Origin of the sequence: Hymenobacter polaris (assembly GCF_012927305.1) — a bacterium.
GTDB lineage: Bacteria > Bacteroidota > Bacteroidia > Cytophagales > Hymenobacteraceae > Hymenobacter > Hymenobacter polaris.
This window is the reverse complement of sequence record NZ_JABBGH010000001.1, coordinates 1,652,408-1,764,695: the sequence shown is the minus strand read 5'-3', so window position 1 is coordinate 1,764,695 and position 112,288 is coordinate 1,652,408. Positions and strand designations below refer to the sequence as shown.

Genomic DNA, 112,288 nt, shown 5'->3' with positions numbered 1-112,288 from the left:
TTTCACTCCAGCCCCTACGGTAGCTTATTTCCAGCCTTGTGCCAGGGCCCACGCGAAAAAAAGCTGTCGCCGCGTGGTTAGCCCCTTGAAATAGCGGAACTTTGCCGCTGATAAATGCAAGCCAGCCAAGCGCCCCGGTGCCGGCTGGCTGCTCAGCTACTTTTGCTTCGCGCTATGGCTACCGCTACCCTAGGCTTATCGGCCTGCCTCTCTACCGAACTAGACGCCCGATTTCGCCACCTTTGGCACCTGGTGGGCAACACGCCCATGCTGGCCCTGCACTACACCTACCGGGGCCGGCCGGGCCGCGTGTTCGTGAAGTGCGAGCACTACAACCTGACGGGCAGCATCAAGGACCGCATGGCACTCTACATCCTGCACCAGGCGTATCTGCGCTGCGCCATCAAGCCCACCGATACCATAGTGGAAGCCACCAGCGGCAACACCGGCATTGCCTTTGCCGCCATCGGCCGGGCCCTGGGGCACCCGGTGCGCATCATCATGCCCAACTGGCTGAGCCGCGAGCGCATTGCCATCATCGAGAGCCTAGGGGCCGATATTACGCTGATTAGCAAAGAGCAAGGTGGCTTCCTGGGCAGCATCCAACTGACCGAGCAGCTGGCGGCGCAAGGCGGCGTATTCCTACCCCAGCAGTTTGAGAACTGCTACAACGCCGAGGCGCACGAGCGCACCACGGGCCCCGAAATATGGGCGCAGCTAGCCAGCGAGGGCCTGCGCCCCGACGCCTTTGTGGCGGGCGTGGGCACCGGCGGCACTGTGATGGGCGTGGGCCGCTACCTCAAAAGCCAGGACCCTGGGGTGCGGGTGCACCCGCTGGAGCCGGCCGAGTCGCCCACCCTCACTACGGGCTACAAGGTGGGCTCGCACCGCATTCAGGGCATCTCCGACGAGTTCATCCCGGCCATCGTGCACCTGGATGAGCTGGACGCCGTGGTGCAGGCCCCCGACGGCGACGCCATCCTGATGGCTCAGCAGCTGTCGCGGCAGCTGGGGCTGGCGGTGGGCATCTCGGCCGGGGCCAACGTGATTGGGGCCATCCGACTGGCCGAGGAGCTGGGGCCCGAGGCGGTGGTGGTGACCTTGCTCTGCGATAGTAATAAGAAGTACCTGAGCACCGACCTGGTGCGCCAGGAGCCAGTGCGCGCCGGCTACCTCGCGTCCGAGGTGACATTTACGGGCTACCACCCCATTCAGCGCCTGCGCGACCCTTTGCTGGGTTGAGGCACATCTTTTGCCAAGCAACTTTGTTACGGAAGCCGCGGGCGGGCCAACTGCCCGCGGCTTTGCTTCTTTTTAGTACCCAAGGGGCCCTAGGGCCTATTTCTTCTACCATGAAAAAACTACTGCTGGCAGGCTTTGCCCTGCTGGGGGCCACCCAGGCCCACGCCCAGATTCTGGCTCCCGTGCACTGGAGCTACGCCGCCAAGCGCACCAGCCCTACCGAGGCCGTGGTGCTGCTAAAAGCCACCATCGACCCCGGCTGGCACATCTACTCGCAAAACGTGAAGGACGGCGGCCCGGTGAAAACCACTTTCACTTTCGACCCCTCGAAGGCTTACGCGCTGGTGGGCAAAACTGCCGAGCCCACGCCCATCACCCGCCTGGAAAAGACGTTTAATATGAACGTGAGCTACTTCGAGAAATCGGTGGTGTTTCAGCAGAAGGTAAAGCTGGCCGGCAAGGGCCCCGCCACCGTGGCCGGCAAGCTGGAGTTTATGACTTGCAACGATGAGAAATGCCTGCCGCCCGACGAAATCACCTTCAGCATTCCGGTGAAGTAAGGATGGCGACGCTGCTTTTACGAACCTGGGCCACTAGCCGGCTCACTGCCTGGCTGGTGGCCCTAGGACTGCTGCTGGCGGGCCTGGCCTGGCACCCCGCCGCCGCCCAAACGCCCGATACCGTCGCCACCGACGACATCGAGTTTACCCCCCTAGAGGCCACCCCGGCCACGCCCGCGCAGCCGGCCACCGACCCGGCCAAGGCTACGGCGGCTACCCCCGCGGCCAGTGCGCCGGCAGTAACGCCCGCAACTGTGGCCACGGCGGCACCTGCTGCTACTGCCGCGCCCACGCCGGCGCCGGCCGCGCCGGTGTCGCTGTGGGTCACGTTTATTTCGGGCCTGCTGGGCGGGTTTGCGGCGGTGCTCATGCCCTGCATTTTCCCGCTGCTGCCCATGACGGTCAGCTTCTTCACCAAGCGCTCGGGCACGCGGGCGCGGGGCATCCGCAACGCATTGGTCTATGGGCTGAGCATCATCGTCATCTACGTGGCCCTAGGGCTGCTCATCACGGTGCTGTTCGGCGCCGATGCGCTCAACAACTTGGCTACCAACGGGGTATTCAACTTCCTGTTCTTCGTGCTGCTGGTGGTGTTTGCCGCGTCCTTCCTGGGGGCGTTCGAGCTGACTTTGCCCAGTTCGTGGGTGAACAAGGCCGATACCCAGGCCGATAAGGGCGGCCTGGTGGGCATTTTCTTCATGGCGGCCACGCTGGCGCTGGTATCGTTTTCGTGCACTGGGCCTATTATTGGCACCCTACTGGTGCAGGCCGCCACTACCGGGGCCTACCTGGGGCCGGCGGTGGGTATGTTCGGCTTCGCGCTGGCGCTGGCCACGCCGTTTACCCTGCTCTCGCTGTTTCCGGGCTGGCTGGCGTCGCTGCCCAAGTCGGGCGGCTGGCTGAACTCGGTGAAGGTGGTGCTGGGCTTTTTGGAGCTGGCGCTGGCCCTCAAGTTCCTCTCCAACGTGGACTTGGCCTATCACTGGAAGTGGTTTGACCGCGAGATTTTCCTGGTGCTGTGGGTGGTGATTTTCGCCCTCCTCGGGTTCTACCTGCTGGGCAAGCTGCAGCTCTCGCACGACAGCCCACTGCCGTTCGTGTCGGTGCCGCGCCTGTTTTTGGCCATCATCGTCTTTGCCTTCACCACCTACCTGGTGCCGGGCCTCTGGGGTGCCCCGCTCAACGCGGTAGCCGCTTTTCTGCCGCCCCAAAGCACCCAGGATTTTGACCTCTACACGCCCACGCTGCTGGGCGGCGCTGGCCCGGCCGCGGGCCCTAGGGCGGCGCGCCCGGTGCACAAGTACGCCGACCTGTTTGACGCGCCCCTGGGGCTGGATGCGTACTTCGACTACGACGAGGCCCGCGCCGCCGCCCAGGCCGCTGGCAAGCCGCTGCTCATCGACTTCACGGGCCACGCCTGCGTGAACTGCCGCAAGATGGAAGCCACCGTGTGGCCCGCCCCCTCGGTGCTGCCCCTGCTGCGCGACAAGTACGTGCTGGTGCAGCTCTACGTGGACGACAAAACCGAGCTGCCCGCCGCTGAGCAAACCGTGTCGAAGTTCAGCGGCAAGCAGCTGCGCACGCTGGCCAACAAGTGGAGCGACTTGCAGGCCAGCCGCTACAACTCCAACTCGCAGCCCGACTACGTGCTGCTCGACCCGCGCACCGAAAAAACGCTGGTGCCCCCCCTCGGCGCCGACTACGATGTGGACCGCTTCCGCGCTTTCCTAGAAAGCGGCCTGGCGGCGTATAAGTAGCCGTCGGCGCCGGCCCTAGGGCCGCCTCTTACTAAAAAGCCCCGCCCTTGCCAGGGCGGGGCTTTTTTTAAGCGTAGCGAGCCCGGAAGCGGCAAAAATTGCCTGGGTCTAATAGTCGAAAAACGGGGCGCTGCGTACAGCTGACCATACGCTTACTACCCCGCCCTTTCCCATGAAAGCCTCCGCTTTACTAGCCCTCGGTGTTGCCCTCGCCGGCTTGGCTCTCAGCCGCCCGGCCCGCGCCCAAACCTCGTTGCCCACCACCGCCGTGCCCACCACCGGCGCCGTGTCCGACGCGAATACTATTCCGCGCATTCCGGCCGTGGCCGTGCCCGGCGACCCCGGCGCCAAGGCCAATGCCAACCCCAACGGTAACCTCAATACCTTGTACCCCAATGGGGTACCCGTGCGCGACATTGACGCGGGTAATTCGCGCGCGGCCCGGCCCCGCAGCGGCCAGGCTATGCCCGGCGCCCAGCCCACCAAGAGCATCTTTAAGAAGCGCTCTTAGGCGGTACGCAGAAAAAAAGGCCGTCAGGCTGAGCTTGCCGAAGCATCTCTACCGCATCGTCCGGGTGGCGTTCGGTAGAGATGCTTCGGCAAGCTCAGCCTGACGGCCTTTTTTTACGACTGTGCCCCCATTCTACCCAATCTGCTTGCCCGTCATGGCCTGCTTGATGGAGTGGTTCATGACGCGCTCGGCGAAGGGGCGCGTCAGCTCGTCCAGCTCGTCCATGCGCTTGAGGATGGCGTCGCGGTCGGCACCCCCTAGGGCTTGGCGCAGCTCGTCGGTTTGGGCGGTGGTGGCGCCCACTTCCTCCTCGGTGAGCAAGGCGCGGTTCTTAGTTAGGAAGCGCTCGACCTGGTAGAGCAACTGCTCGGCGGCGGTGCGCGCCTCGATGAGCAGGCGGGCGCTCACGTCCTGCTTGGCATTGGTGAGCGAGTCCATCAGCATCTGCTCCACCTGCTGGTCGGTGAGGCCGTATTGGGGCTTGATTTCAACCTGCTGGCGGGTGTTGGAGCGCAGTTCCACGGCCTCCACGCGCAAGATGCCATCGGCGTTCAAAAAGAAGTTGACGTCGATTTTGGGCAGGCCCGCCGGCATGGCCGGAATACCGCTCAGCACGAACTCGCCCAGCTTGCGGTTTTCCTGCACCAAGTCGCGCTCGCCCTGGAAGACGCTGATTTTTAGATTCACCTGCCCATCCACGCTGGTCGTGTACTGGCGCCCGGCCTTGGTCGGTATCTTGGAGTTGCGCGGGATAATGGCGTCCATGAGGCCCCCTAGGGTCTCGATGCCCAGCGTGAGGGGCGTCACGTCGAGCAGCAGCACGTCGCGCCGGTTGCCGGCCAGGATGTCGGCCTGGATAGCGGCCCCTAGGGCCACCACCTCGTCGGGGTTGAGCGAGTTGTTGGCCGGCTGGCCGAAGAACTTACTCACCTCGTCGTACACCAGCGGCACGCGCGTGGAGCCGCCCACCAGCAGCACCGCGTCGATGGCGGGGCTGCCCGCATCGGCCACCGCCTGGCGGCACGAGGCCAGCGTGCGCGTCACCAACGGGGCCGCCAGCTCGTTGAATTTCGCTTTGGTCAGCGGCAGCTCGGTTTCGCCAAACTGCGCCCGGAAGTCTTCGTGCTGGCTGAGGTGGCGCTTGGCCTGCTCGGCCAGCAGGCGCAGCTGCTGCTGGGCCTGGGGGTTGTGGTAGAGCTGGGCCGCCAGCTGGTACTCAGTGGTCCAGTACTGGTAAATGGCGCGGTCCAGGTCGTCGCCGCCCAGCCAGGTGTCGCCGTGGGTGCTCAGCACTTCAAAAATGCCCTGGTGTAGGCGCAAGATGCTGATATCGAAGGTACCCCCGCCCAGGTCGTACACGGCCACGGTCTTTTCCTCGTCGGGGTCGAGGCCGATGCCGTAGGCCAGCGCGGCAGCCGTGGGCTCGTTCACGATGCGCAGTACTTCGAGGCCCGCCAGGCGGCCGGCGTCGCGGGTAGCCTGGCGCTGCGAGTCGTTGAAGTACGCCGGCACCGTGATAACGGCCCGGCGCACGGGCGTTTTGAGGGCGTGCTCGGCGCGGTGGCGCAGCTCGCTCAGGATGTCGGCCGACAGCTCGATGGGCGAGTAGAAGCGCTCGCCCACGCGCACTTTCACTAGGCCCTCGCTGTCGTCGTCAATCACCTTGTAGCCCAGCTGGCCGGCGTGCTCGCCCAGGTCGCGGTAGCTCTTGCCCAGCAGGCGCTTCACCGAGTAAATGGTGTTGGCGGGGTCTAGGGTCAAAAACTCTCGGGCTTCGTTGCCCACCAGCGGGGCGCCGCCATCGGGCGGAAAGTGGATAACCGAGGGCACGATGGTGCCGCGGCCCAGGTCGTTGATAGCGGCGGGCTGCCGGGTTTCGGGGTGCACGTAGGCCACCAGGCTGTTGGTAGTGCCCAGGTCGATGCCCACAATCAGCTCTTCCTGCTGCAGCGCACCCGTGGCGAGGTTGATGGCAACTTTAGCCATAAGAATAGAAAAAACAGCGCCGCGATAGCGGCAGAAAAAATAGAAACAAAGCCGCTGCCCAATCGGCCCGCAAAAGTAGGCCGGCTGCTAAGGCCCCGCGGGTATTGTATAGGATAAGGGCATTTTATAAGAGGCAAAAACTTGCTTCTGGATACTGCCGTAGGTGAAATTAGCTGTTTAAGGTAAGTTTCTGAAAATCAAAAAAAAGAGCTTGATTGAAAAATGCGCTTACCTTGGCAGGGTCATATTTACCCACCCTTTATAAAGTACACTTTTTTATGAAAAAAATGCTTACCCGGCCTGCTTTGCAAGTAGCGTTAGTGGCCGCCGCTGTGGGCGGCCTGCTGGCGTGGAGCGGCCACCACAACACGCTGGAGGCCTCCTCGCACCGCGAAGCTCCCCTGATTGCCGACGACCCGCTGGCCGACAACACCGACGTGTATGCCTTTCGCGACCCTAGCAACTCGGAGATGATTAACATCATCGCCAACTTTATTCCGTTTCAGCTGCCGCAGGGTGGGCCGAACTACTACCACTTCGGGGAAAACATTCGCTACGAGATACACATCAAGAACGACGCCACGACGACTGGCGACGACATTACCTACCGCTTCACCTTCACGCGTACCAATCAGGACCCTACCACCCACTTTAATATCCGGCTGAACAAGGAGAACCTGAAAACCACCTACAAGCTGGAGCAAAGCATCCGCGGCGCGGCCTTCACCACGCTGGTGGATGGCGGTATAGTGCCGCCCTACAACGTGGGCCCGCGCGCTATTCAAGGCGCGGCCGGCCTAGGGGCCGCCAGCTACGAGGCGCTCATGACCAGCGCCATTACGCCCATCGGGGGCGGCAAGGTATTCTGCGGACCCGTGGATGACCCCTTCTTCGTGGATATCGGCGGCATTGAGGACCTAGGGGGCGTGCGGCCCATGAATGCCCGCGACGGCCTGGCGCACAAGAATATCAACACCATCGCGCTGCAGCTCCCGATTTCGACCCTGCAGAAAGCCGGCAAAACTGGCGCGATGGCGGCCAATATCCTCGACCCAGACTACGTGATTGGGGTGTGGGCCTCGGCCAGCCGGCCCGCCATCAAAACCCTGCCTACCCCCGACGCCAGCGGCACTACCACCGGCGTTCCGGCTTATTCGGGCAACTACGTGCAGGTATCGCGCCTAGGCATGCCCCTCACCAACGAGGTGGTGAACCCCGTGGGCAACAAGGACGAGTACAACGCCCGCACGCCCTACACCGAGAACGCGGCCTTCAACGCCAACTTCGTGAACCCCGAGCTGGCGCTCTACATGGCCGACAACGCGCCCATGAACGGTGCCGCGCCCAAGCCAGCCAACCAGATGTACTACGGCGAGGCCGTGCCCGGCTTCGCCCCCCTGCGCATCCAAACCAAGTCGCTGGCGGGTCAGGCGCTGCTGGGCGGCGCCAGCTTTGCGGGCTTTGACTTCCGCAACGGGGCCAATGGCCTATCGGTGCTCACGACCGCCCAGCGCGCCGGCACCGTGTTTGCCGACGCCACGTACGGCCCTATTTTGCTGCAAGCCGGCAATCCGCGCTCCGTCGATTTGCTGCCTATCTTCATGACCGGGGTGCCTAACCTGCGGCCCTACCAGCTGGCTACCGGCAAGGCCGGCAACCCGCTAGCCGCGGGTAAGCCGTTCATTAACAACTTCCTGCCGGTAATCGGGGATATGCTGCGCCTGAACATGGCCGTGCCCACCACCCCGCGCACGCTAGCCAATGGCACCGCCAACCCCGACTTTAGCTCGGAGGGCCTACTGGCCGCCGCCAAGCTCGGCCTGCTCGACTCCCGCTTCAACGCCGACGCCAGCTTGCAGGCCATCCCGAACATGGACGGCTTCCCCAACGGCCGCCGCTTGGAAGACGACGTGGTGCGCATTGAGCTGCAAACCGTGAGCGGCGTGGTGCTGGCCTCGCTCGGCCTGTGGTACGACGACTTCAGCGCCACGGCCACCAACCCGGCCACGATGCAGCTAACCAACGTGCTGAACTTCACGACTGGCATCGAGAAGAACGATACGACGCTCAAAGCCGCCTTCCCCTACGTGCAGACGCCCTGGAGCGGCACCAACGCCCAGCGCGTAGCCTTGGCGCAAGTGGCCCCCAGCCCCCAGCTGAACATAGTGCCCATTATCGCCACGGCCTCGGCCTACCCCAACCCCGCCACCGACCGCACTACGCTGCACTTCGAGCTGGCTAAGGCCGCCAACCTGAGCGTACAGATTCGCGACGTGATGGGCCGCCTGGTGGGCACCATTCCGGCCAAAAGCTACCCGGCCGGGGTAACCGAAATTCAGTGGCAGCCCGCCGCCAGCGTGGTGCAGGGCCAGTACATTGCCTCGGTTTACGCGGGCACTACGCTGCTGCAGTCGCTGCGCATCCAGCGCCAGTAGGGCCCTGGGCAGCGCCCACAAAGCGCTTGCAATCCAATGAGGTAGCTACCTACGTAAGCCTGATAGGCTAGCTAATTAAAAAAGGGTCGCTGGTTGGCTGAGGAAGCTGGCAGCGGCCCTTTTACCTTCGTGGGGCCCTAGGGCTGGCGGCGGCTGGTAGCCGGCGTAATGCTAACTCCTTGCTTTTTGAATTCCCGTGCAAAAAAAACTTTACCCTGCGTTATTAGTGGCCTTCGCGCTGGCGGTAGCGGCCATTATCTACATCAAGAAGCCCAGCACGCCCACGCTGCCCGCGCCCAAGGACCGGGTGGGCCGCCTGGCCCTGGGCGGCGAGTGGGTGAATACCAAGGCCGCCATGGAAGGCCTGCTGGCCAAGCTGCGCGCCGACCCCACCGACCAGAAAAGCCGCCTGCTGCTGGCCGAGGCCTACATGCAGGAAGGCCGCATTACGGGCAACCACCCTTATTATGACGCCGCCGCCATGCAGCTGCTGCAGGAGGTGCTGCGCACCGACCCCGAAAATTTCGAGGCCCTGTGCAGCGAGGCGTCGCTCAACCTCACGCAGCACCACTTTTCGCAGGGCCTGGCCCTGGCCCAGCAGGCGCAGGAAATCAACCCGCAGAGCGGCTACGTGTACGGCCTGCTCACCGACGCTAACGTGGAGCTGGGCCACTACGCCGACGCCGTGAAAATGGCCGACAAGATGAACCAGGTGCGCCCCGACCTGGGCGCCTACGCCCGCGTCAGCTACCTGCGCGAGATTTACGGCGACGTGCCGGGCGCCATTCAGGCCATGGACATGGCCGTGAAAGCGGGCTACGCCGGCCTAGAGCAAACCGAGTGGACCCGCGTGGCCCTAGGGCACTTGTATGAAGTAAGCGGCCACCTGCCCGAGGCCGAGGCCTACTACCGCCAGGCCCTGCAGATGCGCCCCAACTACGCCTACGCCCTGGCCGGGCTGGCCCGCGTGGCCGCCGCCCGCCACGACTACCCCACGGCCATCAACAACCTGAAGCTGGCCCGCGCCCTGGTGAAGGACTACGCCTTCACCGACGAGCTGGTGGATGTGTACCGCCTCAACCATCAGCCCGAGGAGGCCGACAAAATGGCCCGCGAATCGGTGGAGATGCTGGCCGACGCCGCCCAGCAAGCCAATGATAATGAGGCCCTAGGCCACTACGCCGACCGCGAGCTGGCCTACGCCTACCTCAAAACCGGCGACCTGGACAAGGCCCTGGAGCACGCCAAAATCGAGTACGCCCGCCGCCCCGACAACATCGACGTGAACGAGACTCTGGCCTGGGTGCACTACAAGCGCGGCGAGTACAAGGACGCTCAGAAATACATCACGGTGGCCTTGCGCACGCACTCGCAAAACCCGGTGCTGCTAGGCCGCGCGGGCCTCATTATGAGCAAGAACGGCCAGGTGGCCGAGGGCCGCGCCCTCATCGAGCAAGCCGCGAAAACGGCGCCCTACCTTAACCCCGAGGTAACCGCCGAGGGCGAAACCCTGCTGGCCGCGCGGTAGGTAGATGAAGTGCTTGATTTGTTGGACGATACACGAGTGGCGCGGTAGAGATACTTCGGCTGCGCTCAGCATGACGTGCTTATTTACTCTTGGCCGACTGCTAGCCCTTATGCCCACCCGTACCCGCCCTTTTCTGCGCACTACCTGCCTGGCGCTGCTACTGGGTCTAGGGCTCTTGGCACTACCGGCGGCGGCCCACGTCATCGACGCCGACCTGAGCAAGCTCTCGCGCACCGAGATATTCTGGACGTACCTGCAGTTGGGCTTCACCCACATTCTGCCCCTAGGGTTCGACCATATCCTGTTCATTGTCAGCCTCTACATTCTGGAGCCGCGCCTCAAGCCGGTGCTGTGGCAGGCCACGGCCTTTACGGTGGCGCACTCCATCACGCTGGGGCTGGCCATGTACGGGTTCATTCGGCCGCCGAGCAGCGTGGTGGAGCCCATTATTGCGCTGTCCATCCTGTTCGTAGCCATCGAAAACATTGTCATTACCCGCCTGAGTCCGTGGCGGCTGGCCATTGTGTTTGGCTTTGGGCTGGTGCACGGCATGGGATTCGCCAGCGCGCTGACGGGGCTGGGGCTGCCGCGCCAGGCGTATTTCGGCTCGCTCATCTCCTTCAACGTGGGCGTCGAGCTGGGGCAGGTAACCATCATTTTGCTGTGCTGGGCGCTGGTGGGGCGCTGGGCCTACGGCCGGCCCTGGTACCGGGCGCGGGTGGTGGTGCCAGTGTCGGTAGCCATTGGCCTGGTGGCCGCCTACTGGACCGTGGAGCGCCTACTGGCCTAGGGGCCGATTCGCAGAAATATTCCGCTGATTTGGCGAGTTGCCCTTGCCGTGCCGGGCTAAGCCGGTAGCTTTACCACCAGTTTTTTAGTTGCTTATGCTGCGCCCGCTGCTCACGCTGCTCCTGCTGCTCAACTACCTGCTGGTGGTGGGCGCGGGCGTGCTCGTGAGCCGGCCGGCCGCGCCGCGCTACACCGCCGCGCACCCCTACGTGCACAGCGCCGAGTGCCAGCGCAATCACTACCTGCGCCTCGACTGCTTCGAGCGCTGCAACGGCGACCAAGCCGCCGCTCACCCGGCGCCGCGCCACAGCGCCCCGCACCTGCTGGCCCTGCTAAAGGGCCTGGACGAGCACTGCCCGGCCCCGACGGCCCTAGGGGTGGCGCGCCCGGCTAAGCTGGCATCCTACCAAGCGCCCGCCCGCTACCCGCTAGCGCGGCCGACAGACTTGCCCATCGGCTTTGCCGGGCGCGACCCGCGCCCGCCCTGCTGCGCCTGACGACCACCGCCCCCCGTGCCGCCCGGCGCGGGGCTGCGCTGTCCGCGCCCAAGACGGCGGATGGCTGGGTTATTCAGGCACGTTAGCCTAGGCGCTCCGCTGCGGGGCTGCCTGGGCCGCTAAGGCATTGGTATGCAAGATTATTCAGTACTGAAAAGAAGTTTTTTGACCGTCCGACGGTCGTGGCTGCTGGTGCTGGCGGTGCTGCTCCGCGCCGCCGCCGCGCACGCTCAGGCGCCGGCCGCGCTGCGCGGCACCGTCACCGATTCGCTCTCGGGCCAGCCGCTGCCGGGCGTGCGCGTGGGGCTGCTGGGGCTGCCGGGCGGCACCAGCACCGACGCGCTGGGACAGTTTCGGCTGCTGCGGCTGCCGGCGGGCACCTACCGGCTGCAGCTGGGGGCCCTAGGGTACCGCCCGCACACCAAGACCGTGACGCTGGTGGCGGGCGAAACGCGCGGCGTGGAAGCCAGCCTGGCCACTACCGCCCTCAACCTGGCCGAAGTGACCGTGAGCCAGCCCCGCGACCCCAACCAGACGCTGGCCCCCATCTCGCACATTGACCAGACGCTGCGGCCCGTGAACTCGGCCCAGGACCTGCTGCGCCTGGTGCCGGGCCTCTTCATTGCCCAGCACGCGGGCGGCGGCAAGGCCGAGCAGATATTCATCCGGGGCTTTGATGCCGACCACGGCACCGACTTCGCCGTGAGCCTCGACGGGCTGCCGGTGAACATGGTGAGCCACGCCCACGGCCAAGGCTACGCCGATTTCCACTTCGTGATTCCCGAAACGGTCGAGCAGCTCAAGATTTACAAGGGCCCCTACACGGCGCGCTTCGGCGACTTCGCCACGGCCGGCGCGGGCGAGTTTCTGACCAAGAACAGCCTTGACCATAGCCAGGTGAAGCTGGAAGTGGGCCGTTTCAACACCTACCGCGCCCTGGCCATGGTGGATTTGCTGGGCACGCACCACCTGTTTTCGAAAAAGCCGGAAAGCGCCTACGTGGCCGCCGAGTATAATTTTACCAACTCGTACTTCGATAACCCGCAGCACTTCAAGCGCTTCAATGGCCTAGGCAAGTACGTGGGGCAGCTGAGCGACAAGACCTCGCTTACGCTGTTTGGCTCGTACTTCACTTCCAGCTGGGATGCTAGCGGGCAGATACCCGACCGCGCAGTAGCCGAAGGAATTATCTCACGATTTGGCAGCCTCGACCCCAGCGAGGGCGGCAATACCAACCGCAGCAACGCCTACGCCATCCTCACTACGGCGTTGCCGCACGACGCCACCCTGCGCCAGCAGGTGTACTACTCGCACTACTTCTTTAACCTGTATTCCAACTTTACTTTTTTTAAGAACGACCCGGTAAATGGCGACGAGATAAACCAGCGCGATACCGGCCGTAACATCTACGGCTACACCGGCACCTACGACCGCGACGACTACCTAGGCAGCAAGGCCTTGCACTCGGTGCTGGGCCTGGGCACCCGCATCGACGACGCGGGCCTGGTGCTGCGCCACGCGGCGCAGCGCGTGCCGCTCGATACGTTTAACATCGGCCGGCTCTACGAGCAGAATATCAACGCCTACCTCGACGAAACGCTGACCCTGACCGACCGCCTGACGGTGAACGCCGCCCTGCGGGCCGACGTGTTCGTGTTTCAGTTTCGGGGGCAGCGGGCCGACTCGGCGGCGGGCGGCTTCGTGCCGCTGAGCGGGCGCGTGACGCGCGGCCGGGTGTCGCCCAAGCTCAACTTTTACTACCAGGTGTCGCCGGCCGTGCAGCTATTTGTGCGCTCGGGCCTAGGGTTCCACTCCAACGATGCGCGCGGCGTGGTGCAGGGCAGCGGCAGCTTCCAGGCGCTGCCCCGCGCCGCCGGCGCCGAGGTGGGCAGCACCTTCAAGCCCGTGCCCAGCCTGGTGGTGAACGCCGCTTTCTGGACCCTGCGCCTGCAAGACGAGCTGGTGTACTCGGGCGACGAAGGCACCACCGAGAGCGTGGGGCCCACCCAGCGCTTCGGGGCCGACGTGTCGCTGCGCTGGCAGCTAGTGAGCTGGCTGTTTGCCGACGGCGACTTCAACTTCAGCCACGGCCGGCTGGTGCAGGCGCCCGAGGGCGAAAACTACATTCCGCTGGCGCCCACCTTCACCAGCACCGGGGGCCTGAGCGTGCGCGCCCCCAGCGGACTGAACGCTAGCCTGCGCTACCGCCACATCGACAGCCGCCCGGCCCAGGAAGACAACGCCATCCGGGCGCGCGGCTACTTCCTGCTCGATGCGGTGCTCAACTACACCCGCCCGCGCTATCAGCTGGGCCTGCAAGCCCAGAACCTGCTGAACGTGCAGTGGAACGAGGCCCAGTTTGCCACCGACAGCCGCCTGCGCGGTGAGCCTACGTCGGTAAACGAGCTGAATTTCACGCCCGGCACGCCCTTCTTTGTGAAAGCAACGGCCAGTCTGTTTTTCTAAAAGCAGCTTAATTTACGGTACGCAAGCAAGGCCCGAGTGCATACTAAGCCCCTAGGTGCTTATTTTTGGCAGTATGATGGTTGCCTTGCGTGCATTTGCTAGCCTAGGAATGGGCCTGCTGGCGATGGGGGCGGCGGGCTGCCAGTCGGTGGCGCAACCGGCCGGGCCGGGCGTGGCGCTGGCTGCCGCCGGCCCCGCTACGCCGGTTTCGTTGCCCGACTCGCTGCGGCCGACGCCGGTGCCGGCCGTGGCGGGCGTGCCCGATACGCTGCGCCAGGCCATTGCGCAGCTTTATAGCCAGCTGGGCTCCGATACGGTGGGGCTGCGGCCGGCCGTGCTGGCGCAGGCCTGCGTGGGCTACCTCACGCTGCACCCCAGCGGCCGCATCGAGCGGGGCGGGGTGCTGGCCGTGGCCGATATGGACCTGCCCAACACGGCCAAGCGGCTGTGGGTAATTGATTTGCAGCAAGGCAAGGTGTTGGAAAACAGCCTGGTGGCGCACGGGCAGGGCTCGGGCCACCTGCGGGCGCGGCGCTTCTCCAACCAGCCCAGCTCCAACTGCACTTCGCTGGGCTTCTACCGCACGTCGGGCACCTACGCCGGCAAGCACGGCTACTCGCGCCGCCTCCTAGGCCTCGACAAAGGCCAAAACGCTAACGCCTTCGACCGCTACGTGGTGCTGCACGCCGCTGACTACGCCAGCCCCGCCTACGTGGAGGCGCATGGCCACCTGGGCTACAGCCAGGGCTGCCCGGCCCTGCCGCCCGAGCAGTACAAGCAGATTATCAGCACGCTGCGCACTGGTAGCCTGCTGCTGCTGAGTGGGCCCGGCCTGGCCTCGCGCTGGCTCGATGGGCCGGCGGCGGGCCGGCGCTTTGCCCGGCGCGGCTGGCGCTAGGCGCCCGGCGGGCGGAATCTTTTTGGCAACTTGCGCCTTATGGCCGACCCAAAGTTGATTTTTTTCGTAACTTGAAAGTCACTAAGGTTAAAGCAAGCCTCAGCGATTTCCAACTGGCTATTCCAAGCTCACGCTTATGAACTCGCATCCTCACCATCATACCAGCGTAGTGCAGCGCCGCCGTGGCCTGCACCGCCGGGCCAAGCAATTGGCGCGCCGGGTACTGCCGTTTGTAGCCGCGCTGTTTTTGGCTAGTCCAGTGGCCGGGCCGCTGCTGAAGTCGGCCGCCCACTCGGCGGCGCCGCGTGTGGCTACCGCGCAGCAGGTAGTGCCCGCGCCCATTTCCTCGTTCGATGGGGCGGCGCGGCAGCTTTACCAGCGCCTAGGGGCCGAGCAGGAGGGCTTGCGCTACGAAGTTTTTCAGAAGGCTCTCACTGGCTATCTCAACTTGCAGCAGGCCGGCAAGCTCGGCGGCAGCCAGTCGCGCCTAGCGGTGGTCGATTTCGACTTGCCCAGCATCGAGAAGCGTCTGTGGGTGTTCGACTTAGCTACCCACCAATTGCTGTTTCACACCCTGGTAGCCCACGGCCACAATTCGGGCGAGAACGAGGCCACGCACTTCTCGAACACCGACGAGAGCAACATGAGCAGCCTCGGCTTTTACGTAACGGGCACTGAATACGAGGGTAAGCACGGCCAGTCGCTGCGCCTCACGGGCCTCGACGAGGGCTTTAACACCAACGCCGCTGCCCGCTCGGTAGTCATGCACGGCGCCGACTACGTGAGCGAAGAATTTATTCGCCAGAACGGCCGCCTGGGTCGTAGCCTTGGCTGCCCCGCCCTGCCCCTGGCCCAGTACGCGCAGATTATCAGCGCCCTGCACGACGGTAGCTGCCTGTTCATCAACCGCACCGGCGCGGGTTACACCTCCAAATTTCTCAACGTCGATACGGCCCAGCAGGCCCTGCCCAGCAGCGGCCTGGAAAACTCGCAGGGCTAGGTTTTTTAGGGCTTAACGCGTAGTGGGGAGTGCGTAACGTCAAACAATAGTTGGCGTTACGCACTCCCCACTACGCGTTAAGCCTTAATCTTGCGGCTGTGTTTGGCTTGTTGCTCGCCCGTTTCCGATTGTATCGCCGCCAGCGGCGCGAGCTACCGCGCCGCGCCGCCCTCGACCGCACCGACGCGGCGGCCCTGGCCGCCCAGGCTCCGCCCGAGGCCGCGCAGGTGCTGGTGCTGCGCACTGACTCGATTGGCGACTACCTGTTGTTTCGGCCCTGGCTGCGGCAGCTGGCGGCCGAGGTGCACAGCCGGGGCCAGCGCCTGACGCTGCTGGCCAACGCCCTGTGGGCTCCCCTGGCCCAAGCCTGGGATGCCGACTGCATCGACGAGCTACTGGCCGTGAACACAAGCCGCTTCGGGCGCGACCTAGCCTACCGGGCCGAGGTATTGAGCAGGGTAGGGGCCCTAGGCATTGGTCAGGTAATCAATCCGTTGCACGTGCGCGAGCCGGCGCTCGAAAATTTCATCCGCTTTCTGCGTGCCCCCCTGCGGATAGCCAGCACTGATGCCAACCTGAGCGGGCCGTGGTTTGAAACCCTCAACGCCGGCTACTCGCACCTGCTGCCCCGCGCCCCCGAAACGCGCTTCGAGTACGTGCGCAACGGCGAGTTTTTTGCCGGTTGGCGCCAGTTGCTGGCGGGCCCCGCGTCCGGTGGGCCGGGCGCGCCCACTTGGCCCGCGCTATTGCCGCCCCAGGCTACCGACGAGCATCTGGCGCAGGCTATGCGGCCGTATGCCCCCCTAGGGCTGCCAGCCAGCGCAATGGCCGCCGGCGCCGCCGAAGCAGCAGCCGGGCCCTACCTAGTACTGTTTGCGGGGGCCAGCGCCCGGCAAAAACAGTGGCCCCCCACTGCGTTTGCCCAGCTGGCCCGGCAGCTGCACCAGCACTACGGGGCCGCCTACCGGCTGGTGCTGGCGGGCAGCCCGGCCGACGAGCCCCTAGGACGCCGCATTCGGCAAAAGGCCGGCCCCGCCGTGCCCCTCGACGACCGCTGCGGGCGCACCGACCTGCCGGGCCTGGCGGCGCTGCTGGCCGGCGCCAGCCTGGTAGCTAGCAACGACACCGCCGCCGCGCACTTCGCCGTGCAGGCCGGCACGCCCACGCTGGTGCTGCTGATGGGCGAGAACTACGGCAAGTTCTTTCCCTACCCGCCGGCCCTGCTGCGGGCGCCGTGCAGCTGCCTGTTTCCGCCCAGCCAGGAGGCGCGCTTTGCCCAGGGCGACTTCCGCCCGCCCGTCCGCGACCCGGCCATTCAAACCATTACGGTGAGCCGGGCGCTGGCCGCCGCCCAGGCCCTGCTGCCCGCGGCGCGCGGCTGACCCATGGCCACTACCAAGCGCCTGGCCGCCCCGTATTTTGCCGCATGGCCAACGAAGAATCTACGCCCGCTACTAGTCGCCTGGCTCTGGCTGTAGTGATGCTGGCGGGCTTTACCGATGGCGTAAGCTACCTGCAATTCAAGAAAGTATACGTGTCGTTTATGAGTGGCAACACCACGGCGCTGGGCGTGGCAGTAGCCCGCGGCCACTGGCCCGAGGTGCAGTTGCTGGCCCCGGTGCTGGGGCTGTTTGTGGCCGGCGTGGTGCTGGGCAGTTGGCTGCGGCGCGCAGGCAGCCGCCGGCCGGCGGCGCTGGTGCTGGCCGTGGTGGCGGGGCTGCTGGCGGCGGCAGCGGCCGGGCCGTTGGCCCTAGGGCTGCTGGCGCTCGGTATGGGCGTGCTCAACGCGGCCGTGCACCAAGCCGGCCGCACCGCGCTCAGCCTCACCTACGTGACGGGCACGCTGGTGAAGGTGGGCACCGGCCTGGCCGACCGCCTCAGCGGCCAGCCCTGGCCCGCCGGCTGGGGCCGCCAGGCGCTCGACTGGCTTTGCCTGGCTACCGGGGCCGGGGCGGGTACGCTGGCCTGGCAGGCCCTAGGGCTGCGGGCGCTGCTGGTGGCTGCGGCCGGGGCCGCGCTGCTAGCGCTGGCCGCCCGCCAGCTGCGCGAGGAAACCAGCGCAGACGTGTGAGCGCCCCGCGCTAAATACCCCGGCAGGAACTGAGACCAGTAATAGCGGTAAGCTAGCAAAGCAACCCTAGGCCGGCCTGGTGGGTACAGAACAGGCTGCCTGGGTTTCGGGCACCGGAGGAGCGAAAAGTTGGTTAGCGGGCTTAAAAAGCAATAACAGGCGGACGATGAAGCCCTTTCAATAGTGGTTTCGGTTGGAAAATGGGTGGATTTTAGAAGGTGTTCCGGTTTTTCAGGCAGCGCTCATGCCCCGGCCCGGATACCGTTCCGACCTTTGCCCTACGCTTGCTACCTGCCGCTGGCTTGGCTTTCGTGGCTGGGCTGGCGCCGCTTTTTATTCAGTTAAATGCTTATTCCGAACGCCACTGCCGTCCCGCCGGTCGGGGCTCCTGCTTACGCCGCCGTTTTTATTGATTTTGAGAACGTCTACTACTTTCTCAAAAACCACTACCTCGACCCCCAGGACCCGCACGACTACGCGCTCGACCTGCTGCGCTCGCTGCGCGACACGCTAAAGCGCGACCACGGTCTGGAGTCGCTGGTACTCAATGCCTACGCCGATTTCGATAAGCTGCCCGCCGGTTCCCAGGGACCGCTCTACCTCATGGGCGTGAGCACCCGCAACGTGCTGGGTACCGACCACAAAAACGCCGCCGACATGCAGCTTTGCATCGACGCGCTGGAGGTATTTTACACCCGCCCGGCCATCGGCACCTTCGTGCTGGTGGCCGGCGACCGCGACTACATTCCCGTTATTCAGCACCTGCGCCGCCAGGCCCGGCAAGTGCAGGTAGTGGGCTTCCGCGAGAGCGTGTCGGGCGATTTGCTGCAAATGCTGGGCCAGGAGCACTTCATTGACGCCCGCGGCCTGCTGCCTCCCGAGCGCCTGCAAACCCTGGAAGACCACCGCGCCGCCCGCCTGGCGCGGGGCGAGCAAATTCGGCGCCAACGCCAGCAGGCCCAGGCCGGCGCGCTAAGTGCCCGTCCCGCTGCCTTGCACGGAGCCAGTAGCCCACCGCCCCTAGCCCCCCCCGCCGATGGCAGCCAGGTGGCCGACGCGGCCGCGCCCTACCATGCCCCGCCCGGCCCCGAGGGGGCGCCCGGCGAGGCAGCGGCATTTGCTCCCATCCGGCGGGTGCTGAGCGACAACGCCCGCCGCTGCCTCGAATACCTGCTGGAGCAAGTGCAGCGCTACGGCAGCCAGCAGGCCGGCCCGCCCGAAATTTGGGCCAGCCCCTTTCTGCGCCGCCTCACCGACGTGCTACCCGAGCTGCCCGACTGGGAGCGTCGCCAGCTGCTTACCCAGCTGCGCGATGATGGCGTGGTGCGCATGGAAAAGCGCGAGGGCGAGCCCCACGCCTTTTCCGTCATCATCCTCAACAACCAGCACCCCGACGTGCGCGAGCTGCTGCCACTTATTGAGCAAAAGGCTAAAGAAGCTGAGGACCAGGCCGAAAGCTCCGAGCAGCCTGATGCTTTACCGGACTAGGCTGCGCCGCTGGTGCTGTTTAGCTGCTACTGAGTGGCCGCCAGCACTGAGCTTACTTGTCGCCGCCCGCCGAAGGGGTGGTTGTGGTCGTCGTTTTGCTGGGGCATTTGGGCTTGGGGTCGCACTTTTTATCGTGGTCGAAGCACGAGGTGAGCGAGAGGCTGGTGAGGGCGGCCAGCGCCGCCAGGCGGGCGTAGGGTAGTAGTGCTTGCATAAGGGTAGAAGGGATGAAAAGACCGGTGGCCTGTGTGAGCCAAGCGTTTTGGCCCCTAAAAGGTAGCTGTTTTCTGCCTTATTACCAAGCTTTTCCCCAGGGGGCGGCTAGCGGCCCAGCTCAAACAAGGGTAGGGGCTGCAGGCTGGCGTACTGGCCACCCAGCTTGGCCAGCTCGGGGCCGTGCGCTTGCAGGTAGGCGTTGTAGGCCTTGGCGGCCACATCGTAGTGGGCGCGGTAGGCCACTACGTTGCCATCGGCCGCCTGAATGGCCTCTACGTAGTTGCGCACGGCGGCGGTGGGCGCGTTGCCATCGGGTGCGGCCAGTGGGTACACCACCTTCAGCACCGAATCCTGCACGGCATCGTAGCGGTCGATGAGGGCCGAGGAAGCCATCGTTTGGCGGTCGTAGCGCTGCCGAGGCAGGCGGTCGGCGGCCCGGCGCAGGGTGGCCAGCTGCGGCTTGTCGAGGGTGGGCACTTGGCGCAGGTCGCCCAACAGCGCGTGCAGGTCGCGCAGCTTCTGGTCGTCGCTGGCCATCATGCGCTGCCAGTTGGCAGTGGCCGAGTCGCGCAGAATATCGAACTGGGCGCGCAGCTCGGCGGGTGAGGCGGGCTTGGCAACCGCCGCATCGGTGGTGGTTTTGCTGGCGTCGGGCTTGCACATGGGCAGCACCGCCAGGGTTAGGCAGCTGGCAAACAGGAGGGCTTTCATAAGGGCAAAACGACAGGTCGGCGACAGTTATGCGCCCACCGGGCCGCCAAATTACGGCGGGCTGCCCGGCGAGCGCGCCCAGAAGCGCCGGCCGGGCGGCCCGGCCGTGCCAACTTTGCGGCGCCGTACCTCGCCCGGTGGCTCCAGCCCACCGGGTGCGGGCGCGAACTACCCCGCCCGCGTCCCCGTTCTATTTGCTATGCCCGAATTAACTCCCCTCTCGCAGCTCGGCGAGTTTGGCCTCATTGGCCGCTTGCAGCGCGACATTACCCTAGGCCAGCCCAGCACCGTGCTGGGCATTGGCGACGACGCCGCCATCCTGGCCCCGCCCGCCGGGCAGGAGGTGGTCGTGAGCACCGACTTGCTGGTCGAAGGCGTGCACTTCGACCTCACGTTTGCCCCGCTCAAACATTTAGGCTACAAGGCTATAGCCGTCAACGTATCGGACGTCGCCGCCATGTACGCCACGCCCACCCAGGTGGTGGTGGGTATCAGCGTGCCCAGCCGCTTCTCAGTGGAGGCCATCGAGGAGCTGTACGCCGGGATGCGCCTAGCCTGCGAGGCCTACAAGGTTGATTTGGTGGGCGGCGACACCACCAGCAGCCGCGCCGGCCTCGTCATCAGCGTCACGGCCCTAGGGCTGGTGGCGGCCGGCCAGGCCGTGCGCCGCTCGGGCGGCAAGCCTACCGACATCCTCTGCGTAAGCGGCGACCTCGGCGGCGCCTACCTGGGCCTGCAAGTGCTGGAGCGCGAAAAGCAAGCCTACCTGGCCGACCCCGACACCCAGCCCGAGCTGGACGCCTACAACTATGTAGTGCAGCGCCAACTCAAGCCCGAAGCCCGCCTCGACGTCGTGCACGAACTGCGCGAGCTAGGCGTGCACCCCACCAGCATGATTGACATTTCGGACGGCCTGGCCTCGGAGGTGCGCCACCTGTGCGCCGCCAGCGGCACGGGGGCTAGGGTGTTCAGCGAGTACCTGCCCGTGGCCAATCCCACCCTCGAAGCCGCCGCCGAGTTCAACCTCGACCCGCTCACCGCTGCCCTCAACGGCGGCGAGGACTACGAGCTGCTTTTCACCATCCCCGTCACCGAGCACGCTAAAATCAAGAACCACCCCGACATCACGGTCATCGGCCACCTCACCGATAAGAGCGACGGCGTGAACCTGATTACGAAAGGCGGCCAGGCCGTGCCGCTACGGGCGCAGGGCTGGGAGCATTTTTAAAAGAACGACATAAAAAGCACGTCATGCTGAGCTTGTCGAAGCATCTCTACCGCGCCGCCTAGGGGGTTGTTTGGGAGAGATGCTTCGACAAGCTCAGCATGACGTGCTTTTTTGGCCCAGGTGCTAATCCTCCGGGTAGGGCACGTACACGAAGTTGGTAAACTCCTCGTCCACCACCAGCAGGCAGCAGAACTCATCGGGGTCTTTCCAGGTGCCTTTGAATTCGTCGAGCTTGGCCGGGTCCACGATGCCCTGCTGGGCCAAGATATCGAGGTAGCTGGCGAAGACGTGCCACTGCAGGCCCTCCACCTCGTCGGCGTTGATGAGCAGGCTGCCGAGCTGCACTGCCTGCCGGGCGAAGATGAACACCGGAAAGGGCGAAATCTCGCGCTTGCGAATTTGGTACGAGGCTTCCTTGAGCGTGTCGGACACGGTGGCGAAGTCCTTGGTAATCGTGCCCAGGTACTTGCCGTTCAGCTCGGGGTCGTTGAAGTAATCCATTAGCCAATTAATTGATAGACTTGTTGCACAAGAAATCTTGAATTATACTAGCTCCACCAGATGTAAGAAAGTAAGGCAACTTCACTTCTTAGTTCTTCTTCTGAAATTTCATGCGCTTCTAATGGTTCAGGGCGGTAACAATCACAACTTGTAAATAACCGATCAATAAGCCTGCGAAATCTCGGGTCAAGCGTTGCTAAGTTCCTGTCCGTTTTCCATAGCTGCATGAACTCATTGATAAATTCATCGACACCTGATTGGTATTTCAGAAACCTGGTGACAACATGCTGATAAGCTTGCTCAGACATGGTATGTGTCAGCTTTATTTATATGACCAAAGCCTACCGCAACTCCAGCAGCACCACGTTCTCTACGTGGTGGGTGTGGGGAAACATATCCACCGGCTGCACGCGGGTCACTTTGTACACCTCGTCCAACAGCTCTAGGTCCCGCGCCTGGGTGGCGGGGTTGCAGCTGATGTAGACGAGCCTAGGGGCACGCAGGGCCACGAGGCGTTGTACCACGTCTTCGTGCATGCCGGCCCTAGGGGGGTCGGTGATGATGACGTCGGGATGGCCGTGGTGGCTGGTGAAATCCTCGGTGAGCATGTCCTTCATGTCGCCGGCGAAGAACTCGGTGTTCTCGATGCCGTTGAGGGTGGCGTTTTCGCGGGCGTCGAGCACGGCCTGCTCCACGTACTCCACGCCGACTACGCGGCGGGCCTGGCGGGCCACGAAGTTGGCGATGGTGCCGGCGCCGGTGTAGAGGTCGTACACGAGGTCGGTGGGCTTGATTTCGGCAAACTCGCGGGCCACTTTGTAGAGGTTGTAGGCGCCGGCCGAGTTGGTTTGGTAAAACGACTTCGGGCCGATGCGGAAGCGTAGGCCTTCCATCTCCTCCTCGATGTAGGGCTTGCCGCGGTAGCACACCACCTCCAGGTCGTGGAAGGTTTCGTTGCCCTTGTCGTTGAGCACGTAGTTGAGCGAGGTAATGTGCGGAAACTTCTCGTACACGGCATCCAGCAGCGGCTCGATGGCCTGGTGCTGGCGGTAGCACTGCAGGATGACCATTACCTCACCGGTGCTCTCGGCGGTGCGCACGATGAGGTTGCGCAGCAGCCCGGTTTGCTTGATGATGTTGCCGAAGCGCAGCATCAGCCCGCGGGCGTAGTCGCGGATGAAGAGGCGGATTTCGTTGCTCGGCTCGGCTTGCAGCCAGCAGTGCTCGATGTCGATAATCTTGTCGAAGCGGCCCGGGATGTGGAAGCCCAGGACCCGGCGGTCGTACTGCTGGCTCTCGTCCTTTATCTGCTCCTCGGTGAGCCAGCCCATAAAGGAGAAGGTGTACTCCAGCTTGTTGCGGTAGTAGGTGCGCTCGGGCGAGGCCAGGATGCGGCGCACCTCGGGTACCTCCACCTTGCCGATGCGCTGCAGCGTGTCCACCACCTGCTGGTGTTTGTAATTGAGTTGCGCGTCGTAGCTCAGGTGCTGCCACTTGCAGCCACCGCAGGTGCCGAAGTGCTGGCAAAACGGCGTGGCCCGCAGCTCCGAATACTTGTGGTACACCGTTGGCGTGGCCTCCAAAAACCGCTTGTGGGCCCGGCTGATGCGCAGGTCTACCACGTCGCCGGGCGCGGCGTTATTTACAAAAACGACCAGGTTGTTAATCTTGACAATGCACTTGCCCTCGGCCACCATGTCCTGGATTTCGACGTGCTGGAGGGCTTCGGGCGGGATAGAGTTGGCGAGCTTGGTGGCTTTGCTGGGCATAACTTTTGGCAGATAGGGGCACAAAGGTACGGGCGCCGCTTTTCGCCTTCTAGCGCGCCGGTGGCCCTAGGCCCGTATCTGAAATCGGAATGACAACACCGGTTAATTCAGATACGGGTCCATAATGCCCTGCGGACTGTAGCCCTGTGGCCGCCAAAACTGCGCTGGATTGACGCTGCCCGGAAAAGTATTACTGTATACTGCCACTTGCTGCGAGCTGGTTGCTCCCGCACGGCGGTGCAGCAGTCGGGCCCGCAGTTGGGTAGCAAACTCACCTGAATAAGCAGGTACCGTAAGTTCCCAGTATTGGCCGGGCGCCAGGAAAACTTGGTGGTAGCTGTTGCCACACCAGCTGCTAGGCGTGTACTCGATGTCGCGCCAAATGCCCTGGGCATCCCGCGCCTGCATGGTGAGCGTCAGGCTGCTGTTCTGCGCCTCAAACACTACGGTATCGGCCGTGGTGTTGGCAATGGTGAGCTGATGGCCGTGGTGGAGTTTGCCAAAAGTGCCGGGCATTGACTTGGAGGCAACCTGCACCCTTAGGGTACGGGTGGTGGCCGGCTGGCCTTTACTGGATTTTGAGAAGTTGTTTGATTGGCCCCAGCCGCCGACGCCAGCGTAGCGCTGCAAGGGGGCCGATGCTACCATGTACACGCCGCGCCGCATAAAGTCCAGGTTGAGCGGTGCGCTAGCTGGGGCAGCTGCTCGCCACACGTAGCGGCCTTGTGGCGAGAGGTACCCCAGGCGGTTGTCTTCCACCACCGGCAGCAGGCCGTGGCGATAGCCAGCGTAGCTGATGGCCGAAAACCGTGATTGTAGCAGCAGGCCCGTGCGCCAGTTCCAGAAGCCCATGCGCTGGGTGCTATCGGCAGCGTAGAACAGCAGTAAATCGCCTACTTGCTGAGGGTCGTTGCCGAGTATCGGCGTTGCCAATTGGCGCACTACCCGGCCCAGGCTATCCAGCGCGGCGTAGCCCTCATTGCTGGCTAGCTCCACTACTTCGGCGCCTCCCGCAAAGGCCGGAGCCGCGTCGCCGTGTTGGCTGGGCCCTAGGGGCCGTTGCACCGCAACTTTTGATAAGCGCCGCCCCTTTTTGTCAATCAAGAACCAGTCGTCATCCTTTTCCTGCGCCCAGGCGCGGCCGTGGTAAAAATCAGTTAGCCGCTGCAAATGGCGGTTATGAAATAGCACCCGCCCCCGCTGGTCAATAACCGCAGGATAGCTGTTATCTAGGTTAGCCGCGCCACCATCTTTACTAATATGCACGCGCACCACGCCGTCCGCAAACGCTGCTTCGCTGTAATCGGCAAACTCTTGGTTGCGGGGTAAACGGGTTAAAATTCTCCCGGTGGTATCAATAATGCATTGCGGTTCGGGGGCATCGCCGGGTTGGTAGAGCGAGGCAGTGGCTACGCCATCGCGAAAGGTTGAAATGGAACTGAAACGGTAGTAAGGAATGAGTTGGTGACCCTGGCTATCGAGCACGCCAACCGCCTCTGCTAGGATACTGCCTTCCTGGTCGCGCAGCGCGGCAGTATCCACCACCACTATACGGTTGCTGCTTAGCGGCCCAATACGCTCAAATAACTTGTAGCTTAAAAGCTTGCCGTTAGCAGCCAAGAGTTGACGATTATACCCGGGCAGCGTACCCACCCACACCCCACCTTTATCTAACCCAGGCTGCCATTCTAACTGCCGATAAGCGGCGGGCAGCGGCACCAAGTGGCCAGTCCGGTCAATAAGCCGGGGAGTGCTGTCTTGCTGCACCAGCGCCAACCCGTTGCGAAAGGGTGAAGCATAGCCATAACGTTGCGGTAGCACTAATTGGCCGGTGCCATCGAGGTAGCCGTAGTGGCCGGCCTCGCGCACGGGCGCCAGCCCTTCGGCAAACTCCTGCACCTGGGCAAACCGAGGCGCCACCACTACTGCGCCCGTCGAGTCAATGAAGCCCCAGCGGCCCTGCACCACGATGGGAAACCAGGCGTCTAGGGCCGCCGGAGTAGTAGAGGGAGAGAATTGGGTGCAGGCTCCACAAGCCAGGGCCAGCAGGAAGGGGGCAACGAATGTGCAACGCATAGCAGCAGGTTTCTACGCCCGATGCTGGCGCCCCCAAATATGCACAGCCACTGTACTTAGTAGGATAGTCCGCGTAGCCAGCCCGCCACCGCAGGTAGGCGGGCGTATCCGCGTAATCCGTCTAATCCGTTAAATCTGCGGTCTAGAATTGAAAGTAAATAAACGGCTGAATCTCGGCCGATTTCACTTGGATAACCACCCAGATAACGACCGTAACAAGCACTGCCTGCGTGACCACCGAGCGGCGGCCCATGAAGTTTTCGAGGCTGAAGACGGCGCCGTCGGGGATGGCGTGCAGGGCGTAGCCTAGGGCCATGAGGGCGAAAACGGGGCGGAACGAGCCTAGCACCTGCGGCAGCAAGTCGGGGTGCAGGTTGGTGGTAATCTGATGGATGACCTGGCTGGCTACCTCGAAGGTGCCGGCGCGGAAGAAAATCCAGCAGAAGCAGACGAAGTGGAAGGTGAGCAGCCAGCCTAGGGCCTTGATGAGCCAGTTGTTGCCGGGCTTGACTACCTGCTTGAAAAGCTTATCCAAGGCCAGGGCGGCGCCGTGCAGCGCGCCCCAGAGCACGAACGTGAGCGAGGCGCCGTGCCAAAGCCCACCGAGCAACATCGTGAGGAATAGGTTGATGTACTGCCGCACCACGCCCCGGCGGTTGCCCCCTAGGGGGATGTAGAGGTAGTCGCGCAGCCAGCTCGACAAGGAGATGTGCCAGCGCCGCCAAAACTCGGTGATGCTGGTGCTTTGGTAGGGCGAGAGGAAGTTAGGCGGTAGCCGGTAGCCCAGCAGTAGGGCAATGCCGATGGCAATGTCGGAGTAGCCCGAGAAGTCGCAGTAAATCTGCAGGGCGTAGCCGTACACGCCCAGCAAATTCTCGATGCCGCTGTAGAGGCCTGGGTTGTCGAATATTCTATCGACGTAGTTCAGGCTGATGTAGTCGGAGATAACCGCTTTTTTGAATAGGCCGGCCGCGATGAGCACCACCGCCCGGCCCATGTCCTCGCGCGACACGAAGGGGGGCCTAGGGATTTGGGGAATGAAGTCGGACGCCCGCACGATGGGTCCGGCCACCAGCTGCGGGAAGAACGACACGAAAAAGGCGAAGTCCCAGATGTTGCGCAGCGGCTTAATCTGGCCCCGGTACACGTCGATGGTGTAGCTCAGCGTTTGGAAGGTGTAGAACGAGATGCCCACCGGCAGCAGCACGTGCAGCACCGGCACCGGCTGGCCGGTGAGCGCCTGGTAACCGCTGAGGAAGAAGTTGGTGTACTTGAAGTAGAACAGCATCCCCAGGTTCACCAGCAGGCTCAGGGCCATGAGCAGCTTGCGCCGGGCGGGGCTGCCCGAGTCGGCAATCCAGAGGGCAAAGTGGTACTCGACGATGGTGGAGAATACCAGCAGCAGGAAGTACAGCCCGCTCGACTTGTAGTAGAAAAACAGCGAAAAGGCCGTGACGTAGAGCAACCGCGCCCGGTGCTGGTGGCGCAGTAGCTGGTAGATGGCCAGGAAGCCCAGGAACAGCAGCAGAAAGAAGCCCGTGTTGAATAGCAGCGGGCTTTTGGGGTTGTAGGCGAACTGGCCGAGCAGCCGGTCCAGGTCCAGGTTATCGAGTGGCGCAAGCGCGGAACGCAGCAAATCCATCCTGAATGGCGAGGTAAAGCAAGAGCCCTTGCAGGTCGTAGCCGGCGCGGGTAAAGTGAATCAAATCGGCCTGGGCCAGCCCAGCGCGGCGCCACTGCGCCATGCTGCTGTAGCCACCCTGCACCGCCGCGAAGTCCCAATAGGCCAGGTCGTGAGCCTGGGCGTAGGCACGCATAGTGGCCGCCACGCGCCCAAACTCGGGGTTGCGGAAGCGGCGGGCGCGGTACGAGTCGGCGGGGGCCACCAGCAGCACCTCGGCCTGGGGGCAGCGCTGGCGCACGCTGCGCACCAGCGTATCGAGCTGCCCGGCAAAGCGCGGCAGGGTGTACTTGGGGTTGTACACGTCGTTGGTGCCCAGCGAGATAATCACTAGGTCGGGCTGCAGCAGCGGCAGCTGGGCCCAAAACTGCGGCGCCCGATTGTACTGCCCCACCTGCGCCCCGTTCACCCCAATGCTGTGGTAGAGCATGCCTGGCTGGTCGCGCTCCAGCACCAGCCCGTAGAGGGCGGCGCGGGTTTGGGCGAGGCTGCGGCGGGTGGTGCGCAGCACCACGGAGCGCCGCAGCGAATCGAGTTCTAGAGGTACTTGCGGCCCTAGGCCCGCGCCGGGCACCGTGCCCAGCAGCTGCCCCTGTGGCCCCAGCACCTGCCAGTCGAAGGCGGCCGGGCCGGGCTGGCGCAACACCGTGAGGCGGTTGAAGGCATAGTCGGGCCGGCGCAGGGCCGGAATGCGCAGCGCAAAGGCGGCGCCCGAGTCGGCAGTGGCTAGCACCAGGCCGCTGGCGCCCACCGGCAGGGCGCTGTCGGGCAGCTGCGTCACGCGGCGGGTGCGCCAAGTGCCGGCCAGCGCGGCGGTGCGGTAAGTGGGCGAGCCGTTGGTGCGGGCCACTTCGTAGGGGAACACCAGGCCGCGGCCGGCGTTGCCGTAGGTGCGCTGCAGCTCGCGCCGCACCCGGCCGCTGTAGTCGTCGGCCTGCAGGTGCGAGTCGCCCAGGTGCACCACCACCACGCGCTCGCCGGGCGCCAGCTGCACCGGCGCTAGGCGCTGGTAGAAGCGCTGCATCCCGATGGTAGCGTTCTCAATGTGGTTGGCGGCGGTGCGCAGAAACGGGTGGGCCGCTTGCAGGCTATCGAGCTGGTGCTGGGGCCCGCGCTGCGCCCGCGCCGGCAGCCCTAGGGCCAGCCCCAGCAGCAACGGTAAAAAACGAACAAGCTTACCTCTCATCCTGCGCAAACGGAAAAAGCGGCCCCTAGCGCATAACCGCCGCGGCCGTGTCGGCCGCCGGGGCGGGCTTGGGGGCGGGTGAGTCGGGGGCGGCGGCTGGCACCGTGGGCGCCGGGGCGGGCGCGCCGGGGTGGGCGTACTCAGCCATCAGGTAATCAAACAGTAGCCTGGCAATCTTGCGGGCGCCGCGCGAGTTGACGTGGGTGTAGTCGCGGTTGGCCAGGGCGGGCGATTCTTCCACCCAGCTCACCATCGAGTTTTCGCCGCCCATGGCCTCAAATAAATTCCAGAAGGCGGCGTGGTTGCGCTCGGCCAGGCGGCGCTGGGCCTTGAGCAGGCGCGGCACGCTGAGGTCGGTCACGAACTCGCCGTCGATGCGCGAGCTTTTGTCGCTCATGCCCACGATGAGGATGCTGGCTGCTGGGCACGCGCGCTGCAGGCGGTCCACCACGCGGGTCATGGCGCGCTCGTACCAGCCGTAGCTGAGGTTGCGGGCGCTGGCTACGTTCACGCCGTAGTGCAGGATTATCAGGTCATAGGCTTGCAGCTTGCCGAAGGCCGCCAGCTCCTTGAACGGAATGCGGGTGAGCGACATGCCGCTGTTGCCGCGAAACGAGAAGTTGTCGAGTGTGACGCCGCCGGGGCTCTCGAAGCTGACGCCGTACACGGGCCGCGGGGCGCGCACGTCGAAGTCGAAGCGCATTTGCCGGGCGGCGGGGCTAGGCGTCAGGGTTAGCTCGTTGGCGGCGGCGGTGCCGGGTAGCTCGTGGGGCACGGTGCGGTTGTTGGCCGTTACGCGCACCACGTCGGTGGCCGGGCCGGGGCCGTAGAACAGCCGGGCCTGCTCGAAGCGGCGCAGGGGCGCCCAGGGCCCGCCGGCGCGATAGCTCACCCACTGGCCGCCCGCCGCGCCGGTGCTATCGGCGGGGCGCGCGCCGGCCACGAACACGTGGCCCGACAGCCCTAGGGGGTACTGGCCCGGCAGCTTAGGCGATACCAGGTCGTAGCTCAGCCAGTTGCCCGAGTTGGTTTCGTGCACCGTCCCCCGAAAGTCGGCCGCCACCGAGCCAATAGGCACGTAGCCCACGCCCGTGCCGCCAAACGCCTGCTGCAAGCTGTTACGCAAGTCACCCGTTATCAGGTCGCCCTCAATCATGGAATCGCCGAAGTAGGCGATGCGCACCTTGCTGCCATCGGCCTTGGTGCGGCGCAGCGCGGCCAGGAAGCTGTCGAGCCCGCCCAGGTTGGGCACGGCCGGGGCCTGCGCGTGGGCCGCCAGCTCGCTTGAATCGGGCGGGGCCACCATGGCGGCGGTGGTATCGACGGGGGCAGCCGGGCCGTTGGGGGGGGGCAGGTCGGTGGCGGTGGCGGCTACCGCGGCGGCCGGCTGCTTGCGCAGCACATCGGCCAGCAGGCGCACCGGCCGCAGCGCGGTGCCGCCCAGGGTAAGCCCGGCGGGCAGCAGCGACAGCGCCGCCAGCAGCCCCACCACCAGCAAAACCAACACAAACGGGTTTCGCGAACGTTCAGAACTCATACAGTACCTAAAAGTCGCTTGCAAAGGTACCAGACCCCTAGGGCCTGGGCGACCAGGAAGCACAGCGAAAGGTCATAATAAGTTGGTAGACAGTTTTAAGAAAAGTTAGTGTTCCGGTTGGGGCGCGAGTCCAGGCAAACCTGCCGCTACCGGGCCTGGGGCAGGCGAGGTATTGCGCGGGCTGCTGCTACCTTCGGCGCAAACTCGTGCCCTATGCGCCCGCCCCGAACAGCCGTTACGCACCCTGTTACTACTACCTGCTGGCTGCGCTGGCTGGCAGCCTGGCTGGGCCTGGCGGCGCTGCCGGCCCTAGGGCAGCAGCCGGCCCCGGCCAGCGCCCTCTGGTATCGGCAGCCCGCCCGGCAGTGGACGGAGGCCCTGCCGCTGGGCAACGGCTGCCTCGGGGCGATGGTATTTGGCGGGCCCGAGCAGGAGCTGCTGCAGCTCAACGAAAGCAGCCTGTGGAGCGGTGGGCCGGTGCCCGCGAGCGTAAACCCCGGCGTAGCGGCCGTGCTGCCCCAGGTGCGCCAGGCCCTGCTGCAAGACCAAGACTACGGCCGCGCCGGCCAGCTGGTGCGCCAGATGCAGGGCCTGTACTCCGAATCGTACCTGCCGCTGGGCGACGTGCGCCTGCACCAGGACCTGGGCGGCCAGGCCCCCACCGACTACTACCGCGACCTGGACCTGGCCACGGCCACCACCACCACCCGCTTCACGGCCGGGGGCGTGCACTACGAGCGCACGGCCTTCGTGTCGGCGCCCGATAACGTGCTGGTGCTGCGCCTCACGAGCAGCCAGCCGGGCCAGCTCAACCTCGACCTGTCGGCCCGCTCGCCGCTGCGCTACCGCACGGCCCTAGGGGCGCCGGGCGAGCTGCTGGTGCGCGGCCAGGCGCCCGCCCACGTGGCCCCCAGCTACTACAACCCGCCTGGCCAGGCGCCGGTGGTGCAAGAAGATGCCAGCGGCTGCCGCGGCATGCGCTTCGAGTACCGCCTGCACGCCACGGCCAGGCAGGGTACCGTAACGGCCGACACCGCCGGCCTGCACGTGCGCCACGCCACCGAGGTGCTGGTGCTGGTGTCGGCCGCCACCTCGTTTAACGGCTTCGACAAGTGCCCCGACAGCCAGGGACGCGACGAGGATGCGCTGGCGGCCACCAGCCTGCGCGCGGCCCTCGGGCGCAGCTACGCCAGCCTGCGCCGCCGCCACCTGGCCGACTACCAGGCGCTATTCAACCGCGTCAGCCTGTCGCTGCAAAGCTCCACGGCTACCGCCACCGCGGCTACTGCGCTGCCCACCAATGAGCGCCTGCAGGCCTACGGCCGCAGCGAAGGCGACCTGGGGCTGGAGACGCTTTACTTTCAGTTTGGGCGCTACCTGCTCATCGCGGCCTCGCGCCCCGGTGGGCCCCCGGCCAACCTGCAAGGCATCTGGAACAAGGAGCTGCGCGCGCCCTGGAGCAGCAACTACACCATCAACATCAACACCCAGATGAACTACTGGCCGGCCGAGGTGGCGGGCCTGAGCGAGCTGCACCAGCCGCTGCTTGACTGGCTGCCCCACCTGGCCCAAACCGGCCGGGCCACGGCGCGCGAGTTTTACGGCGCCCGCGGCTGGGTGGCCCACCACAACTCCGATATCTGGGCCATGTCGTACCCGGTGGGCGACCGCGGCCAGGGCGACCCGGTGTGGGCCAACTGGGCCATGGGTGGCAACTGGCTGTGCCGCCACCTCTGGGAGCACTACCTCTACACCGGCGACCAGGCCTTTCTGCGCCAGGCGTATCCGCTAATGCAGGCGGCCGCCCGGTTCTCGCTCGACTGGCTGGTGGACGACGGCCACGGCCACCTGGTAACGGCCCCCTCCACCACGCCCGAAAACCTGTTTAAGGACGCTGCCGGCAAGGCCCAGGGCGTGTCGGTGGGCACCACCATGGACTTGTCCATCATCCGCGACTTGTTTGCCAGCGTGCGGCAGGCCGCGACCACCCTAGGGGTAGATGCGCCGCTGCGCGACAGCCTGCAAGCGGCCACCGCCCGGCTGCTGCCGCTGCAAGTGGGCAGCCAGGGGCAGCTGCTGGAGTGGTCGCGGGAGTTTGCCGAAACCGACCCGCACCACCGCCACGCCTCGCACCTCTACGGGCTGTATCCCGGCTGGGAAATCACGCCCCACCGCAGCCCCGCGCTGCTGGCCGCCGCCCGCCGCAGCCTGGAGCTGCGCGGCGACGAGGGCACCGGCTGGAGCAAGGGCTGGAAAATAAACTGGTGGGCCCGCCTGCTCGATGGCGACCACGCCCACCGCCTGGTGCGCCAGCTGCTGGCCTACGTGCCCGCCACTACCAACTGGAGCGGACCCGGCGGCACCTACCCCAATCTGTTCGACGCCCACCCGCCTTTCCAGATTGACGGCAACTTTGCGGGCACGGCCGGCATGGCCGAGATGCTGCTGCAAAGCCACGACGGCGCCCTGCACCTGCTGCCCGCCCTGCCCGCCGCCTGGCCCGCCGGCCAGGTAACGGGCCTGCGCGCCCGCGGCGGCTTCGAGGTGGCCGACCTGCAGTGGGCGAACGGTACCCTCACCCGCCTAACGGTGCGCTCGGCCCTAGGGGGCTCCCTGCGCCTACGGGTGCCCAAGGGGCTGCGCCTCGCCAAAGGCCCCGCCCTCGCGCCCGCCGCCGGCCCCAACCCCAATGCCTTTTACCAGCAAGGCCGCTACTTCGAGCAGGCAACTGGTGGTGCCGCGCCAGCTACCCCCGGTGCCTGGGACGAGTACGACCTGCCCACCAAGCCCGGCCGCAGCTACACGCTGGAGTGGACCCGGTAAGGAAGTAAGAGGGTAGTTAGAACGGTGAGTGGGTAAGTAAGAACGTCATGCTGAGCTTGTTGAAGCATCTCTACAGAACGTCACCCGGACGATGCGGTAGAGATGCTTCGGCTTCGCTCAGCATGACGTTCTTACTTACCCACTTAATCCCTTACCCTCCTACCTTACTTCACTACCTCCACCCAGCCCTTGGTGGTGCTGCCGTTGGGCAGCTTGAAGAGGTAGTAGTACACGCCCGCCGCGATGCTGGGGTCGTTGCCGCCCCAGTAGTTGCTGTCGTTGTTGTAGTTGGTGGTCGAGTACACCTGGCGGCCCCAGCGGTTGAAAATCGTCATGGTGTTGCCGGGGTAGAGGCTCACGTTCAGGATTTCGAGCTTGTCGTTCTGCCCGTCGTTGTTGGGCGTGATGATGTTGTAGAACGCCAGGCCGTTGGTAAACTCTGCGCAGGCCGTGTTGGAGTTGGACTGCAGCGCCGCGCTGGCCCCCGCCGCCGACACGGCCACCACCCGGAAGCACTGCGAAAAGCCCTGCCCGCCGTTGGCCGAGGTGTAGCTGAACACGTTGGCCCCTAGGGTCGCCACCAGGGCGTAGCCGCCGGCATCGTTTTGCTTATACACCAGGTAGTTGGCTACCGTAAATCCGTCGTAGGCCGTCCAGCTCAGGTTCGAGGCGCCCTGGTCGCGGGGGGTGCTGGGGTTGCCGGGCACGGCCACGGCCCGCACCAGCACGGTGGTTTGGGGCGTGGTGCCGGGCAGCAGGTCGCCGCAGCCGTTGGTGAGGGCCAGGCTGTACTGGTAGGCGGTTTGGGCGGCGTTGGCGGTGGCGTCCACGTACGTGGTGGCGGTGGCGGCTACGGTGCCCACGGTGGTGTAGGTGCCGGTGCTACCCGCCTCGCGCCGCAATACCTGCACCTGATTGGGCGTGGCAGCGGCATTGGCCACGCTGAAGGTGAGCGTGACCTTGGTATTGTCAGTGGCTACTACCGAGGCCAGCGTCAGCTGCGGCGCCTGCGCGTTGTCGGGCACCACAGTAGCGGCTACGGCCGTGCCCGCGCAGCCGTACTGCGAGGTTTCGGTCACGCTCACGGTGGCATTGGCAGTTAGGGTAGTGGGGAAGTTGACGGTGACGCTAGCCGTGCCCTGGCCGGCCGTAACCGTGCCGCCCGTCACCGCCCACTGGAAAGTGCTGGTGCTAGCGGCGTTGGCCACAGCGTAGGTGAGCGTGCGGGTGGCCGGGCACACGAAGCGCGGCCCGCTAATGGTGATGGCGCCGGGCCTAGGGTCTACCGTGAACGACTTGGTGTAGAGCGGACCCGCGCAGCCCCCGCTGTTGGTTTCGCGCGCGGTGAGGGTGTAAGTGCCCACGGCCGTGCTGGCCGCAATGCTCACGCTGCTGCCGGTGCTGGCCAGCGCCACGCCATTCAGCTGCCAGGCGTAGGTCGAGCCGCTGGCACCCCCTAGGGTGTAGGTCTGGGCGCCGCTGTTCACGCAGAAGCGGTCGGGGCCCTGGATGACTAGCGCCGTACTAGGCGAGGGCTTCACGGTAATGTAGAGCGTGTCGCTGACGCCGCGGCAGATGCCACCGGCCGGGTTGCTGGTTTGCGTCACCACCAGCTTGGCCACGCCGGCCGTGGCAAACTGGACGCTGGTGCTGTTACCGGTGCTGGTGAGCGTGCCCTGCGCCGAGCCAAACAGCTGCCAGGCAAACGATGACCCATTCACGGCCGGGGTGGTGTAGGTGTAGGGCCCATCGGCCTGGCACACACTGCCGGGGCCGCTGGGCTTCACCGTTTGCAGCAGCTGGTTGATGGTGACGGCCAGCGTCGTGGCCGGCGAGGGACACCCTAGGGCACTCACGCTCACCGCGCTCACGGTGCCGGTGCCGGCCGCGCCCCAGTTTACGGTAATGCTGGCCGTGCCCTGGCCGCTGGCAAGGGTGCCGCCCGTCACGGTCCACTGGTAGCTGGGGTTGGCCGGGTTCTGGATGGCGTAGGCAATGCCGCCCACCGTGGGGCACACCGAGGTGGTGCCCACAATGGGCTCGGCCGCCGGGGCGGGATTCACCTTCACCGTTACCTGGGCGGTGCTGGCGCAGCCGTTGGCCGTCAGCTGCACGCTTGTGACGGTGTAGGTCGTGGTTTGGGTGGGGCTGAGGGTAAACACGCTGCCCGAGCCCGAAACCGGCCCGCCCGCCACGGTGTAGGCCGGGCCCGCCCCGCTCACCGTGATGCTGGTGCTGCTGCCCTGGCAGATGGTGAGGTTGCCGGCCACTGTGAGGCTAGGAGCCGGCACCACCTGCACGCCCTGGCTCACCGAGTCGGTGAGGCAGCCGTACTGCGAGATGCCCTTGGCGATGATGGTGCCGCTGGCCGCCGTCCAGCGCACCTGCACGGGATTGGCGGTGGCGCTGCCCACGATGGTGCCGCCCACCACCCGCCAGCGCACCGTGGGCGCGGTGCCGCCGCTGGCCGTGTAGGTGTGCAGGGCGGTTTGGTCGCAGGCCACCAGGTCGCCGGCAATGGCGGTGGGGCCGCTGGGCAGCGTCACGGTGATGCGGAATACGTCGGCCACGGTTTTGCCGCCGCAGGCCTGGTCCTTCACCGTCACAGCCACGTCGTAGGGGTTGGCGCGGGCCTCGCCGCAGGTCGAATTATATACAAAGTTGCCCGCCACCGTGCCGTTGCCGGTAGCCGTGGCCGTGCCCGTGAGTGAGCCCGCCGCCACGGTGCCGGGGTTGCCGTTGAAGGTGGCGTTCAGGCCGCCCGTGCCGTCGAGCAGGGCGCTGTTCACGGTCATCAGCAGGGCGTGGCCCGCGCTTTGAGTGGCTGAAAGTGGAATGGTGAGGCTCTGGCCCGCCTCGATGGTGTAGGCCCTAGGCAGGGTAATGGCCGCCGGCAGCACCGGCGCCACCGTGCTGGGGCAGGCCGCCACAATCAGCTGCAAGTCGCGCCGGGTAGTGCCAATCAGCACCTCGCGCCCGTTGATGGTGCGGTACTCCTGCACGTCCACCGCCACCACGTACTTGCCCTGGGTGAGGGCGCCGTAGCGGGCCACGCCGGTGCTGGCGTTCAGCAGGGCGAAGTTGCCCGCGCCGGGGCCGAAGGGGTTGGCCGCCGAGTAGCCGCCGTAGTACGTCAGCGGGTTGGGCAGGGGCGGAAACTGGGTGGGCAGGTTTTGGCCCGACGAGGCAAACGTGCCGTAGGGCGTGCCAAACGAGTACACCAGGCGGTCGCCGTCGGCATCCACGGCGTTGTTGAGGCTGATGGTGGTATCGCCCTGGCACACAATGGCCACGGCCGTATCCGAGAACACCGGCGAGCGGTTGGGCCGCAGCGGGGGGGCTAGGGTGGTGTAGAGCGTCAGGGGCTGGTTGTTGCCCGTGGTCACCTCGTTGGTAATGTCCACGTTGCGGGCGGTGCGGGTAAACACGGCGTAGAAGCCGCTAAGCGAGGTGGCCGGCAGGTATACCTGGGCCGTAAACTTTTGCAGCTTAAACGGCTGGGACGGCCCCTGCACGGTGCAGCCCGCCGGCACGGACGGCGTGAGCGTGCGCGAGATGGTGTAGTAGTTAATATCCAGCGAGCCGTTGCTCACCACCGCGCCCGAGTTCGCTACCACGTTCACGCCCGAAACCAGCGTGATTTTGGCGCCCGTAGCCAGGTCGTAAATACCCACCAGCGCGTCGGTGTTGGGCTGGGCCGCGCCGGCCAGCGCGTTGTTGTAAATCGTGACGGTTATCTCGTAGTGCACCGGGGCGGCCGTGGGGCCGTTGCTGTCGAGGTAGCGGTAGGTCATTTCGCCGCCCAGCAGGTGGGTGGCCGCCGCCGGCCCGCCGGCCAGCAGCACCAGCAGCAGCGCCAGCCAGTGTCCCCGCGCAAGTAAACGTAGTAGCATAGAAACTGGAGGATGAGAGTTTTGCAGAAGAGTAAGTCGCGCGCGGTGCCCTAGGGCCGCTGGGTGCTATAAAAGGAAAAGTAACGTCATGCTCATCTGGCGTCCGCTTGTCGAAGCATCTCTACCGCATCGTTGAACGGAACTCGAATGGCGTGGTAGAGATGCTTCGCGGGGCTCAGCATGACCGCCTTTTTTCAGCATGACCGCAGTTATTAGTCACTAATCACTAGTAGTTAGTCACTATTTACTGCCGCACGATGCGGCGCAGCGCCGTCTGGCCCTGCTCGTTGGTGAGGCGCACTAGGTAGAGGCCGGCCGGCAGCGCGGCCAGGCGCAGGGTGGCGGGCGCGCCGGTGGTCAGGCGCAGGTCTTGGGCTAGCAGCTGGGCGCCCAGCACGTTTTCCACCACCACGGCGTAGCGGCCGTTGGCACTGGCCTCGCTCACCTGCACCTGCACGTCGCTATCGGTGGGGTTGGGGCTGAGGGTGAGGGCGGGCAGCGCCTGGCTGGCCTGGGTGGCCAGGGCCGTGCTGGGCACCACCAGGTAGTCTTCCACCTCGCCCTCGCCAAAGTTGGTGGCGCAGGCCGTGGCCGTGCTGCTGCTGAGGGCTACCACCACGCGCATGCGGGTGGCGGCCAGGTTGCTGGGCACGGCGATAGTAGTGGTAGCGCTGTTTTGCAGATTGCCGGTGCCGTTGTACACCAGCTCGCCGCCGTTGCCGGTGCCGTTGGAGAAGATGCCGTCGCGGTTGTAGTCAATCCAGACGGCGGTGCGGTGCAGCAGGCTCGAATTGATAGTCACCGTCAGGGTTTGGCTGCCGCCCGGCTGCAGCGCTATGGTCGGGCTGCTGTAGAGCGCGTAGCCGCCCGTGGCGTTGCCCGAGGTATTGCCGAAAGCCGTGCCGCCCGCCGGGGCCGCCACGGCCACGTTCGTAATCCAGAAGCTGCTGGTGCCGCCGCTGGCGTAGCCGCCGTTGCTGGTGCAGTAGGTCAGGCAAGGCACCTGCACTTGTAGGTAGTTGGGCTGGGTGAGCGTGTTGCTGCCGTTGGCATTGGTGGCCGTCAGCGCCACCGAGTAGGTGCCGGCGGTGGCGAAGACAATCTGCGGGTTTTGGGAAGTGGCCGAGGTGCCGTTCACAAACGATACGCCCGCACTGGGGCTCACCGCCCACTGCCAGCTGGTGGGCCCGTTGCTGCTTTGGTCGCTGAAGGTGTAGGTGTTGGCGGGCGTGGTGCACACCCCGGCCACGTAATTTGAGGTGAAGGCCGCCACCGGCGGATTCACGTTGGGCACCGCCGTCACGCTGTAGTCTTCCACCTGGCCCGAGGTGGGGGCGGTGCAGGGCTGGGGGTTGGTGCCCGCCGCGTCGGCCACCACGCGCAGGCGCAGCGGTTGGTTCAGCACAGCCGTGCCCGGCACCGTGATGGTGGCGCTGGGGTTAGCCGTGTTCAGCGCCTCAAATACCTTTTCGTTGCTGGTAAAGGCGCCGTCGTTGTTCAGGTCGAGCCAGGCGCGGGTATCGTGCCGCAGGGTGCCGCCCGTCGAAACGGCCAGCTGGTAGCCCACGCCCACCGCCAGGCTGGTGCGCTGGGCGCAAGTAAAATCCTGGTAGCCCGCGCTGCCATCGGCCGAAGCGTTGCTGATGCTGCCTAGCCGCACCAGCGTGATGCCGTAGTTGCAGCAGTAGCTGCTGGCGGCCAGGCCAGTGCAGGTAGTGGCGGCAGGCAGGGCGGGGTTGTAGGTGATGGTGGTAGCGGCGCTGGTGCTGCTGCCCGCCGCGTTGGTGGCCGTCAGCGTCACTTGGTAGGTGCCGGCGGCGGTGTAGCAGTGCTGCGGGCTTTGGGCGGTGCTGCTGGTGTTGTCGCCAAAGTTCCAGCGCCAGCTGGTGGGGCCGTTGGCGCTCTGGTCGCTAAACTGCACGCAGCCCGAGCAGGTAGTGGTCACGTCGGTGCCGAAGGCGGCCGTGGGCGGGCTGGCGTTGGCCACCAGCGTCACGGCGTAGTCCTCGTCCTGCGAGTATTGCGGGGTGGCGCAGGCCGTGGGCGCGGCCAGGTCGGCAAAGTCGGAAGCCACCCGCATGCGCAGCTTGGTGCCCAGGGTGGCCGTAGCCGGCGGCGTAATGGTGCCGGTGTGCAGCATCTTGTTGTCCGACGAAAACGCCAGCTCGCTGCCCGCAAAGGTGCCGTCGTTGTTGTAGTCAATCCACACCCGCACGTTTTCGTTGGCCTTGGTGCCATTCTTGATGCTAATGGCCGTGGCCGTGCTCACCGTCAGGCTGGTGCCCACCGTGCAGCTGTAGTCCTTGTAGCCGTCGGTGTAGCCGGCGGTGCTGTTGTTGATGGTGCCCAGCGTCACGTTGTAGATGCCCATCTGGTAGACCGAGGTAAGCGAGCTGGCCGCCGAGGCCGCGCCGGGCGTGCAGGTGGCCGCGCCGGGGCACTGCGCCCACCCGAGGGCCGGCAGCAGCCCGCCGAGTGCACTTACCCAGAAACGTAGTTTTAGCAGCATAGAAGAGGGCGGGAAGGTGAGGGCTAGGTGAAAGGGTAAGGTACTGAATTCAGGCTTAAAATGGCCCTGGTACACACGCCTTAAAGGTACGTGCAAAGAAAGTCCAGTTCAGTCGATAAATCGACCAATTAGCGCCTGGGCTAGAAATTCGTGCTTGCGCGCCGGCCGCCCGGCGCAGCGAGGCGGCGGCCCCTAGGGTGCCGCCAGCCCCTCAGGCTTGGTGGGGCCGGGCGTAGGTTTGCGGCGCGCCTGGCCCCGGTGGGCCCTAGGGCGTCCTTTTTGTTCTTCTCCCCCTAGGCTTTATGAAAAACCAGGTAGTTCTCATCACCGGCGGCACCTCGGGCATCGGCCGGGCCTGCGCCTTCGAGTTTGGCCGGGCCGGCGCCCGCGTCGTCGTCACGGGCCGCGACGCGGCGAAGCTGGCCGGCACCGCCCAGGCCCTAGCCGCCGCCGGCATCGAGCACCGCACCGTAGCCGGCGACGTGGGCGTGCTAACCGACGCCAACCGCGCCGTGGCCGACACCATCGCCGCCTTCGGTCGCCTCGACGTGCTCATCAACAACGCCGGCCTGAGCATGCGCGCCAAATTTGCCGATGTGGACGTGCGGGTGCTGGAGCAGCTCATGCAAACCAACTTCTTCGGCACCGTCTACGTCACCAAAGCGGCGCTGCCCTACCTGCTCGAAAGCAAGGGTACGGTAGTGGGCGTCAGCAGCATAGCCGGCTACCGGGGGCTGCCGGGCCGCACTGGCTACTCGGCCTCCAAGTTTGCCATGAACGGCTTTCTCGAAGCCCTGCGCACCGAGCTGCTGCCCCAGGGCGTCAACGTGCTCACGGCCGCGCCCGGCTTCACGGCCTCCAACATCCGGCACACCGCCCTGCTGGCCAACGGCCAACCCCAGCACGACACCCCGCGCGACGAAGCCAAGATGATGACCAGCGAGGAAGTGGCCCAGCACCTGCGCCAGGCCGTGGCCAAGCGCCAGCGCAGCTTCGTGCTCACCGGCGAGGGCAAGCTGGTTGTCTTCCTCAACAAGTGGCTGCCCGGCCTGATGGACAAGATGGTCCTCAACAACTTCCGCAAGGAAGAGGGCGAGCTGTAAATGAGTAAAAAGGCGGTCATGCTGAGCCTGTCGAAGCATCTCTCCCGCGTTACTAACCCCAACGTCAGGAGTTACTTGCGCGGCAGAGATGCTTCGACAGGCTCAGCATGACCGCCTTTTTACTCACTTACTCATTTACTCACTCCACCACCAGCGCGTCGGCGGCGCGCACGTAGGCCATGCGCTCCTGCCAGCGCACACGCAGCCAGATGTCCTGGCGGCCCAGCACGGGCAGGCGGTCGCCGGGGGTGGCGGTGCTGAGCCAGGTGGCGCCGGCGCTGGGCCCCGCCATCAGGGCTGCGCCGGGCCGCACCACTATGCCAGTGGGCCTAGGGCGCAGGCCGTACAGGAAGGCTCCGGTGGCCAGCAGGTAGGCGCCGTAGGTTAGCCAGGTGGCGCGGCGCGCCTGGCGGCGCCGCAGCCCCAGTCCGGCGGCCCCCAGCACGGCCCCCAGCAGCAGCACTTGCAGGGTGGGGTTGTAGTAGCGCGTCCCCCAAATGCGCAGCTCCTGCTGCCAGGTGCTGGGGTAGCCCACCAGCCGCTGCCGCTGGGCCAGTCCCACCAGCCGCTGCCAGGTGTCGAGGCGCGGCTGCCGGGCCAGGGCCAGGTTCAAATACAGCATTTCGGCGGGCAGGTGGCCTAGGCGGTGCTCGGCGTAGGCCAGGCGCAGCAGCAGCTGCCCCGACACCTGCCGCCGCCGCCACACCTGGGCCCGGTAGAGGGGCACGGCCGCCGCATACTGCCCTTTTGCAAACAGCGAGTCGGCCCGCCGCAGCGTTGCCGAGGGAACCGCCGCCGCGTTAGAGAAAAAAAAGTTGTCGGCCCGCGCTGGCCCCAACTGCCCGAGTAGCAACAGGATAAGCGCCAGCAGCCGGCGCAGTGGGGGGCTAAGCAAGAGTTTTTTTTGCAGCAAGGTTGTCAGAACGAAGAAGGGGCTGTACTTTTGCACCCACAAAAACGGAAACGCCGGGTTTGTCGCACAAAAGTACCGGTTCTGTAGCTCAGCTGGTAGAGCAGTACACTTTTAATGTACGGGTCCTGGGTTCGAATCCCAGCGGAGCCACCAAAAGCCCGCTAGCAAGTTGCTAGCGGGCTTTTTCTTTTTACCGCCCCTAGGGCTGCCTCCGGCGCGGCTTTGCCCGCCGGGCCGGCACATCCGTTCAACGCTCTGCGCCCACCCCCGGCGCGCCCTCTGCCATGCTCCAAAACGACCTCCTGCTCCGCGCCGCCCAGGGCCTGCCCACCGAGCGCACCCCCGTCTGGCTCATGCGCCAGGCCGGGCGCATCCTGCCCGAGTACCGCGCCGTGCGCGCCCGCCTCTCCGGCTTCAAGGAGCTGGTGGAAACGCCCGAGCTGGCCGCCGAGGTCACTATTCAGCCCGTCGATGCGCTCGACGTAGACGCCGCCATCATCTTCTCCGACATCCTGGTGGTGCCCGAGGCCATGGGCCTGACCTACGAGATGGTAGAGGCGCGGGGCCCCTTCTTTCCCGAAACCATCAAGAGCGCCGCCGACGTGCAGAAGCTGCGCGTGGCCGACCCCGCCGAGCACCTGGGCTACGTGCTCGACGCTCTGCGCGTAACCAAGCGCGAGCTGCATGGCCGGGTGCCGCTCATCGGCTTCGCGGGCGCGCCCTGGACCATCCTGGCTTACATGGTGGAGGGCCACGGCTCCAAAACCTTCAGCAAGGCCCGCCGCCTGCTCTACCAGGAACCGACCCTTGCCCACCAGCTGCTCGAAAAAATCACCGTCACCACCATTGCCTACCTGCAAGCGCAGGTAGAGGCCGGCGCCGACCTAGTGCAGGTGTTCGACTCGTGGGCCGGCATCCTGCCGCCCGCGCACTACCACGAGTTTTCGGCCCGCTACATTGCCCGCATCAGCGAGGCGCTGGCGCCGCTGGTGCCCGTCACGGTGTTTGCCAAGGGCGCCTGGTGGGCCGTGGAGGACTTTGCCCACTCGCCCGCCCGCACCATCGGCCTCGACTGGAACCAGAGCCCTAGGGAGGTCCGCCGGCAGGCGCCCGGCAAAACCCTGCAAGGCAACCTCGACCCCTGCGCCCTCTACGGCACTCCCGAGCAAGTAAAAGCCGCCACTGAAGCCATGCTGCGCGAGTTTGCCGGCGGCCCCCACATCGCCAACCTCGGCCACGGCGTCTACCCCGATACGCCCGCCGAAAACGTTAAGGTTTTTGTGCAAACGGTGAAGGCTTGGCGGGGGTAACTTGGCGGCACATAGCTACTAGATGTATTTCTGAAGTAATAAAACTGAGAAGAACGTCATGCTGAGCCTGCCGAAGCATCTCTACCACGCCGTTGAACGATTGGCTAACGGCGCGGTAGAGATGCTTCGGCAGGCTCAGCATGACGTTCTTCTTCGGAAATCTTTATTCAAGAACAAGTCTACCCTAAGTTGCGTGAGCCGATGGATGAGGATAGTGTTTTGCTTGAATTAAACCAGCGATGGGGTTGCGACCTGCCTTCCGGATGGGTCCCAATCACTGGTCCGGCAAAATTCTCGGAAGAACTAGAAATGTACGGAGCAGAGACTTTTGCTGAACAGTTTGATGGCAAGCTCCCGACACTTCTTGAACGAACTTTCAACGTTTCAGAACTTTACGAGATTACCGAAGAAGGGACGGTAAAAATTGTTGCCCTGACTAACTGCTTGTTTCAGTACAGTGGCTTAGAGCACATGTATACCGACCAATCATTCCAGTTTTTGCTGTACTTCTCGCACGAATCTTCGGTAACAGCAGGTGGCAAAGCGTTAGTGAATTTAATTCACCAAACTTGGCCAGAATCAATAAGACACTTTTGGCCTGATTCCCTTTAATTGAAATGCCCCTGATAGCCCCCGAATACGGGACCGCCTTTTACGTGCTGTCGCTGCTGCTATCCGGTGGGCTGTTTTTCTGGCTGCGGCGGTTGTTTCGGCGGCGGCTGGCCAGCGAGGCGGCGGTGCTGGCGGCTACCGTGCTGGCCTCGGTGCTGGCCATGCCGTTTGTCGTGTTTGGGCTGGTGGTGCTGTTCCACTTCCTCGCCCGCTCGTAGCGTCGCCATGGCTACCGAAGCAGAAAAGATGCTGGCCGGCGAGCTGTACGCCGCCTTCGACCCCGCCCTGGTGGCGGCCCGCACCCGCGCCAAGCGCCTGCTGCACCGCCTCAACGTGACTGAGTACGTGGTGGGCGAGGCCGCCCGCGCCATCCTGGCCGAACTGCTGCCCCACGCCGGCGAAAACCTGTGGGTCGAGCCACCCTTCCACTGCGACTACGGCCACAACATCTACTGCGGGGCCAACGTGTACTTCAACGTGAACTGCGTGGTGCTCGACGCGGCGCGCATCACCATCGGCGCCAACGTGCTGTTTGGGCCCGGCGTGCAGCTCTACGCTGCCACGCACCCCCTAGACGCCCCCACGCGCCGCACCCTGGAGCTTGCCCGCCCCATCAGCATCGGCGACGACTGCTGGCTGGGCGGCGGCGCCATCGTGTGCCCCGGCGTCAGCATCGGGGCGGGCTGCGTCATTGGCGCCGGCGCCGTAGTTACCAAGGATGTGCCGCCCTACTCGCTGGCCGTGGGCAACCCGGCGCGAGTAATTAAAAGCCTGCGGTAGTTGCTGTGAATAGCTGTACCGCGGACTCTGTGAGTCCGCGCGTAGTAGGATTTGCCGCTCAAATTCGCGGACTCACAGAGCCCACGGTACGAGTATATCGACTCTAAATTCGCCCTAGGGTGCAAGAATGCTCGCGCTCGGACTGCAAGTCCAAGCTACAGCCCAGCGGCCTCAGCTTCTTGCAGCAGCAGGGTTTTCTCGATGGGCACCACGCCTACCTGCTCGCACACCAGGCCGCCGCCCAGGTTGGCCAGCGCGGCCGTGAAGGCGGCGGGCTGCCCTAGGGCCACGCAGCAGGCCGCGATGCTGATAACCGTATCGCCGGCGCCCGACACGTCGGAGATGGTGCGCAGGTGGGCCGGCAGGTAGGTTTTCGCGTCGCCCTGCTGAGCAAAGACACCGTGCTCCGAGAGCGTCACCAGCACCGTATCGGGCTGCAGCAGCTCGCGCAGGCGGGCCACGGCGGCCTCGAAGCCGGCTGGGTCGGCGGTGGGCGGGCCAAACTCCAGCTTCATGCCTTCGCGCAGCTCCTTCAGGTTAGGTTTGAAGAGAGTGCAGCGGCGGTAGGCTAGGAAATTCTTCTTCTTAGGGTCTACCACCGTAGGCACGCCGCGCTGCCGGGCGCGGGCAATGCACTCGGTAATAATGCCTTCGCTGAGCACGCCTTTGTCGTAGTCCTCAAAAATCACCACGTCGGCGCGGGGCAGCAGGTCGTCGTAGGCGGCTAGCAGCTGGGCGGCTTCCTCAGCGTTGAGGTCGGTTTCGACCTCCGAGTCAATGCGCACGAGCTGCTGCCCGGCGGCCAGGATGCGCTGCTTGTGCGTAGTAGGGCGGTGTCGGCTGCGGATGACACCGTCGGCCGGCAGGTCGCGCTGGTGCAGCAGGTGCAGCAGCTGGTCGCCGCCGGCATCGTCGCCCACTACGGCGCACAGCAGCGGGGTGGCCCCTAGGGCCTGCACGTTAAGGGCCACGTTGGCGGCGCCGCCCAGGCGGTTTTCGGTGCGCTCCACGTTCACCACCGGCACCGGCGCCTCGGGTGAGAGGCGCGAGGCGCGGCCCCACACGTAGGCATCAACCATGACGTCGCCCACGATGAGCACGTGCAGGCGGCTAAACTTCTCAAACAACTCGGGCAGTGGGGTAGGGGCAGCAGCGGACATAGGGCCGCAAAGGTACTTCTGTACGGTACGTCAGCCTTCACTATCCACTAATTGGAATAGTAGAGTATAATTCTATGAAGAATTATTTCTTTTAAAAAGGGATTTGAGTTTAGAGGTAATTACTTCAATAATGGTTCTATTGGGCTTTGTGTTGTCAAAAAAATCTGGATGAAAGACGGCATCTTTCTGGTCTTGTATAATTCGTTGTGCAAAATCTGCTGGATTAAAGTCGCTTGTTTGGGCTACTAGTGCAGTAAAGTATTCAATTACTTTATCCTGTGGTAACAGAAGGTTAGTTGTATCTATGTTGGCCATTTGAAGTGTGGCTATGTATCCAGTATCTCCCATTATTAATGCGTAGCTATCCCATAAAGGTGCCGTTTGTTCCCACAATCCAAACTCGCTTTGACTTATAAAGATGACTTTTGAATCGATGTCAAATATTATGCATTCTTGCGTGGCATCGTCTTCGTTAGGTAAGTTATATCTTGGTTTTCTTTGTAGTAACTCGATAATTTTTGGGCCATAGCTAATAATTGATTCTACAGATAAATTGCCAGTACTAGTTACAAATAATTCGTTTGAGTGTTTTATGAGCACAGTCACAGTAATCCATTCTTCTACTTTATCATCAATGACATCTTCCTCAGAAGGTATGTCGAGTTTTGAAAATTCCTGCTTAGATACATAATCAATAGCTAATATTTTTTCAGCGTCATACATGCCATTTGAGAGATGCTCGATAGTCCAACCTGTCCATTTGTCTCGTAGTGCCTGTAGATAATAACTAATTACGGATGTAACATTAGGTATTTCCCATGACCAGAAACATAGGTGCTTATTAAGTATATCAATAATAACACAACCTTCAATCCATGGGTAGTTTATGATTTCATCTACTATCTTGCATTCGTTGACATACTTTAAAAACCTTTTTTCGCCAAGATATAAGTCTTGTGCTATACAATTGGCGCGCCAATGGGTGTAGTGAATAGTAAGCTTGTCCTGGTTCTTGATAATATAATTTGCTCTTTGCCCCATTTAAGTGAAGGTTTTAGTTTGTCTGCAATATACAGTTCGCGTCTATTGCTAACAGTCTTAATTCAGCTTTTCGCTGAATTAAGACTGTTAGCAATAGACGCGAACTGAAACTACCCTTCCGCCCTTAATACCGCCAGCGGCGGCTGGCTCAGCACCGAGCGGCTGTTGAGCCAGCCGATGATGGCCGTGAGGGCCGCCACCAGCAGCACCAGGGCCGGCAGCCAGGCTAGGCTGCCTAGAGCCAGCGGCGCCTCAAACACCCAGTAGGCCAGGGCCCAGGCGGCCAGGGCAGCCAGCACCACGCCGGCCAGCGCGGCCAGGGTGCCCAGCAGGGCGTATTCGAGCAGCGTGATGCGGGCAATTTGGCGGCGGCTGGCCCCTAGGGTGCGCAGCAGCACGCTTTCGCGGGTGCGCTGGTAGCGGCTGATGAGCACCGACGAGGCCAGCACCAGCAGCCCGGTGAGGATGCTGAAGCCCGCCATGAAGCGGATAACGAACGAGATTTTGCCCAGAATGTCATCCACCGTTTGCAGAATCAACCCCAGGTCAATGGCCGACACGTTGGGGAACTGGCGCACTAGGCCCTGCTGGGTGGCGGCCAGCGCGGCAGTGCTGGGCGTGCGCGTGAGGATGACGTGGAACTGCGGCGCATCTTCGAGTACACCGCTGGGGAACACGACCAGGAAATTGGTTTGCACCCGGCCCCAATCGACCTCGCGCGAGCCGCCCACCACTACGTCGAGCGGCGCGCCCTGCACGTTGAAGCTCAGCGTGTCGCCCAGCTTGAGGTGCACGCGCTGCAAGTAGCTGTTATCGACCGACACGCGGGGCAGGCCGCCGGCCACCGCCCGCTGCGGCGGCGTGCCCGACACCAGCTTTTCGGTCTTGCTGAGCGTGTCGCGGTACGTGACGCGGTACTCGCGGGTGAGCGCCCAGGGCGGAATGCCGTTGGCGGTATCTTTCTTGAGCTGCGACACGGTGCGGCCGTTGATGGCGGCCAGGCGCATCGTCACAATGGGTACGCGCTGGATGATGGGTAGGCGCTGCTGGGCCAGCAGCTGCTCGACGCCGCGCTGCTGCTCGGTTTGGATGTCGAAGAGCACCAGATTGGGCTGCTCACCGCCGCCCGCCAGCTGCACCCGGCCCAGCAGCACGCCCTGCACCAGGTAGAGCGTGGCCAGCAAAAACGTGCCCAGGCCCAGGGACAGGATGAGCGTAACCGTCTGGTTTTGGGGCCGGAACAGATTGGCAAGCCCCTGCCGGGCCACGTAGCTCCAGCCGGTGGGGAAGAAGCGGCGCAGCAGCCAGCGCAGCCCCAGCCCCAGGCCCGTGAGCGCCCCTAGGGCCACCAGCAGCCCGGCTGCGAAGCCCAGCGCTAGCTTCCAGTCGCGGGTTTGGAAGTACGAAAAGCCCAGCACAAACGCCGCAATGAGGCCCAGCACCAGCCCGCGCAGTGGGTCGGCGGGCGTCGTGTCCTCGTCGTAGGCCGAGCGCAGCACCCGCAGCGGCGACACCCGCCGGATGCTGAGCAGCGGCAGCAGCGCAAACAGCACCGCCATGGCCAACCCCGTCAGCAGCCCCAGGCCCACCGAGGCCGGCGACACCGCCACGCTCACCTGCACCGGCAAAAAGCCGCCCAGCACCCGCGGCAGCACCAGCTGCACCACCGCCCCTAGGGCCGCCCCAATAGCCGCGCCCAGCAGCCCCAGGCCGCTGGTTTGGATGAGGTAGATGAGCAGCGCCTGCCGCCCGCTGGCGCCCAGGCAGCGCAGCACGGCCACGCTGCCCAGCTTTTCCTTCACGTAGAGGCTCACGGCGCTGGCCACGCCCACGCTACCCAGCAGCAGCGCCACAAAGGCCACGAGGCTCAGAAACCGGGTCAGGTCCCGGAACGAGCGGCCGGTGCTTTGCTGGCGGCTGGCCACGGTGTCGGTGTCCACGCCCGTAGCGTCGAAGCGCGCCTGCAGGGGCTTGATGGCGGCGGCCACGTCCTGGCCCGGCGCAAACTGGTAGTAGGTGCGGTACTGCACCCGGCTGCCGCGCTGCACCAGCCCGGTTTGGGGCAGGTACTTGATGGGAATGAACACCTTAGGGGCCACCGCCGCGCTAAAGCCGCTTTGGCCCGGCGTGGCCAGTACCCGCCCCACAATGGGTAGCGTAAGGGTGCCCACTTTCACCGAGTCGCCCACGCGGGCGTCGAACTGCGCCAGCAGCACGTCATCTACTAGCGCCCCGTTGCCGCGCCCGGCCCGAAAGTCGGCGCTGGCGGCAGCGGGCTGAGTTTCCCAGGCGCCGTAGTAGGGGAAGCCGGACCCCAGGGCCCGCACCTGCGCCAGCCGCACGCCCTTGGTGCGCGGAAACGACACCAGCGAGGCAAACGACACCTCCTCGGTGCGCGTGCGCCCCAGCCGCCCTAGGGCCGGCTTCAGGGTAGAGTCGATGGGCTGGCTCGACGACACCACTAGGTCGGCGCCCAGCAGCTCACGCGCCTGCTCGCTGATGCTGCGCGCTAGGTTGTCGCCAAACGAATTGATGCCTACCAGCGCCGCAATGCCCAGCACGATGCTCGACATAAACAGCGCCAGCCGGGAGCGGCTGCGGCGCGAGTCGCGCCAGGCCATGGTAACTAACCAACTGAAATTCATAGATGTGTTGCGCAGACTTGCAGTCCGCCTATCGACTAATAATGAGCCCTAGGGCTGGGCTACGCTGTCCGCGCAACCTCGCCCTCCACCACGCGGCCGCCCTTCATGCGCAGTACGCGCTGGGTTTTGGCGGCCAGCTCCAGGTCGTGCGTTACCAGCACCAGCGTGGTGCCGGCTTCCTTATTCAGGTCGAACAACAGCTGCTGCACTGTGTCGCCGGTGTCGGGGTCGAGGTTGCCGGTGGGCTCATCGGCGAAGAGGATTTGGGGGCGGTTGGCAAAGGCGCGGGCCAAGCTCACGCGCTGCTGCTCGCCGCCCGAGAGCTGCGCCGGGTAGTGGTGGCCGCGCTCGCCTAGGCCTACGCGCGCCAGCAAGGCCTGGGCGGTGCGGGCCACGTTGCGCTCGCCGCGCAGCTCCAGCGGCACCTGCACGTTTTCGAGGGCTGTGAGGGTGGGCAGCAGCTGAAAGTTCTGGAAAATAAAGCCCACGTGCTGGTTGCGCACCGCCGCCCGCTGGTCCTCGCTCAGCTTATCGAGCTGGATGCCTTGCAGCCACACGCTGCCGCTGCTGGCCCGGTCTAGCCCCGCGCACAGGCCTAGGAGGGTGGTTTTGCCGCTGCCGCTGGGGCCTACAATGGCCAGCGTGTCGCCGGCTTGCAGCGCAAAGCTGACTTCGTGCAGCACCGTGAGCTGGCGGCCGGCGCTAGTGTAAGTTTTAGTGAGGTTTTCGACTTGCAGGCTGTTCATGCAGTATAGTGGTCAGTTGTTCGTTGTCAGGGTTGCGTGCGCGTTCTCTCAAAAAGAACGTCATGCCGAGCTTGCGAGGAATCTCGCTTGCTTCGCTGAACGACCTCTAGGAGGCCTAGGCGAGATTCCTCGCAAGCTCGGCATGACGTTCTGTTAGCTGCCAGGGAGCACCAGTTAGGCTGCGCACCGGCGCGGCACGACGTTCTTTTTCAAAAACCGGCACCCCGCCACGCTCCTAACGTAAAGACGTATCCTGGCGGTCCATACTTTCGCCCTTCTCATGAACTTCTCTTTGCCCGCCGGCGCGCTGCTGCTGGCTTTGCTGGCCGCTGGCTGCCAGTCCGACTCGGCCTCGCAAGCCACCACGGCCGCCCCCGCGCCCGACGAAACGGCCGCCGCGTCGGCAGCTACTGCCCAAAAGAAAGACGCCATCCTCTTCTTCGGCGACAGCATTACGGCCGGCCTAGGAGTAGAACCCGACGAGGCCTACCCGGCCCTCATCGGCGACCGGCTCGACTCGCTGCACCTGCCCTACACGGCCGTGAATGCCGGCCTGAGCGGCGAAACCAGTGCCGGGGGCCGCTCGCGCATCAAGTGGGTGCTGGGCCGCCAGCCGGTGGGCGTCTTTGTGCTGGAGCTGGGCGGCAACGACGGCCTGCGCGGCCTGCCCCTCAGCAGCACTCGCCAAAACCTGCAAGCCATTATCGACACCGTGCGCCAGCTGAGCCCTAGGGCTAAAATCGTGCTGGCCGGCATGCAGATTCCACCCAACATGGGCCCCGCCTACACCGCTGATTTCAAGAGGCTCTACGGCGAGCTGGCCACCAAAAACCACCTCGTCCTCATCCCCTTCCTGCTCGAAGGCGTGGGCGGTGACCCCAAGCTCAACCAGCGCGATGGCATCCACCCCACGCCACAGGGCCATAAATTGGTGGCCCGCACCGTGTGGCACACCTTGCAACCCCTGCTAGCCCCCAGCAGCTAATGACGGCCCCCACCCTCGAAACCGAGCGCCTGCGCCTGCGCGCCTACCAGCCCACCGACCTGCCACCCTTGCTGGCCATGTGGCAGCAGCCGTCCTTCTACCAGCACCTCACCGGCCAGCCCGCCACCGAGAACGAGGTGTGGACCAAGCTGCTGCGCGATGCCGGCCTGTGGGCAGTGCTCGGCTACGGCTACTGGGCCATCGAGGAAAAAGCCACCGGCGCGTTCGTAGGCGCGGTGGGTTTCGCTGATTTCAAGCGAGTCCTCACGCCCTCGCTGGGCCATTACCCCGAAGCCGGCTGGATACTCGCCCCCCGCCTGCACAACCAGGGCTACGGCACCGAGGCCCTGGGGGCCGCCCTAACCTGGGGCGATTCCCACCTGCCCGAGCCGCGCACCGTGTGCATCATCAACCTGGCCAACGAGCCCTCGCGCCGCCTGGCCGCCCGACTCGGCTACCGCGAATACGCCCGCGCCGAGTTCAACAACACGCCCATCGCTACGCTAGAGCGCTTCCGGCCAGCCTAAGTGGGCTCACCGCCTCAACATCCCTAAGTAACCCTAGGCCCCCGCTTGCTGCGCCGCCTGCGTAGCCAGTCCGCGCAGCGGGCGTATCTGTGCAATCCGTTAAATCCGTTAAATCTGCAGTTAAATGACCCGCAGCGCGTCCACGTCCACCTCGTCGCGCAGCAGCTCTAGGTTGCGGTAGGCGAGGGGGCGGCCCGCATCGGTGCTCAGGCTGGGCGGCGGCCCCTCGCGCGCCACGTCGAGGGTGAGCTGCGTGAACTTGCGCACGCCCAAATATACCGCCACCGGCCGGGCTCCGTGCCGGTCGGCGTAGCCAGCCAGCGCCTGGTCGATTTCTCTTAATACCGTACTCATAGTGCGTTAATACTGAACGACAAAGCGAGGCGAAAAATAGTCATTATTCTGGGTCCGCGCAAGCTATCCGGCTTCGTATCGCCCGCGCGGCCCCACTTTTGCCGCCACCTATGACGACTCCCGCCCCCGACCCCGCCGCCCGGCCCATTGGCATCTTCGACTCTGGCATCGGCGGCCTCACCGTGGCCCGCGCCGTGGCCCAGCGCCTGCCCCACGAGCGGCTGGTGTACTTCGGCGACACCGCCCACCTGCCCTACGGCGAGAAAAGCACCGCCGCCATCCAGGCCTACTCCGTCAAGATTTGCGACGTGTTGCTGCGCCAGCACTGCAAGCTCATCCTCATCGCCTGCAACTCGGCTAGCGCCGCCGCCTACGAGCTGGTGCGCGAATACGTAGGCTCCAAGGCGCTGGTAGTGGGCATGATAGACCCCGTGTCGCAGTACGTGGGCCAGCACTACGCTGGGCGCCCGGTAGGCCTCATTGGCACCAAGCAAACGGTAGGCTCCAACAGCTACCGCAAAAAAATCGACCAGCTCGACCGCGGGGTGGACTTGCACGCCCTGGCTACGCCGCTGCTCGTAACGATGATTGAGGAAGGCCATTTCGAGAACCGCATCTCGGAGGTAATTATCCGCGATTACCTGGAGCACCCTGCGCTACAGGGCATCGACGCGCTGCTGCTGGCCTGCACCCACTTTCCGCTCATTAAGGCCGAAATTGAAGCCTATTATCAGGGCCAGGTGGCCGTGCTCGACCCCTCCGACGTGGTGGCCGCCACCGTGGCCGAGGCCCTGGCGCAGCGCGAGCTGCTGGCCCCGGCCGCCCCCACCCCCCCTAGGCACCACTTCTACGTCAGCGACTTCACGCGCTCGTTCGAGGAAAGCACCCGCATCTTCTTCGGTCAGGAGGTGCAGCTGGAGCACTATCCGCTGTGGGAGTAAGTGTATTTAGATGAGCAAAAGCCGCGTTAGTCGCCTTGCCCGCTACGGGCTACCGGTAATGGCCCTAGGGGCCTGCCCGCTGCCCAGCTACGCCCTGGCCGATAATTACATCTCGCAGCTACTGGGGAGCTTGCTGTTTATCGTGGCTGGCGGGGTAGCAGCCATTGCCGCCCTGAGCGCCTTGCTGGCGCTGGTAGCGGGCAGCGCCGCTACCAGCCGAAAGAGCGCTGTGGTGGCGGCGCTGGCCCTAGGGGCAGCTTTGCTGCTCAAGCCGGCGCCCAGCTACATCTTTCACCCGGAGGATGCTACTGCCCAGGTGCCGCACCCGTTTGGGCTAGTAATGCAGCCCGATACAACCGATACGCCGACACCCATTCCTGCGCTGCGCGACTACGACCCGGCCGCCGACAGCACCCACTTCGATAAATATTACACCTACATCAGCTCTATGCCGCAGCTGGTTGGCGGCAAAACCGAGGCCATCCAATTCGTGCAAAAATATTTGCGCTACCCCGCCGACGCGCGCCAGCACGAAATAACCGGCACGGTAGTGGTCAGCTTCGTGGTGGACGAGGCGGGTGAGGTGCACGATACCAGAATCGTCCGCGGCCTAGGCTACGGCTGCGATGAGGAGGCGCTGCGCGTGGTGCGAGGGTTGCCCACCTTTCAGAACAATGCTGCCGCGCCGGTACAGTTGACGTGGATGTTTTCTTTCCGCCCGCCCGAACTACCCGTGCAGTAGGTAGCAACAAAAAGGCGCTTCGCACAGCCGTGCGAAGCGCCTTTTTGTTAAGTAGCAAGTAGCTATACCGAGAAGCTCTCGCCGCAGCCGCAGGAGCGCGAGGCGTTGGGGTTATTAAACTGAAAGCCTTTGCCGTTGAGGCCGTCCGAGAAGTCAAGCTCGGTGCCGGCTAGGTAGAGGAAGCTCTTCATATCCACCACTACGCGCACGCCTTTATCCTCAAACTCCTGGTCCATGGGGCGCATCTCGTTGTCGAAATCCAGCTTGTAACTCAGGCCCGAGCAGCCGCCGCCGGCCACCGAGGCGCGCAGGCGGTAAGTGCTGTCCAGCTCGGCATCGTGTATCAGGTGCTCAATCTTGGCTTTGGCCTTATCCGAAACGGTAATCATATCGTTGCTAACTAAAGACGGCGTGGAAGAACAGGCAACCGCTGCGCGAGGCAGCTGGTCACGGCTCCCTAACAAAGATACCGCTAAGAAGGATTCTAAATAGCGCTAAACTCGCGAAATTTCCTTCACGGCTAAGCTGGCCGGTCGGAGTGCCCTAAGGACTTGCCGGGCGCCACGGCGTCGCGCACCAGCTGCTTCAACTCCTTGATGTCGGGGAAGCGGCCGGCGGCCTTGCGGTCAAATAGCTCGCGCCCATCTACCCACACCGTGAAGCGCCCGCTGGTGTCGGAGGGGTGCAGCAGTACGCCGTGCAGCTCGTCGGCGAAGGTCGTAAGCAGCTCCTGCGCCATCCAGGCCGAGCGCAGCAGCCAGTTGCACTTGGGGCAGTATTCGAGGGTGATGGTGGGTTTCATGAAGCGGCAGGATAAGAGATAGGCAATAAAGAACGTCATGCTCATCTGGCGTCCGCTTGCCGAAGCATCTCTACCGCATCGTTGAACGATTGCCCAACGGGCGCGGTAGAGATGCTTCGGCAAGCGGACGCCAGATGAGCATGACGTTCTATTAAAAAGCGAAAGCGCCCGCCGGACTAGCCAGCGGGCGCTTCTTAAAAAACTACCAGAACCTTAGTGGTGCGACTTCTCCAACTCCAAGGCGGGCAGGCCGTTCTTCACGCGGTAATCGTTGATGGCCATCTTGATGGCATCTTCGGCCAGCACCGAGCAGTGAATCTTAACGGGCGGCAGAGCCAGCTCCTCCACAATCTCCATATTGTCGATGGCCAGGGCCTCGTCCACGGTCTTGCCTTTCAGCCACTCGGTGGCCAGGCTTGACGAAGCGATAGCAGAGCCGCAACCGAAGGTCTTGAACTTGGCGTCGGTTATGGTATTGGTGGTTTCGTCCACCTCGATTTGCAGGCGCATGACGTCGCCGCACTCGGGGGCGCCAACCAGGCCGGTGCCTACGGTTTTCTTGCTTTTGTCTAGCGTGCCCACGTTGCGGGGGTTGCTGTAGTGGTCGATTACTTTATCGGAGTAAGCCATGGGAATTAATTAACAATTATCAGTGAGCAATTTATGGGAAAGCAACAACGAGCAATTGCTCATTGCTAATTACTTGGCTAGTGTTCGGCCCACTCGATGGTGTTGAGGTCGATGCCTTCTTTGTGCATCTCCCACAGGGGCGACATCTCGCGCAGCTTAGTAACAGCCTCCTTTACATGATTGATGGCGTAGTCGATTTGCTCGTCGGTGGTGAAGCGGCTCAGGCCGAAGCGCAGGCTGCTATGGGCGAGGTCGTCGCTGAGGCCCAGGGCCTTCAGCACGTAGCTAGGTTCGAGGCTGGCGCTGGTGCAAGCCGAGCCGCTCGATACGGCCAGGTCTTTCACGCCCATCATCAGGCCTTCGCCTTCCACGTACTTAAAGCTGATATTGGCCACGTGCGGCAGGCGGTGCTCTACCGAGCCGTTCACGTAGCTTTCTTCGAGCGTCAGCAACTCCTTTTCGAGCTGGTCGCGCAGCTTGCTTAGGCGCTCGGCGTCGGCCGCCATTTCGAGGCGGGCTAGCTCGCAGGCCTTGCCGAAGCCCACGATGCCGGGCACGTTGAGAGTGCCCGAGCGCATGCCGCGCTCGTGGCCGCCACCGTCCATCTGGGCGGTTACTTTCACCCTAGGGTTCTTGCGGCGCACGTAGAGGGCGCCCACGCCCTTGGGGCCGTACATCTTGTGGGCCGTGAAGGCCATCAGGTCGATGCCATCGGCCAGCACGTCCACCGGAATCTTACCCACGGCCTGGGTGCCATCGGTCATGAACAGGGCGCCGTGCTTGTGGGCGATGGCGGCAATTTCGCGGATGGGCTGGATGGTGCCCGTCTCGTTGTTGCCGTACATGATGGTCACCAGGATGGTCTGGGGCGTCATAGCCGCTTCCAGCTCCTCCAGGCTGATGAGGCCCTGCTCGTTGACGGGCAGGTAAGTGACCTTGCCGCCAAGCTTCTCAATGTGCTTGCAGGTATCAAGCACGGCCTTGTGCTCGGTGGTGGTGGTGATGACGTGGTTGCCGCGCTGGCTATACATCTCAAACACCCCTTTGATGCCCAGGTTGTCGCTCTCGGTGGCGCCGCTGGTGAAGATGATTTCCTTCGGGTCGCAGTTGATGAGCTGGCTGATTTGCTCGCGGGCGTAGTCTACCCCTTCCTCAGCCGCCCAGCCGAAGGGGTGGTTGCGCGAGGCGGCGTTGCCAAACACATCCGTGAGGTAGGGCATCATGGCCTCCAGCACGCGCGGGTCGAGCGGCGTAGTGGCATTATTGTCCAGATAAATGGGTAGCTTTAGCATGGTGCTCGGCGGTAAATAGCTAGTTGAGGCTAAATGTACTTGTTGCTTGGGGGAGAAACAGAATTTTGGCCTAAACAGTTTTTGAGAATCCGCAAAAATAGCGAGTATCTGCTTAAAACCGATTTGCCGATTCAAGCACCCCTAGGCCAGCGCGGCGGGCCAGTAGCTTTGCCGCGCTGGCCCGGCCAGTTCCCTGCCCTATGCTTACCAACCTCGAACACCTGGGCCTGGCCGTGCGCGACCTGCCCGCCGCCACCGCCCTCTACACCCGCCTGCTGGGTCAGCCACCCTACAAAACCGAGCACGTTGTTAGTGAAGCTGTTGATACAGTTTTCTTCCAGGTCGGCGGCTCCAAAATTGAGCTGCTGGCCGGCACCAGCCCCGACAGCGCCATCAGCAAGTTCCTGGAAAAGAAGCCCGAGGGTATTCACCACGTCGCTTTTGAAGTCGATGATATCGAGGCCGAAATGGCACGGCTGCGCGCCGAAGGCTTCGTGCTATTAAACGAGCACCCTAAGCGCGGCGCTGACAACAAGCTGGTGTGCTTTGTGCACCCCAAAAGCGCCGGCGGCGTATTGGTGGAGCTTTGCCAGGAAGTAAAACAATAAGATAGGACGTCATGCTGAGCCTGCCGAAGCATCTCTACCGAACAATACGGCGCGGTAGAGATGCTTCGGCAGGCTCAGCATGACGTCCTGAGTGGTTTAATTACCTAACACCGACGCCACAATAGCCTCGGGTGCCTCGCGGGGCACGTAGTGGCCCACGCCGGGCAGCACGCGTCGCTCGTAGGGGCCGCTGAAATACTGCTCCTTGCCCTCGGACGACGCGACCAGCGCGGCGCCATCCAGCTCGCCGTGGAGCAGTATGGTGGGCACGCTAATGGTGGGCTGCGGCGTGAGCTGCGCCTCTAGGGCGGCGTAGCGCGGGTCGGGCGGGGCGGCCCCCCAGCGCACGCGGTAAGAGTGCAGCACCACGGCCACCCAGTCGGGGTTGTCCCAGCTGGCGGCGGCTTGGGCAAACTCGGCGTCGCCGAACTGCCAGGTGGGCGCCCACAGGTGCCAGATGTAACGGCAAAAGTCGCGGCGGTTGTTTTGGAGCATCTCGTGGCCCCGTTCGGAATGAAAAAACCACTGGTACCAGTAAGCGTGCACCTGCTGGGGCAAAATTTCATCGCCGGGCTTGATGCCGGTTTCATAGCCCACCGAGGCCACCACCAGCTTTTCGACCCGCTCGGGCCAGAGCGCCGCCACCAGGTAGCCGGCACGGGCGCCCCAGTCGTGGCCCACCAGCGTCACTTTGGCAAGGCCTAGGGCATCGAGCAGGTCAATGGCATCCTGGGCCAGGGCGGTGGTTTGGCCGCTGCGCAGGGTGCTGGCAGCCCGAAACACCGAGCCCGCGCAGCCGCGCATGGATGGCGCAATGGTTTGGTAGCCAGCGGCCACTAGCTGCGCGCTTACCGCATCCCAGGTATGGTAGTCGTCGGGAAAGCCGTGCAGCAGCAGGGCTGCGGGCGCGTCGGCCGGGCCATTTTGCTGGTATTCGAGGTGAAGCACCTCCGTATCAATGAAATGCGTAGTGGGCATGGATGGCGGCGGAATAGCAACGTTACTTTTGGCTGCTAGTACTAACGACCAGCCGGCGGCGCGGTTACCGTGGCTTGCAGGTAGGCAGCCCGTTAGCCCGCGCCGTTTCGCCCGTATTATCCTCACCCGCAAGCCATGACTTTTTTTCAGCAGGAAGTAGAAGCCGCCGTCGATGCGCTGCTCACTCAGCAAATCATTCTCTACCCCACCGACACGGTATGGGGCCTAGGGTGCGATGCCGAGCTGACGCGCCCCGTGGAGCGGCTGTATAAGCTGAAGGGCCGGCCCGAAGGCAAGCCTGCCATTGTGCTGGTGGCCGACCTGGCCATGCTGGCCCGCTACGCCGCCCAGGTGCCGCCCGAGCTGGAAGCCGCCCTGGCCGCCCAAACCCGGCCCACTACCTACATCGTGCCCGCCAGCCGGGCGCTGGCCCCCGGCCTGCTGGGGCCCGATGGCACGGTGGGCCTGCGCCTGGCGCAGGACGAGTTTTGCCACAAGGTGGTGCGCCGCCTAGGGCACGGCCTGGTTAGCACTTCGGCCAACCTGAGCGGCGAGCCCACGCCGGCCGTATTCAGCGAAGTGAGCCCCGCCATCGTGCGCGGCGTTGACCTGGTGGTGCGCTGGCGGCAAGACGACCAAACCCGCACCGCGCCCTCGCGGGTGGTGCGCCTAGGGCCCGGCGGCGCCCTGGAAGTGGTGCGCGAGTAGGTTAAAAACTGTCATGGCGAGCCTGCGAAGCAATCGCACCAGAACATTGTCGTCTGGGTTGCGATTGCTTCGCAGGCTCGCCATGACAGACAATACTAAATAGCCCGCGCAACAGCCAGGCGTAATTTTGCCCTATGACGACGCCCACGCTGCCCAACCTGCCCATCTTCCGCACCATTGCCGAGGCCGCCCACGAGCTGGGCCAGCCGGCCTACGTCATCGGCGGCTACGTGCGCGACCTGGCCCTAGGGCGCCCCAGCAAAGACATTGACGTGGTGACGGTGGGCGACGGCATTCAGTTGGCGCAGGCGGTGGGCCGCCGCCTGCCGGGCCGGGGCCGCGTGACGGTGTTCAAGAACTTTGGCACCGCCATGCTGCCCACTCAGGAGGCCGGCGAAATCGAGTTTGTGGGCGCCCGCAAGGAAAGCTACCGCGCCGAAAGCCGCAAGCCCGAGGTGGAGGCCGGCACCTTGGAAGACGACTTGGCCCGGCGCGACTTCACCATCAATGCCTTAGGGCTCAGCCTGAACGCAGAGGACTTCGGGGCGCTCGTAGACCGCTACGGCGGAATGCAGGACCTGGCCACCAAAACCATCCGCACGCCCCTAGGGCCCGACATTACCTTCAGCGACGACCCGCTGCGGATGCTGCGCGCCATCCGGTTTGCCAGCCAGTTGGGGTTTGATATTGAGCCCGATACCTATGACGCCATTGCCCGCAACAAGGAGCGGATAAAGATTGTGTCGCAGGAACGCATTACCATCGAGCTGAATAAAATCGTGGAGTCGCCGGTGCCGAGCTACGGCTTCAAGCTGCTGTTTCAGACGGGCTTACTGGCGCTCATCTTCCCCAAGATGGCGCAGCTCTACGGTGTAGATAAAGTGGGCAGCCACGCGCACAAGGACAACTTCTACCACACCCTGCAGGTGCTCGACAACGTGGCGGCGGCCGGGGGCGACTTGTGGCTGCGCTGGGCGGCCATCCTGCACGACATCGCCAAGCCCGCCACCAAGCGCTACGACCCTAGGGTGGGTTGGACTTTCCACGGCCACGAGGACAAGGGCGCGCGCTGGGTACCCCAAATTTTTACCGACCTCAAGCTGCCGCTGGGCGAGGAAATGCGCATGGTGCAGAAGCTGGTGCGCCTGCACCTGCGCCCTATCGTGCTCGCCCAGGACATCGTGACCGACTCGGCCGTGCGACGCCTGCTCTTCGAAGCCGGCGACGACATCGACCGCCTCATGGTGCTGTGCCGGGCCGACATCACCAGCAAGGACCACCAGCGCAAGGCCCGCTACTTGCGTAACTTCGACAAGGTGGAGGAAAAGCTGCGCGAGATTGAAGCCAAGGACCACCTGCGCAACTTCAAGCCCGTAATCACCGGCGAGGTCATCATGGCCACCTTCGGCCTCCAACCCTCGCGCCAGGTGGGCGAGCTGAAGGAAGCCGTGCTCGAAGCCATCTTGGAGGGCGAGGTGCCCAACGAGTGGGGCCCCGCCTACGCGCTGCTCTTGCGCCGCGGGGCGGCCCTAGGCCTTGCGCCCGCCGCCGACGCGCCTACTCAATCTGCTTAAGCGCCGCGTAGAAGGCAGCGTCATCGGCACTGGTCGGCTTGTGGGTTACGGGGTCTGCATTCACCGCGATACCCCCTAAAACCTTTTTAATTAATCCGTCCCTGCCGACGAAAAAGGTAACCGGAAACCCGGTTCCAAATTGGCTGCAGTACTGTTTGGCCTCCACTAGCTGCCGGTAAGTGAAGGCCTGCTTGCGCAAAAAAGCCTGCACTTGCTGTTGGCTATCGAACGTCATGGCCAGGAAGACTATTTCTGACCGTGCTTTCTCGTGCTGAATGCGGTTTAGCGTCGGCATTTCCGCAATGCAGGGGCTGCAGGTAGTAAACCATAAGTTCAGCACAACGGGCTTGCCCCGTAGGCTAGCAGAGTTTACCAGCTTGCCCTGCACATCGGGCAGCGCAAAAGCGGGCAGCGGCTGGCCAATAAAGCCGTCTAGGCCCTGCTGGCGGGCCGCTAGGGCCGCTTGCGTATGGGTGCCCATTAGGGTGTATTCGTAGATAATGGTATCCGGCCGGGTAATCGTTTTGTCGATGCGCGGGTGAAACTCTATCCCGGCCGTTCTGCCCCGCCGGTTCATTACTTGCCGGAACGTATCCACTTCCGTCGGCGTCCACAGCCTAGGGCTGCTGCTGTCGCGGTAGCGCACTACTTGCCCACGAACCTGAGCGCCCATCAGTAGCAGGGCTAGTAAGTAAACAAATCGGATGGGTAGACTCGGCTTCATAGCAGAGGGGAAAATGATACTGCTTACTAAGTAATTGCCGAAGTAAAGGTTTAAATATAAAGATGTTACTTGCGCGCTAAACCAGGTATTTTTGTTAGGTAAGCAACCGCCGCTAAGCCCTTAGGTCCCACTCGTAGCCAGCCGCTGCCGGGCCCGCGCCACGTCCTCGGGCGTGTCGATGCCAAAGGCGTCCAGCTCGGTAAGGGCGGTATAAATGGAGAAGCCGTTTTCCAACCAGCGCAGCTGCTCCAGGCTTTCGGCCAGCTCCAGGGGCGAAGGCGGCAGCTGGGTCAGCTGCTGCAATACGGCCGGCTGGTAGGCGTAGAGGCCTAGGTGGCGGTGGTAGCGGTGGTGCGCCAGCCACTCGGCCAGGGGGTGCTGGCGCTGGTAGGGCAGGGGGTGGCGGCTGAAGTAGAGCGCCCGGCCGCGCTGGTCGGTGACGACCTTGGGCAGGTGCGGGCTGAACAGCTCCTCCTCCGTCAGCACGGGCTTGATGAGCGTGGCAATGGCGGGCGGCGCGGGCTGGGCAAACAGCGCCACCAGCGCGTTTATCTGCGCAGGGTTAATAAAGGGCTCGTCGCCCTGAATATTAACGATGCAACTTATTTCGGCGGGCTGGCCCAGCTGCTCGAAGGCCTCCCACACCCGGTCGGTACCGCTGAGGTGGTCGGGGCGCGTGAGCATGGCCTCGCCCCCGAAGCCGCGCACGTGCTCCAGAATGCGCTGGTCGTCGGTGGCTACTACCACGCGGCTTAGGTTGGCCTGGCGGGCCTGCGCCACCACGCGCTCAATCATAGACTGGCCGCCCAGGTCGACGAGGGGCTTGCCGGGCAGGCGGGTAGAGGCGTAGCGGGCCGGGATGATACCGAGGGCGGCGGGCATGGCAGGAATTTTGAAGAGCGAAACAGCAGAAAGCGGGCCGGCACAGCGTTGGCGCTAGCGGGTGGCCTAGGGCCATCCCCGGCCCGAAGCTAGCGCCGCCCGGCCGCTAGGTATTTACTTTGCCCTCCGCCCAGGCTCGCCCAAGGCGCGGATTTTTCCAGTATCAGCTTATGAGCTTGCTAGTTTCCCTGTTAATTGTGAATGCCTTGCATGGCCCGCTGCCCCGGCTGGTCCCGCCCGCGCCGCCCGCCGACTCCATCGGCCAGGAAATGCGCGGCGGGCAGCGCCTGGTGCGCTACCGCGTCGCGCAGGGCGAAAACCTTTTCCGCCTCACCAAGAAGTATAAGGTAAGCACCGAGCAGCTGCTGGCTTACAACCCGCAGCTTAAAAATGGCCTCGGCATCGGCCAGATAGTGCTTATTCCGCGCCCCGGCCAGGGTGCCGCCCGCGCGGCTGCCCCGAACTCTGCTACGCCCGCTGCCAGCCCGCTGCCCGCCGTTGCTGCCGCGGCCGGCAGCGCGCCCGCCCGCTACACCGTGGGCCGCGGCGAAACGCTGTTTAGCATTGCCCGGCGCTTCGGCCTCTCGCCGGCCGGCCTCATCGAGCTAAACCATCTGCCCAGCACCGGCAGCGTGCGCGCCGGCCAGGAGCTGCTGCTGCGCGCTGCCGAAGCGGGTGCGCCGGCCGCCGTGCCGGTGCGGGCCACGCTACCCCTGCCGGTGGCTACCGCGCCCACCACCCCGCTGCGCCTCGACCCCGACAAGGAAGCCGAGGTAGCGACCGTGACGCCCGCCGCGCCGGCTGCCGTAGCGCCCGCGCCCGAAAAAGAAAAGGTAGTGACCAGGGAGCGCGACCGGGAGGAAACCCCGCGCAGCCCCACCCGCGCCTCCGAGCTGGCCGGCCGCCGCACCGAGCCCGGCGTGGCCGCCGTTATCGACAACAGCGGCACCGATAAGTACCTAGCCCTGCACAAAACGGCGCCCGTGGGCACCATCATGGAAGTCAAGAACATGCTGAACGGCCAGACGGTGTACGTGCGCGTCATTGGCCAGCTGCCCGACACGGGCGAGAACGACAACATCCTGGTGCGCCTCTCGCCGCGCGCCGTGGCCAAGCTCGGCACCACCGACGCCAAGTTTCGGGTGGAGACGAGCTACGTGCCCTAGGCCCCGCGCCCCGGCTAAAGCTGCCGAAAGGCCCGCGCCTGCCAGGGCGCGGGCCTTTTTTGTAGCCCTGGCCCTAGGCGGCCGGGTGCGGCTGCCGCCCAGCCCCGGCCGGGCGGCGTATTTTTGCTGAGGCCCCGCTGGCCAGCTTTTTTCGTTTGCTTCGTGTCTGTTACCTCGCCGGCCGCCGGCCCCCTTCCGCTCACTGCCCCTCGGGTGGCCGCCCTGCGCCAGCTGCTCGACGAGCGCGTGGCGCGCTACAACCAGCCCGCCTTTTTGGCTAAAGACCCCATCAGCATTCCGCACCAGTTTTCGCGGCGGCAGGATGTGGAAATCAGCGCCCTGTTTGCGGCGCTGCTGGCCTGGGGGCAGCGCCCCACCATCCTCAAGAAAACGGCCGAGCTGATGCGCCGCCTGGACGACGCGCCCTACCAGTTTGTGACGCAGCACCAGGACGAGGACCTGAAGCAGCTGCTCGGCTTCTGCCACCGCACCTTCTGCGACACCGACCTGCTATACTTCGTGCATTGGCTGCGCTGGTTTTATGGCCGCCACGATACGCTGGAAGACGCCTTTTTGCTGGGCGACACCATGCGCGAGCGGCTGGTGAACTTCCACAACCTGTTCTTCAGCCTGCCCGAGGCGCCCGCCCGCACCCGCAAGCACGTGGCCACGCCGGCCCGCAACTCGGCCTGCAAGCGCCTGAATATGTACCTGCGCTGGCTGGTGCGCCGCGACGGCCAGGGCGTCGATTTCGGCCTCTGGACGCGCCTCTCGCCCGCCGAGCTTATCTGCCCCATTGATGTGCACGTTGAGCGCCAGGCCCGCCTCCTAGGCCTGCTGCGGCGCGACAAGGTAGACTGGCAAGCCGCCGAGGAGCTAACCGCCAATCTGCGCCTGCTTGACCCTAACGACCCCGTGAAGTACGACTTCGCGCTCTTTGGCGAAGGCGTTGGCTGACCATGAAGACCCTTTCCGCTGCCATTTCCTCGCCACCTGGGCCACTCAGCAGCCAGGTGGTGACTGACCCGCTGGCAACCCAGGTGCTTGGGGCCAGCCTGTTTGGCGCCGGCCTGCTTGGCCTGCTAGGGGGTGGGCTGTGGGGCTGGTACGTGGGCTGGTGGCCGGGGGGCGCCCTAGGGCTGGTGCTAGGCGCCGGACTGCTGGCCGGCGCTTGGCTACTCGCGCAGCGTACTTACTATCCTTTGCGCCTGACCTTGACGGCCAAGGAGTTGCAGCTGGCACCCATGGGGCGTAGCGTAAGCCAGGGAGTGCCACCTGAAACTATTCCGCTAACTGAAATCCGGGCGTACTCGCACTGGCTGAGCCAGGGCCGGGTATTGGCGCAGTACTACCTGCGGCTGGAACTGGCCGGCGGGCGCGTGCTGCGGCTGGCCGACCGTCCCGGCGCCCTGCCCGACGACCCACCGGGCACTGTACTACTCGAGCCGTTAGTACAGGCGCTGGCGCAACGCCTGCCGGCCACTGCGGTAGTGCGCCCGCCGTTTTACCAGTCGGCAGCGGCGCGGCGGCTGGCAGTGGGGGCCTGGGTAGCAGTGGGTGTAAGTGGCTGGCTGGCAGTACGCGTAAGCGGGCCGGCTGCCTTTGCGGTGGTGCTGGTGGCTGGCAGCTACCTGGCAGTGTATTACCAGCGCCGCCGCGCTGCCGCGCGCTAACCAGCCGCCAGGCTTGGCCGTAGAGCCAGCTATGGAAAACTCTAAAGGTCCTGAGTTGCCCGCCTGGGTGTTTCTAGCGTTGCGCCTGGGCGCCTTCGTAGCCGTGGCGGTAGTGGCGGCGCTGGTATGGCGCTGTAACGGGTGAGGGATGGCGGGCGATGAAGCGGGCGCTATGAGATTTGACCTGCGGCTTACTAACCCCCGCCGATTGCGGTGGCTGCTGTGGGGGTGGGCCGCCGTTTTGCCGCTTACCCTGCTGCTCCCCCCGCTGCACCTAGGCTGGCTACTGCCGGTATATTACCTAGCCGTTTTTGGGCCGCTGGTGTTTTACAGCGCATTGCTGCGGCAACCGGCTTGGGTGCAGGTAGACCCCGACTGCATTACCTGGGCCAATCCGGCTGATGGCCCAGTGGTAGGCTACCAGTTTGCCGACCTGCGGGCCTACCGCTTCGAGTGGACCAAAAACGACAATAAACTGCTGCTTTACCCCAGGGAAGGGGCGAAAATCGTGCTGAGCGGTCGATTTCACAAAGAGTTCTGGACGATGGAAGAAGCATTTAAGCAAGCCATTCGGCGCTACAATCAGGCCCACCCCGGCGCCGAGATAGCGCAGGAGCCAGATGCCTTGGAGAAGTATTTTACCAGTCCGCTCGCTACTAAGGTGCTGTGGGCGCTGCTGGCCCTAGGGGCAGCCGCGGTGGCGTGGGGCATCAGCCACGATGCGCCGGGCCCGGCCTACTTACCGCTGCTGCTCATTGGCCTGCCGTACCTGCTGGTGTGGGCCAACTTTTACTACGAGCGGCCCTAGGCTTCTAGCGGCGAATTTTCCGCCCCTGCCCGGTGTTCTACCTTTGTAAGTAACTACCAGAACTCCCGCTTCTTTCCGACTTGCTAGTACCCCAAAATTTTGAGGCCAAAATCGGCTTCACCCCGTTGCGCGACCTGCTGGAGCAGCTCTGCCTTTCGGCCCTCGGGCGGCAGTACGTGGCCCGGATGCAGTTCCTGACCAACCCCGACTTCCTGCGCAAGCAGCTCGAGCAGACCGACGAGTTTGCCCAGATTCTGAACGCCGGGGCTGAGTTTCCGCAGGCCCACTACCACGACGTGACTGCCGCCCTCACGCGCGCGGCCCTGCCTGGTGCCTATCTCGACGTGGCCTCGTTCTACGAGGTGAAGATGAGCTTGCGCACTATCCGCGAGGCGCTTACCTTTTTCAGCCAGGCCGCCGAAGGGCTCTACCCCAACCTGCGCCTGCTGGGCATCGGCATCCAGGCCGACCGCAACCTGCTGGCGGCGCTCGACAAAGTGGTGGACGACGAAGGCCAGGTGCGCGACGATGCCTCGCCGCTGCTGCGCCAGATTCGGCAGGAGCTGATTGCCCGGCAGGGGCAGCTGCGGCGGCAGCTGGCCACGGTGCTGCGCCACGCCAAAAGCGAGGGCTGGATTCCCAGCGACTCGGAGCCGACCATCCGGGGTGGGCGCCTGGTGCTGCCCGTCATTGCCGAGCACAAGCGCCGGGTGCGCGGCCTGATTCACGACGAAAGCGCCTCGGGCCAAACCGTGTACATCGAGCCCACGGAGGTGTTTGAGTTGAACAACGACATCAAGGACTTGGAAAACGCCTACCAGCGCGAGCTGATTCGCATCCTCACCAGCCTCACCGACCAGCTGCGCCCCCACCTGCCCGACCTCAAGAAAGCCTACAACTACCTGGGCCGCCTTGACTTCGTGCGCGCCAAGGCCCGGCTGGCCCGCGAGCTGGACGCCCAGCTACCTGAGCTGAGCGCCAAGCCGCTAGTGCGCTGGCGCGGCGTGCGCCACCCGGTACTGGCCCTCACCTTCCGCGACCACAACAAAACCGCCGCCGAAGCCGAGAAGCGCCAGGTGGTGCCGCTCGACGTGGAGCTGACGCCCGAGCAGCGCATCCTGGTCATTTCGGGCCCCAACGCGGGCGGTAAGTCGGTGGCCCTCAAGACAGTAGGCCTGGTGCAGTACATGCTGCAGTGCGGCCTGCTCATTCCCTGCGACGACTACTCAGAGGCCGGTATGTTCGAGGACATCCTGCTAGATATCGGCGACGAGCAGAGCCTGGAAAACGACCTGAGCACCTACTCCTCGCACCTGCTGGCCATGAAGCAGTTTGTGACCCTGGCCAATAAGAAAAGCCTGGTGCTGATTGACGAGTTTGGCACCGGCACCGAGCCGACCCTAGGGGGCGCCATTGCCGAAGCCGTGCTGGAAACCCTGAACCGCGAGCGGGCATTTGGGGTCATTACCACGCACTACACTAACCTCAAGAACTTTGCCGAGCGCACCGAGGGCCTCGTGAACGGCGCCATGCGCTACGACCCCGAGCGCCTGCAGCCCCTCTACCGCCTCGAAACCGGCAAGCCGGGCAGCAGTTTCGCCATCGAAATTGCCCGCAAGATTGGGCTGCCCAAGGGCATCGTGGAGCGCGCCTCGCAGCTAGTGGGCAAGGATAAAATCCGCTACGACCAGCTGCTCGAAGGCCTCGAAAAGGACAAGACCGAGCTGGAAGCCAAGCTGCGCGAAACCGAGCGGCTGCAAAACGGCCTGCGCAAGTTCACCCAGGAATACCTGGATTTGAAGAAGCATCTGGAGGACAGCCGCCTGGAGCGCCTGCGCGCCGCTAAGCAAGAGGCCCAGAAGCTACTGCGCGATACCAACCAACAAATCGAGGCCACCATCAGCGAGATTCGCCGCTCGCAGGCCGACAAGGAAACCACCAAGCAGGCCCGCGAGAAGCTCGACACCTTCGTGCGTGAAAAGCTGCAGGTAGAGCCCCCTAGGGCCCGCCCCAGCCGCGAGCTGGCCGAGCCCGGCACCCTGGCCGCCGGCGACCGCGTAGCCATCTTGGGCCAGGAGGGCCACGGCGAGGTCGTGAGCGTGAAGGGCAAAACGGCCGAGGTGCTCTTTGGCGGCCTCAAGACACTGGTGAAAGTCAGCCAGCTCGAAAAGCTGAGCCGCGCCGAAGCCCGCGAGCGCGAAGCCGCCCTGCGCAAAACCGCCGCCGCCAACTCCGGCCCCACCCTCGACGTGACCGGCCGCATGGCCGCCTTCAACCCCACGCTCGACCTGCGCGGCGAGCGCGCCGAAGACGCCCTCACCAAGCTTATGGGCTTCGTGGACGACGCCACCATGCTCGGCATCCCGGAGATGCGCATCCTGCACGGGCGCGGCAACGGCGTGCTGCGCCAGGTGGTGCGCGACTACCTGCGCCAAACCCGCCAGGTAGCTAGCCTGGGCGACGAGCACGCCGACCGCGGCGGCGACGGTGTGACCCTGGCCGTGCTGAAGTAGCCTTAGGGTATTCCGAAGAAGCAAAGCCCGCTAGCTCTAGAGCTAGCGGGCTTTATCATTTTGGCGGCGCTGGGCCGGGGGTGAGGCACTACGTCGGCTATTCTCGCGAAGCTTTCGGCTCTCTTGCCCATGATAACCAGAGTATTGCTGCTTGCGCTAGGCCTTAGTGCCCTAAGAACTCGGACTCAATCTTCACCAGGCGCCACCATTCAGCAAATCGGCCAGGCCGACCGCTCGGGCACCGGGTTTACCTTAATGCCGACGGGCTTCCAACAGGCCGCGGCGTGTGCTGCGCCAGGGGCTATGCAGGCGACTATTGCCGCCTAGGGCTGGGTGGTGGATTCGGGCAGTGGAAAGCGGCGCCAGCGGGTAAGCGGGCCGGTGGCCGGGGGGCTCGATGCGCCGTCACCGACTGGGGGAGCAAAGCCGCCGCGAAAGACTGAACCATTGCGACTACCACGTCCCCTAGCTTAAAAACGACCCTAGGTGCTGGCTACGTAGGCAAACGTCCTGCGCTGCTAGCGGGCGCCAGTCGGGCAGGGCGTTCAGTAGGGCTGTAGGTGCCCCCGCGCTAGTGCAGAACCGGGGCGGGCTCGGGCGCCAGCAGGTCGGGGGCGGGCACGTAGTTGTCCACAAACTCGCCCTCCCAGCGCGCTACCACGGCCGAGGCTAGGCAGTTGCCGAGCACGTTGACGGCGGTGCGGGCCATGTCCATGAGCGCGTCGATGCCCAGGATGATGAACACGGGCCAATCGGGCAGGTTGAACGAGGCCACGGTGGCCAGTAAAATTACCAGCGAGGCCCTGGGCACGCCCGCCACACCCTTGCTGGTGAGCATGAGGGTGAATACCATGAGCAATTGCTGCCCAAAGGTGAGGGGCACGCCCGCCGCCTGGGCCACGAAGATGGCCGCCAGCGAGAGGTAGAGCGTGGTGCCGTCGAGGTTGAAGGAGTAGCCGGTGGGCATCACGAACGCCACCACCCGGCGCGGCACGCCGATGCCCTCCATGGCTTCCATGGCGCGGGGTAGGGCCGCTTCGCTGCTGGTGGTGGCGAAGGCGATGCTCACGGGCTCGGCCACGGCCGCGATGAAGCGCCGCAGCGGCAGCCGGGCAAGGAGAGCTACCGGCAAGAGCACCAAGAAGATGAAGGCGATGAGAGCCCCGTAGAGCGTGAGCAGCAGCTTGAAGGCATTGAGCAGCGGCGCCAGCCCGAGCTTGCCCACGGTGTAGGCCAGCGCCCCACCCACCCCGAGGGGCGCGAAGTACATGACCACGTTGGTGAACTTGAACATCACCTCGCTCAGGCTTTCGCAGAAGCCCAGCATGCGCTGGCGCGGGCCGGCCGGCGTGAGGGCCAGGCCAATGGCGAAGATGATGGCGAAGATAACCACTTGCAGCACCTGCCCCTCGGCCACCGACTTGGCAATGTTTTCGGGGAAGATGTGCAGGATGATGTCGGCGGCCGTTTGCTTGGGGGCGGCGGCTAGCACATCGGCGCCGGCCTCGGTGGCGGGGCGCTGCACGCCGGCGCCGGCCTGGGTGAGGTTGATGGCTCCTAGGCCGATAAAGAGGGCAAATGTGGTGATTACCTCGAAGTAAACCAACGCTTTAATACCCATGCGTCCCACCTGCTTCAGGTCGGCGTGGCCAGCGATGCCCACCACCAGCGTGGCAAAAACGAGCGGCGCGATAATGGTTTTGACCAGGCGCAGGAAGATGTCGCTCAGTACTTTGAGGGGCAGCGCCACGCCGGGCGCGTCGTGGCCCAGCTCGATGCCTACCAACATGCTCAGGGCAATCCAGAGGGTGAGCGAGCGGCGCTGGGCCACGGCCAGCGCCAGCGCCCCCAGGGCCAGCCAGCGCGCCGCGGCCCCCACGGCGGGCGGCAGGGACAGGTAGCCGTAGGCGATAAGGACCGTCAGTAGCAGGGCCACCAGGAGGAGCCCGGCCGCTGCTCCGAGCAAGCGCGGAAATTTCATGCCAGCAAAAATCAAAAACGAAAAGCGAATTAGGGTGTAAAGTAACGCCACGGCGGCCCGACCCGGCGGCGAGGCCCTAGGCCCGGCCCGGCTGCCAAGGCCAGCGGCGCGGCGCTGGCGGCGCCCAACCGGCCGCTGAGTTTCGAGCAGCCTTGCCTACCCCAGCTACCCGCCATCTTTGCGCCATGCCTACCGCCTGGACCCTGACCGCCCTGGAGCTGCCGCTGCGCTACGTTTGGAAAATCTCGCGCAATGCCTCGACCACCAAAACTAACCTGGTGCTGAGCGCCACCCAGGCCGGCACCACTGGCCGCGGCGAGGCAGCCCCCAACGTGCGCTACGGCGAGTCGCCCGAGCTGCTGCAAAGCCAGTTTGCCAGTTTGCTGGCCCTAGGGCTGGCGGCGGTCGATACGCTGCCCGACCTGGCGGCGCTGCTGGCCGCGCAGCCGGTGGCCCACGCGCTAGCCTTCGCCCTCGAAAGTGCCCTCACCCATTGCCTGGCCGCCCGCGCCGGGCAGCCGGTGTGGCAATTTTTGGGGGTGCCGCGGCCGGCCCCGCGGGTACCCACGGCCCTCACGCTGCCCATTATGGCGCCCGGCGAGGTGGCCGGCTGGCTGCAGGCGCAAGGCGCCGAGCGCTTTAAGCTCTTGAAAGTGAAGGTGAACCAAGCTGAGGGGCTGGAGCTGCTGCGTGCCGTGGCCGCCGCCGCCCCCGGCCGGCCGCTGCTGGTAGACGGCAACGAAGCCTGGCGCGATGCCGACAGCCTGCTGCAGTTTCTGGAAGCAGCCGCCGCCGTGCCGGGCTTGGCCATGCGCTACCTCGAGCAGCCGCTGCCCGCCGCCCTGGCCGCCGACTACCGCTACCTGCGCCCTAGGGTGACGGTGCCGCTGCTAGCCGACGAGTCGGTGACCGATGAAGCCGATTTTGCCGACATTGCCCGGCAGTTTCACGGCGTGAATATGAAGCTGATGAAGGCTGGCGGTTACAGGCGCGGCATTGAGCTGCTGCGAGCAACCCGCGCCCACGGCCTGGTGCCCATGATTGGCTGCATGGTCGAAACCTCGCTTGGCATCTGGTCGGCGCTGCAGGTGAGCGCCTTGGCCGACCTGCACGACCTCGACGGCATCCTCATTATCCGCGACGAACCATTTGGCCTGGTGCGCGAGGAAGCTGGCGACTTAGTTGAGTTAGAAGTTAAAAGTTAGGAATTACCCATTTGAGCAACTCCCAACCCCCTAGGGTTTCTTCATCGAGCTTAGCCGCGCGTCAATGGTTTGCAGTTGCTTGTCGACGGCGCTGGTGCTGGGGGCGTTGGGGTGAGTTTGCTGGAGCAAGGTGATTTTGCGGTTGAGCAGCTCAATCTTTTGCTGCAGCAGCACTTCCCGCACGGCCGCCGAGTCGGCATTGACGCCGGGCACGGCAGCGGGGGCGATGACCGTGCCTACGTGCACGTACTGGTCGTACTTGGCGTTGGCCGCCACGGCATAGTCGCCGCGGGCGGCGGCGGCGCTGGCGGGCGTGGCAAATACGAGGCCCCCCTCGGCATTGAGGTAGTCGCCCTCGTGCAGGCTGGTAATCTTGCCGCTCGGAAACTCCACGATGCCGCTTTTCACGTTCACCTTGGTGCCGTTGGGCAGGCGAATGTTGCGCACCAGCGGGGTTGCCTGGCTGCCAATGCGCTCATACACTACCCCGTTGCGAAATACATATTGCGTGTTGCGGGTAGGCTTGACGGGCAGGCCCCCCGAGGGCTGGGCCGCGCCCACGTGTGGCAGGGCCATAAAAGCTAGCCCTAGGGCCGCAGAACCCAAAAACGAGAAGAAACGCATAAGAATAGAGCGGGTGTAAGAAAGAGGTGCGAAGTGCAAAGCAAGGGGCAGCTAAACGGTTTTCGAGCCGGCCGTCGGAAAAAAGGCGAATTATTTTGGAACTAACAGTAGGTATTTGATGTAGGTACATTAAATTTGCACCCGAAAACAACCCTGCTCCAGTGCGCCTCGAAGACGAAATTAAGCAGGCTACCTTCCAAAGTGAAGGGCAAAAAGCCCACCTCAACATTGTATTTACGGCCGGGTGGCTGCAACAGCGCCAAGCGGCCGTTTTTCGGCCCCTAGGCCTTACGCTGCCGCAATTTAACGTGTTGCGCATTTTGCGTGGGCAGCACCCCAAGCCCGCTACCGTGGCCCTGCTCATCGACCGGATGCTGGATAAAACCAGCAATGCCTCGCGCATCGTCGACAAGCTGGAGGAAAAGCGGCTGGTGACGCGCACCGTGTGCCCCGCCAATCGGCGCGCCGTCGATATCCGCATCACCGAAGCCGGGCTGCGCCTGCTGCAGCAGATAGATGCCGAGGGCCTGGTAGACCCCCTGCGCAACGGCTTCGAAGCCTTGACCGACGCGGAGCTGAAAACCCTGAATACCCTGCTCGATAAAATTCGGGCCTAGTACTTGCTTAGCGAGTTAGCTATCCTTCCACCTCCCTTTTTTCTCCCCTCTTTTCGAATGAAAAAGATTTTGCTGCCCGCCCTGTTGGGCGTAGCCCTGCTGGCTGCTCCGGCCGCCTTCGCCCAAAAGGCCATGAAAACCTCGGCTTCGGCCGCCGTCGCTACCTATAAGCTGCAGCCGCAGCTCAGCACCCTGGGTTGGGAAGGCAAAGCCGTGACGCACGGCCACAACGGCACCATGCAGTTTACGGGCGGCGACCTGGAAGTGCGGGGCAATATGGTAGTGGGCGGCATGGCAACGGTAGATATGAAGTCGCTGAAAGCCACCGACATCACCGACTCAGGCAACCACGCCAAGTTTGTGGGCCACATGACGAGCGACGACTTCTTCGGCGCCGAGAAGTTCCCGACTTCTACCTTCAAAATCACCAGCGTAACGCCCCTGGCCGGCGCGCCCGCCGACTCGAAAACCCCCAACGCCACCATCACCGGCGACATGACCATTAAGGGCGTAACCAACCGCATCAGCTTCCCGGCGGCCGTGGGCGTGAAGAACGGCGTGGCCTCGGCCTCGGGCAAAGTGACCATCGACCGCACCAAGTACGGCCTGAAGTACGGCTCGAAAACCTTCTTCGACAGCATCGGCGACAAGGCCATCTACGACGAGTTTACCCTCGACTTCAACGTAATTGCCAAGCAGTAGTCGCGGCTATAACGCACTTAAAAAAGCCCTGCTCGTAATCGAGCGGGGCTTTTTTGTGCGCAAGGCCCTAGGGCCCTACAAGTGGATTACCTCGTCGTAGGCGGCGGCGGTAGCCTCCATAATGGCCTCGCTCATGGTGGGGTGGGGGTGCACCGACTTGATGATTTCGTGGCCGGTGGTTTCGAGCTTGCGGGCTACTACCACCTCAGCAATCATCTCCGTCACGTTGGCCCCAATCATGTGGGCGCCCAGCCACTCGCCGTACTTTTTGTCGAAAATCACCTTCACGAAGCCGTCCTTCACGCCGGCGGCCGAGGCCTTGCCGCTGGCCGAGAACGGGAACTTACCCACCCGCACATCGTAGCCCTTGGCCTTAGCCTCAGCTTCGGTGAAGCCCACCGACGCGATTTCGGGCTGGGCGTAGGTGCAGCCGGGGATGTTGGTGTAGTTGAGCTTCTCGGGGTTGTGGCCGGTCAGCTTCTCCACGCAGATAATGCCCTCGGCCGAGGCCACGTGGGCCAGGGCCGGGCCCGGAATAATATCGCCGATGGCGTAGATGCCCGGCACGTTGGTTTGGTAGAAGTCATCCACCAGCACCCGGCCGCGCTCGGTCTTGATGCCCAGCTCCTCCAGGCCCAGGTTTTCGAGGTTGGTTTGCACGCCCACGGCGCTCAGCACCACGTCGCACTCGATTTTTTGCTCGCCCTTCTGGGTTTTCACCGTCACCACGCAGCCCGCGCCGCTGGTGTCCACCTGGGTTACTTCGGCCTGCGTCAAGATGTTGATGCCCATCTTTTTGTAGGACTTTTCCATCTGGCGCGACACCTCCTCGTCCTCCACCGGCACGATGCGGGGCAGGTACTCCACGATGGTCACTTCCGACCCTAAGGAGCGGTAGAAATAGGCAAACTCGACGCCGATGGCCCCCGAGCCCACCACCACCAGGCGCTTGGGCAGCGCGTCGGGGGTCATGGCCTTGCGGTAGCCGATAATTTTCTTATCGTCGATGGGCAGGTTGGGCAGCTGGCGGGCGCGGGCGCCGGTAGCCAGGATAATGCTCTTGGCCTCCACGGTTTCTTTGGTGCCGTCGGCCTTGGTTACTTCCACCTTGCCGGGGGCCAGCAGCTTACCTACGCCGCTCACTACCTCAATCTTGTTTTTCTTAAACAAAAACTGAATGCCCTTGCTCATGCCCTCGGCTACGCCGCGGCTGCGCTTAATCACGGCCGCGAAGTCGAAGCCCGGTTGGCCCGCGCTCAGGCCGTAGTCCTGCGCGTGCAGCAGGTATTCGTACACCTGGGCGCTCTTGAGCAGGGCTTTGGTGGGGATGCAGCCCCAGTTGAGGCAGATGCCCCCGAGCGACTCGCGCTCTACCACGCCCACTTTCAGCCCGAGCTGAGCGGCGCGAATAGCCGCCACGTAGCCGCCGGGGCCCGAGCCAATAACTACCAGGTCAAATTGCAATGCCATGAGGTTGTTTGAACAAAGAAAACGGTAAGAAAAACGGCGCCCGCCGGGGCGGGGCTGGCAAAGATAACCGCGCCGCTGCCCCTAGGGTTCGGCCCCGGCGCCGGGCGGGTGCCACCACGGACGGGCTTTTCCGTACAAGGCCCTGAAGCGCCGGCGCGTAGCCGGCCTACTTACTTATTTACTACCCTATGAAGTCCCTGTTATTCAATACGCTGCCGGTTGCCACCCTCGCCCTGCTGGTGGCTAGCGGCTGCGCCTCCACTACCGAAACCGACCGGCCCAACTCCATTAGCAGCCCCACGGCCATTGCCAATACCACGGCCCCCAGCACGCCCGACCCGGCCGCGCTGCCCGCCCCTGACCCGGCCGCCGCTGACGCCGGCGCCAGCGCCAGCACGGCCGCCATTCCGGCCGACGTGCTGGATGCGCCCGCGGCCGAGGCGGCCACCGCCACCCTCGACCCCAGCGCACCCTCGGCCAAGGAGGCGTCGGTGGCCCGCGCCGCCGAGCGCAAGATGACCGTTACGGACTACAAGTACCAGCTGGCCCGCGCCAACCTGGTGCTCAAAACCAAGCCCAAGGACGGCCGCGCGCTGTTTGAGCGGGCCAAGGCCAACTCCAACCTCAAGAACTACAAGGAAGCCAAGCCCGACTACGTAGCGGCCCTGCGCACCATGCGCGGCAACCCCGACGTGTACTACAACAAGGGGGTAAACGAGCTGATGCTGCGCGAATACAAGCCGGCCTCGACCGATTTTAGCGGAGCGGTGCGCCTGCGCCCCGACGACAAGGAAGCCTTCTTCGGTCGCGGCGTAGCCAAGATGCAGATGTACCAGTACAAGGCCGCCGTGGCCGATTTTACCCGCGCCCTGGCCATCGATTCGACCTACGCCGATGCTCTGGAGTACCGCGGCATCAGCTACGCCAGCTACGACCGCCCCAAGGAAGCCCGCCGCGACCTCGAAAAAGCCGTCAAACTGAACCCAAACGCCGAAAAAAGCCTGCGCCGCTACGGCAAAAACACTAGTATGGTGCGCAACGGCAATAAGTGAAATAGTAAATAGTGCTTAAAACAGGCGGCCATGCTGAGCCTGTCGAAGCATCTCTACCACTCCGTATTGTTTGGTAGAGATGCTTCGACAAGCTCAGCACAACCGCCTGTTTTAAGCACTATTTATCAGTTCATTACCTGACTATTTCACCGGCTCGTCCAGTAGCTCCAGGTGGCCTAGGTGGTGGCGGCCGTGCCAGGCGTACTGCACCAGCGCCTGCTCGAGGGTGAGGGTGGTGTGGTAGCGCGGGTGGTAGAAGGTGCGCTGCCACTGCGCCTCGCTGAGGTGTTGCAGCAGGATTACCCAGCGCTGGTGCAGGCTATCCAACAAGCTCAGGGACAAAGTGATGGGCGTAGCGACCACGTCGGGCAGCTCGGCCCAACCGGCCTCGTCGAAGGGGCGCACGGTGGGGTTGTCCTCCGTCAGGGCCAGGCGGAAGCGGCTGTAGAGCTGCGCGTGCGTATCGGCCAGGTGGTGAATAACCTGGCGCCCGGTCCAGCCGCCGGGGCGGTAGGGCAGCTGCAGGCGCTCGCCGCCCACGCGGCGCGCGGTGGCGGTTAGCTGCGCGGGTAGGTCGGCTAGCTGCTGGATGTAGGGGGCGCGCTCGGCGGCCGTGAGCGGGGCTGTAGGCAGCTGCGCGCGGCCAATGGGGAAGCGCACGGCTTCATCGGCGGCCAAAGGGCTAGGCGAGGTCATATAGTAGAAGGAAAGGGCGAAAACCTAATCCTAACCCGCAGCCGGCCCAATGGTTGCCTAGGCCCCTGCCAGCAGCCCCAGGTGGGCCAGGTGGTGGCGCCCGTGCCAGGCGTAGGTAGCCAGGGCCTGGTCGAGCGTGGTAGTCTGGCGATTGCCGGGGTGGTAAAACGTGCGCTGCCAGTCGGTGCTTGGCAGATGGTCGAGCAGCGCCACCCAGCGCTGGTGCAGGCTGGCCAGCAGCGCCAGCGACACCGCTACGGGCTCGGTTGCCACGTCGGGCAGCGCGGCCCAGGCGGCTTCGTCGTAGGGCTTGATGGTGGGGTTATCCTCCGTCAGGGCCAGGCGGAAGCGGCAGTAGGCGTTGAGGTGCGAGTCGGCCACGTGGTGAATAACCTGGTGGCCGGTCCAGCCGCCGGGGCGGTAGGGGTAGGCCAGGCTCTCGGGGCCCAGGCGCTGGGCCGCGGCCGCCAGCTGCGCGGGTAAGTCGGCCAACTGCTGCTGGTAGTCGGCTCGCTCGGCCGGAGTGAGGGGGCCGCGCAGCAAGGGCGCTGGGCCGATGGGATAGCGGAGGGCGTCAGAAGTAGGCATGTGGAAGAAGATTTGTTACTTGCTAAAAAAGGGAGCTATGGCCCATTTAGGCAGATGCATAAGAAGACTATTCAACCTGATGACAAGCAATTAGACAAGCTAATTGCGGCCAACTCACTGCTACCCTATATGAGTAATCGTAAGTGGGTAAAACTTCTGCACGCTTTAATTACGCACGCTGATGAAGTGCAGGAGTGTCGAGTAAAGCTGCTCTGGGAGGCGGAGGGCCAGATGCGTCATTTACTGTTCGACGAAAACACCTCCTTTGGGTTTGACTACTACCAAGAGGCAATGGAAGCTATGGTTTCAGGACCGCCTAGGGGTTGGTATGGATATCGAGAAATAGAATGGTTGGATTTTCCCCGCATAGCAACCCGCCGCGAAGGCCGGCCGCCAATGCCGATAACGCAAAATCTAAAGTTCATTCAGGCGGTAGTAAACCAGGTAGGAAAATTTCATATTGAGCTAGAAGATAATAATTTGCGAGTCTATTGTTACTTGAGAGCAGCTCGGGTTCAAGCTAATTAAGTTACACCCCCACCCAAATGCCCAGCAGCACCCCGGCGGCCCCTAGGGCCAGCAGCCCGGCGAAGAGCGGCCCGGCAAAGCGCAGCCACGCCTCGTAGCGCACGCCGCAGGCGGCCAGCATGGCCATGAGCGCGCCATTGGTGGGCGTCACCAAGTCGGTGAGGCCGGCGCCGTACTGGTAGGCCAGCACCGTTACCTGGCGCGAGAGGCCGATGAGGTCGGAGAGGGGCACCAGCAGCGGCATCGTCAGCACGGCCTGGCCGCTGACGCTGGGCACCGGCAGGTGCAGGGCCGCCTGGGCGCCCACCATGCCCAGGGCCGCCAGCGCCACCGGCAGGTGCCCGAGGGGCGCGGCCAGGCCCCGCACAATGGTATCGACGACGTGGCCCTGCTGGAGCACCACAAAAATGGCCCGCGCAAACCCGATGAGAATGGCCGAAAAGGCAATGTCGCGGAAGCCCGCCACGAAGCCTTCGGCGGTGCCCGCCAGCCCTAGGCCCCCCAGCAGCCCCGTCGCTAGCCCCAGCCCCAGAAATAGCGCCGCCATCTGCTCGAAGTCCCAGCCCAGGCGCACCACCCCGTAGGCGAAAAAGGTAAAGGCCGCCAGCAGGACTACCAGCACCAAGCCGTGGCGGCCGTTGCCTGCGGCCGGGGGCCCTAGGGTGTCCTGGGCGGCTGAGGCCACGGGCAGCAGCTCGGGCACCACGCGGTAGCGGCGGGCGTGGCGCACCGTGCCGCCCACCCACCACAGCAGCGCCAGCCCCAGAAATACCAGTCGGTAGCCCGCCCCCGACAGCAGCGGCAGCTGCGCCAGCTGCTGGGCAATGCCCACCTGAAAAGGATTGATGGGGCTAAAGGCCGCGCCCACCAGCGAGGCCCCCAAGCTGGCCGCCACCGCCGTGAGGACCGGGTAGCCCAGGCGCCGCATCAGCACCAGCAGCACCGGCACCAGGGCAATAATCTCTTCGCCCATATTCTCTAGGGCCCCCATGGTGGCAAAAAGCAAACTCACCAGCGGAATAACCGCCACCTCGCGCCCGTGGGCGTGGCGCAGCAGCCAATCGACGCCGAAGCGTAGGGCCCCGGTCTGGTCAACCACCGTGAAGGCGCCGCCGGCCAGAAATATCAGGAATACCACCGCGCCCGCGTCGGCCAGGCCCCTGGGCACGCTGAGCAGCGCCTGCCAGGCACCCACTGGCGCGGCTGCCACGCGGTGGTACGAGCCGGGCACCACCACCTCGCGCCCGGTGGCCGCGTTGGGGCGGCGGCTAAACTCGCCGGCGGGCAGCAGGTAGGTGAGCACCGCGGCCAGCAAAATGAAAAACGTGAGCAGCACCAGCGGGTGCGGAAAGCGGAGCCATTTCATGGCGCAAAGGTGCGCCGCCGGGCCGCCCTGGCATAATACCGGCCTCGGTTGTACCTTCGGGTAATGCCTAGCCCAAGCTTCGTTGCCTTCAAAAACCTGCACCAGCGCCACCAGCTGGCGCAGCTGGTGCAGCACGGCCGCCCCCTGGCCGAGCGCACCGAAGACAGCTTTCGCCTCAGCCTCTACGCCCTAGGCAGTTACTACGCCGAGGTGTGGCGCGGCGTCGGCGACGACCACGTGCTCTTTATTCACGCCTTCGACCACCCCCGCGGCCTTACCGACTACCTAGAGCAGATTTCGCTGAATTATGAGCTGTAAAGTAGCTGACTAAATGGCTAAAAACGAACGTCATGCTGAGCGCAGCTGAAGCATCTCTGCCGAACGTCGCCCGAACGACGCGGTAGAGATGCTTCGGCTGCGCTCAGCATGACGTTCGTTTATTATGCTGGCCTTTGCCTGGTTAACTCCCCCTGCCCTAGGGGCGGTCCACGTCGGTTAGTTCGCCGCGGCGGCGCATTATCTGCAAGTCGAGGCGGGTGATAACGAACGGCTCCTGGCTGTAGCGCGCGGCCTGGTTGAGCACCGCAATGGGCTTGCTGTCGGTGGTTTGGTACTCGTTGGCCACCAGCTCCACGCCGTTGCCGCCGGCCCGCAGCACCTTCAGCAGCGAGTAGGTGCCGCTGCGGCCCGCGTGCACGGTATAAATGTCGCCGGCGCGCGGGCTGCTGAGCAGGGCATCGTCGCGGTGGTGGTCGCGCAGGCCGTAGCCCACGGCCCCTAGGGCCACCAGCAGCAGCAAAGCCAGCACCGTCCGGGTTTGGGTGCGCGGGGGCAGCGGGGTTGCCGAAGCTCCCTCGGTATCATCTAAGGTGCGGGTAACCAGGCGCTTATCGCCGGAGCTGTCGGAAAGCATAGGTCAGAGCCAGTTAGGAGCCATTGTTCACTGCCTAAACATAGCTAGGTTCTGACTTATTTTCAATAAAATCGCTTAACAATACAATAAAATACCGCTAGCTGCTTTTCTCGATGGCCGTCAGCAGCCCGTCGATTTCAGTGGCGAGGCGCTCAATTTGCTCCAGGCCCTGACGGGCCTGGTCCATCTCGCCGCGCTGGTGCTGGCGCACCAAGGCCTGGCCGGTGTCGAGGGTTTGGCGTAGCAGGCGCTCGATGCTCGCTACCTCGGGGCGCGGGCCGTAGCTGGGCTTGAGGTAGGCGGCAACCCACTGGCTTAGGGGGTTCTCGCTAAGCACAAACAAGCTAGGCTCGGCCGCGCGCACCCCGTAGAGCACCGAGCGCAGGCGCGATTTAAAAAGGACCTGCTTAACGCGGGCTTGCTGAAAGTCGAGGGCGGTGAGCGCCATAGCCGGGCGTGCAGTCGAGGAGTAGAAAGGGAAAGGAGCGGGGCCGGGCTTAGCTGGCGGCCTCGGCGGCGGGGGGTAACAGCGCCTGCAGCTGCTGGCGGGCGCGTACCAGCTCGGTTACGTCCAGCGCGTAGCCCGTGACGCCGGCCGGCTGGCCATCCTCCTCAAAGCAATCGTAGAGCACGTTGAAAAAGTGCTCCTGCAGTTGTCCTTCGCGGTCGTAGAGGTAAAGGGGGCGCTCATAGCCGCGGTAGGGCTCCTTGGTTTGCAGCACCCTATCCAGCACGGCAATCAGGCCCTGGCTCACGGTTTCGGGGTAGACCTCGGCCACGGTGCGACCAATCACGGGCACACCCTGGGTAAAGGCCAGGAATTCTTCGTTGGCAAACTCGTAGCGGTGCTCGGGGCCGCGCACAATGCAGATGTGGGCGGGCGCGTGCAGCAGCAGGTTATAAAATAACTGGCGCTGCTGCTGCACCAGCTTAAAGTTCTGGTAGGCCTGGTCGGAAAGCACGGCTTGCTGCTCGTTGGCTTCCAGAATTTCCTCCACCAGCCGCTTCTGGTCATGAACGTCAACCACGCCGCCTACCCACATCGTAATCTCATCGGCGGCGCTGCGCTGGGGCGTGGCCCGGCTTAGCATCCAGCGGTACTGGCCATCGGCGCGGCGCAGGCGGTACTCTACTTGGTAGGGCGTGCCCTGGGCTATAGAAGCCTGCCACTGCTGGCGCACGTGGGCGCGGTCGTCGGGGTGCAGGCTCTCGAGCCAGCCTTCGTGCAGCTGGCTGCCCAGGGGCTGGCCCGTAAAAGCTAGCCAGCGGGCATTGAAGTAGTCGCGCTGGCCGCTGGCCGTGGCCGTCCACACCAGCACCGGCAGGCTTTCGAGAATGAAGCGGGTGCGCTGCTGCTCCTCGGCCAGGCGGCGCCGGGCCTCGTCGGCGGCCTGGCTGGCGCGCAGCTGGGCAGTCACGTCCTGGGTGCGCTGCAAAATGTAGCGCAGCTGGCCCTGCTCGTCGAGCACCGGGTAGTGGGTGGCTTGCCAGTACAGCTCCTCCAGCTGGCCGTCGGGCCCCACCAGGTCGTAGCGAATCAGGGGCATGGTGTGCGGCGTCAGGTGCTCGCGCACGTGCTGGTGCGACTTGCGAATTTCGGCGGCGCCGCTTTCGTCGGTGGCCGGGTAGGCCTCAAAAAAAGGCTTGCCCACCACCGAAGCGCGGCTTTTCAGCGACACCCCCACGTGGCTATCCGTATTGTCGAGGATGGTGGCGGCGGGGTCGGGGCCGATGAGCAGGAAATTTTCGGGCAGCGTACGGAAAAGGTGTTGGTAGTCAACGGGAAGCGCAAGGGAAGCCATTGGCACTGCAGTAGGTAGTAAAAGTAAAGGTAAGGAAGTGCGCATAGAGTAAGTAGGGTGCTGCGGGCGCCCCGTCGAGGTAGCCCGCCGTCCGCCCGCTTCAGCGGCCGCGGCCGACGCCTGGGCGCCCGCCGCCAACGCTTCGGCAACCCGCAGTTGGGGCCGGGGCCTAGGGGGCGCCACCTTTGAGTGGGATAACCCCCTAGGCCCCGGCCGCCGCGCCGGGCCGCGCCTTATTTTTAGCCTGCTGCCCAGCGGCCAGGGGCCCGCCTGATTTATGCTTTCTCCTCACTTTCGCTAGCCTAGCCCTTGCCTGCCGTGCCCGCCCTCGTTTCCGCTGCTACTTCGCCCCCGGCCTGCGCGCCGGCCGCCGAGGCCCGCCCGCCCCGCCCCAGCCAGGTGACGGTGTTTTGGCGGCAGGTGCGCTGGATAGTGCCGCTGAGCTTGCTGTTTGGGCTCACCAGCGCGCCGCGCCCCTGGCAGCACCCGGCCGCCTACGCCGTGTCCTGCGCCTACTCGCTGGCCTACTGCCTGGGGCTGTGGCTGGCCAATGGCTACACCACCGATGTGCTCAACCGCTTTGTGCGCTGGGAGCAGCGCCCGGTGCGGCGGCTGCTGCTCACGCTGAGCGTGTCGCTGGCGGCGTCGCTGGCGGTTATCGTGGCCGTTACCGAAGGGTTTTCGGTGCTGCTCTGGCACCGGCCCCTAGGCTACGCCCTGCGCCAAAACCTCACCGGGCAGCTGGCTTTTCCGCTCGTGGCGACCGTGGTGGTTTCGCTTTTTCTGCACTCGCGCTCGTTTTTGCTGGCCTGGCGCGAGGCCACCGTGCGGGCCGAGCGGCTCGAAAAAGAGTCGGCCGTGGCCCGGCTCGACTCGCTGCGCCGCCAGCTTGACCCGCACTTTCTGTTCAACTCGCTCAACGCCCTCACCAGCCTGGTGGAAGAGCCCGACCCCACCCGCGCCGTGCGCTTCATTCGCCAGCTGGGCAGCGTGTACCGCTACGTGCTCGATAGCCAAAGCCAGGAGCTGGTGCCGCTGGCCGAGGAGCTGGCCTTTGCCGAGGCCTACGTGTTTTTGCAGCAAACCCGCCTGGCCGACGCCCTGCAAGTGGAGTTTGTGGGCACCGGGCCGGCGGCCGCCACCAGCCACCTCTACCTGCCGCCGCTGGCCCTGCAGCTGCTGCTCGAAAACGCCCTCAAGCACAACACCGCCTACCAGGCCGACCCCCTGCGCCTGCGCGTGGCCGTGGATGCCGCCGCCGCCACCCTCACCGTGCGCAACACCCGGCGCCCCCGCCGCCTGGCCGCCACCGAAACCTCGGGCCGCGGTCTGGCCAATTTGCGCGCCCGCTACCATTTCCTCACCAGCCGGCCGGTGGTGGCCGGGCCGGTGGGCGCCGAGTTCGTGGTTACCTTGCCTTTGCTGGCGCTGTAGGCCCTAGGGCCCGGCGGGCGTTGCGAAGTGAAAAAAACCGTGTACCTGGACGTGCTCAAGCTGCTGCCCGCCGTGCTGGTGGCGGGCGCCATCTGGCTGTGGGTGCGCCAGGCGGCCACCCCCGATGCCTACCCGGCAGTGGCCGCCGCCCTGCGCCAGGCCCGCCCCGCCGATTTGCAAAGCATCACGGTGTACCCGCTGCTGCCCGGCCCGCTGGGCGGCGATGTGCGCCCGTTTCAGCTGCGCACGATGGCCGCGCTGGCGCCCCTGCTGCGGGCCCTGCAGCAGCTGCGCCCGGTGGCCATCAGCCAGGCAGCGCCCCAGCCGCTGCTAGAGGCTACCGTGGTGGTGCGGCTGCAGCCCGCGCTAGCCGCCGCCTGGCACCTGCACAGCCGCGACATCATCTGGCGGCTGGCCACGGTGGGGGCGCAGCCGGTGGCGCTGCGGGCCCACAGCTCGGTGGTGTGCCAAAGCGCCGCCCTCAGCCGGCAGGTGCGGCACCTGCGCGATAGCCTGGCTACTGGGCCCGCCAGGCCCTAGGCCGGCGGCCGTGGAGTGGCGCGCGGTGCGTTACTTGCGCAAAAAGCCCATGCTCCGCGCCCTGCTAGTTGAAGACGAGCCCCTGGCCGCCCGCCGCCTCACCAGCCTGCTGCTCAAGCACGCCGCCCCGCTCGAGCTGCTGGGCCCCGCCGAGTCGGTAGCCCAGGCCGTGGCGCTGCTGCGAGCCGGCCCCGCGCCCGACGTGCTGTTTCTGGATATTCACCTGGCCGACGGCCTCAGCTTCGAGCTATTTGAGCAAGTGGCCGTTACGTGCCCCGTCATCTTCACCACCGCCTACGACCAGTACGCCCTGCGCGCCTTTAAGGTCAACAGCGTGGACTACCTGCTCAAACCCATCGACGAAGCCGAGCTGGTAGCGGCCCTAAGCAAGCTGCGCCAACGCCTAGAGCCCGATTTTGGTACAAAAAGTTCGGTTTCCAGCACAAAAAGCGCGGCCGAAACTTCCGCTCCGGCGCTCGACGCGGTCACCGTGGCGGCCTTGCTACAGCAGCTGCGCCAGCCCGCGCCGGCCGCCAGCTACAAAAGCCAGTTTGTGGTGCGCGTGGGCGAGCACCTGAAGGTGGTGCCCGTCGAGCAGGTGGCGTACTTCTTCAGCCTCGAAAAAACCACCCTGCTGCAAAGCACCGACGGCCGCAAGTACGTGGTAGACTACACCCTGGAGCAGCTCGAAAACGTGCTCGACCCCGGCCAGTTCTTTCGGCTCAACCGGGCGTTTCTAGCCCGGCAGGCCGCCATTCAGGATATTATTCACTACACCAACTCGCGGCTGCAAACCGTGCTGCACCCCGCCCCGCCCGCCAGCGAAGGGCCCGTGCTGGTGAGCCGCGAGAAGGTGAGCGTGTTTAAAAGCTGGCTGGATAGGTAGTTAGAAGGTGTACACAGTCGCAAAAAGGCGGTCATGCTGAGCCTGCCGAAGCATCTCTACCGGACGATACCCTAGCGGCGTGGTAGAGATGCTTCGCGGGGCTCAGCATGACCGCCTTTTTTGAGCATTTGCTGACTATGAATAGTTCTTAGGCGATTTGGGTAAGTGAATTAAGACGGCTTGGGCTAGGGTAAAGAGCGGCGCCCAGCTTCCGTTATTACTATTCCAGTACAGAATGGTATATTTACCGTGCTCTTCCCTTGAATTTCCACTTGTATTGGCTGCATCTGTGCGTGCTTCATCGCTTCGGATTTATTCTTCTTGCACCGATGCTGCCTTACTCGACGCATTGGCCCTAGACGACCGGGAAGCCTTTGCCGAGCTGTACGAACGGTATTGGTACCGGGTGTTTGCGCTGGCCTATCGCAAGCTGAAATCGCGCGACGTAGCGCAGGAGTTGGTGCAGGAGCTGTTTGCCGCCCTTTGGCACAAGCGCGCCGAGCATAACATTGCGCAGTTAGAGCACTACTTGCTGGTTGCCATCAACCACCGAGTGCTGGGCTACATTCGGGCCTACCGGGTGCGCACCCACTACGCCACCTACTGCCGGCAGCTAGTAGCCGAGGCCACGCACGAAACCGAAGAAGCGCTGGGGGCCGCCGACCTATCGGCGGCTTTCCTGCGGGGCGTAGCGCTGCTGCCCGAGAAGTCGCGGGAGGTGTTCCGCCTGAGCCGCCTAGAGCACCAGTCGGTAGAGCAGATAGCTTCCCAGCTGGACGTGACCCCCAAAGCGGTTGAGTATCACCTGACCAAATCGCTTAAGCTGTTGCGGGCCTACTTGCGGGAGTTTCTAGTGGCGCTGCTGCCGCTGCTGTGTTTCCTGCGCTGAAAAGCGACAGGCCAGGCCGCCGGTGCTGCTCGAAAAAGGCCGCTGAAAAAAGTTCGAATACTTTTTAGGGGTTAGGCCAGGCTAGGCGTCTTCCTTTTTAGATGCCCACCTTGGACTACTGCCATGACCGAAGTTGAATTCGAAGCCATGCTCCAGCGCTACCTCGACGGCGCCAGCCGGCCAGGCGAGCGCGAGCTGGTGGAGCAGTGGAGCAAGCAGCTAGGGGAGCCCGAAAACCTGACCCTGCCTCGCGCCGAACGCGAGCAGGTGCGGGCGGCTATGTGGCGCAAGATTCAGTACCTGACGCACCACCGGGTGGCCCCCGGCGAAGCCGATGCGCGCCGCGGGCAGCGGCAGCCGGCGGTCTGGTGGCACGCGCCCGTTGTGCGCTGGGCCGCCGCGCTTTTGCTGGTGCTGGGGGCCGCCCTGGCAGTAAGGCTGCTCCGGCAGCCGCAGCCTGCCCCGGTGGCAAGTACAGCGGCCGCCGTGGGCTGGGTGCAGCAGCGCAATGGGGGCAAGCAAGCCCAGCTGCTCACCCTGGCCGATGGCAGCCGCATCACCCTGTATCCGGGCAGCAGCTTGCAGTACCGCCCGGGCTTGGCCGGGCCGCGCCGCGAGGTTAGACTGCGGGGGGAGGCCTTCTTCCGAGTGGCCAAAAACCCGGCTCGCCCGTTTTTAGTCTTCACCGAGCAGCTCGTAACCACGGTGTTAGGCACCAGCTTCCGGGTGAAAGCCTACGCGGGCCGGACCAACGAAGTAGCCGTGCAGGAAGGGCGCGTATCGGTGCAGGTACGCCACGGGGCCAACCTGCGCGCCACCCCCGCGCGGCCCGCTGCCGGGAGCCTGGTCCTGCTGCCCAACCAGCAAGTGACGTATTCGGCCTTGGGGCCGCACCCGCTGCGCAAAGAGCTGGTAGAAGCCCCCCTCGTGCTAGCCCCGCAGTCGTTTACGTTTGAGAAGCAGCCGGTGGTGAAGGTGCTGCAAGCATTGGAGAAAGCCTACGGGGTCACCATTCTATACGACCGCGGCAAGCTGGCCGGCTGCACGGTCACGGTCACCTTCTACCAGGAGTCGCTCTACGAGAAGTTGGAGGTGCTTAGCGAAGCGCTTGGCGCGAGCTACACTACCACCGACAACGCCCAGATTCGATTTAGCAGCCATGGCTGCACGCCCTAGCCTAGAGTAGTAGCGCGCGGCTCCTGCTGCCGCTAGCTACGCCCCCGAACTACGCTTAGCACTTGGTAGGCCGGGCCTTAGCGCGCTTACCAGGAGTTCAGCAGCCCGCCTTTTTTCTTTTCCCACCGCAATCGTTTTCAGCGCATGAAAATCCACTTACGTTCTCCTCGGCGCTTTGGGCATCCACTATGCGTGTTAGCGCTGCAGTCGGCCCTGGCCCTGCCACTGACTACCATGGCCACTGCCCGCCCAGCCATGGCGCAGCAAGCCATCCTGGCGCGTCACGTTACGTTTCAAGCAGAAGCCCAGACCATTGAGTCGGTGCTGCGCCAATTGGAAAAGCAGCTGAACGTACATTTCGTGTACAGCCCACAGCTCATTGGCTCCGACCGGCGGGTGACGCTGCGCGTGACGGATGAGCCCCTGGAGCAGGTGCTCAACGAGCTGCTGGCCCCGCGTAAGTCGCTGTTTGACGTGCGTAAAGGGCGCGTGATTCTCAGCCAGCCGCAGCTGGCAGCCAGCGCCGCGGCCGTGCCCGTGGCGGGCCGCGTCACGCAGGGCAAGGGCGAGGGGCTGCCCGGCGTCACGATTGTGGTGAAGGGTACCACGCAGGGCGCTACAACGGACGCCAATGGTAATTTTTCGCTGAGCGTGCCCGAGGGTAGCGTGCTGCAGTTCAGCTACGTGGGCTTCAACCCGCAGGAAGTAATCGTGCGCGAAGCCACCACCGGGCTGCAGATTACCCTGCAAGAGAACAGCCAGTCGCTTGATAACGTGGTGGTAGTGGGCTACGGCACGCTCGATAAGAAGGAGGTGACTAGCGCCATCACCCACATCGATAACCGCGACCTGCTGACGGTGGGCGCCATCAACCCGATTACGGCGCTGCAGGGCAAGGTAGCGGGCCTCACCATCGCCAACAACTCGGCCGCTGACCCCAACTCGCAGCCCAGCATTCAGCTGCGGGGCGTGTCGTCGCGCAGCGCGGGCCTAGGGCCCCTCATCGTGATTAACGGCGTGCCGGGCGGCAACCTGGAAAATATCAACCAGAACGACATCGAGAGCATCGACGTGCTGAAGGGCGGGGCGGCCTCGGCCATCTACGGCACGCGCGGCAGCAACGGCGTGATTGTGGTGACCACCAAGAAGGGCACCAAAAACAACCAGCTCGACTACAACGCCTACACCACCTTCGACTACGCCACGCTGCAGCCCCAGGTGCTCTCGGCCGATGAGTTTCTAACCCAGAAGCGGGGTACGGATTTCGGTGCTAAAACGAATTGGCTGGACGCTATCACCCGTAGCTACGCCTTTGCGCAGAAGCACACCCTCACCGCTTCGGGCGGGTCGGAGAACAATAACTACCGGGCTACGTTCGACTACCGCGATGCCAAGGGCATTGATATTCGCTCGAGCCGGCGCGAGTACGGGGCGCGCATCTCGCTCAACCATACCGCCCCTAGCAAGCTCTACTCCCTAGGGCTCAACTTCGCGCCGCGCTACATCAACGCCAACAATGCCGACTACGCCAGCTTCGAGCAGGCGCTCACGCTCAACCCAACCATCCCGATACGCAACCCCGACAACCCGGCGCTGTATTACGATATTCGGTCGGGCTTCGATGGGCCCTTCAACCCAGTTGAGCGGCTGCAAACGGAGCTGAATGGCACGGAAGGTAAAATCCTGAACTTCGATACCCATTTCAAGCTCAGTATTTTGCCCTCGCTGAGCACGCAGGTTACCTACGGGCAGTTCACCAGCGATTACTTCGATTTCGCCTTCCGGCCGTCTACCTCCACGTTTGCCGCCAAAAACGAGGGCGGCATGAACTCGGCCAGCCGCAACTACAACCGCAGCGACCAGCGCAGCCTGGAGTGGATTGGCAACTACGCGCTCAACAAGAACGACCACGCGCTGCAGGTCCTAGGGGGGTACTCGTACCAATACTTCGTGTCGGAAGGTAACGCCATCTACAACCGCAATTTTCCGTCCGATGCCTTCACCTACAACAACATTGGCACGGGGCTGTACGGGCAGGTGGCCGGGCGCACCGACGGCAGCAGCTACAAGAACGACTCGAAGCTGATTGCCTTTTTTGGGCGCATTAACTACTCATTTAAGGACCGCTACCTGCTCTCGGCCAGCTTGCGGCACGAGGGCTCGTCGAAGTTCGGCATTGATAACAAGTGGGGCAATTTTCCGGCCGTATCCATCGGGTGGCGCATCGGCCAGGAGCCGTTCCTGGCCAACCAGAAGTGGATAAACGACCTGAAGCTGCGCGCCGACTACGGCGTAACCGGCAACCAGGACTTTGGTAACTATCTGTCGCAGAACCTCTACGGGGGCTTCGGCTACTACCTGCTCAATGGCACCTACTACCAGGTGTATGGGCCCATCCAGAACCTCAACACCGACCTGCGCTGGGAGCAGGCCCAGAGCCTCAACATTGGGGTCGACTTTGCGCTGTTCAACAGCAAGCTCACGGGTAGCATCAACTACTACACCCGCCGCAACAAAGACCTGCTCGGCAACTACGCCGTGCCCATTCCGCCCAACACGCAGGGCAGCACCTTCGCCAACGTGGGCACACTAGACAACTCGGGCGTGGAAGTGCAGCTGAACGCGCCCGTCGTCAGCAAGCCCAACTTCCAGTGGGCGGTTTCCTTTGCCGGGGCCACCAACGGCAACAAGTTCGTTTCCTTCTCCAACGATACTTACCAAGGGCAAACCTTTATCGACGTGGTGGGCCTGCCCTCACCGGGCTCGCCGGGCAACGCCCAGCGCCTGCAGGAAGGGCAGCGCATTGGCACGTTCTACATGCTGAAGTCGGCCGGCGTTGACGACCAGGGCCGCCTGCTGGTGTACGCCCAGGATGGCAACATCATTACGGGCGACAAGGCTACCCTGGCCGACCGGCAGGTGGTGGGCAACGGTTTGCCCAAGTACACGCTCAGCCTAGGCAACACGTTCACCTACAAGAACTTCGACGCCTCCCTGTTCTTTCGGAGCGTGCTCGGGTATGACGTGTTCAATATCCGCGCCTTTTACTTGGGCACGCCAGCTACCCAGTCCAACGCCAACGTGCTGACCTCGGCTTACGGCGACAGCAAGTACGCCCGGCTCACCAGCACCGCCACCGCCAACGTGCTCTCGGACTACTTCCTGGAGAAGGGCAGCTTCGCGAAGCTCGACAATGTGAGCCTAGGGTACACCTTCCAATTCACCTCGAAGTACGCCCGCTCGCTGCGCCTGTACGCGGCCGCCAAGAACGTGCTGACCGTGACGAGCTACACCGGCGGCGACCCCGATATCATTCCCATCAACGGGCTGTACCCGGGCATCCGCCTCGACGGCAGTAACAACGGCACCCGCCAGTACTATCCTTCGACCACGCAGGTCCTATTTGGTCTCCAATTAGGCCTGTAATCCTTTCCCACCCCCGCAACCATGGCTTTTTCTAAAACACACGCCCGCCTATCGGTGGCCCTGGTGCTGGCTGGGCTGAGCAGCTGCACCAACCTAGACGAAACGCTCTACGACCGCATCACGCCCGATAACTTCCTGCGCACCAAGGACGACGTGTACCGCGACTTTCTGCGCACCTTCGAGCACGGCTACAACACCATCCAGGGCTCGCCCTTCCAGCTGCAGGAGCTGGCCGCCGACCAGCTGATGACCCCCAACCGCGAGGGCGACTGGTTTGACGGTGGGCAGTACGCCCGGGCCCACTACCACACCTGGACTATTCAGGAGGGCTACATCAACGACACGTGGAACCTGATGTACCAGGGCATTACGCTGGATACCAACTCGCTGGAAGATATTCAGGCCCTGGACCCGGCCAAGTTCAACATGACCCCGGCCGAGCAGAGCCAGCTGATTGCCGAGCTGCGCGTGATGCGGGCCTGGTACTATATTCGCCTGCTCGACCTGTACCGGAACATTCAGATTATCACCAAGGTGAAGGGCGAAGTGAAAGGCCCGAACCAATCGACGCCCCAGGAGGCCTTCGCGTTCATCGAAACCGAGCTGAAGGAATCGCTGCCGCAGCTGCTGGCCAAGGGCGACCCCGGCACGGCGCAGTTTCAGGGGCGCTGGACCAAGGCGGGCGCCGCCACGCTACTGGCCCGCCTCTACCTGAACGCCAACGTGTACGTCGGGCAGGACCACTACACCGACTGCGCCGCGCTGTGCCAGGACATTGTGAATGGCAAGTACGGCGCCTACGCCATCGCGAGCCGCTGGGACGCGCCCTTCGACTGGAACAACGACCAGTCGTCGGAAACCATTTTTGCCTTTCCCGGCTCGTTTGGCCGCTCGCACTGGCAGTACGAGGGCGGCATGTACTTCTGGGGGCTGCCCTACAACGTGCCCGTCAACTACTTCGGGTTCACCGATTTTGGGGGCGGCAACCCGCGCTACGCGTTGCAGCCGGGCCGCGACGTAGACAACAAGGAGTACAGCTTTGTGCTGGGCAAGCCGTTCGTCAAGTTTCAGAAATACGCCGACGACGTGCGCCTGAAAAACTACAAGAACTTGGGTAATAGCACCCGCGAGGGTATGTTCTTGCAGGGCTACCTGCCCAACCTCAACGGCCGCGACACCATCAAGAGCACCCGTGGCTACACGCTGTACCTGCGCGACCAGGTGGGCTTGTTTAAGTACACCAAGCCGGGCCAGACGCTGGCCGACAAGACGTCAAACATGAACAACGCCGACCAGAACTCGGGTATCCCGCTGGTGAAATACCCATTCTACCCCTCGTCCGACCCCAACAAGATTGAGGCCGACTACGCCGAGGTGCGCCTGGCTGAAGTGTACTACATGCTGGCCGAGTGCAAGTTCCGGGCCGGCGACCGCGCCACCGCCGCGCAGCTGCTGAACACGGTGCGCAAGCGCGACTACCCCACGGGCTCGGCTAGCCTCTACGCCGCCGGCGGGGCCACCCTCACCGAGCAGGAACTGCTCGACGAATGGGGCCGCGAGTTTATTGGCGAGGGCCGCCGGCGCATCGACCTCATTCGCTTCGGCAAGTTCAACAGCGGCACCTGGTGGGACAAGGCCGCCGATGGCGACGACCACACCAAAATCTACCCCATTCCGCTGAACGCGCTCAATACCTCGCCGCAGCTCAAGCAGAACCCGGGCTACTAAGCGCCTCACTGGCAGCTAATAAAGCCGGTCCTCGCGAGCCTAAACAGCGCCAGGACCGGCTTTATTCGTTGACCCTAGCCCTCCTCCAGCCAGCGCTTCACGGCGGAGGCGCGCTCCTTGCTCACCAGCACCTCGGCGGGCGGGGCGGGGTGCAGCTCCACCAGCAGCTTGCCGCCGAAGTGGGGCACCAGCCGGCGCACGGCCGGCAGCTGGGCCAGCACCTGGCGGTTGAGGCGGCAGAAGAGGCTGGGGTCGAGCAGGGTTTCGAGCTGCTCCAGGGTGTAATCGACCACGAAGCGCTGGCCGGCGTGGGTGGCCAGGGTGGTGGTGTCGTGGCGGCTGGCAAACCAGGCGGCTTCGGTGGCGGGCAGCGGCAGCAGCGCCTCGCCCTGGCGCACCAGAAACCGCGTTTTGTAGGGCCGCTGGGGCTGGGGCAGCGCGTCGAGCAGGCGCTCTAGGGGGGCGTTGAGGGCCGGGAGCGCGGCGCTGGCGGACGCGCCGGCGCCCCGCCACTGGCGCAGCTTGGCCAAGGCGGCTTGCAGGTCGGCCAGCTTCACGGGCTTGAGCAGGTAGGCCACGCTGTTAGCCTCGAAGGCGCGCAAGGCGTACTGGTCGTAGGCCGTCGTGAAAATCACCGGGCTGCGCACCACGGTTTGGGCAAATACGTCGAGACTGAGCCCGTCGGCCAGCTGCACGTCGCTCAGGATGAGGTCGGGGGCGGGGTGAGTGGCCAGCCAGTCCAGGGCCGCCGCCACCGTGTCGAGCACGGCCAGCACCTCGGCCTCGGGGGCGGCCTGGATTAGCAGGCGGCGCAGGCGCTCGGCGGCGGGCGTTTCGTCTTCGAGCAGCAGCACGGTCATGGGCGCAAGCTACGCCGGCTGCCCGCATCTAACTACCCCTAGGGCCCTTACGTACTTCACTCGTCGCTCACTAACTACCTCTGGCTCATGAACCGTACCCTGCACCTGCTGCTGGCCGGCGCTGTCTGGTTGGCTGCCCCGGCCGCCCGCGCCCAAGACATTGGCCCGGCCCTCGACATGACCTTAATGACGGGCTGGGCCGGCAACGCGGCCGTAACCTACGACCTCGAAAAGCGGGCCGGCATGCACAAGGAAACGGCTGGCTCGTCCAGCAAGGCCACCGCCGCCCGGGTCGTGCGGCTTACCTATACCTCCACGCCCGCGCTGCGCCAGCAAACCGTGCAGCGCCTGGTAAGCCACCTCCAGGCCAGCAGTCCCAGCGGCGCGCAGGCGGTGCAGGCAACCCTGGGCCCCGGCAAAACCGACTACGACCAGCTGTACCGCGAGGCGCTGAAAACAACCGCTTTCGCCAACAACGACGCGGCCGCGGCCTTGGCGGCCTACCTCGAGCTAGGCTATCAGGTGGTGCACAACCTCAAAGCCAGCAACGCCATCGTGGCCAGCCAGGAGCGGGGGCTACGGGCCCAGGCGGCCAGCATCTTGCAGCAGAATGCGCGCCTGCGCGACCCCGCCGCCGTGGCCCAGCTGGGCGAGGAAATGAAGCTGCAAACCGTGGTGCTGCTGCTGGGCTGGCAGCAAAGCCAAACCAGCGGCCAGGAGTCGACCTTCCGCACCCGCATTGCCCAGCAGTTTCGCCAAAGCTATGGCCTTGATATGGCGCAGCTCAAGCTGACCGACCAGGGCTTCGCCAAGCGCTAGCCGGGCTGCTGTTGCCCTAGGGCAAATTAGTAGTCAGCGTACGGTAGGGACGGGGCTTGCCCCCGCCCGCCGTTGAACGAAACTGCTTAAATGATGCAGGCGACGGGCGAACCCCGCCCTACAGCCCCCGAAACTGCTGGCTGACCTCAGCGAGCGGACGCCATGCCCCTAGGGTAGCAGCGGCAGCCGCGCCACAAACTGTCCATCGGCCGGGCCGGCTTGCACGGGCTGGGTGGCCCCCAGTAGGGCGTAGCGCTGACGCAGGTTGGCCAGGCCCGTGCCGGTGCTAGGGGCCAGGCCGGGCGGGCGGGGCTGGTAGGTGTTCTCGACCTGCACAAAGCCGAGGCCGGCCACCACCCGCAGCCCCAGGGGCCGGGCGCGCGAGGCTTCGTTGTGCTTGAGGGCGTTTTCCACCAGCTCCTGCACGCTTAGCGGGGCCACGCGGCCTAGGGCGGCGGGGTCGGCCTCGATGCGCACGTGCAGCGCCTCGCCGAAGCGCACCTGCTGCAAGGCCAGGTAGGTGCGCACGAAGGCCAGTTCCTCGGCCAGCGGCACGGTGGGGTGCTGGCGGGCCAGCAGCACGTAGCGGTACACGTCGGCCAGGCCCTCCACGTAGTGCTGGGCGGTGTCGTTGCCGGGCTCGATGAGGGCCGCCAGGGTGTTGAGCGAATTAAACAGAAAGTGCGGGTCGAGCTGCCGGGCCAGGGCGTCGAGCTGAGCCTGGGTGGCGGCCTGCGCCAGCTGGTCGGCCCGGCGCTGGTTGGCCTGCCACTGCCCGAAGAAATACGTGGCCTCGTAGAGTGTGAGCACCGCCGCCGTGGGCAGCAGGCTAAAAGCGGCATTAAGGGCCAGCCGGCCGGGCGTGAGCGAAAACCACTGCGGCAGCAGCCCGTGCAGCGGCAGTTGCAGGGCCACCGTGGCGGCCGTGGCCAGCAGCGGCGCCAGGGCCGCCAGCGTCCAGAGGCGGCGGGCGGTTTGGGCGGCCAGGGGCAGGCGCCCCAGCAGCCACTGCCACAGCGCCCGGTTGGCCAGCCAGTAGCCAGTGGTGAAGTAGGCCGAGAACAGCCACTGCAGCCCCAGGCGCGACCAGGCGCCCGCCGGCCCGGCCGGGCGCAGCGCCACGGCGATGAGCAAGCTCAGTAGCGGAATGCCCCAGGCCATAACCCGGCCGTCGTGCCGGGTGGGGGCAGTGGCGGGCAGGGTGGCGGCGCGCATGGGTGCAAGGTAGAGTAGAGCTTAGAACTTAGACTTGAGGTTGAACTTGTGGATGCAAATCTTATATCTAAGTTCTAACATCTCAGTTCTAAACCCCTAGGGCAGCGCCAGCAGCGGCCGGCCGGCCAACGCGCCCAGCAGCAGCGCCGCCACGGCGGCGGCCCACAGCGCCGCCCCGCCCCAGGTGAGGGCCACGGCCGGCCGGACTGGCAAGCGGCGCCCTAGGGCCCAGCCCAGCAGCGGCAGCGCCTGCAGGGCGTGCATGCCCAGGAAGTGCGCCAGGCGCAGGTCGCCGGCTACGGTGCTCCAGCCCAGGCCGGGCAGGCCGGGGCCGCCGTCGGGGGCGCCCACGGTGTGCTGGCCGGCGTGAATCATGAAGCCGCCCAGCGCCGAGCCCACCAGAAACTCCAGCAGCCCCAGCCGCAGCCCCCAGGCGTAGCTGGCCGAGCCGTGGGGCCGGTGGCGCCAGGCCAGGTACACGGCCCAGGCCGCCGCCACCGTGTTCACCCCAATAAAAAGCCCCATGAGGCTAAACAGCGCGGCATTGAGCGGCGTGCTGGCGTTGTAGTGCGAGGTGAGGCCCCGCGCCGCCTGCCCAAAAATGACCACCTGCTCGACGGCCATGGCCGCCGCCACCGCCCAGCTGATGCGCCGCACCGCCCGCTGCGCCGCGGCCGGCAAGTCGGCCAGCAGCCAGCCCAGCGTCCAGGCGTAGGTCACGATGGAGAGCGAAAACTTCAGCGGCTTCATCCACACCGGCAGGCCCGTCACCACGCGGTGGTCGAGGGGCAGTAGTAGCAGGGCCGCGCCAGCCAGCCCCAGGTTGAGCCAGCCCGCCCAGGCCAGCGGCGGATTGACGCGGCGGAGCACGCGCAGGGCGGTGCCGATGCGGCCAAATAGGCTCGGCGCAGCGGCCGGTGGAGTAGCGGGCAGGGCGGGGGAGAAGGCGAGCGTCGGCATGGCATTGTTGAGTTAAAAGTGATTAGGCAACAGCTGATTGGCTAACTGAGGGGTAGCGCTGCCGCACCCCAAAGTAGAGCAGCAGCCCTAGGGGCCCGAACAGGAAGGTGAGCAGCAGGCAGGGCACCAGCAGCAGGTGGGGCACCCCGCGCCGCTGGGCGTCGCGCGCTTCCCAGGCGCCCGTAAACAGGTCGAAGCACAGGTAGTGCACCCAGCCCGCCAGCAGCGCCCAGGGGTCGCGAAACAGCGCTGCCACCTGGGCCAGCGACCCAAAGCCGCCCTCGCCGCCGTGCGCCCCCAGGTAGTGCGTGCCAATGAGCAGCCCGTAGGCTCCGGCCAGGGCCAGCGGTAGCGCGCCGCCGAGCACCAGCCAGCGGGTGCCGCGCCAACGCGGGGCTAGCACCAGCAGGGCCCAGCCCAGCAGGGCCAGCGGGTTGGCGAGGGTAAATAGGAAGTCGGGCGTGAGTGCCATAGCGGGGTGAGAGGGAAGGGGGCAGCGGCCCTAGGGGCCACTAGGTTCCCAAAGCTACCGGCCTGCCCGCTCCGGCCACCAGGTGAAATGGGGCCAGCCCGCCCCACCGGCCGGCGAAGCGCCTAATTGGCGGGGCGAAGCCGCGGGCCGGGGCTCCGTTTCACCTGGTGGCCGGGGCGGGCGGGTCTGCTTCTAGTGGGGGCGGGGCTGGCCCTCGCCCGCCGTTAGCGCCGCTGCCCTTCGGCGAAATTGGCTGGGCGGCGCCGGCGACGGGCGGGGGCCAGCCCCGCCCCTACGGCACCCGGGCCATAGGCCTGCGCGGCACGGGGGCACCCTAGGGGCCAGCCCCCGCCCTTTGCCGAGCGCCGAGCCAGGGCAGAAAATAGCGGTAAGCAAAATTTAGTAGCTGTAAAACAAGTATTTATGTTTTATAACTGCTTTATACGTTTATAAACGTATAAAGCAGTTGATGGCGCTGGCTATCGGTCATACATTTGCCTAGTCGCCGGAGCGCCGGCCGGTGCTGCTTCACCCTACCACCCTTATCCACCCTTGCCCATGCTGCCTTTGCTTTGGCTGCTGCCCCTAGGGGCGGCCCTGGCCGGCCCCGCGCCCACGCCGCCCCGCACCACCTTTCGCGGCCACCTCGACCACGCGCCGGCCGGCGATACCGTGCGCCTGTTTGTGGGCAACAAGCGGGTGAAGACGCCGCTCAGCCCCGGTGGCGACTTTGAGTTCGTCTTTCCTGACCTGGCCGCCACCACGCCCGTGCACTTCGAGTACGCCCGCCAGAATACCCGGCTCTACCTCATGCCCGGCGACCAGCTGGTGATGCACCTCGACTTCAACGACTTCGACAAGAGCGTGACGTACAGCGGGCGCGGCGCCGACGTGAACAACTACCTGGCCCAGGCGCAGTGGAAGTTTGAGTACGGCCCGGCCGGCGACGTGCCCCGCCCCCTGGAGCAGCTGCGCCAGCAGCCCGGCACCACGCCCGCCGAGATGCGCCGCCGCGCCGATGCCTTCCGGCAGCAGCAGCTGGCTTTTCTGGCCGCCTACGCCCAGGCCCACCCGCAGCTCGCCAGCTTCCGCCACGATGCCGAGTTCCTCATCAACATGCAGTGGGGCCGGCAACTGCTGGAATACGTGGGCATCCGGCGCCAGCAAAAGCCCGATGAGGTAAGCCCGCCCCCGCCCATCTCGGAAGCGTATTTCTCCTTTATCAAGGAGCTGCCGCTGCGCGAGCTGGACCAGCACTTGCGGGGCCTGGACGAGAACACGGTGGTGGTCTGGTTTCTCAACGCCTACCAGAGCCGGCTGGCGCCCTCGGGCAAGCTGGGCACCAGCCCCGACGCCGGCCCTAGGCTCTACCGCCTGGCCACGCAGGAGCTGGGCGAAACCAAGGCCCGCGACATGGTTATGCAGATGCTGCTCTTCAACAACATCCAACAGGACTTGCCGGGCGTGCGGGCGTTTTATCCCACCTTCCGGGCCCACAACCGCGACTCGGCCCTGGCCCGCAGCGCTCGCCAGATGCTGGCCCAGCGCCAGCACCTGAACGTGGGGCAGCCCGCCCCGGCCTTTACGCTGGTGAATGACGCCGGCCAACCGGTGTCGCTCAGCGACTTCAAGGGCAAGGTGGTGTACCTCGACTTCTGGGGCACCTGGTGCCAGCCCTGCATGCGGGAAATGAAAGAGTTTGCGCCGGCCCTAAAAAAGAAGTTTGAGGGCCGCGACGTGGTGTTTTTGTACGTGGCCGTGGACTAGAACCAGGCGAAGTGGCAGCAAACCCTCACCGAGCAGCACTTTACTAGTCCCAACGCCGTGCACCTCTACGAGCGCGAGGGCAAGGTGGCCGGCACCTACCAAGTGAACGGCTACCCCAGCTACTACCTCATCGGGCGCGACGGCCGCTTCGTGCAGCTCTGGACCTCGCGCCCCTCGGACGGCGAGCAGACGGTGGCCGCCATCGAGGCCGCCCTAAAGCGGTAGGCCCTGGGCCGAAACCACGCCGCGCCGAAACCCTAAAGCCTGCTTGCGGGTTTAGCGGGCTGGCAGCGGGGCTCGCCAACCCACCAGCTAGCGGGCTGCGTACGTTAGCCCGGCCCTTTATTTACGCTGGTGCAAGTGGTTTTGGTTAGGCAGTTTAGTTGTTTTTTGCTACCGGCAAGGTGGTGGGTGCTGGCACTGCTGCTAGCGGCTGGCCGGCTGGCGGCGGCGGCCCCAAGCCCGCCGCCCCCCCCCGCCGACTCGACCCGCTCGCCGGTATTTGCCCGGCGCAAGCTGGTGGTGCAAATCGACTCGCGCTATTCCATCATCAACTACCATTTCTGCGTCATCAACGGCGTGAAGCTGGGGCTGGAGTGGCGCGGCCGGGTGCGCACCGGGGCGGCGTTTTACTTCCTGAGTAGCCGCATTCCCACGCGCCTGGACCCGCCCGACAACGCCTCCGCCGACGACCCCGACGCTACCCTGCGCTTCTACAACGTGGCGCTGTACGGCGAGTATATCATCATCGAAAACCGCCGCTGGGAGCTGGGGGCCAACATGCAGGGCGGCCTAGGGTCCGTGCGGCTGCAATACAACGATGAAGACCCGACCAAGGGCCGCGCGCTCACCCCGCGCGACTTTATTGGTCTGGTCGAGCCCTCGGTAGCCGCTCAGATGCGCTTGTTTCCGTGGGCCAGCCTAGGCGCGGGGGCCGGCTGGCGCCAAACGGTATTCGTGCCCCCGCTGGTGCGGCGCGAACTGAGCGGTCCAATTTTCTACGTGCGGGCCAAAATTCTGCTCGGCCCGCTTATCAAAACGGTGCGCAACCACGAGCCGCTGTTCTCGCAAAAAGACCTGCGCATCAACGGCCTCGACCAGCGCACCCGCCAGCGCTTTCTGAGGGGCGGGGAATAATGGGAGTGAAATGCGCTTGAAAAGTAACGTCATGCTGAGCCTGCCGAAGCATCTCTCCCGCGTAAGTAATTCTAACGTCTAGGGTTAGTTACGCGGTAGAGATGCTTCGGCAAGCTCAGCATGACGTTACTTTTCAAGCGCACTACCTGCTTGTTTTAATCCATTGCTTACTTGCCGGCGGCGTAGGTGAAGCCCACGGTCAGGTTGCTATTGCCGGGGGCGCGGCCCTCCACGGCCACGCTTTCGTAGGAGTAGGAGTAGGCGGCGGTGAGGGCCAGGTGCTTGGTAACGGTGAAGTTGAGGCCGCTGGTAACGTTCACGCGGTAGTCGCCGTCGGCATCCTGCAGCGAGGGCTGGTAAAACGCCAGGCCCGTGAGCACCACCGGCCCGAGGCCCAGGCGCAGCTTGAGGCGCGTCGAGCTGCGGGGTACCTCGCGCAGCAGCCCGCCCAGGTACTCGGTGTGCTCATACAGAAAGAACTGGCTGAGGCCCACCTCATTCTGCAGCGTGTCGGCGTAGAGGGTGTAGCCCGCCCCCGCCCCGGTGACGAAGCGCCGCGCAATGGCCCGCAGGTTGCTCTGCTCGGCGTCGCCCAGCAGGTAGTACTTCACCCGCCCGCGCTGGTAGGTGGGCGTGAGCAGGCCCAGCAGCTCGCGCTCGCGCAGCAGCCCGTCCTGCTTGCCGTAGCTGAATGAGGCTGAGGCCGGCAGCAGCCAGTGCCGGCTGAGCTTGAAGTTGGCCGTGTGGCTGGTGGTGAGGTAAATGCGCTCGACCGTGCCCGAGCTGTAGAGGCCCGTGAGGCTGGCCGTGTAGCGGGTGCCGCTTTCCTTCACGGTGTAGGTTTCAAACTCCGACGAGGGCAGGCCGCCCGCCGTGCTGGGCGCCACCACCGGCGTGGTGGCCGTGCTGGTGCTGGTCGAGTCGGGCGTGCTTTCCTGCGCGTGCGCCGCGCTGGCCAGCGCCAGCCACAGCAGCGTCAGCAGCCCTAGGCCCCGCCAGCGGTTCCGAAGCGGCCCCCTCATGCCGGCCGCCGCTCGCGTCCTTGGCCCCCCGCTCCGCGCACGGTGGCCGCGCGGTCGAGCTTGCCCGAGGCCGTACTCTTAAAGGCCGGCACGTACACCACGCTTCTCGGCTGCTCGTACTTGCCCAGGCGCTCGCGCAGCAGGCTTTGGAGATGCTGCTCGGCCTCGGGCCCTAGGGGGGCGCCCTCCAGGTAGGCCGTCACGGCCTGGCCCAGGCGCTCGTCGGGCCGGCCCGCCACGAAGGCGCGGCGCGTTTGCCCCAGCTCGGCCAGGGCCACGTCGAGCACCTGTTCCACCTTCTCGGCCTGCACCTTCACGCCGCCCGAGTTGATGACGAAATCCACCCGCCCCAGCCAGTCGAAGGTGTGCTTGTCGAGGAGCTCAATGCGGTCGTTGGTGACGACGAGCTGGTCGTCGGTCACGTCGCCGCGCACCGTCAGGCAGCCGCGCTCGTCCTGGCCCAGGTGCAGCCCCTCCAGCACCCGGTAGTGGGCGCTGGCGTGAGGGCCGTTGAGGCGGCGCAGGGCCATGTGCGAGGCCGTTTCGGTCATGCCGTAGGTCAGGAACACCGGCACCGTGAGCTGCCGCTGCAGCTCGGCCAGCAGGCTGGGCTCGACGCCCGCGCCGCCTATCAAAATGGCGCGCATTTTATTGAGCCGGCTGGCCCGGCCGGCCGCCAGCATGGCCCGTAGCTGCAAAGGCACGAAGGCCGCGAAGTCAAATTTCGCATCGGGCGCTACGTACTCGAATGGGTCGGCGTGGGGCTCCACGATGGTCAGGTGCATGTCGCGCTCGAGGCCGCGCACCAGCATCATCTTGCCCCCGATAAACTCGCAGTTGAGGCAGACCAGCGCCCGGTCGCCGGGGCCCAGGTCAAAAAAGTCGCCCGTGCGGCGGGCCGAAGCCGCCAGCTGCCGCCGCTTCAGGGTGATGAGCTGGGGCTGCCCGGTGCTGCCCGAGGTGCGCAGCCCAAACTCCAGGGCGCCGTTCAGCCACTGGCGCAGCAGCTCCAGCACCTTGGCCTCGTAGCCGTTGAGGGGGGTGTGGGGGCTAGGCGTTTGCTGAATGCTCTCGTAGCTGAATTCGCGCCCGTTGAGCAGCAGCGAGGTAGGAAGGAGGGTATCGGCCATGGGGCAAAGGTATTGGCGGGGCGTCGCCTTAGGGCCCCTCGGCTCCGCAAAGCACCCCTAGGGCCGCGCCAGCCCGGCAGCATGACCGCCTGTTTGCTGTTGCTACTGCACTGAGGGCGGCGGGGTCTGGCTGCCCCAGCTTTTGTTGGGCTGCGGGCCCATCGTGAACGTTAGCTTGCCGCCCTGCATCAGCTCGTCGCGGTAGAGCCAGCAGTTGGTCAGGGGCTTGCCGTTGAACTCGGCCGACTGCACGTAGACGTTGGTCTTGGACGTATTTTTGGCTTCGATAACCAGCTTTTTCTGGTTGCCGAGCTGAATGATGGACTTGGGGAAGATGGGGCTGCCCAGCTCGATAATGGGCCGGGCATCGGTGAAGCCTTTCACGTCGAACAGCCCTAGGGCCGTGATAACGTACCACGAGCCGAGCTGGCCCTGGTCCTCGTCCTGGCCGTAGCCGTAGCCGTGGATGGGCTCGGTGCCGTAGAACTCGTCGCAGATTTGGCGGGTCCACTTCTGCGTGAGCCAGGGCTGGCCCGAGAAGTTGAACAGCCAGCTGATGTGCAGGCAGGGCTGGTTGCCGTGGTTGTAGATGGCCTTGATGCCGGCGAAGGCGTCGATTTCCTTGCCGCCGCCGAAGCCCGTTTTGGCCGAGGCCGTGAAGATGCTGTCGAGGCGGTTGTTGAACTTGTCGCGCCCGATGGCCGCGATGAGGCCGGCCGGGTTTTGGGGCACGTAGAAGGTGTACTGCATGGCGTTGCCCTCCTGGAAGCCGCGCCAGGGCTCAAACGGCTGGAAATTGCCGACGAAGGTGCCGTCGGCCAGCTTGGGCTGCATGAGCTGGTTTTGCGGGTTCAGAATTTTGCGCCAGCCGTTGGAGAGCTTGAGGAGCTGCTCGTAGTCGGCCGTTTTGCCCAGGTCCTTGGCCATTTGGGCGGCGGCGAAGGCGCTGTAGCTGTACTCCAGGGTGTGCGAGTTGGCGAAGTAGGCGCCGGAGGAATCGGTCTTGTACCACTCGCCCTTGTACTCCTTGTAGTCGTCGCGGAAAGGCACGTAGCCGTACTCGGTGAAGGCCTTCACGTCCATCTTGCCCGAGCCGAAGGCGCGGTGGTGGTAGCCCAACTCGTTGGCGCGCACGGCCTGGTAGGCCAGGTTCACGTCGTAGTTGCGGATGCCCACCTGGTAGGCGCCGGCCACGGCCAGCCCCACGAAGTTGGTGCCCACGCCCGACACGTACTCGCTATTGGCCAGGCCGTCGCCAAACCAGCCTTTGTCGCGGTACACTTGCAGCTCGGTGTTCACGTAGTTGCCGTACCACTCGGGGTAGCTCAGGGCCCAGAGCTGCGTAATATTCCAGTAGCCGCCCCAGATGGCGTCGGTATTGATGAACTCAGGCTTCGGCCCAGCACCACTAACCACCAGCTGGCCCGCCTGGCCGCCGTGCTTGGGGTAGGCGCCGCTCACGTCGCTGGCGATGCCGCGGCCCAGCAGGGCGTGGAAGAGGCCGGTGTAGAACTTAGTCTTGCTTTGCTCATCGGTGCCTTCCACCGCGATTTTGCCCAGCTCGCGCTGCCAGGTGGCCTGCGCGGCGGTGCGCGCCTGGTCGAAGGTCAGGCTTTTGGCTTCAGCCGCGAGGTTGGCCTTGGCGTTGGTGATGGAGGTGTACGAAAGGCCGACTTTCAGCTCAATCTTCTGCTGCGCCGTGGTTTTGTAATTCAGCACCAGGCCCGCGCCCTTGCCGGTGGCCGACTTGGCAGTGGGCTGCTGGCCGGCGGCCGTGAAGGCGCCCACGCTGGCCGGCACCCGGCTGATTTCACCGTAGAAGTACATGTTGACCTTGCCGCTGGGGTCGTAGGTTTTCACGTACTTGGGGTAGGTGCTCACGAAGCCCTCCACGTGCGTGGCGTCCACCATCCGGATGCTGGCGTCGGTCACGTCGCTGCTCTCGCCCTGCTTATTGCCGATGTCGAGGATGATGTGCGCTTGGTCGCTCTTGGGGAAGGTGTAGCGGTGGAAGCCCACCCGCTTGGTGGCCGTCAGCTCGGCCGTGATGCCGTAGTCGTCGAGCAGCACCTGGTAGTAGCCGGGCTGGGCCACCTGGTTTTTACGGTCGAAGCGCGAGCGGTAGCCGCTGCCGGGCTTGTCGAGGTCGCCGGGCTGCACCTTCAGCTCGCCGGTGGTGGGCATAAAGCTCACGCCGCCCACCTGCCACTCGTGGAAGTGCACGAAGCCTTCGATGGAGTTCTGGCGGGTGTCGTAGCCCACGGCCTCCCAGCCAGAGGCGTTGCCGTAGTGGCCGTTGGTGGAGGGCGCCAGCTTGGCCATGCCGTAGGGCACGGCCGCCGGGGTGTAGAAAAACCAGCGGCTGTGCGCCGTGCCAATGTTGGGGTTCACGTACTTGAGCATGCTGGGCGCCTTGGCCGCACCTTGGGCCCTAGCCCCCCCGGCGGCCAGCAGCAGCACCAGGGGCAGTACGCCGGCCTTGGAAATCAATTTCATAACAGGAGTTTTGAGTGTTTATAGCTGTCGTCCTCCGCGTGCAACCTCACCCCCGGCCCCTCTCCATAAGGAGAGGGGAGCCTGACGATTGAGTACACGAGCGAATGCCCGCGCTGCCGTGGCTCCCCTCTCCCTAAGGAGAGGGGCCGGGGGTGAGGTTGCACGCAGAGGACGACAGATAGTACCTTAAAAACCACCAGCAAGGTGGCAAAAAAACGCCCGCGCCCGGCCCCACCAGCCAGACGCGGGCAGACAAGGCGCACCCCACCGCGCAGCCTGGTCTTTTGTCGTTAGAAAGGCCTAGGGCCACCTACAAAAGCTTGCGCGCCTGCAAGTCGGCCATTACTTCGAATAGCATCACGCCGCTGAGCTGCGTCGAGCCATCGACGGTGCCGCCCGGCTGCGTCGTCCAGTTGGTGTTGAAGAGGAATTGCGGCTTGCGCGTGCCTTTCTTGTAGAGGCTTTCCGCGTTGAACTTCAGGAATGACACGTAGTTGGCGCGGGTGGCGGCGGGCACGGTGGGCTCGGTGGCCAGCAAGGCCAGGTAGCGCACCAAAATGCCCTTGAACAAGCCGCCGTCGCCGCCGCCCTCGTCCTTGAGGATGCCGTTTGGCGAGAGCTGGCTGTCGTTGAGCACGTAGCTGGCCGTGCGGTTGGCGTCGTCGAGGTAGCTGCTTTGCTGGGTGGCGCGGTACAGCTCCAGGCCGGCCCCTAGGAAGGTGCCCTGGTTGTAGCTAAAGCGCCAGTCCTTGTCTACCTGCCCGTTGCCCTGGCGGTTGATGCCGTCCCACACGGCGCCGGTGGTGGGGTCCACCAGGTTCTTCTTCTGCCAGTCGTAAATCTTCTGGGCCCAAGCCAGGTCGTCGGGGTTGCGGTCGAGCTGGTAGAGGCGGGCACCCAGGATGGCCACCGGCGCATTGGCAGGCGTGTTTTTATAGTCGAGCTGGTCCTTTTTCCAGGCGATGCCGCCGCCCTGGTTGGTGTTCCAGCCGCCCTTCAGGTCGGTCCACAGCAGCTGGGCGGTGGCTTTGTACGACTGGTCCTGGGTGGCCTGGTAGGCGCGCAGGTTGGCCAGGGCCTGCCAGGCCATGTCGTCGTAGAAATTGTTGAGGTAAGTGTTGCCGTTCTTCTTCTTGGTGCCCTGCTGCTGCAACTGCATCCGGGCGGTGTAGTCCAGCACCTTGGTGCGCTGGTAGCCATCGACCAGCACGTCGAGGCCGTGGGCCTGCCACCAGTAGTTGAAGTTGGTTTGGCCGGCGTTGTTCTGCAGGTAGTACTGGTCGCTGGACCAGAAGCCTTGGTTGAGCGCGGCCTGGGCCGAGTCGGCCCGGGCGGCCCAGTTGGCCTCTACCACCACCGGCTTGGGGGCCGGTGGGGTAATGGCATCGTCGACAGGCTCGTGGCAGGAAGTGAGGGCTAGGGCCGCCAGCAGGGCGCCGGCAGTGGTACGGAAAAGCATAGGGTGGGAGAGTTGGTGGGCTATTCCTAGGGGGGTAGTCGGCGGCAAATGGGGTGAGCTATCGGGGGGGCCGGGGGGGTGAGGCGACCCGCCTAGGGCTACTCCCTAGCGCACCTTCACCTGGTGGGTGTAGGCGGCGGGCTGCATCATCACCAGGATGTCCACGTTCTTGCGGTCGGCCGTGCCGGGGAACTTGTAGGTGTTGTTCCACTGGTCGTCGGCCACCGGCACGATGGTGTAGTAGGCAGCCGCCGTGGTGGCCGTGGGGGGCACGTTGTCCACGTTGGTGCTACCGTACTGGCGCATGGTCACTTTGCCGGCGGCGTCCTTCTCGGTGAAGATGAACTTGTAGCGCTCGTCGCGGCCCCAACTAAACTGGAAGAACTCGATGGGCGTATTGTCAACTTCCCACAGGCCCTTGCCTACGTAGGGAATGGTCACGGTCACCTTGTTCTGGGCCGAAATCCAGAGGCCTACCGACTGAATCTCGGTCACGACGGCCGAGCCGTTGTTGAAGTCGAGGGTGATGCGGTACACGCCCGTGGTGGTCGTGGGGTTGGTGGCGTTGCTGCCCTGCAGCAGCTTGGTGCCGCTGATGTAGTACTCGGTGGGCGTGCCGGTCAGCTGGTCCACCATCTTCACGTTGCCCGTGGTCAGCTTGGTATAGATTTCGAAGATGCCTGATGAGAGGCGCTTGAACGGCAGCGCCTGCCCTAGGGTGGCACCGCCCTCGGTGCCCGAGCCGGTGAGGTAGAGGTTGCCCGGAATAACCGAGAAGCCGGCGGGGCGCTCTACCGTCATGGTGCGGGCCGAGCTGGCGGGCTGCACGTTCAGGCCTTTCGAGGCGTTCACCATCCACTTCAGCTTGCCCTGGCTCTGCGAGGCGATGCCGGCCAGGTTGGCGATTTTATTGAGGTCGCCGTGGCTGAGCACCAGCTTGGTATCGAGGCCGTTGGTGCCCGATACGGTGGTGTAGACGGGCTTCGAGAAGTCGCCGCCGTCTTTGTCGAACACCACTTCGTAGAGCACCAGCGTGCCGTCAGCGGCGCGGGCCTGGCTCCACTCAAAGGTCACGGCCGCGTTGGAGGGCGGGTCGAGCTTGATGGCAACGTTGTCGGCCGGCGAGATGTAGTTGGTCACCGGCGTGATAGTGTCGTCGAGGGCTTTGTCGTCTTTTTTGCAGCCCGCGAGCAGGCCAACAACGAGCAGCAAAAGCAGGTAAATAGGAGACGTTTTCATGGGCGTGAGCGCCTAGGGTAGCAGTAAGGGTGGGAAAAGCAAAATATTACCAGCCAGGGTTTTGGCTGAGGTTGGGGTTGATGTCGCGCTCGCGCTGGGGCACCGGCCAGAGATAGTGCTTGGCGGGGTCGAAGGTGCGCTGGTCTACGCGCAGGTAGCCGCCGTCCACGTTCGGGTCGCCGGCCTTAATGCCGTGGGCGTAGCCGGTGAGGGCCGTCTGGGCGGTGCGCCAGCGACGCAGGTCGAAGATGCGCGTGCCTTCCATGGCCAGCTCGGTGCGGCGCTCGCGGCGCACGATGGTTTGCAGGGCCGCCTTGTCGCCGCCGGGGAAGGCTAGGGCCGCCCCGTCGGTGAAGCCCGCGCGGCGGCGCAGCGCCCCGATGGTGCGGTCCCACTCGGCGCTGGTGAGCTGGCCCAGCTCGTTCTTGGCCTCGGCGCGCATGAGCAGCACGTCGGCGTAGCGCACCAGTATCAGGTTCAGGCCCGAGTTGAGGTTGGCGTCGGCGGTGGGGTCGAAGTACTTGGCCACGTAGTAGCCGGTGGGGCTGGCGTCGGCGCGGTCAATGGAGTTGTCGCCGGTGCCGGGCACGGTGCGGATGAGTATGCTCGACCCATCGGGGCGCTGCCACTTGTAGCCGTCGTACACGATGGTGGCGGCGAAGCGCGGGTCGCGGCCTACGTAGGGCGTGGCCTCATTGTAGCCCGAGCCGCTCTCGGTAATCGCCTTGCCGTTGGCCATCACGTAGTCATTGACCAGTTCCTGGGTGGGGGCGATAGCGCAGATGAGCTTGCCCTCGGTGCGCGGAATGAAGAAGCGCTGCTCGGAGTAGGTGCGCGACGGATAGAGGTACTGCAGGTCCAGGATGACTTCGCTGTTGCCCTCGTTGCCGGGCGCAAACACGCCGGCGTAGCTCGAAAACAAGCTGTAGGTGCCCACCGTGCCGCCCATCAGCTGGTCGGTGGCGGTTACCACGTCGGCCCAGCGGCCCTCGTAGAGCAGCACCCGCGCCTTCACGGCCAGGGCGGCGCCCTTGGTGAAGCGGCCGCGGTCTTCGGCGGCGTAGGCGGTGTTCACGGGCAGGTCGGCGGCGGCGGCGTCCAGCTCCTTCAGCACGAAGTCGAGCACCTCGGCCCTAGGGTTGCGGGCGAGGCCAGCGGCGTCGGTCACGCTGATTTCGGTGGTTATCAGCGGCACGTCGCCGTACCAGGTCATGAGCTGGAAGTACTGGTAGGCGCGCAGGGCGCGGGCCTCAGCGATGTAGCGCGCCTTCAGGCCGGCATCGAGCGTCGAAATCTTGTCGATGTTAGCCAGCACCTGGTTGCACTTGCGGATGCCCGAGTAGTGGTAGCCCCACTCGTTGGTGACGCGCGCCTGGTTGGTGCCGTAGGCGCCCTCGGCGATGTTGCGGGCGTTGGAGCCGTTCACGTCGCTCTTGTTGTAGGCGTTGTCCGAGAGCGTCTCGTTGAAGAAGAAATACTCGGAGTTGTAGAGGTTCTCGTAGGCCGTGGTCAGCACGTTGGCCGCGTCGCTGGGCTGGGTCCAGAACGTGGCGTCGGTGGGCCGGTCGGTGGGCGGCAGGTCGAGCTTTTGGCAGGCGCCGAGCCCTAGGCCCAGCCCGAGCCCCAGCAGGAGCGTATGGCGAAAATGGCGGTTCATCTGGCGGTGGGTGGGATAGCGATTAGAGAGTAATGTCGAGGCCTAGGGTCATCACGCGCACGGCGGGGTACACGCGGCCGCTGCTGCCCACGCCGCCGCCCTGGCCCACGCTTTCGCTGAACTCCGACAGCTCGGGGTCAAACCCGATTTTCTTCAAGTGACTGATGGTGAACAGGTCCTGGCCCGAGGCGAAGATGCGCAGCCGCTGGATGTAGGCCCGCTTGGTGAGGGTGGCGGGTAGCGTGTAGCCAAGCTGCACGTTCTTGAGTCGGGCGTAGGCGCCGTTGCGCAGCCAGTAGTCCGAGCCCTGGTTATTGTTGGTGGAGGCCGTGCCGATGGTCAGGCGCGGGTAGCTGCCGCCCGGATTGGTGGGCGTCCAGCGGTCGAGGTGCTGCTGGTACACGTTCTCCCAGTTGTTGTGGAAAGCTTCCACGCCCTCGCCCCGGATGTAGAGGCTACGCTTGCCCACGCCCTGCACAAACACCAGCAGGTCGAAGCCTTTGTAATCGGCCGAGTAGGTGGCGCCGAAGGTGTAGCGCGGGAAGGGGTTGCCCAAAATAAAGCGGTCGTCCTGGTTAATCACGCCGTCGCCGTTGCGGTCCACGTAGCGGATGTCGCCGGGCCGCACCGTGCCGGGGGCCACAAACGAGGGCTTGGGGCCGGCGGCGATTTCCTCCATCGTCTGGTAGAGGCCATCGGTTTTGTAGCCGTAGTACGAGTTGATGGGGTAGCCCTCGCGGATGATGTTGGTGGCGTCGCCGCCCCGGATGGTTTCCACGCCCTTGGTGTCGAGCACCGTGTTGCGGGTGTCGGCCGCGTTCAAGCTCAGGCTCTGGTTGAAGCCGCGCTCGGTGCGCATGCGGTAGGTAGCCGTGATTTCCCAGCCCTGGTTGCGCACGCGGGCCGCGTTTTGGGTGGGCGCGCCGGCCCCGAAGGCCCCAGCCACCGGCAGGTCAATCAGGATGTTGCTGGTGCGCTTGTCGAAGTAGTCGGCGCTGAACGACAAGGCGTTTTGGAAGAAGCTGAAATCCACACCCACGTTACCCATGGTAGCGGTTTCCCAGGTAATGGCCGAGTTGGAGGTGCTGAAGTAGGAGCCCGACACCGGCACGCCGCCAAACGAGTAGGTGCCCGGCGAGAGGCTCACGGTGCTCAGGTAGCGGTAGAGGCCGATGTTCTGGTTGCCGAGCTGCCCTAGGGAGGCGCGGAACTTCAGGTCGCTGAACACGGGCTTGAGGAAATCCAGGAAGTTCTCGTCCAGCGGGTGCCAGCCCACCGAGCCCGAGGGGAAGAAGCCCCAGCGCCGGTTGCTGGCAAAGCGCGACGACCCATCGTAGCGGAAGCTACCCTCAATCAGGTACTTGCCGGCAAACGAGTAGTTGACGCGGCCAAACACCGAGTTCAGGGCCCACTGCTCCTGGTTGCCGTAGGTGCCGTTGGCGTGGTAGCCGCCGCTGGGGTCGTACACCCCGGCGTAGGTGGTGCCGTTGTTAATCACCCCAAACTGGTTGCCGGGCACGTTGATGACGTGGATGCCGCGGCGGTCGTCGGTGTAGTGCTCGGTCGAGTAGCCTACCACGGCCTGCACGCCGTGCTTGTCGGCAAAGGTGCGGTCGTAGTTGAGGGTGGCCTGGTAGTTGGTGAGCAGCGTGCGCTGGTTGCGGTTCTGCACCGAGTTGTTGCCGTCGCCGCCGGCCGTGGGCGAGCCGTCGAGCGTCACGTACATGAGGCTGCGCTGGAACTCGTCGTTCTGGTAGTTCCACAGGTCGCCGCCCACCAGGCCGCGCAGCCGCAAGCCCTTGATGATTTCAAACTCGGCGTTGAGGTTGCCGAATACGTTGTCGTTGGAGTTGGTGCGCAGGCCGCCATTCAGCAGGCGGTTCACCGAGTTGTCGCTGGCCGTGGCCGGGGTCACGTAGTTGCCCTGGTCGTCCTGAATGGGGTAGATAACCGGGATGCGGGCCGCGTCGCTGATAATCCACTGCGAGTCGAAGGCGTGCTCGCGGGTGCCCACGTGGGCATACGACGCAATGGCGCCAATCTTGAGCCGGTCGATCACCTGGGTCGTCAGGTTGATGCGGCCGTTGAGGCGCTTAAAGCCGTAGTTATCCCCGTAGAAGAGGCTATTCTGGTCCACGTACCCTAGGGACACCAGGTAGCGGGTTTTGCCCGCGCTGCCGCTCACGCTCAGGTTGTGGTTCTGCTGGAAGGCCTGCTTTTTCAGCACCTGGTTCAGCTGCCAGTCGTAGTCGCCGTGGGCCGCGAAATCGCGCATCTGCTGCGGCGTAAACTGCGGCGCCTGCCCCGAATTCACCAGCGCCTCGTTCTTCAGCTCCATAAACTGGAGGCCCGTCACGGGCTTGCGCTGGAAGTTGGGCGCTTGCCAGCCCAGCGTGGTGTTGTAGGCGATGGTGGGCTTCTGGTTGAGGGCGCCCTGCTTGGTGGTTACCAGCAGCACGCCATTGGCCGCGCGCGAGCCGTAGATGGCGGCCGAGGCGGCGTCCTTTAGCACCGTTACGCTCTCAATATCATTGGGGTTGATGGCGTTGAGCGAGCCCGCGATGCCGTCCACGATAATCAGCGGCGAGGCGTTGCCGAGGGTGCCCACGCCCCGGATGTTGATGTTGAGGCCCGCGCCCGGCTCGGCGCTGTTTTGCTGAATAGTGAGGTTGGGCGAGGTGCCCTGCAGGGCCTGGGCCACGGTGGTTACGGGGCGGTTTTCGAGCGTCGCGCCGTTCACCGTGTTGATGGCGCCCGTTACGTTGGCGCGCTGCTGGGTGCCGTAGCCCACCACCACCACGTCGTTCAGGCTCTGCGCCTCCTCCACCAGTGCCACGTTCAGGTTGGTGGTGGCGCCGGCCACCGGCACCTCCTTGCGGGTGTAGCCCACGAAGCTGAATACCAGCACGCTATTGGCGGGCGCCTGCAGGCTGAATCGGCCATCGGTATTGGTGGTGGCGCCCTGGGTGGTGCCCTTCACTACCACCGTTACGCCCGGCAGGCCCACGCCCTTCTCGTCGGTTACGCGGCCGGCGATGGTGATGTCGGCCAGGGCGTCGCCCTGCGGCTCGGCGGCGGCCAGCGGCGCCGTGTCGGCGGCGGGCACGGCCCCCACCGGCGCCGACGCCTTGGGCACGATGACGTAGAGGCCGTCCTTGAGCAGCTCGAACTGCAGGCCGCTCTGCTGCGTCACGTAGCGCAGGGCCTCTGGCAGCGACTTAAAGCTGGGGTGGGTTTTGGCCAGGTAGCGGCCCGTCACCAGCTGGTTGCGGTACAGGAAGTTGACCTTGTAGGTGCTTTGCAGCTCCTTGATGAACGCCTCGAGCGGTACCTGGGCGGCCGACGCGCGCACCGAGGCCACGGGGCTGCGCGGGTTTTGCACGGCGAGGGCCAGGGCCCCCTGGGCGCGGCTGACGCCGCTGGGCACGGCGCCCAGCAAGAGGGCCAGGCGCACGTAGCGGGTAAAATTTGCCATATGGTTGGGTGGGGAAAGGAAAAATGCGAGCAGAAAAAAGGCCTAGGGCTAGCCTAGCGGGCCAGGGTACCGAAGCGCACCACGTTGCCGGTGCGCACGACGGGCACGCCTAGGGTCTTGGCCAGGGCGGGCAGCAGCAGGTCGGGGTCGTTGGCGGGCAGCAGGCCGGTCAGGGTCTGGTTCAGCAGGGCGGGGTCGGCCACCTCCACCTGCCAGTTGTAGTTGTCGCGCAGCAGCTGCACGAGGTCGCGCAAGGGCGTTTGCTGTAGCTGCAGCTGGCCCTGCGTCCAGGCCGAGTACAGGGCGGGCTGCACGCGCCGGCGGGTGAGCTGCGGGGCGGCTTCGGAGGTTTCGACCAGGTCGCCGGGCTGCATCAGTAGGTTTTCGCTGCCCAGCCAGGCGCGGCGGTCCACGGCTACCTTGCCCGAGTTGAGCACCACTTTAGTGCTGGTAGGCTGGTTGTTAACCGTGAACTGGGTGCCGAGTACGGCGATGTCGAGCCAGCCGGCGTGCACCACAAACTTGGCCGGGGCCGAAGCGGCGGCAATGTCCTGCACGGCCGGGGCCGCCCGGTGCGTCACCTGGAAGTACGCCTCGCCGGTCAGCCACACTTCGCGGGGCGTAGTGGCGGTCCAGCGAGTGACGGCGGTCAGCTTGGCGTTGGCGTTGAGCACCACCACCGAGCCATCGGGCAGGGTGAGTGTGCGCTGCTGGTGGGGGGCGGCCACGTACTCGGTAGTGGGGCCGGTAGCCGGCCACTGCCACCAGCCCACGGCGGCCAGCACCGCGGCGGCCAGCGAGCCCACCAGCACCCGGGCGCGGCGGCGCCCGCGCAGCCAGGGCTGCGGCGTGGGGGCCCACAGGGTTTGGCGCAGGCGCTGCAGCTCCTGGTGCTTCAGCTCGGCCGGCACGTTGAGGCGCGGGCCGGGTCCCAGGCCCCGCACCAGGGCGGCCGCCAGGTCGGCATCGGCTTGGTGCGCGGGGTGCGCGGCCAGCCACGCCTGCCAGAAGCGTCCGGCCTCCGAGTCGGCATCGGCCACGAAGGCCTGAAACGACTCGTCCGCCACGAAGTCACTTACCGCGTAATTCGTCAAATCCATAAGCAGGCCGGGTGGGAAGAACCGAACTTTTCTTGACCACGTGCGTAGCGCGTTTTTGTACTGTAAGTAGCGTGAAGAGTTTTTTTAGATTTTCTTCAAAACACTTATTTACAGTGCATTAATTTTCGAAAAAGCTTTTGGGTCATGCAGAGCGCAGCAAAGCATCTCGCTCGAATTGTTGACTTCGTAACCCTAGCGTCCGCTTGCGAGATGCTTCGCTACGCTCTGCATGACGGACAGTTTACCAATTTTTACAGTAGGTATTTCAGCAGCCACCCGTGC

The 112,288-nt window shown here is 64.6% G+C and carries 97 protein-coding genes and 1 tRNA gene (1 of these 98 only partly in view); 51 read left to right on the top strand and 47 right to left on the bottom strand.

Going from position 1 to position 112,288, the window contains the following annotated elements; genetic code table 11:
- Positions 1 to 174 precede the first annotated feature (174 nt).
- From HHL22_RS07550 to HHL22_RS07535, 4 genes are all read left to right on the top strand, one after another.
- A complete protein-coding gene (locus HHL22_RS07550) occupies positions 175 to 1,242 on the top strand; it encodes a PLP-dependent cysteine synthase family protein (RefSeq protein ID WP_169530317.1) in 1,068 nt (355 codons plus the stop codon).
- Between the two features lie 110 nt (positions 1,243 to 1,352).
- Positions 1,353 to 1,802 carry a protein-disulfide reductase DsbD domain-containing protein gene (locus HHL22_RS07545; RefSeq protein ID WP_169530316.1) on the top strand — a complete coding sequence of 150 codons (450 nt, stop codon included), beginning with the start codon at positions 1,353 to 1,355 and terminating at the stop codon, positions 1,800 to 1,802.
- A 2-nt stretch (positions 1,803 to 1,804) separates the two neighbouring features.
- A complete protein-coding gene (locus HHL22_RS07540) occupies positions 1,805 to 3,559 on the top strand; it encodes a protein-disulfide reductase DsbD family protein (protein WP_169530315.1) in 1,755 nt (584 codons plus the stop codon).
- A 172-nt stretch (positions 3,560 to 3,731) separates the two neighbouring features.
- Positions 3,732 to 4,070 (top strand): hypothetical protein, encoded by a 339-nt coding sequence (locus HHL22_RS07535; protein WP_169530314.1) that lies wholly within the window; start codon positions 3,732 to 3,734, stop codon positions 4,068 to 4,070.
- 132 nt (positions 4,071 to 4,202) lie between these two features.
- Here HHL22_RS07535 and hscA read toward each other — a convergent pair whose 3' ends face one another.
- The gene (gene hscA / locus HHL22_RS07530) at positions 4,203 to 6,056 is read right to left on the bottom strand and encodes a Fe-S protein assembly chaperone HscA (protein WP_169530313.1); all 1,854 of its coding nucleotides are present in this window, start codon (positions 6,054 to 6,056) and stop codon (positions 4,203 to 4,205) included.
- Between the two features lie 278 nt (positions 6,057 to 6,334).
- Between hscA and HHL22_RS07525 the strand changes: the two genes are divergently transcribed.
- The 10 genes from HHL22_RS07525 (at position 6,335) to HHL22_RS07480 (ending at position 19,228) form a co-directional block, all read left to right on the top strand.
- Positions 6,335 to 8,491 carry a DUF4331 family protein gene (locus tag HHL22_RS07525; protein WP_169530312.1) on the top strand — a complete coding sequence of 719 codons (2,157 nt, stop codon included), beginning with the start codon at positions 6,335 to 6,337 and terminating at the stop codon, positions 8,489 to 8,491.
- A 196-nt stretch (positions 8,492 to 8,687) separates the two neighbouring features.
- On the top strand, positions 8,688 to 10,019 hold the full coding sequence (locus tag HHL22_RS24355; RefSeq protein ID WP_169530311.1) for a tetratricopeptide repeat protein: 1,332 nt from the start codon (positions 8,688 to 8,690) through the stop codon (positions 10,017 to 10,019).
- Positions 10,020 to 10,128: 109 nt separating this feature from the next.
- Positions 10,129 to 10,809, top strand: coding sequence for a HupE/UreJ family protein (locus HHL22_RS07515; protein ID WP_169530310.1), 681 nt, complete (start codon positions 10,129 to 10,131; stop codon positions 10,807 to 10,809).
- A 94-nt stretch (positions 10,810 to 10,903) separates the two neighbouring features.
- Positions 10,904 to 11,305: a hypothetical protein gene (locus HHL22_RS07510; RefSeq protein WP_169530309.1), complete on the top strand. Its 402-nt coding sequence runs from the start codon at positions 10,904 to 10,906 to the stop codon at positions 11,303 to 11,305.
- Between the two features lie 132 nt (positions 11,306 to 11,437).
- On the top strand, positions 11,438 to 13,771 hold the full coding sequence (locus HHL22_RS07505; RefSeq protein ID WP_169530308.1) for a TonB-dependent receptor: 2,334 nt from the start codon (positions 11,438 to 11,440) through the stop codon (positions 13,769 to 13,771).
- 85 nt (positions 13,772 to 13,856) lie between these two features.
- A complete protein-coding gene (locus tag HHL22_RS07500) occupies positions 13,857 to 14,669 on the top strand; it encodes a murein L,D-transpeptidase catalytic domain family protein (RefSeq protein WP_169530307.1) in 813 nt (270 codons plus the stop codon).
- 136 nt (positions 14,670 to 14,805) lie between these two features.
- Entirely contained in the window at positions 14,806 to 15,669 is an 864-nt protein-coding gene (locus HHL22_RS07495; protein ID WP_169530306.1) for a murein L,D-transpeptidase catalytic domain family protein, read from the top strand.
- A 107-nt stretch (positions 15,670 to 15,776) separates the two neighbouring features.
- Positions 15,777 to 17,051 carry a glycosyltransferase family 9 protein gene (locus HHL22_RS07490; protein WP_169530305.1) on the top strand — a complete coding sequence of 425 codons (1,275 nt, stop codon included), beginning with the start codon at positions 15,777 to 15,779 and terminating at the stop codon, positions 17,049 to 17,051.
- Between the two features lie 44 nt (positions 17,052 to 17,095).
- Positions 17,096 to 17,740 (top strand): YoaK family protein, encoded by a 645-nt coding sequence (locus tag HHL22_RS07485; protein ID WP_169530304.1) that lies wholly within the window; start codon positions 17,096 to 17,098, stop codon positions 17,738 to 17,740.
- A 345-nt stretch (positions 17,741 to 18,085) separates the two neighbouring features.
- Positions 18,086 to 19,228, top strand: coding sequence for an NYN domain-containing protein (locus tag HHL22_RS07480; RefSeq protein WP_169530303.1), 1,143 nt, complete (start codon positions 18,086 to 18,088; stop codon positions 19,226 to 19,228).
- A gap of 52 nt (positions 19,229 to 19,280) precedes the next feature.
- Here the strand turns inward: HHL22_RS07480 and HHL22_RS07475 are convergent, their stop codons facing one another.
- Complete coding sequence (locus tag HHL22_RS07475) at positions 19,281 to 19,442, bottom strand: hypothetical protein (RefSeq protein WP_169530302.1); 162 nt, start codon at positions 19,440 to 19,442, stop codon at positions 19,281 to 19,283.
- Positions 19,443 to 19,549: 107 nt separating this feature from the next.
- Positions 19,550 to 20,155 (bottom strand): hypothetical protein, encoded by a 606-nt coding sequence (locus HHL22_RS07470; RefSeq protein WP_169530301.1) that lies wholly within the window; start codon positions 20,153 to 20,155, stop codon positions 19,550 to 19,552.
- A 199-nt stretch (positions 20,156 to 20,354) separates the two neighbouring features.
- Here HHL22_RS07470 and thiL point away from each other — a divergent pair, with 199 nt between their 5' ends.
- Entirely contained in the window at positions 20,355 to 21,383 is a 1,029-nt protein-coding gene (thiL, locus tag HHL22_RS07465) for a thiamine-phosphate kinase (protein WP_169530300.1), read from the top strand.
- Positions 21,384 to 21,506: 123 nt separating this feature from the next.
- Here thiL and HHL22_RS07460 read toward each other — a convergent pair whose 3' ends face one another.
- From HHL22_RS07460 to HHL22_RS23620, 7 genes are all read right to left on the bottom strand, one after another.
- Entirely contained in the window at positions 21,507 to 21,884 is a 378-nt protein-coding gene (locus tag HHL22_RS07460) for a hypothetical protein (protein ID WP_169530299.1), read from the bottom strand.
- A gap of 47 nt (positions 21,885 to 21,931) precedes the next feature.
- Entirely contained in the window at positions 21,932 to 22,192 is a 261-nt protein-coding gene (locus HHL22_RS07455; protein ID WP_169530298.1) for a colicin immunity domain-containing protein, read from the bottom strand.
- A gap of 33 nt (positions 22,193 to 22,225) precedes the next feature.
- A complete protein-coding gene (gene rlmD, locus HHL22_RS07450; protein ID WP_169530297.1) occupies positions 22,226 to 23,653 on the bottom strand; it encodes a 23S rRNA (uracil(1939)-C(5))-methyltransferase RlmD in 1,428 nt (475 codons plus the stop codon).
- A 102-nt stretch (positions 23,654 to 23,755) separates the two neighbouring features.
- Positions 23,756 to 25,729: a WG repeat-containing protein gene (locus HHL22_RS07445; protein ID WP_169530296.1), complete on the bottom strand. Its 1,974-nt coding sequence runs from the start codon at positions 25,727 to 25,729 to the stop codon at positions 23,756 to 23,758.
- A 142-nt stretch (positions 25,730 to 25,871) separates the two neighbouring features.
- A complete protein-coding gene (locus HHL22_RS07440) occupies positions 25,872 to 27,371 on the bottom strand; it encodes an MBOAT family O-acyltransferase (RefSeq protein ID WP_169530295.1) in 1,500 nt (499 codons plus the stop codon).
- Entirely contained in the window at positions 27,334 to 28,596 is a 1,263-nt protein-coding gene (locus HHL22_RS07435) for a GDSL-type esterase/lipase family protein (RefSeq protein ID WP_169530294.1), read from the bottom strand. Before HHL22_RS07435 ends, HHL22_RS07440 begins: the two co-directional genes overlap by 38 nt.
- A gap of 25 nt (positions 28,597 to 28,621) precedes the next feature.
- Entirely contained in the window at positions 28,622 to 30,133 is a 1,512-nt protein-coding gene (locus HHL22_RS23620; RefSeq protein WP_195809230.1) for an SGNH/GDSL hydrolase family protein, read from the bottom strand.
- 213 nt (positions 30,134 to 30,346) lie between these two features.
- Here HHL22_RS23620 and HHL22_RS07425 point away from each other — a divergent pair, with 213 nt between their 5' ends.
- Positions 30,347 to 32,956 carry a glycoside hydrolase family 95 protein gene (locus tag HHL22_RS07425; RefSeq protein WP_169530293.1) on the top strand — a complete coding sequence of 870 codons (2,610 nt, stop codon included), beginning with the start codon at positions 30,347 to 30,349 and terminating at the stop codon, positions 32,954 to 32,956.
- A gap of 164 nt (positions 32,957 to 33,120) precedes the next feature.
- On the opposite strand, the gene HHL22_RS07420 is transcribed toward HHL22_RS07425, so the two are convergent.
- The gene (locus HHL22_RS07420) at positions 33,121 to 36,849 is read right to left on the bottom strand and encodes a T9SS type B sorting domain-containing protein (protein ID WP_169530292.1); all 3,729 of its coding nucleotides are present in this window, start codon (positions 36,847 to 36,849) and stop codon (positions 33,121 to 33,123) included.
- Positions 36,850 to 37,093: 244 nt separating this feature from the next.
- The gene (locus tag HHL22_RS07415) at positions 37,094 to 39,358 is read right to left on the bottom strand and encodes a GEVED domain-containing protein (RefSeq protein ID WP_169530291.1); all 2,265 of its coding nucleotides are present in this window, start codon (positions 39,356 to 39,358) and stop codon (positions 37,094 to 37,096) included.
- A 302-nt stretch (positions 39,359 to 39,660) separates the two neighbouring features.
- On the opposite strand from HHL22_RS07415, the gene HHL22_RS07410 reads away from it, so the two are divergent.
- Positions 39,661 to 40,461 carry an SDR family oxidoreductase gene (locus HHL22_RS07410; protein ID WP_169530290.1) on the top strand — a complete coding sequence of 267 codons (801 nt, stop codon included), beginning with the start codon at positions 39,661 to 39,663 and terminating at the stop codon, positions 40,459 to 40,461.
- A 139-nt stretch (positions 40,462 to 40,600) separates the two neighbouring features.
- Here the strand turns inward: HHL22_RS07410 and HHL22_RS07405 are convergent, their stop codons facing one another.
- A complete protein-coding gene (locus HHL22_RS07405; protein ID WP_169530289.1) occupies positions 40,601 to 41,356 on the bottom strand; it encodes a hypothetical protein in 756 nt (251 codons plus the stop codon).
- Between the two features lie 95 nt (positions 41,357 to 41,451).
- Between HHL22_RS07405 and HHL22_RS07400 the strand changes: the two genes are divergently transcribed.
- The 5 genes from HHL22_RS07400 (at position 41,452) to HHL22_RS07380 (ending at position 44,076) form a co-directional block, all read left to right on the top strand.
- A tRNA-Lys gene (locus HHL22_RS07400) sits at positions 41,452 to 41,527 on the top strand.
- Between the two features lie 131 nt (positions 41,528 to 41,658).
- The gene (gene hemE / locus HHL22_RS07395; RefSeq protein WP_169530288.1) at positions 41,659 to 42,684 is read left to right on the top strand and encodes a uroporphyrinogen decarboxylase; all 1,026 of its coding nucleotides are present in this window, start codon (positions 41,659 to 41,661) and stop codon (positions 42,682 to 42,684) included.
- Positions 42,685 to 42,873: 189 nt separating this feature from the next.
- Entirely contained in the window at positions 42,874 to 43,296 is a 423-nt protein-coding gene (locus HHL22_RS07390) for a hypothetical protein (protein WP_169530287.1), read from the top strand.
- Positions 43,297 to 43,301: 5 nt separating this feature from the next.
- Positions 43,302 to 43,514 (top strand): hypothetical protein, encoded by a 213-nt coding sequence (locus HHL22_RS07385; protein ID WP_169530286.1) that lies wholly within the window; start codon positions 43,302 to 43,304, stop codon positions 43,512 to 43,514.
- A 7-nt stretch (positions 43,515 to 43,521) separates the two neighbouring features.
- The gene (locus HHL22_RS07380) at positions 43,522 to 44,076 is read left to right on the top strand and encodes a sugar O-acetyltransferase (RefSeq protein WP_169530285.1); all 555 of its coding nucleotides are present in this window, start codon (positions 43,522 to 43,524) and stop codon (positions 44,074 to 44,076) included.
- A 155-nt stretch (positions 44,077 to 44,231) separates the two neighbouring features.
- Here HHL22_RS07380 and HHL22_RS07375 read toward each other — a convergent pair whose 3' ends face one another.
- The 4 genes from HHL22_RS07375 to HHL22_RS07360 all read right to left on the bottom strand — a co-directional run bounded on the left by HHL22_RS07375 (position 44,232) and on the right by HHL22_RS07360 (position 49,668).
- Complete coding sequence (locus HHL22_RS07375; protein ID WP_169530284.1) at positions 44,232 to 45,236, bottom strand: bifunctional heptose 7-phosphate kinase/heptose 1-phosphate adenyltransferase; 1,005 nt, start codon at positions 45,234 to 45,236, stop codon at positions 44,232 to 44,234.
- Between the two features lie 72 nt (positions 45,237 to 45,308).
- A complete protein-coding gene (locus HHL22_RS07370; protein ID WP_169530283.1) occupies positions 45,309 to 46,277 on the bottom strand; it encodes a hypothetical protein in 969 nt (322 codons plus the stop codon).
- A gap of 110 nt (positions 46,278 to 46,387) precedes the next feature.
- The gene (locus HHL22_RS07365; protein WP_206680694.1) at positions 46,388 to 48,922 is read right to left on the bottom strand and encodes an ABC transporter permease; all 2,535 of its coding nucleotides are present in this window, start codon (positions 48,920 to 48,922) and stop codon (positions 46,388 to 46,390) included.
- A gap of 59 nt (positions 48,923 to 48,981) precedes the next feature.
- A complete protein-coding gene (locus HHL22_RS07360; RefSeq protein WP_169530282.1) occupies positions 48,982 to 49,668 on the bottom strand; it encodes an ABC transporter ATP-binding protein in 687 nt (228 codons plus the stop codon).
- Between the two features lie 280 nt (positions 49,669 to 49,948).
- On the opposite strand from HHL22_RS07360, the gene HHL22_RS07355 reads away from it, so the two are divergent.
- Positions 49,949 to 50,653: an arylesterase gene (locus HHL22_RS07355; protein ID WP_169530281.1), complete on the top strand. Its 705-nt coding sequence runs from the start codon at positions 49,949 to 49,951 to the stop codon at positions 50,651 to 50,653.
- Positions 50,653 to 51,180: a GNAT family N-acetyltransferase gene (locus HHL22_RS07350; protein WP_169530280.1), complete on the top strand. Its 528-nt coding sequence runs from the start codon at positions 50,653 to 50,655 to the stop codon at positions 51,178 to 51,180. The genes HHL22_RS07355 and HHL22_RS07350 overlap by 1 nt, the downstream gene beginning before the upstream one ends.
- A gap of 120 nt (positions 51,181 to 51,300) precedes the next feature.
- Here HHL22_RS07350 and HHL22_RS07345 read toward each other — a convergent pair whose 3' ends face one another.
- Positions 51,301 to 51,534 carry a hypothetical protein gene (locus HHL22_RS07345; RefSeq protein WP_169530279.1) on the bottom strand — a complete coding sequence of 78 codons (234 nt, stop codon included), beginning with the start codon at positions 51,532 to 51,534 and terminating at the stop codon, positions 51,301 to 51,303.
- 110 nt (positions 51,535 to 51,644) lie between these two features.
- On the opposite strand from HHL22_RS07345, the gene murI reads away from it, so the two are divergent.
- Both murI and HHL22_RS07335 read left to right on the top strand, forming a co-directional pair.
- The gene (murI, locus tag HHL22_RS07340; RefSeq protein ID WP_169530278.1) at positions 51,645 to 52,475 is read left to right on the top strand and encodes a glutamate racemase; all 831 of its coding nucleotides are present in this window, start codon (positions 51,645 to 51,647) and stop codon (positions 52,473 to 52,475) included.
- A gap of 10 nt (positions 52,476 to 52,485) precedes the next feature.
- Complete coding sequence (locus HHL22_RS07335; protein WP_169530277.1) at positions 52,486 to 53,217, top strand: energy transducer TonB; 732 nt, start codon at positions 52,486 to 52,488, stop codon at positions 53,215 to 53,217.
- A gap of 62 nt (positions 53,218 to 53,279) precedes the next feature.
- On the opposite strand, the gene HHL22_RS07330 is transcribed toward HHL22_RS07335, so the two are convergent.
- From HHL22_RS07330 to HHL22_RS07315, 4 genes are all read right to left on the bottom strand, one after another.
- Positions 53,280 to 53,606, bottom strand: coding sequence for a HesB/IscA family protein (locus tag HHL22_RS07330; protein WP_169530276.1), 327 nt, complete (start codon positions 53,604 to 53,606; stop codon positions 53,280 to 53,282).
- A 131-nt stretch (positions 53,607 to 53,737) separates the two neighbouring features.
- Positions 53,738 to 54,019 carry a SelT/SelW/SelH family protein gene (locus HHL22_RS07325; RefSeq protein ID WP_169530275.1) on the bottom strand — a complete coding sequence of 94 codons (282 nt, stop codon included), beginning with the start codon at positions 54,017 to 54,019 and terminating at the stop codon, positions 53,738 to 53,740.
- 213 nt (positions 54,020 to 54,232) lie between these two features.
- Entirely contained in the window at positions 54,233 to 54,649 is a 417-nt protein-coding gene (iscU, locus tag HHL22_RS07320; protein ID WP_144845427.1) for a Fe-S cluster assembly scaffold IscU, read from the bottom strand.
- 77 nt (positions 54,650 to 54,726) lie between these two features.
- Complete coding sequence (locus tag HHL22_RS07315; protein ID WP_169530274.1) at positions 54,727 to 55,941, bottom strand: IscS subfamily cysteine desulfurase; 1,215 nt, start codon at positions 55,939 to 55,941, stop codon at positions 54,727 to 54,729.
- Positions 55,942 to 56,141: 200 nt separating this feature from the next.
- Here HHL22_RS07315 and mce point away from each other — a divergent pair, with 200 nt between their 5' ends.
- The gene (gene mce, locus HHL22_RS07310; protein ID WP_169530273.1) at positions 56,142 to 56,549 is read left to right on the top strand and encodes a methylmalonyl-CoA epimerase; all 408 of its coding nucleotides are present in this window, start codon (positions 56,142 to 56,144) and stop codon (positions 56,547 to 56,549) included.
- Positions 56,550 to 56,645: 96 nt separating this feature from the next.
- Here the strand turns inward: mce and HHL22_RS07305 are convergent, their stop codons facing one another.
- Positions 56,646 to 57,527, bottom strand: coding sequence for an alpha/beta fold hydrolase (locus HHL22_RS07305; protein ID WP_169530272.1), 882 nt, complete (start codon positions 57,525 to 57,527; stop codon positions 56,646 to 56,648).
- Between the two features lie 135 nt (positions 57,528 to 57,662).
- Here HHL22_RS07305 and HHL22_RS07300 point away from each other — a divergent pair, with 135 nt between their 5' ends.
- Both HHL22_RS07300 and HHL22_RS07295 read left to right on the top strand, forming a co-directional pair.
- Complete coding sequence (locus HHL22_RS07300) at positions 57,663 to 58,235, top strand: L-threonylcarbamoyladenylate synthase (protein WP_169530271.1); 573 nt, start codon at positions 57,663 to 57,665, stop codon at positions 58,233 to 58,235.
- A 134-nt stretch (positions 58,236 to 58,369) separates the two neighbouring features.
- A complete protein-coding gene (locus tag HHL22_RS07295; RefSeq protein WP_169530270.1) occupies positions 58,370 to 59,809 on the top strand; it encodes a CCA tRNA nucleotidyltransferase in 1,440 nt (479 codons plus the stop codon).
- Here the strand turns inward: HHL22_RS07295 and HHL22_RS07290 are convergent.
- Together HHL22_RS07290 and kdsB are read right to left on the bottom strand one after the other, a co-directional pair.
- Positions 59,793 to 60,533 (bottom strand): TlpA family protein disulfide reductase, encoded by a 741-nt coding sequence (locus HHL22_RS07290; protein ID WP_169530269.1) that lies wholly within the window; start codon positions 60,531 to 60,533, stop codon positions 59,793 to 59,795. The two genes, HHL22_RS07295 and HHL22_RS07290, sit on opposite strands and share 17 nt — an antisense overlap.
- Positions 60,534 to 60,653: 120 nt before the next feature.
- Positions 60,654 to 61,415, bottom strand: a complete 762-nt coding sequence (kdsB, locus tag HHL22_RS07285; RefSeq protein ID WP_169530268.1) for a 3-deoxy-manno-octulosonate cytidylyltransferase — start codon at positions 61,413 to 61,415, stop codon at positions 60,654 to 60,656.
- A 197-nt stretch (positions 61,416 to 61,612) separates the two neighbouring features.
- On the opposite strand from kdsB, the gene HHL22_RS07280 reads away from it, so the two are divergent.
- The 5 genes from HHL22_RS07280 to HHL22_RS07260 all read left to right on the top strand — a co-directional run bounded on the left by HHL22_RS07280 (position 61,613) and on the right by HHL22_RS07260 (position 67,575).
- Positions 61,613 to 62,581 (top strand): LysM peptidoglycan-binding domain-containing protein, encoded by a 969-nt coding sequence (locus HHL22_RS07280; RefSeq protein WP_169530267.1) that lies wholly within the window; start codon positions 61,613 to 61,615, stop codon positions 62,579 to 62,581.
- 162 nt (positions 62,582 to 62,743) lie between these two features.
- Positions 62,744 to 63,538 (top strand): TIGR02757 family protein, encoded by a 795-nt coding sequence (locus tag HHL22_RS07275; RefSeq protein ID WP_317172635.1) that lies wholly within the window; start codon positions 62,744 to 62,746, stop codon positions 63,536 to 63,538.
- Positions 63,539 to 63,540: 2 nt separating this feature from the next.
- The gene (locus tag HHL22_RS07270) at positions 63,541 to 64,254 is read left to right on the top strand and encodes a hypothetical protein (RefSeq protein ID WP_169530266.1); all 714 of its coding nucleotides are present in this window, start codon (positions 63,541 to 63,543) and stop codon (positions 64,252 to 64,254) included.
- 208 nt (positions 64,255 to 64,462) lie between these two features.
- Entirely contained in the window at positions 64,463 to 65,062 is a 600-nt protein-coding gene (locus HHL22_RS07265; RefSeq protein WP_169530265.1) for a hypothetical protein, read from the top strand.
- Positions 65,063 to 65,142: 80 nt separating this feature from the next.
- Positions 65,143 to 67,575 carry an endonuclease MutS2 gene (locus HHL22_RS07260; protein ID WP_169530264.1) on the top strand — a complete coding sequence of 811 codons (2,433 nt, stop codon included), beginning with the start codon at positions 65,143 to 65,145 and terminating at the stop codon, positions 67,573 to 67,575.
- A gap of 571 nt (positions 67,576 to 68,146) precedes the next feature.
- On the opposite strand, the gene HHL22_RS07255 is transcribed toward HHL22_RS07260, so the two are convergent.
- The gene (locus HHL22_RS07255) at positions 68,147 to 69,556 is read right to left on the bottom strand and encodes a dicarboxylate/amino acid:cation symporter (protein WP_169530263.1); all 1,410 of its coding nucleotides are present in this window, start codon (positions 69,554 to 69,556) and stop codon (positions 68,147 to 68,149) included.
- 185 nt (positions 69,557 to 69,741) lie between these two features.
- On the opposite strand from HHL22_RS07255, the gene HHL22_RS07250 reads away from it, so the two are divergent.
- Entirely contained in the window at positions 69,742 to 70,761 is a 1,020-nt protein-coding gene (locus HHL22_RS07250) for an enolase C-terminal domain-like protein (RefSeq protein ID WP_169530262.1), read from the top strand.
- Positions 70,762 to 70,791: 30 nt separating this feature from the next.
- Here the strand turns inward: HHL22_RS07250 and HHL22_RS07245 are convergent, their stop codons facing one another.
- Positions 70,792 to 71,385: a DUF6799 domain-containing protein gene (locus tag HHL22_RS07245; RefSeq protein ID WP_169530261.1), complete on the bottom strand. Its 594-nt coding sequence runs from the start codon at positions 71,383 to 71,385 to the stop codon at positions 70,792 to 70,794.
- A gap of 161 nt (positions 71,386 to 71,546) precedes the next feature.
- On the opposite strand from HHL22_RS07245, the gene HHL22_RS07240 reads away from it, so the two are divergent.
- The gene (locus HHL22_RS07240; RefSeq protein WP_169530260.1) at positions 71,547 to 72,002 is read left to right on the top strand and encodes a MarR family winged helix-turn-helix transcriptional regulator; all 456 of its coding nucleotides are present in this window, start codon (positions 71,547 to 71,549) and stop codon (positions 72,000 to 72,002) included.
- A gap of 57 nt (positions 72,003 to 72,059) precedes the next feature.
- Complete coding sequence (locus HHL22_RS07235) at positions 72,060 to 72,704, top strand: YceI family protein (protein ID WP_169530259.1); 645 nt, start codon at positions 72,060 to 72,062, stop codon at positions 72,702 to 72,704.
- 75 nt (positions 72,705 to 72,779) lie between these two features.
- Here HHL22_RS07235 and lpdA read toward each other — a convergent pair whose 3' ends face one another.
- A complete protein-coding gene (lpdA, locus tag HHL22_RS07230) occupies positions 72,780 to 74,174 on the bottom strand; it encodes a dihydrolipoyl dehydrogenase (protein ID WP_169530258.1) in 1,395 nt (464 codons plus the stop codon).
- Between the two features lie 188 nt (positions 74,175 to 74,362).
- Here lpdA and HHL22_RS07225 point away from each other — a divergent pair, with 188 nt between their 5' ends.
- Entirely contained in the window at positions 74,363 to 75,226 is an 864-nt protein-coding gene (locus HHL22_RS07225; protein ID WP_169530257.1) for a tetratricopeptide repeat protein, read from the top strand.
- 141 nt (positions 75,227 to 75,367) lie between these two features.
- On the opposite strand, the gene HHL22_RS07220 is transcribed toward HHL22_RS07225, so the two are convergent.
- Both HHL22_RS07220 and HHL22_RS07215 read right to left on the bottom strand, forming a co-directional pair.
- The gene (locus HHL22_RS07220; protein ID WP_169530256.1) at positions 75,368 to 75,922 is read right to left on the bottom strand and encodes a YfiT family bacillithiol transferase; all 555 of its coding nucleotides are present in this window, start codon (positions 75,920 to 75,922) and stop codon (positions 75,368 to 75,370) included.
- 57 nt (positions 75,923 to 75,979) lie between these two features.
- Positions 75,980 to 76,510 (bottom strand): YfiT family bacillithiol transferase, encoded by a 531-nt coding sequence (locus tag HHL22_RS07215; RefSeq protein WP_169530255.1) that lies wholly within the window; start codon positions 76,508 to 76,510, stop codon positions 75,980 to 75,982.
- Between HHL22_RS07215 and HHL22_RS07210 the strand changes: the two genes are divergently transcribed.
- Positions 76,511 to 77,038, top strand: a complete 528-nt coding sequence (locus HHL22_RS07210; protein ID WP_169530254.1) for a DUF6678 family protein — start codon at positions 76,511 to 76,513, stop codon at positions 77,036 to 77,038.
- A 1-nt stretch (position 77,039) separates the two neighbouring features.
- Here the strand turns inward: HHL22_RS07210 and HHL22_RS07205 are convergent, their stop codons facing one another.
- Positions 77,040 to 78,404, bottom strand: coding sequence for a YfcC family protein (locus tag HHL22_RS07205; protein ID WP_169530253.1), 1,365 nt, complete (start codon positions 78,402 to 78,404; stop codon positions 77,040 to 77,042).
- Positions 78,405 to 78,467: 63 nt separating this feature from the next.
- On the opposite strand from HHL22_RS07205, the gene HHL22_RS07200 reads away from it, so the two are divergent.
- The gene (locus HHL22_RS07200) at positions 78,468 to 78,722 is read left to right on the top strand and encodes a hypothetical protein (RefSeq protein ID WP_169530252.1); all 255 of its coding nucleotides are present in this window, start codon (positions 78,468 to 78,470) and stop codon (positions 78,720 to 78,722) included.
- Positions 78,723 to 78,879: 157 nt separating this feature from the next.
- Here the strand turns inward: HHL22_RS07200 and HHL22_RS07195 are convergent, their stop codons facing one another.
- The 3 genes from HHL22_RS07195 to HHL22_RS07185 form a co-directional block, all read right to left on the bottom strand.
- Complete coding sequence (locus tag HHL22_RS07195) at positions 78,880 to 79,317, bottom strand: hypothetical protein (protein ID WP_169530251.1); 438 nt, start codon at positions 79,315 to 79,317, stop codon at positions 78,880 to 78,882.
- Positions 79,318 to 79,414: 97 nt separating this feature from the next.
- The gene (locus tag HHL22_RS07190) at positions 79,415 to 79,765 is read right to left on the bottom strand and encodes a hypothetical protein (RefSeq protein ID WP_169530250.1); all 351 of its coding nucleotides are present in this window, start codon (positions 79,763 to 79,765) and stop codon (positions 79,415 to 79,417) included.
- A gap of 49 nt (positions 79,766 to 79,814) precedes the next feature.
- The gene (locus HHL22_RS07185; protein WP_169530249.1) at positions 79,815 to 81,119 is read right to left on the bottom strand and encodes a PAS domain-containing protein; all 1,305 of its coding nucleotides are present in this window, start codon (positions 81,117 to 81,119) and stop codon (positions 79,815 to 79,817) included.
- A 318-nt stretch (positions 81,120 to 81,437) separates the two neighbouring features.
- On the opposite strand from HHL22_RS07185, the gene HHL22_RS24350 reads away from it, so the two are divergent.
- The 7 genes from HHL22_RS24350 (at position 81,438) to HHL22_RS07150 (ending at position 91,198) form a co-directional block, all read left to right on the top strand.
- Positions 81,438 to 82,553, top strand: a complete 1,116-nt coding sequence (locus HHL22_RS24350) for a sensor histidine kinase (protein ID WP_169530248.1) — start codon at positions 81,438 to 81,440, stop codon at positions 82,551 to 82,553.
- 27 nt (positions 82,554 to 82,580) lie between these two features.
- Entirely contained in the window at positions 82,581 to 83,093 is a 513-nt protein-coding gene (locus HHL22_RS07175; protein ID WP_169530247.1) for a hypothetical protein, read from the top strand.
- A 49-nt stretch (positions 83,094 to 83,142) separates the two neighbouring features.
- A complete protein-coding gene (locus tag HHL22_RS07170; protein ID WP_169530246.1) occupies positions 83,143 to 83,979 on the top strand; it encodes a LytR/AlgR family response regulator transcription factor in 837 nt (278 codons plus the stop codon).
- Between the two features lie 349 nt (positions 83,980 to 84,328).
- Entirely contained in the window at positions 84,329 to 84,868 is a 540-nt protein-coding gene (locus tag HHL22_RS07165; RefSeq protein WP_169530245.1) for a sigma-70 family RNA polymerase sigma factor, read from the top strand.
- Positions 84,869 to 84,991: 123 nt separating this feature from the next.
- Positions 84,992 to 86,044 carry a FecR family protein gene (locus HHL22_RS07160; RefSeq protein WP_169530244.1) on the top strand — a complete coding sequence of 351 codons (1,053 nt, stop codon included), beginning with the start codon at positions 84,992 to 84,994 and terminating at the stop codon, positions 86,042 to 86,044.
- 234 nt (positions 86,045 to 86,278) lie between these two features.
- A complete protein-coding gene (locus tag HHL22_RS07155) occupies positions 86,279 to 89,470 on the top strand; it encodes a SusC/RagA family TonB-linked outer membrane protein (protein WP_241737988.1) in 3,192 nt (1,063 codons plus the stop codon).
- 21 nt (positions 89,471 to 89,491) lie between these two features.
- Positions 89,492 to 91,198: a RagB/SusD family nutrient uptake outer membrane protein gene (locus tag HHL22_RS07150; protein WP_169530243.1), complete on the top strand. Its 1,707-nt coding sequence runs from the start codon at positions 89,492 to 89,494 to the stop codon at positions 91,196 to 91,198.
- 74 nt (positions 91,199 to 91,272) lie between these two features.
- Here the strand turns inward: HHL22_RS07150 and HHL22_RS07145 are convergent, their stop codons facing one another.
- Complete coding sequence (locus HHL22_RS07145) at positions 91,273 to 92,058, bottom strand: LytR/AlgR family response regulator transcription factor (protein WP_169530242.1); 786 nt, start codon at positions 92,056 to 92,058, stop codon at positions 91,273 to 91,275.
- A gap of 87 nt (positions 92,059 to 92,145) precedes the next feature.
- Between HHL22_RS07145 and HHL22_RS07140 the strand changes: the two genes are divergently transcribed.
- Positions 92,146 to 92,877: a hypothetical protein gene (locus tag HHL22_RS07140; RefSeq protein WP_169530241.1), complete on the top strand. Its 732-nt coding sequence runs from the start codon at positions 92,146 to 92,148 to the stop codon at positions 92,875 to 92,877.
- A 168-nt stretch (positions 92,878 to 93,045) separates the two neighbouring features.
- Here the strand turns inward: HHL22_RS07140 and HHL22_RS07135 are convergent, their stop codons facing one another.
- From HHL22_RS07135 to HHL22_RS07125, 3 genes are all read right to left on the bottom strand, one after another.
- Positions 93,046 to 94,092, bottom strand: a complete 1,047-nt coding sequence (locus HHL22_RS07135) for a sensor histidine kinase (RefSeq protein WP_169530240.1) — start codon at positions 94,090 to 94,092, stop codon at positions 93,046 to 93,048.
- A 96-nt stretch (positions 94,093 to 94,188) separates the two neighbouring features.
- Positions 94,189 to 95,052: a hypothetical protein gene (locus tag HHL22_RS07130; protein ID WP_169530239.1), complete on the bottom strand. Its 864-nt coding sequence runs from the start codon at positions 95,050 to 95,052 to the stop codon at positions 94,189 to 94,191.
- Positions 95,053 to 95,074: 22 nt separating this feature from the next.
- Positions 95,075 to 95,524 carry an ABA4-like family protein gene (locus HHL22_RS07125; protein WP_169530238.1) on the bottom strand — a complete coding sequence of 150 codons (450 nt, stop codon included), beginning with the start codon at positions 95,522 to 95,524 and terminating at the stop codon, positions 95,075 to 95,077.
- Positions 95,525 to 96,082: 558 nt separating this feature from the next.
- On the opposite strand from HHL22_RS07125, the gene HHL22_RS23990 reads away from it, so the two are divergent.
- The 3 genes from HHL22_RS23990 to HHL22_RS07110 all read left to right on the top strand — a co-directional run bounded on the left by HHL22_RS23990 (position 96,083) and on the right by HHL22_RS07110 (position 98,428).
- Positions 96,083 to 97,291 carry a TlpA family protein disulfide reductase gene (locus HHL22_RS23990; RefSeq protein WP_169530237.1) on the top strand — a complete coding sequence of 403 codons (1,209 nt, stop codon included), beginning with the start codon at positions 96,083 to 96,085 and terminating at the stop codon, positions 97,289 to 97,291.
- A 57-nt stretch (positions 97,292 to 97,348) separates the two neighbouring features.
- Entirely contained in the window at positions 97,349 to 97,516 is a 168-nt protein-coding gene (locus HHL22_RS07115) for a peroxiredoxin family protein (protein WP_169530236.1), read from the top strand.
- Positions 97,517 to 97,681: 165 nt separating this feature from the next.
- Positions 97,682 to 98,428, top strand: a complete 747-nt coding sequence (locus HHL22_RS07110; RefSeq protein WP_169530235.1) for a hypothetical protein — start codon at positions 97,682 to 97,684, stop codon at positions 98,426 to 98,428.
- Positions 98,429 to 98,595: 167 nt separating this feature from the next.
- On the opposite strand, the gene HHL22_RS07105 is transcribed toward HHL22_RS07110, so the two are convergent.
- From HHL22_RS07105 to HHL22_RS07065, 9 genes are all read right to left on the bottom strand, one after another.
- Positions 98,596 to 99,450 carry a DUF481 domain-containing protein gene (locus tag HHL22_RS07105; RefSeq protein WP_169530234.1) on the bottom strand — a complete coding sequence of 285 codons (855 nt, stop codon included), beginning with the start codon at positions 99,448 to 99,450 and terminating at the stop codon, positions 98,596 to 98,598.
- Positions 99,447 to 100,580, bottom strand: a complete 1,134-nt coding sequence (locus HHL22_RS07100) for an AMP-binding protein (protein WP_169530233.1) — start codon at positions 100,578 to 100,580, stop codon at positions 99,447 to 99,449. The genes HHL22_RS07105 and HHL22_RS07100 overlap by 4 nt, the downstream gene beginning before the upstream one ends.
- A 102-nt stretch (positions 100,581 to 100,682) precedes the next feature.
- A complete protein-coding gene (locus HHL22_RS07095; protein ID WP_169530232.1) occupies positions 100,683 to 103,076 on the bottom strand; it encodes a GH92 family glycosyl hydrolase in 2,394 nt (797 codons plus the stop codon).
- 310 nt (positions 103,077 to 103,386) lie between these two features.
- Complete coding sequence (locus HHL22_RS07090; RefSeq protein ID WP_169530231.1) at positions 103,387 to 104,535, bottom strand: glycoside hydrolase family 76 protein; 1,149 nt, start codon at positions 104,533 to 104,535, stop codon at positions 103,387 to 103,389.
- A gap of 105 nt (positions 104,536 to 104,640) precedes the next feature.
- Positions 104,641 to 105,774, bottom strand: a complete 1,134-nt coding sequence (locus tag HHL22_RS07085; RefSeq protein ID WP_169530230.1) for a SusE domain-containing protein — start codon at positions 105,772 to 105,774, stop codon at positions 104,641 to 104,643.
- Between the two features lie 46 nt (positions 105,775 to 105,820).
- On the bottom strand, positions 105,821 to 107,431 hold the full coding sequence (locus HHL22_RS07080) for a RagB/SusD family nutrient uptake outer membrane protein (RefSeq protein ID WP_169530229.1): 1,611 nt from the start codon (positions 107,429 to 107,431) through the stop codon (positions 105,821 to 105,823).
- 22 nt (positions 107,432 to 107,453) lie between these two features.
- A complete protein-coding gene (locus HHL22_RS07075; protein ID WP_169530228.1) occupies positions 107,454 to 110,906 on the bottom strand; it encodes a SusC/RagA family TonB-linked outer membrane protein in 3,453 nt (1,150 codons plus the stop codon).
- Between the two features lie 53 nt (positions 110,907 to 110,959).
- Positions 110,960 to 112,006 (bottom strand): FecR family protein, encoded by a 1,047-nt coding sequence (locus HHL22_RS07070; RefSeq protein ID WP_169530227.1) that lies wholly within the window; start codon positions 112,004 to 112,006, stop codon positions 110,960 to 110,962.
- A 251-nt stretch (positions 112,007 to 112,257) separates the two neighbouring features.
- A protein-coding gene (locus HHL22_RS07065) for an RNA polymerase sigma factor (RefSeq protein ID WP_169530226.1) crosses the window boundary here: on the bottom strand, positions 112,258 to 112,288 show its 3' end. It continues 560 nt past the right edge of the window; 31 of the gene's 591 nt are visible here — the last part of the coding sequence; its start codon lies off the right edge, out of view — the gene reads right to left on this strand; the stop codon is at positions 112,258 to 112,260.

What these genes read in the sequence shown, in the direction of transcription:
- HHL22_RS07550 (WP_169530317.1), top strand. Translation starts at nt 175, where the DNA reads ATGGCTACCGCTACCCTAGGCTTATCGGCCTGCCTCTCTACCGAACTA.
- HHL22_RS07545 (WP_169530316.1), top strand. Translation starts at nt 1,353, where the DNA reads ATGAAAAAACTACTGCTGGCAGGCTTTGCCCTGCTGGGGGCCACCCAG.
- HHL22_RS07540 (WP_169530315.1), top strand. Translation starts at nt 1,805, where the DNA reads ATGGCGACGCTGCTTTTACGAACCTGGGCCACTAGCCGGCTCACTGCC.
- HHL22_RS07535 (WP_169530314.1), top strand. Translation starts at nt 3,732, where the DNA reads ATGAAAGCCTCCGCTTTACTAGCCCTCGGTGTTGCCCTCGCCGGCTTG.
- hscA (WP_169530313.1), bottom strand. Translation starts at nt 6,056, where the DNA reads ATGGCTAAAGTTGCCATCAACCTCGCCACGGGTGCGCTGCAGCAGGAA.
- HHL22_RS07525 (WP_169530312.1), top strand. Translation starts at nt 6,335, where the DNA reads ATGAAAAAAATGCTTACCCGGCCTGCTTTGCAAGTAGCGTTAGTGGCC.
- HHL22_RS07515 (WP_169530310.1), top strand. Translation starts at nt 10,129, where the DNA reads ATGCCCACCCGTACCCGCCCTTTTCTGCGCACTACCTGCCTGGCGCTG.
- HHL22_RS07510 (WP_169530309.1), top strand. Translation starts at nt 10,904, where the DNA reads ATGCTGCGCCCGCTGCTCACGCTGCTCCTGCTGCTCAACTACCTGCTG.
- HHL22_RS07505 (WP_169530308.1), top strand. Translation starts at nt 11,438, where the DNA reads ATGCAAGATTATTCAGTACTGAAAAGAAGTTTTTTGACCGTCCGACGG.
- HHL22_RS07495 (WP_169530306.1), top strand. Translation starts at nt 14,806, where the DNA reads ATGAACTCGCATCCTCACCATCATACCAGCGTAGTGCAGCGCCGCCGT.
- HHL22_RS07485 (WP_169530304.1), top strand. Translation starts at nt 17,096, where the DNA reads ATGGCCAACGAAGAATCTACGCCCGCTACTAGTCGCCTGGCTCTGGCT.
- HHL22_RS07480 (WP_169530303.1), top strand. Translation starts at nt 18,086, where the DNA reads ATGCTTATTCCGAACGCCACTGCCGTCCCGCCGGTCGGGGCTCCTGCT.
- HHL22_RS07475 (WP_169530302.1), bottom strand. Translation starts at nt 19,442, where the DNA reads ATGCAAGCACTACTACCCTACGCCCGCCTGGCGGCGCTGGCCGCCCTC.
- HHL22_RS07470 (WP_169530301.1), bottom strand. Translation starts at nt 20,155, where the DNA reads ATGAAAGCCCTCCTGTTTGCCAGCTGCCTAACCCTGGCGGTGCTGCCC.
- thiL (WP_169530300.1), top strand. Translation starts at nt 20,355, where the DNA reads ATGCCCGAATTAACTCCCCTCTCGCAGCTCGGCGAGTTTGGCCTCATT.
- HHL22_RS07460 (WP_169530299.1), bottom strand. Translation starts at nt 21,884, where the DNA reads ATGGATTACTTCAACGACCCCGAGCTGAACGGCAAGTACCTGGGCACG.
- HHL22_RS07455 (WP_169530298.1), bottom strand. Translation starts at nt 22,192, where the DNA reads ATGTCTGAGCAAGCTTATCAGCATGTTGTCACCAGGTTTCTGAAATAC.
- rlmD (WP_169530297.1), bottom strand. Translation starts at nt 23,653, where the DNA reads ATGCCCAGCAAAGCCACCAAGCTCGCCAACTCTATCCCGCCCGAAGCC.
- HHL22_RS07445 (WP_169530296.1), bottom strand. Translation starts at nt 25,729, where the DNA reads ATGCGTTGCACATTCGTTGCCCCCTTCCTGCTGGCCCTGGCTTGTGGA.
- HHL22_RS07440 (WP_169530295.1), bottom strand. Translation starts at nt 27,371, where the DNA reads ATGGATTTGCTGCGTTCCGCGCTTGCGCCACTCGATAACCTGGACCTG.
- HHL22_RS07435 (WP_169530294.1), bottom strand. Translation starts at nt 28,596, where the DNA reads ATGAGAGGTAAGCTTGTTCGTTTTTTACCGTTGCTGCTGGGGCTGGCC.
- HHL22_RS23620 (WP_195809230.1), bottom strand. Translation starts at nt 30,133, where the DNA reads ATGAGTTCTGAACGTTCGCGAAACCCGTTTGTGTTGGTTTTGCTGGTG.
- HHL22_RS07425 (WP_169530293.1), top strand. Translation starts at nt 30,347, where the DNA reads ATGCGCCCGCCCCGAACAGCCGTTACGCACCCTGTTACTACTACCTGC.
- HHL22_RS07420 (WP_169530292.1), bottom strand. Translation starts at nt 36,849, where the DNA reads ATGCTACTACGTTTACTTGCGCGGGGACACTGGCTGGCGCTGCTGCTG.
- HHL22_RS07415 (WP_169530291.1), bottom strand. Translation starts at nt 39,358, where the DNA reads ATGCTGCTAAAACTACGTTTCTGGGTAAGTGCACTCGGCGGGCTGCTG.
- HHL22_RS07410 (WP_169530290.1), top strand. Translation starts at nt 39,661, where the DNA reads ATGAAAAACCAGGTAGTTCTCATCACCGGCGGCACCTCGGGCATCGGC.
- hemE (WP_169530288.1), top strand. Translation starts at nt 41,659, where the DNA reads ATGCTCCAAAACGACCTCCTGCTCCGCGCCGCCCAGGGCCTGCCCACC.
- HHL22_RS07385 (WP_169530286.1), top strand. Translation starts at nt 43,302, where the DNA reads ATGCCCCTGATAGCCCCCGAATACGGGACCGCCTTTTACGTGCTGTCG.
- HHL22_RS07380 (WP_169530285.1), top strand. Translation starts at nt 43,522, where the DNA reads ATGGCTACCGAAGCAGAAAAGATGCTGGCCGGCGAGCTGTACGCCGCC.
- HHL22_RS07375 (WP_169530284.1), bottom strand. Translation starts at nt 45,236, where the DNA reads ATGTCCGCTGCTGCCCCTACCCCACTGCCCGAGTTGTTTGAGAAGTTT.
- HHL22_RS07370 (WP_169530283.1), bottom strand. Translation starts at nt 46,277, where the DNA reads ATGGGGCAAAGAGCAAATTATATTATCAAGAACCAGGACAAGCTTACT.
- HHL22_RS07365 (WP_206680694.1), bottom strand. Translation starts at nt 48,922, where the DNA reads ATGAATTTCAGTTGGTTAGTTACCATGGCCTGGCGCGACTCGCGCCGC.
- HHL22_RS07360 (WP_169530282.1), bottom strand. Translation starts at nt 49,668, where the DNA reads ATGAACAGCCTGCAAGTCGAAAACCTCACTAAAACTTACACTAGCGCC.
- HHL22_RS07355 (WP_169530281.1), top strand. Translation starts at nt 49,949, where the DNA reads ATGAACTTCTCTTTGCCCGCCGGCGCGCTGCTGCTGGCTTTGCTGGCC.
- HHL22_RS07350 (WP_169530280.1), top strand. Translation starts at nt 50,653, where the DNA reads ATGACGGCCCCCACCCTCGAAACCGAGCGCCTGCGCCTGCGCGCCTAC.
- HHL22_RS07345 (WP_169530279.1), bottom strand. Translation starts at nt 51,534, where the DNA reads ATGAGTACGGTATTAAGAGAAATCGACCAGGCGCTGGCTGGCTACGCC.
- murI (WP_169530278.1), top strand. Translation starts at nt 51,645, where the DNA reads ATGACGACTCCCGCCCCCGACCCCGCCGCCCGGCCCATTGGCATCTTC.
- HHL22_RS07335 (WP_169530277.1), top strand. Translation starts at nt 52,486, where the DNA reads ATGAGCAAAAGCCGCGTTAGTCGCCTTGCCCGCTACGGGCTACCGGTA.
- HHL22_RS07330 (WP_169530276.1), bottom strand. Translation starts at nt 53,606, where the DNA reads ATGATTACCGTTTCGGATAAGGCCAAAGCCAAGATTGAGCACCTGATA.
- HHL22_RS07325 (WP_169530275.1), bottom strand. Translation starts at nt 54,019, where the DNA reads ATGAAACCCACCATCACCCTCGAATACTGCCCCAAGTGCAACTGGCTG.
- iscU (WP_144845427.1), bottom strand. Translation starts at nt 54,649, where the DNA reads ATGGCTTACTCCGATAAAGTAATCGACCACTACAGCAACCCCCGCAAC.
- HHL22_RS07315 (WP_169530274.1), bottom strand. Translation starts at nt 55,941, where the DNA reads ATGCTAAAGCTACCCATTTATCTGGACAATAATGCCACTACGCCGCTC.
- mce (WP_169530273.1), top strand. Translation starts at nt 56,142, where the DNA reads ATGCTTACCAACCTCGAACACCTGGGCCTGGCCGTGCGCGACCTGCCC.
- HHL22_RS07305 (WP_169530272.1), bottom strand. Translation starts at nt 57,527, where the DNA reads ATGCCCACTACGCATTTCATTGATACGGAGGTGCTTCACCTCGAATAC.
- HHL22_RS07300 (WP_169530271.1), top strand. Translation starts at nt 57,663, where the DNA reads ATGACTTTTTTTCAGCAGGAAGTAGAAGCCGCCGTCGATGCGCTGCTC.
- HHL22_RS07295 (WP_169530270.1), top strand. Translation starts at nt 58,370, where the DNA reads ATGACGACGCCCACGCTGCCCAACCTGCCCATCTTCCGCACCATTGCC.
- HHL22_RS07290 (WP_169530269.1), bottom strand. Translation starts at nt 60,533, where the DNA reads ATGAAGCCGAGTCTACCCATCCGATTTGTTTACTTACTAGCCCTGCTA.
- kdsB (WP_169530268.1), bottom strand. Translation starts at nt 61,415, where the DNA reads ATGCCCGCCGCCCTCGGTATCATCCCGGCCCGCTACGCCTCTACCCGC.
- HHL22_RS07270 (WP_169530266.1), top strand. Translation starts at nt 63,541, where the DNA reads ATGAAGACCCTTTCCGCTGCCATTTCCTCGCCACCTGGGCCACTCAGC.
- HHL22_RS07255 (WP_169530263.1), bottom strand. Translation starts at nt 69,556, where the DNA reads ATGAAATTTCCGCGCTTGCTCGGAGCAGCGGCCGGGCTCCTCCTGGTG.
- HHL22_RS07250 (WP_169530262.1), top strand. Translation starts at nt 69,742, where the DNA reads ATGCCTACCGCCTGGACCCTGACCGCCCTGGAGCTGCCGCTGCGCTAC.
- HHL22_RS07245 (WP_169530261.1), bottom strand. Translation starts at nt 71,385, where the DNA reads ATGCGTTTCTTCTCGTTTTTGGGTTCTGCGGCCCTAGGGCTAGCTTTT.
- HHL22_RS07235 (WP_169530259.1), top strand. Translation starts at nt 72,060, where the DNA reads ATGAAAAAGATTTTGCTGCCCGCCCTGTTGGGCGTAGCCCTGCTGGCT.
- lpdA (WP_169530258.1), bottom strand. Translation starts at nt 74,174, where the DNA reads ATGGCATTGCAATTTGACCTGGTAGTTATTGGCTCGGGCCCCGGCGGC.
- HHL22_RS07225 (WP_169530257.1), top strand. Translation starts at nt 74,363, where the DNA reads ATGAAGTCCCTGTTATTCAATACGCTGCCGGTTGCCACCCTCGCCCTG.
- HHL22_RS07220 (WP_169530256.1), bottom strand. Translation starts at nt 75,922, where the DNA reads ATGACCTCGCCTAGCCCTTTGGCCGCCGATGAAGCCGTGCGCTTCCCC.
- HHL22_RS07215 (WP_169530255.1), bottom strand. Translation starts at nt 76,510, where the DNA reads ATGCCTACTTCTGACGCCCTCCGCTATCCCATCGGCCCAGCGCCCTTG.
- HHL22_RS07205 (WP_169530253.1), bottom strand. Translation starts at nt 78,404, where the DNA reads ATGAAATGGCTCCGCTTTCCGCACCCGCTGGTGCTGCTCACGTTTTTC.
- HHL22_RS07200 (WP_169530252.1), top strand. Translation starts at nt 78,468, where the DNA reads ATGCCTAGCCCAAGCTTCGTTGCCTTCAAAAACCTGCACCAGCGCCAC.
- HHL22_RS07195 (WP_169530251.1), bottom strand. Translation starts at nt 79,317, where the DNA reads ATGCTTTCCGACAGCTCCGGCGATAAGCGCCTGGTTACCCGCACCTTA.
- HHL22_RS07190 (WP_169530250.1), bottom strand. Translation starts at nt 79,765, where the DNA reads ATGGCGCTCACCGCCCTCGACTTTCAGCAAGCCCGCGTTAAGCAGGTC.
- HHL22_RS07185 (WP_169530249.1), bottom strand. Translation starts at nt 81,119, where the DNA reads ATGGCTTCCCTTGCGCTTCCCGTTGACTACCAACACCTTTTCCGTACG.
- HHL22_RS07170 (WP_169530246.1), top strand. Translation starts at nt 83,143, where the DNA reads ATGCTCCGCGCCCTGCTAGTTGAAGACGAGCCCCTGGCCGCCCGCCGC.
- HHL22_RS07160 (WP_169530244.1), top strand. Translation starts at nt 84,992, where the DNA reads ATGACCGAAGTTGAATTCGAAGCCATGCTCCAGCGCTACCTCGACGGC.
- HHL22_RS07155 (WP_241737988.1), top strand. Translation starts at nt 86,279, where the DNA reads ATGGCCACTGCCCGCCCAGCCATGGCGCAGCAAGCCATCCTGGCGCGT.
- HHL22_RS07150 (WP_169530243.1), top strand. Translation starts at nt 89,492, where the DNA reads ATGGCTTTTTCTAAAACACACGCCCGCCTATCGGTGGCCCTGGTGCTG.
- HHL22_RS07145 (WP_169530242.1), bottom strand. Translation starts at nt 92,058, where the DNA reads ATGACCGTGCTGCTGCTCGAAGACGAAACGCCCGCCGCCGAGCGCCTG.
- HHL22_RS07140 (WP_169530241.1), top strand. Translation starts at nt 92,146, where the DNA reads ATGAACCGTACCCTGCACCTGCTGCTGGCCGGCGCTGTCTGGTTGGCT.
- HHL22_RS07135 (WP_169530240.1), bottom strand. Translation starts at nt 94,092, where the DNA reads ATGCGCGCCGCCACCCTGCCCGCCACTGCCCCCACCCGGCACGACGGC.
- HHL22_RS07130 (WP_169530239.1), bottom strand. Translation starts at nt 95,052, where the DNA reads ATGCCGACGCTCGCCTTCTCCCCCGCCCTGCCCGCTACTCCACCGGCC.
- HHL22_RS07125 (WP_169530238.1), bottom strand. Translation starts at nt 95,524, where the DNA reads ATGGCACTCACGCCCGACTTCCTATTTACCCTCGCCAACCCGCTGGCC.
- HHL22_RS23990 (WP_169530237.1), top strand. Translation starts at nt 96,083, where the DNA reads ATGCTGCCTTTGCTTTGGCTGCTGCCCCTAGGGGCGGCCCTGGCCGGC.
- HHL22_RS07105 (WP_169530234.1), bottom strand. Translation starts at nt 99,450, where the DNA reads ATGAGGGGGCCGCTTCGGAACCGCTGGCGGGGCCTAGGGCTGCTGACG.
- HHL22_RS07100 (WP_169530233.1), bottom strand. Translation starts at nt 100,580, where the DNA reads ATGGCCGATACCCTCCTTCCTACCTCGCTGCTGCTCAACGGGCGCGAA.
- HHL22_RS07095 (WP_169530232.1), bottom strand. Translation starts at nt 103,076, where the DNA reads ATGAAATTGATTTCCAAGGCCGGCGTACTGCCCCTGGTGCTGCTGCTG.
- HHL22_RS07090 (WP_169530231.1), bottom strand. Translation starts at nt 104,535, where the DNA reads ATGCTTTTCCGTACCACTGCCGGCGCCCTGCTGGCGGCCCTAGCCCTC.
- HHL22_RS07085 (WP_169530230.1), bottom strand. Translation starts at nt 105,774, where the DNA reads ATGAAAACGTCTCCTATTTACCTGCTTTTGCTGCTCGTTGTTGGCCTG.
- HHL22_RS07080 (WP_169530229.1), bottom strand. Translation starts at nt 107,431, where the DNA reads ATGAACCGCCATTTTCGCCATACGCTCCTGCTGGGGCTCGGGCTGGGC.
- HHL22_RS07075 (WP_169530228.1), bottom strand. Translation starts at nt 110,906, where the DNA reads ATGGCAAATTTTACCCGCTACGTGCGCCTGGCCCTCTTGCTGGGCGCC.
- HHL22_RS07070 (WP_169530227.1), bottom strand. Translation starts at nt 112,006, where the DNA reads ATGGATTTGACGAATTACGCGGTAAGTGACTTCGTGGCGGACGAGTCG.